This window comes from Amycolatopsis sp. NPDC004079 (assembly GCF_040610415.1).
Lineage (GTDB): Bacteria > Actinomycetota > Actinomycetes > Mycobacteriales > Pseudonocardiaceae > Amycolatopsis > Amycolatopsis halotolerans.
In genome coordinates this window covers 1-114,521 of sequence record NZ_JBEXMH010000003.1, presented here as the reverse complement: position 1 = coordinate 114,521, position 114,521 = coordinate 1, and the positions used below count along the sequence as shown (strand labels likewise).

Sequence of the window (114,521 nt, the reverse complement as noted above, 5' to 3'; positions counted from 1 at the left end):
CCGTGCGGCTGGTTCGGCTTCGACCGCCCGAAGTCGTCGCTGACTCACCACTTCAAGGCGTTGCGCGAGGCGGGCGTCCTGCGCCAGCGGCAATACGGGCTGGAACGCCGCAGCCGGGTGCGCACGGAAGACCTCAACGCACGCTTCCCCGGACTGCTGGACCTGGTCGAGGAGTGGCAGCCCGCTTCGTGACTCACTTTTGGGGAACGATCGTTCTTGACTGATCATTCCCCAAAATCCTATAGTCGAGGCATGGGCAGGCGAAGGGCGTTCGACGAGGACGAGGTGGTGCGCGCCGCCGTGGGGTTGTTCGGCGGCCGCGCGTACGACGGGGTTTCTGTCGACGACCTCGTCACCCATCTCGGCCTGCACCGCAACAGCCTCTACAAGACGTTCGGCAGCAAACGCGGCCTCTATCTGGTCGCCCTGCGCCGCCACCTCGCCGACGACCTCCGCCCCCTGGCCGAAAAGCTCGCCGCGGCAACGGATTCCGCGACCGTGCTGCGATTGGTTAGTTCGGCAGACCTCGGCCTGCTCCTGCTCGCGGTGGTCGAACGAGCACCGGCCGACGAAGAGGTCGCCGCCGAAGTGACTGCGGCCCTGGCCTCGCTCGACCAGGCAATCGCCGACGCGCTCGGCATCTCCACCGAACTGGCCGCCGCCCTAACGGCTGCCGCATTGGGACTCCGCCTGCGCGGCAACCCCGACGGTGCCGCCGTCGCGCTGACTCAACACCTCGATCCCCTTAACTGACAAGGAAAACAGAAATGGCACTGGTCTCCATCGACGGCGACGACCTCGTTGTCGTGATCGAAGGTCTCGACAAGCTCTGGGCCTTCAAGAGCAGCCTGACCATCCCGCTGGACCACGTCCGCGGCGCGACCGCGGACCCCGGTATCGCCGCCGACCCCAAGGGAATCCGCGCGCCGGGCGCCCACGTGCCCGGCGTGATCACGGCGGGCACGTTTCACCTCGACGGCGAAAAAGTCTTCTGGGACGTCAAGGACCCGTCGAAGGCCGTCGTGCTCGAACTGGCCGACGAGCGCTACGCCCGCCTGGTCGTCCAGGTCGACGACCCCCGCGCGACCGTCGCGCTGGTCGAGAACGCCTTGCGGTGAGCCGATGTTCACCCACCTCACCGCCGTCGTGCTGTCGTTGGCCGGCGTGACAGCCGCCCCGGTCAGCCTCGTGCCCGCCGCCGACCGCGAGATCGTCTTCACTGTCGACGGGACGACGACGTACGGCACCCTGCATGTTCCCGCACACCACACCGGGCAACGGCTGCGCGCCGCATTGCTGTTGCCCGGCAGCGGACCGACCGACCGCGACGGCAACCAAGCGCACACGTCCCCGAACACCTTGGCGCAGGTCGCCGACGCACTCGACCACGACCGAGTCGCCACGCTGCGGTTCGACAAGTACGGCACCGGTCGCACCGGGCTCGGCGCTTATCGCGATCACCCGGAAAAACTGGACTATCCGGCGTTCGTCCGTCAGGCAAAGGCTGCCTACGAGTCGTTGCGCGACCAGCCGGAGACCAACCCGCACGCGCTGACCGTCGTCGGGCACAGCGAAGGCGCGATGACCGCACTGCTGCTCGGCAGCACCGCCCGCCCGCGCCCGACCGGCCTGGCACTGCTGCAACCGCAGGCGATCCGCCTGCTGGACCTGGTAGCGCTGCAACTGCACGCCCAAATCGCCGAGGCTGTCCGACAGGGCCAGCTCACCCCGGAACAACAGCACTCGATCGACGCGGCGATCGACGCCGCCGTCACCGCCGTGCGCGAACACCGACCGGTCGACACCACCGGCCTGCCTCCCGCCGTCGCGCAACTCTTCAAGGCCTTCCAAGGACAGAACAGCCGCTTCGTGGACAGCGACGACGCCGTCTATCCGCCGGACGCCGCAGCATCCCTGCGACCGGGGACCCGGGTACTGGTGACTTGCGGTACGAACGACGCCCAGGTCCCTTGCACCACAACGGACGCCTTGACCGCCGCCCTACGCCGTGCGCACGTCAGCGGACCAGTCCGGATGCCGCTGCCCGGAGTGGATCACCTGCTGCACGACGCCGACCACCCGAGCACCCTCGCCCCGGCTGTGCTCGACGTCCTGCACCGATTCGCCCGATGCTGAGGCGAACCGGACCACGCGTCAGTCGTGGGCGAGGTCGGCGAACCGGCTGTAGTGCAGTTGGTGTGCGACCACGATCGTGCTCGTCGGGCCCGCACGGTGCTTCGCCAGGATCAGGTCCGCTTCCCCGGCTCGCGGGTCGTCGCGTTCCCAGGCGTCCGGGCGGTTGATCAGGATGACGATGTCCGCGTCCTGCTCCAGGGAGCCGGATTCACGAAGGTCCGACAGCATCGGCTTCTTGTCGGTTCGCTGTTCTGGACCACGGTTCAGCTGGGAGATCGCGATCACCGGCACTTCGATCTCCTTCGCCAGCAGCTTTAGCTGACGGGAGAACTCCGACACTTCCTGCTGCCGCGATTCGACGCGCTTGCCGGACGTCATCAGCTGCAGATAGTCGACGACCACGAGCTTCAGGTCGTGTCGCTGTTTGAGCCGGCGGGCCTTCGCCCGGATTTCCATCATCGTCATGTTCGGCGAGTCGTCGACGAACAGCGGGGCCTCGGACACCTCGCTCATCCGGCGGGCCAGCCGCGTCCAGTCGTCGTCGGACATCTTGCCGCCTCGCATGTCGGCCAGGCGGATTTTCGCCTCGGCCGACAGCATGCGCATCACGATCTCGGTGCGGCTCATTTCCAGCGAGAAGATGACGCTGGTCAGGCCGTGCTTGATGGACGCGGAACGGACGAAGTCCAGCCCCAAAGTCGACTTGCCGACACCGGGTCGGGCCGCGACGATGATCATCTGGCCGGGGTGCAGGCCGTTGGTCAGCTCGTCGAAATCGGCGAACCCGGTCGGGATGCCCTGGGACTGCCCGCCGCGCGAGGCGATCGCGTCGATCTCGTCCATGGTCGGCTGGAGCAGGTCCTCCAGCGCGACGTAGTCCTCGCTCGTGCGGCGTTCGGTGACGTCGTAGATCGCGGCCTGTGCGCGGTCGACGACCTCGTCGATGTTCGCGCCGTCGGCCGCGGCCGCGCCGTAGCCGTACTGGACGATGCGCGTGCCCGCTTCCACGAGGCGGCGCAGCACCGCCTTTTCGGAGACGATCTCCGCGTAGTAGCCCGCGTTGGCCGCGGTGGGCACGGTCGCGATGAGCGTGTGCAAGTACGGCGCCCCGCCGACGCGGCCGAGTTCGCCGCGCCGTTCCAGCTCGGCCGCCACGGTGATCGGGTCGGCCGGTTCGCCGCGGCCGTAGAGATCGAGGATGCAGTCGTACACGGCCTGGTGCGCGGGCCGGTAGAAATCGCCGGGGCCGAGCGCTTCGATGACGTCGGCGACCGCGTCCTTCGACAGCAGCATGCCGCCGAGCACGGACTGCTCCGCCGCGATGTCCTGCGGCGGCTGGCGGTCGAACCCGCCGGGGCCGGGGTCGCTCGGACCCGGATCGGACTCCGCGTACGCCGGACCGCGGTCATCGGTCACCGCCACTGCCCGGACACCTCCCCTCGCCCCGCCGTCGTCCCGGCTGGCCCCGTTGTCTCGCGTGCGCCTGTCCTGTGCCGAACCGCGTCCGCCCGCCGCCTCGCGCAGAGGCCAGTCCAGGCGAACACCTGTTCGAGTATGCCGGAGTCGGCCCGGCTTTCCCACCCGCCCGTCCGGTTCACTTCGATGATGGACCGGGCGGTTCCCCGCGCCGGTGACCGCCACGCGGAGCCACCGGGAGTACTGGGCGCGAACGCACGCTAGGTCCCCCGGAAGGACGAGCGCAAACCCGGGTGTTGACCGTGCTGTGGATAACTTGTGGATGACTGGGGGCAACGAATCACAGGTATCCGTGAGCCTGTGGACAAAGTGGGGACAGTGCAGATCGGCTTCGCTGAACCCGCAGGTCAAGCCCTGTGCAGAGACTGTGGAGAACTCCGCGAAAACTCGTTCGGCGTGTCGTGTCGAACTGGTTCTTCGGCGTGTCGCACCTGGGTTGGTCCACCGCCCTGTGGATGGTTGCTACGCACGGTAGATCACCGACCCGATGGGCTGAACGAAGGAGAATTCCCCACGTGGCCTACTCGATGACTGCGCACAGTGAGCGATCAGGCAAAAGCGCAGGTTAACCGCGTGCAAACGCGAAACCGGGTGAGGTTCACCGGCCGGACACCTCGCGGTGCCGTGCCGGGAACCCCACCCGGAGTAACGCTCGAGGCGCTCAGCCCAAGGCGCTGTGCGCCTGCCGGAGCCGTTCGGAGACCGCCTGCCTCGACCAGGGCGTGTACACGAGAATGGACTCGCGCCCCGGTCGCTCCTCCATGAGCCAGCGCCCTTCGGCGATGTCGACGAAGTTGATCGGCTTCGGAATCCGCCTGCGGGTGCCGCTCGATGTCCGGGCGGCGACGTACAACGTGCCATTGCCGATGCGCGGCGCCTGCATGATCCGCTGAATCTCCTTCAGCGGGGAGGCTTGATGGTTCCGGCCCTGGTCGGTGACCATGATCGAACTCCGCGGTTCAGCGGAGTCGTTGGCCTTCCCGGACTCGAATTCCTTGCGGTCGACAAGCAGCGCCTGCCCAGGAGGCGTTCGCGCGGTCGGGATGATGTCGAGGAAGGTCTCGAGGAGCCGTTCCGGCCGCTGCCGGGTGACGGCGAGCGTCGGCTGCCCGCCGGCCCGGACCAGTCCGAAACCGCCGCCGTTGCCACTGCCCACCAGAGCGGAGAAGTTGGCCGGGCTGCCGTCGTCGAACTGGCCGTCGAACCAGCCGTAGTACTCGAAATGCGGATGGGAGATGGAATCGATCAGCGCGAGCAGATCGCGGTCCATCCCCCGCGGGCCCATCAGCCCGGCCTGCTGAAGCCCCGCGTTGACCTGCTCGTCCAGCTTGCGCTGGTCCTCCGGCACGTAGAACGCGGCGGTCTCGCCGATGATCTTGTGCGGCTCCGCGCCGCGTCGCCGGATCAGGTTGCACAGGGTGTAGGCAGTGAAGGAAACCGGCCGGTCGAGAGTGATCACGTCGCCGAGCCTCATTCACCGATGACCGGCGGAACGGTCATCTGGTCCGAGCCGAAGATGTCGTTGCCGTCTTCTTCCAGCAGGTACTTGGTCTGGTGCTCTTCGTCTTCCTGGCCCTTGCCGCCCTTGGCTCCGCCGCCCATGCCGCCCATGCCGGACGCACCGGCCTTGCCTGCCGCGCCGCCGCCAGCGGCGCCGCCGCCGCCGCGCATTCCGCCCGCGCCCGCACCGCCGGCCTCGCCGGCCATCGCGCCGGAACCGGCACCGCCGGGGCCGAAGCCCGCCGCGCCGAATCCGCCGGGGCCGAAGCCCGCGCCGCCGGCACCGCTGCCTCCTCCGGAGCCGCCAGGTCCGAAGCCGCCTCCGCCGCCCGGGCCGAAGGTGCTCGGGCTGAACTTCGACGGGTCGGTCGTAGGCGGCGTCCAGCCCGAGGTCGTCGTGCCGTCGCCAGGAGGGGTGAACTTGCCAGGCCCACCGGGACCGCCGGGACCGCCCGGCGGGGTGTACTTGGGCGGGGTGTACTTGGGCGGGGTGTTGTTGCCGCCGCCCGGCGGGGTGAACTTCGGCGTGCCCGTCTTCGGCGGGGTGAAGCTGCCGCCGCCACCGCCCGGTCCGCCGGTGAAGCCGCCGCTGCCGCCGGGGCCGGTGCCGGGACCGCCGCCGTACTTGCCGGGGTCGGTGCCGCCGTCAGAAATGTTGTTGCCCTGCCAGACGTTGTACTGCGGCATCCCGCCGGCGTTCTGGGAACTCGAACCGTAGTACGCGGTGTAAGCCTGGACGTTCGTCTGGCTGTCCTTGTTGTACTTGTCGATCTCGTCGTCTTTGTCGCTGAACGGCTGGTGGTCGTACCACTTCATTTCCGGCGGGTTCTGGTCCAGTTTCTGGACCTTCCCGTGCACGTCGTGGAACGCGTCGACCTGGTTGGTCATGAAGGTCTGGCTCTTGCCCAGATTGTTGGCGGAGTCGTCGTGCCAGATCTTGAGCGCGTTCGCGCCCGACTGGGCCGCGCCGGCGCTGCTGCCCTGCCAAGCGCCGTTCATCTTGTTGTTCAGCGCATCGATCTGCTTAGAGCGATCGGCGTGCCGCTGCTTGAGCGAGTCGGCCGCGCCCCGGCCGCCGTCGAGCGAACTGGTGTTGCCCTTGCTGATCTTGTCGTAGATCGTGTACGCGTCGATTGACCCGCCACCGACGTTCGCTTGGGCATGTTCGGCGTGCGGCCCGCCGCTGAAGATGCTGGATGCCGCACCGACCAAGCCGCCGACCACACCGCCGACGACCGCCCCTTCCGGCCCCAGCACCGCACCGTAGGCGGCTCCGACCACCGCACCCTTGGCAGTGTTCTTCAGCGTGCTGCCAGTGCTGTTGTCCTCATTCCCCATAATGAGAATCTTCCTTCCGGGCCTGCTACAGCCGTGTAGCGATCAAGACTCTGTCTTGAGGTGGTTGATCATCGCGGTGCCGATCTTGGCTACCGGAGCGCACGGGTTTTCGACGTTCTTGCCCCTCACGATCGAGGCGACGATGACGACGGACAGCTGATCAGTGACGCCTACGACGAGATCGCACACGCCGGTCTTGCGCGAGTCGTGCGCGGCCGCGAAAACCCCGGGGTACCCAGCGATCTGGGTCTCTTCGAAGTAGGCCTGGCTCGATTTCATCGAGTAGGTGTCGGCGAGGCCGTTTGTGTTCTGGGTAATCGGCGAGAGAGTGATCCCGTTCGCTTTGAGATCGGGGTCGGCGGACTGCCAGTCGCACCCGCGCGGCGTGATGTCGTTGAGTTTCCCGGGCGCCGCGAGGCCGACTGCTTTGGCGTCGTCGTCGCTGAGAGCCGAGCACGGATTGGCGATCAGCTTCTCAGTCGGGAGCGGTGCGGGGACTTTCGGCGCGCCGTTGGCCGTGCTCGACGAGGTGCCGGAACTTGACGGACCGGGATTGCCCGACGCGGGGGGCTCGGCAGTACCGCCGGTCCCGCCGCTGCAGGCGGTCAGCAAACTGAGGGCGACGACGGTGCCGGCAGCGATCCAGGTGATGTGTTTTGGCGTGTGCTGATCAGACCGCACTCTGTCCCTGCTTCTTCATCTCGTCGGAGTTTTGCTGCTCGGTGATGCTGATCTTGTTCTTCGCTGCGGTGAGCGCGTCGATGAAGTTCTTGGTGTAGGCGACCATCTTCTCGTGCTCGTCCAGGAGGCTCTGTCCTGACGGGTTGGCACCCTGGTTGACGAAGGTATGGCTGGCCACCTCGTCGGCAGGCGGGTTCACGTGCGCGATGGTGTCGGCGAACTGGCGGTCTTTTGACAGATCGCCGAGCAGGTCTTGCCACTGCTTGATGACTGAGTCGACCTCGTCCTCGGTGAACTTGTAGCCGCCGGCCTTGCCGTAGCTGCCCACCATGATCGGTGGGACCGGGGGCACCTGGGGCCCCGTATTGGTACCGGATGCGGGAGATCCTTCAGGCATCTCGCTGGCCCCCTTATAACCCATGCCTCGCTCTTCCCCGGCGAGATCAGCATCTTGGATGTTAACGCACGCCAGTTGGTTCCCGCTCGCTGTTGGCAAGTTCGCACGAGGGCATCTGAGCTGGGGACCTGCGGTAGTTTCGCGGTCGCCGGGCAGCCGCCGAGGCGGAAAACGAAACCGCCCCCGGGGAAAAGTCCCCGGGGGCGGTTCGCGGAAAAGACGCGAGCGTCAGTTCGCGGCCACGGCCTTGACCTCGAGACGGAGGTCCACCTTCACGTTCGGGTGCAGGCGGGCGTTGACCGAGTGCTTGCCGACCGTCTTGATGTGGTCGCGCAGGTCGAGGACGCGCTTGTCGAGCAGCGGGCCGCCCTGGGCCTTGATCGCGTCGACGATTTCGCCGGCGGTGATCGAGCCGAACAGCTTCTTCGAGCCCGCCGCGGCCTTGCCGGTCAGCTGGATCGCGCCGAGGCCCTCGAGGGTCGCCTTGATTTCCTTGGCGTGGTCGAGGTCGCGGATGCGGCGGGATTCCTGTGCGCGCTGGATCGTGCGCACGTTCTTCTCCGCGCCCTTGCTGGCCACGATGGCGTAGCCGCGCGGCAGCAGGTAGTTGCGGGCGTATCCGTCCTTGACCTCGACGATGTCGCCGGGGCCGCCGAGGTTCGCCACGTCGGTGGTGAGAATGATCTTCGCCATGACTACGGCTCCCCTCAGCGCGCGGTGGACGTGTAGGGCAGCAGCGCCATCTCGCGCGAGTTCTTCACCGCGATGGCGATGTCGCGCTGGTGCTGGCTGCAGTTGCCGGTGACGCGACGGGCACGGATCTTGCCGCGGTCGGAGATGTACTTCCGCAGCAGGTTGGTGTCCTTGTAGTCGATCGTCTCCGGGCGGCCCTTCTTCTCGGCCTTGCAGAACACGCAGACCTTCTTCTTGGGCTTGCGAATGGGTGGCTTGGCCACTGGTGTACTCCTGGAATTCTAGAAAGAGATGAGATCAGAACGGGGGTTCGTCGGAGAAGCCTCCGCCGCCGCTGCTGGCTGCCGGGGCCGAGCCCCACGGGTCGTCGGCGGGCGCGCTGTTGCCGCCTCCGCCGCCGCGGTTGCCGCCGCCACCGCCGCCGTTGAAGCCGCCGCCACCGCCGCCGAAGTCACCACCGCCGCCGCCACCGCGGCTGACCTTGTTGACCTTCGCCGTCGCGTAGCGCAGCGAGGGGCCGATCTCGTCGACCTCGAGCTCTACGACGGTGCGCTTCTCGCCTTCCTTGGTCTCGAAAGACCGCTGCTTCAGCCGCCCCTGCACCACCACGCGGGCGCCCCGCGTGAGCGACTCGGCGACGTTTTCCGCCGCCTGCCGCCAGATGTTGCAGCGCAGGAACAGGGCCTCGCCGTCCTTCCACTCGCCGCTCTGGCGGTCGAGCGTGCGCGGGGTGGACGCGACGGTGAAGTTCGCGACCGCCGCACCGGACGGGGTGAAGCGCAGCTCCGGGTCGGACGTCAGGTTCCCGACCACGGTGATGACGGTGTCTCCAGCCACGGATGGCGTCCCTTCGGATCGGGCTCGGATCAGGCCTTGGCGGGCGCGGGCTTGGCCGCGGCCTTGACCTCGCGGCGCATGACCTTGGTGCGCAGCACGGTTTCCTGCAGCGACAGCTGGCGGTCCAGTTCCTTGACGGCCTCGGACGTCGAGTTCAGGTCCAGCAGCGCGTAGATGCCCTCGGCGTTCTTCTTGATCTCGTACGCCAAGCGACGGCGGCCCCAGACGTCGACCTTCTCGACGCTTCCGCCCGAAGTGCGGATCACGTTGAGGAAGTTGTCCAGCGTGGGCGCGACCGTACGCTCGTCAAGCGTCGGGTCCAGGATGACCATTACCTCGTAATGGCGTGACATAACCACTCACCTCCTATGGGCTCGCGGTCACGGCGGATTCCGTGACAGGAGGGTTTGTCCAGGTAAGCGTACCCGGCGGGTACGACAGTCCCGTCCGGCGGGTCAGCTGACGCGGCGCAGCACCCAGGTGCGGACCAGCCCGGCGGTGACGCCGGCCAGCACGATCACCGCGAGCAGCATCGGCAGCTGGACGTCGGAGGGCCTGCCCTGGCTCGCCAGCGATTCGGCGTTGCCCGCGTTGCGGATGTCCGGGCCCTGCTGTCCCTGCGGGTCCTGTCCGGCCGAGGGCTGCTGCGGCAGCGCGCCGGAACCGGGCAGCGTGCCGTAGCGCGCGCCGGGGGCGATCGCGGTGCCGAGCACGCCGGGGTTGCCGGGGCTCGCGGTCGGGATGTTGCCGTAGTCGCGCGGCGGGGCGATCCCGGTCGAGCCCGGCTGGTAGTCGCCGAGCGGGTTGCCGCCGCCGTTCTGCGCGGGCGCGTTGCCGTTCGACTGGGCGCCGCCGTTCGACGGCGAGCTCGAGGACGACGGCGCCTGGTAGTTGTTCGCCATCGTGGTCAGCCCGCACGCGGACGCGACCCCGCTGCGGATCCCGTTCAGCACCTTGGTCTTGGTGTCCGGCAGCAGGCCGATGCCCGGCGCGTCCTTCAGCGCGTTCGAGACGACCTGGCCGATCGCGTCGCCGCTGACCGTGCCGCCCGCGGCGTTCGGGATCGTGCCGACCTGAAGGTTGCCCTTGTCCGCGATCGTGTTCGCCAGCGAATCCGGCCACACCGTGAGCAGCCGCCAGAAGTTGACCTGGTCCTTGGCCGATTGGCGGACGATCTCCTTGACCGCCGAACCGGGCACGGCGACCGAATCGCCCATGCCGCCGGTGACCGTGCCCTTGCACTGGTTCGCGAGCGTGGTCGCCGCGGACGCGGAGCCCGCGCCCAGGAACGTGCCGCCGGTGAAGAGGGCGGCGAGAGCGGTGACGGTGAGTGCTCGACGGGTTCGCTTCCAGGTGGGGATTTTCCGCACGAGCACTATCCTCCGGGGTCCGCGGGCATCGTTCGTCGCATCAGGAACAACGAATGGACTCCGGTAAAGATACTGGTGAGTTGGCCTAACCTGCAGCGGCCATTCGGCGGAGCACCCAGGTCCGGACCAGGCCCGCGCTGACTCCGGAGAGTGCCAAAACTGCCACCAGAACTGGCCAGTCCAACCCGTTCGTGTGGTTGCCGCCGGTGCCGGGCAATGCTTCGGCATTACCGGCGTTCTGGATCGTGCGGTCGCCGCCCGAGGTGCCGTCCGGGTTGGAAACGCCGTACTGCGGCGCGTAACCCGGGATCTGGCTGCCGTACCGCAGCGAGGGCGACGGGCTGAACAATCCGGCCATCGCCATCGGGATGCCGCTGTAATCGCGCATCGGCGCGTATCCGGTGCTGTAGCCGTAAGACAAATTGCTGAAATTCGGCAGGAAAGCCGAGAACGGCGCGGCCCCGCCGCCGCTGTAGTCGCCGAGGACCGGGCTGTTCGAGCCCGGCATCTGGGATTGCTGCCCCGGCGAGCCGCCCTGCTGCGGGTTGCCGCCATTGCTGCCGGACGGCGGTTGCTGCGGGTTCGGGCCCGGGTTCTGCTTGCCCGGCTGGCCGCCGCTGAAGGCCTGGCCTGCCGCGGCGACGCCCTGCTGGAGCGTGTTCGTGCCGCCCGCGACCGCGCCGTTGACCGCGCTCGCGGCGGGCGCGCCGATCACCGGGACCGGCGCGACGACGGTGTTCACCACGTTCACCGTGACGTTGCAGACCGCGCCGAGGACCGTGCCGATGGCGCCAGTGAGCACGCCCGAGACCTGGCCGACGATGCCGAGGTCAATCGGGAAACCGAGCAGCGGAGTGGTCGCCTTGACGTGGTCGCCCGGTTTGGCGGTGATGGTGGAACCGCATTTCGGCGTCAGGGTGTCCGCGGACGCGGTACCTGGTGCGGCGAGCGCGGCGGAGCCGGCCAGGACGAGAGCGGCGGCGCCCACTGCGGTTGCCCTCCGTGCCCGGTGCTGCTGCATGGCCGTCGACCTTTCGCCGCGTCCGTTGTACCTGCCTTGCTGAGGACAACGACGGTAACGAAGACGAGTAACGCCCGCCTCCCCTCCGACGTCAGGCATTCGGGTGGAAGCGGGCGCTACTGAGAGTCAATATCAGGCGGGCTTGCGGCGCAGCCACGCGCGCACCAGCGCGGCGGCCACCATCGCGAGCGCCAGCACGGCGATCAGCAGCGGCAGCCGGGCGGGCGGGTTGGCCGCGGGCAGCGCCTCGGCGGTGCCGGACTTCTTCGCGTCGACCGTCGGCACCTGGTCCGGCTGCGGCAGCTGGCCCGGGACGACCTGGGTGACGAGCGGGGCCTGCACGAAGCTCGCCGGGAGCATCGCGGCTCCGGAGAAGATGCCGGACACCGAGTCGAGGCCGGAGAGTCCGCCGACCGAGGTCACCGGGCCGAGCGTGTCGCCGCCGGGGACGGGCTGGCCTGGGCCGCCGGGGCCGGGAGCCGGGGACGGCGGGTTGGGCTTCGGCGGCTCCGGGTTGGGTCCCGGCGGCCCAGGCGGCTGCGGGACGAGCGGCGGTACTCCGCTGACCAGGCCCTGGGTCGCGTTGCCGACACCGTTCGCCGCGGCCTGCACCATCGGGCAAGTGTCCTTCGCGGCCGTGTCGCCAACAGCTGGGACCTCGCCGACGCCCAGCGTGCGCGCGACATCGCCGACCGGGACGTTGAGCAACGTGTTGTTGCCGTCGGTCTGCTTGGCCTTCGAATCGAGACCGACCGTGAGCCGGTTCGGCGCGTTGAGCGGAGCGCCCGCGTCGAGCGCGAGGCCGTTGCCGTTCTTGCCGTTCTGCAGGGTGGATTCGCAGTCGCCGCTCACGGTGGGGCTGGGATCCGCGGCGGCGGTGGCGGGAAAGGCGAGAACCGCGGACAGCAGCGGCGCCGCGAGCGCGACCCCCAATGCGGTCATCCGTCCAGCGCGCTTCCGCATGCCTTCCTCCCCCGATGTGCTCACTCCGAATGGATCACGGAACGCGCTCACGGTACTCCACGAGCGTCACCAACTCGGGCGGAAGGGGGAGATTCGCCCGGTAGTAGCGTCAGGGCATGCAGATTGGCGCCCATGTCCGCGACGACGATCCGCTGGCCGCCGTCGCCGAGCGAGAAGCCGACGTCGTCCAGTTCTTCCTCTCCGACCCGCAGGGGTGGAAGGCACCGAAACCGCATCCGCACGGCGAGGAGATCAAGGCCTCCCCGGTCGAGGTGTTCATCCACGCGCCGTACCTGATCAACGTCGCGTCCAAGAACAACCGGATCCGCATCCCGTCCCGCAAGAACGTCACCCAGCACGCCGACGGGGCCGCCGCGATCGGCGCGAAGGGCCTGATCGTGCACGGCGGGCACGTCGGCGCGGGCGACGACGTCGAGGAGGGCTTGGTCAACTGGCGCAAGCTTTTCGAGCGCGAGGCGGAAAAGGGCGGCTTCGCGGTGCCGATCCTGATCGAGAACACCGCGGGCGGCGACAACGCGATGACCCGCGAGCTCGACGTGATCGCCCGGCTGTGGGACAAGGTCGGCGAGTTCGGCGCGGGCTTCTGCCTCGACACCTGCCACGCCTACGCGGCGGGCTGGGATCTCGCGACCGCGGTGGAGAAGGTCAAGGCCATCACCGGCCGGATCGACCTGGTGCACTGCAACAACTCCCGCGACGAGCACGGCTCCAACCGCGACCGGCACGCGTCGGTGGTCGACGGCGACGGCACGATCGAACCGGAGCTGCTCGCCGAGGTCGTGCGCCAGGCGGGCGCGCCGGTGGTCGTCGAGACGCCGGGTGATGGCCAGGCCGCCGACATCGCGTACCTGCGCAAACAACTCGCCTGAGAAGCCGTGAAGGGAACCCTGCGGGAATCAGAGTCCCTCAGGGTTCCCCTCACGGACTTCAGGAGACGGGTTGTTCGGTGCGGGAGCGGCGGAAGGCGGCGAAGGTGACCTTGTCGCGGGCCCGCTCCAGCACGCCGCCAGCCGGATCGTCGTCTCCGGAGAGCCGGACCAAGTCGGTGCGCGGACGGTAGATCTCGCGGAGCACCAGCACGCACAGCCCGACGACGGCGAGGTCGCGGATGACCACCCCGCCGAGGAACCAGCCCGCCGGCAGTCCTTTGTGGTCGACGCCGAGGTAATAGAACATCCGCGGCGCCCACACCGCCGCGTCGATGACCATCCAGCCCAGCAGCAGCCGCCAGCGCGGGATCGCCAGCACCGCCAGCGGGACGAGCCACAGCGAGTACTGCGGGCTCCACACCTTGTTCGTGAGCAGGAACGCCGCCACGACGAGGAAGGCCAGCTGTCCGAACCGCGGCCGTCTCGGCGCGGTGAGCGCGACGTACGCGATTCCCGCGCAGCAGAGCACGAACAGCACGGCGACCACGATGTTCAGCACGGCCGGGGTCTGTCCTTTTTGGAGCACGCCGTCGAAGCCCGCCCAGCCGGTGGCGTAGGAGACGACGTTGTAGAGCGAATCCGGGTCCATCGGGCGCAACGTGTTGAGCCGGAAGAACTCCCACCAGCCGCGCGGCGCGGCGACGATGAACGGGACGTTCACCACCAGCCAGGCCAGCACGGTGAACGCAGCGGTCCGGCTCCACGCGCTCAGCTTCCCGGCGCGCAGGCACAACAGGAACAGCACTCCGAGCAGTAACAACGGATACAGCTTGGTGGCGACGCCGAGTCCAAACAGGACTCCGGCGACTTCCGGGCGTTTTCGCGACCACGCGAGGATCCCGGCGGCGGTGGCCGCGGCGGCGAGCGCGTCGAAGTTCGTGAAGGCATGGACCAGCACCAGCGGCGAGACGGCGACGAGCACCGCGTCCCACGGCCGGCGTTTCGTCGTCCGCCCGGTGGCCCACACGGTGACCAGCCAGGCGAGCGCGAGCCAGAACGCGGAGATGTTGAAGTAGATCGCCACCGGCAGCGCGCCGGGCAGCCAGCCCGCGTTCGCGACCGACGTCCAGCCCGCCGCGAGCTTCGCGTTGATCCACTGGAACAGGCCGGTGACCACCGGGTACTCCATGTACCGGGTCTGGTTCTCCGCGGTCTGCGAATCCTCCTGCCACGACGTGACGTACGGGAAGGTGTGCGCGTCGTCGAGCTTTTCCGAGCTGTAAAGCGGGACGATGTCGGAGTAGCACATCGCGACGAACGGACGGCCGGAGCGCCAGTCGAGCTGGTGCACGCCGTTGGAATCGCTGTACTGCTGGATGCACGAAGCCTTGCCGAACCAGCACACCACCAGCGCGAGCACGGCCATCGCGAGCCCGACGCGCTGCGGCGACCAGAACCACTGCCTGCCCACCGCCGCGTGCGCGCCGATCGGACCGCCGACGGGTCTCGTCGCCGCGGCCACCAGCGGGTCGTGGCGGCTGGGGGCGATTCGCTCCGCCGGGGTGAGCGTGCGGGGAGCCGAATCCGGCTCGTCGGCGGGGTCGGAGACGCGGGACACGTCGGGATGCTATCGGTCCGCGGGTGGGCTGCCGGTCATTTCGGATCCGCATAGAACCCGGCAAGCACCTCGAAAGCCGCGCCGAGGGCCACCGCTTCCTCGTCGAGATCGCTCAATTCGACGTCGATGCGCTGCCAGTACGGCACCGGCAGCAGGTCCCGCAGCTGCTGCGAGACCGTTTCGCGGTAGACCTCGGGCGCGCCGCGGATCGTCCGTCCGAACAGGACGATCCGCTCGAGATCGAGCACCTGCACCAGGTCGGCGAGCCCGATGCCGAGCAGCCGGGCGGCGTCGTGCGGGGTGCCCGCGGCGCGGTGCATGACCTCGACGCAGCCGCGGCGGCCGCAGGCGCAGCGCGGTCCGGCGTATGCGATGGTGGTGTGGCCGAACTCACCCGCGTTGGTGCGCGGGCCTCGGTAAACGCGTCCGTCGATCAGCAGTCCGACGCCGATTCCGGTGCCGACGAGCACCACCGCTGTCGCCGCCGAGGTTTCCTCCGGCCAGGCGTGCGCGAAGGCGGCGGAGTTGGTGTTTTTGTCCAGCGTGACCGGCAGCCCGGTGCGTTCGGCGAGCAGATCGCGCAGCGGGACGTCGTGCCAGCCGGGCATGTTCGTGGCGTCGCGGACGCGGCCCGCGTGGTGGTCGAGCGGTCCGACCGCGCCGACGCCGAGCCCGAGCACGCGCGCCGGATCGAGGTCGGCGAGCAGTTTGCGCACTCCGTCGGCGATCGCGGTCACCGCGACCTCCGGGCTGAAGCCGATCGGCAGCGGGCCTTCCACGATGTCCTCGACCTCGCCGGTCAGGCCGGTGCGCAGCACGAGGTAGCCGTCCCGGTCGAGCTGCGCGCCGAGTGCGCAGCGGGCTTCCGCGCGCAGCCGCAGCATCGTGCGCGGTTTGCCGACCCCGGCCGCGGGTGCGCGTTCGACGTCCAGCAGCCCTTCCGGCAGCAGGTCGGACACGATTTTCGACACGGCCTGCTGGGTCAGCCCGGACCGCTGCGCCAGCTCGACCCGGCTCAGCCCGCCCGCGCGCAGGATGTGCCCGAGCAGCAGCGCGCGGTTGTGGCGTCGCAGCCCGCGCAGGTTGACGCCGGTTTCCGCCATCGGCCGATCATCTCGGACGGGTGGCCTATTACGCAACAGTGTTGTTTAATAGGGGTCATGGCTGATGAAGCGCGGGTCGGCATCCTCGGGTACGGGATCGGCGGCCGGATCTTCCACGCGCCGCTGGTCGCGGCGACGCCGGGCCTGGTCCCGGCCGTGCTGGTGACCGCGAACCCGGACCGGGCCGCGCAGGCGCGCGCCGAGCATCCCGGCGCCGAGGTGGTCCCGGACGCGGACGCGCTTTTCGCCCGCGCGGGTGATCTCGACCTGATCGTGGTGACCACGCCGAACCGCACGCACGTGCCGCTCGCCCTCCGCGCGATCGAGGCCGGGATTCCGGTGGTCGTGGACAAGCCGTTCGCGCCGACCGCGGCCGAGGCGCAGCAGGTCGTCGACGCGGCGAAGGCCAAGGGCGTCGGGCTCACGGTGTTCCAGAACCGCCGCTGGGACTCGGATTTCCGCACCGTCGGCAAGGTGCTCGGCTCCGGTCGCCTCGGCGAGGTCTTCCGCTTCGAATCCCGCTACGACCGCTGGGTGCCGAAGATCAAGGACAACTGGCGCGAGTTCGGCGACCCGGCCGAGGCGGGCGGTCTGCTCTACGACCTCGGCGCGCACATCGTCGACCAAGCACTGCAGCTGTTCGGCCCGGTCACCCAGGTCTACGCGGAGGTCGACCGCCGCCGCCCCGGCGTCCAGGTGGACGACGACGTGTTCGTGGCTCTGCGCCACGCGAACGGAGTGCGGTCGCACCTGTGGTCGTCAGCGCTGGCGGGCACCCGCAACCCGCGGTTCCGCGTGCTCGGGGATCAGGCGACGTTCACCAAATATGGCCTCGACGTCCAGGAACCGCAGATCAAGGCCGGTCTCCGGCCTGGCGACGACGGCTGGGGCGTGGAGCCGGAAAGCGACGCCGGCCGGCTCGGCGTGAACGACGAAACCGAACTGGTGCCGACCGAAACCGGTTGCTACGAAGCGTTTTACGCCCAGGTCCGGGACGCGCTGCGCGGCGATGCGGACTTCCCGGTCGACCCGGCGAGCGCGGTCGAGACCTTGCGCGTGATCGAAACCGCGCACCGCTCCGGTGCCGAAGGCCGCGTGATCACCCTCGGCGGCTGAGGCCGCCCCTGAACGGCCGTGGCCGCGACGGCCTCCCCCCACCGTCGCGGCCACGGCCTTTTCCTTACTCCTGTGGCGGATCTTCGCCCGTCGTCGGACCGCCAGTGGGCGGGTTGTGCGACGACGGCTTGCCGGACGGCCAGTGCGGGAGCCCGGTCGGCCAGTGCGGCTGGCTGGGTCCGCCGGTGATCGGGCCGCCGTGGTCGTTGCCGTCGTCGCCCGGGTCCGGCTGGTTGCCGTTGGTCTGCTGCGGCGGCTGCTGCCCGTCGCCCGCGTTCTGGTCGCCCTGCGCCGGCGGGGCCTGAACGCCGATCAGCGACACCTGGTCGAACTTCTCCGCCGGCTTGCCCTTGAGGTAGCCGTCGAGGAACTTCTGCCACATCGGACCCGCGATCGTCGAACCGTAGATCGGCGACGTGCCCGAACCGTGCAGCGCCTGGTCGCCGTCCGCGCCGACCCACGCGGCGACCGAGACCGACGGCGTGTAGCCGACCATCCAGGTCTGCGCGTTCGCGTTCGCCGCCCACGCGGGTTCGCCCGACCGCACCGTGTGCTGCTGCGTACCGGTCTTGCCCGCGCATTCGTGGCCGGACGGGCACTTCAGGTGCGAGAAGTCGACCACCGGACCCAGCGCCATGGTCACGTTGCCAGCGATCTGCTTGGCTTTGTCCGCGCTGCTGTCGAATGCTGGCTTGCCCGCGCTCGGCTGCGCCTCGTAGGCGACTTCCTTCTGCGCGTTGGTCACCTTCAGCACGAAGTGCCGGTCGCGCTGGACGCCGTTGGCGGCGAAGGTCGCGTACGCGCTGGCCATGTCCGCGGGCGTGATCTGGGTGTTCCCGCCGCCGAGCGCGATGTTGGCGTCCGCGGTGGAGATCAGCGACTTGCCGCCGTTGTCCTTGGTCTTCACGCCGGCTTCCTGGGCGGCCTGCCCGACCGGGCCCGGATGCGTCTGGTTCAGCACCATGTCGTAGAACACCGTGTTCGCCGACCGCTTCATCGCCTCGGCGACGGTGCACTGCCCGGAGCAGCTGGAGCTGGGACCCGCGTTGCGCACCTTGCGGCCGTCGAAGACCCGGTTGTTGCTGCCGTCGAAGGTCTCGTTGATCCCCTTGCCCATCTTGAGGAACGCGGTGAGGTCGAACGCCTTCATCGACGAACCGGGGTTCTGCGGCGTGTTCGCCCAGTCGCGAGCGCCCTGCTTCTTCCCGTTCACGTCGACCAGCGCCGGCCCGCCGTAGTACGCGAGCACCCCGCCGGTCTTCGGATCGACCGCGACCAGCGAATTGAGCAGCCGGTCGTCGGATTGGTCCTTCAGCGCGTCGGTCGCCACCTGGGTCGCGACTTCCTGGGCGTGCTTGTCGATGGTGGTCTGGACCGTGTAGCCGCCCGCGTAGTACTTGTCGTCGTCGATGCCGTGCTGCGCCAGCTCGGCCTTCACCTGCACGTTGATGAACTTGTAGGGCGCGTTCGCGTCGTCCTTCGATTCCTCGAGCGGGATGACCTGCGGGAACTGCGCCGATTGCCGCTGCTGCGCGGTGATGTACTTGTTCTCGAGCATCCGGTCGAGCGCGGTGTTCCAGCGGCCTTGGGCCACCTTCGGGTTCTCCGAACGGCCCGGCTGCTGGATCAGCCCGGCCAGCAGCGCGGCCTCCGTGTAGTCCAGCTTCGAGACGTCCTTGTGGAAGAAGGCCTGCGACGCCGCGCCGACGCCGTACGCCCCGCGCCCGAAGTAGATGATGTTCAGGTACGCGGTGATGATGTCCTGCTTCTCGTACGTCTGGTTCATCTTGAAGGACTTCGCCAGCTCGGTCCATTTGCGGGTGAGCGTCGGGGCGTCGTTGTCGGTGGCCTTCTTGATGTACTGCTGCGAGATCGTGGACCCGCCGCCCGCCTTGCCGGTGAGCTGGTTGAACGCCGCGCGCAGCAGGCCGGTGACGTCGAAGCCGGAGTTGGTCTCGAACGACGAGTCCTCGGTCGCGATCACCGCGTGTTTCACCACGTCCGGGATCTGCTGCGGGGTGAGAATCTGCCGGTTGCCGCCGGAGGGCACGTCCTTGCCCATCGGGCTGCCGTCGGCGTACAGATAGGTGACGGCCTGGTTCTGGCCCTGCGCGATGCTCTGCGGCGAGGGCACGTCGACCATGAAATAGGTGATCACGAACGCGATCGCCGGGATCACGATGAAGAGGCCGACGAACGCGTAGGCACAGCGCCGGATGATCTTCCAGCGTCTCTTTTTGCGCTGAGCGGGCGTGCGGCCCTTCTTGTCCAAGTCTTCTGGCGGATACCCGTCGTCCGGATCGAGCGGGCCCTCGTCGCGGTAGTCGGCGTCGCGGTAGTCGGCGCCCCGATAGCCCGGGTCGCGGTAGTCGTCCTCGGCGATCCGGTGGGTCATCAGCTCCGGCTCGCGCTGCGGCGGCGGGACCGGGCGGCGGCCGGGAGGCGGCGGACGGCGGCCCGGCGGCGGCGAACCGGCGGGTCCGGCCGGGCGGGTCGGACCCGCGGCGGGGCGCTGCGGACCGCGGGCCCACGGCGGCTGTCCGGGCTGGGAGGGAGGTGGTTGACGCCGCGGGTCGGGATCCCGGTCGGGCCAGGAGCGGCTGCGGTCGTCGTTCACTGCGGATCCTCTTCTCGGACACGGGCAGCCTGCGGACGCAGAAGGCCCTCTGATGACCAGACGCGGCAACCCCGGTCGAGGTTCACTCTCCTGGCCGATCCCCTTCGCGGGGGAGGGAGACCGTCGGTGAACCTACCGCACCCCCAGCCGGGCGGTACCGGCAAAAAGAGGCTCCTCTCCAGTGCGGAGAGGAGCCTCTTGACAGCGCTTTGTCGCGGATCAGCCGCTGCGTTTAGGCGGTTCGCCGTTCACGATGGGACCGCCCCCGCTGCCCGGATTGCCGCCTTCGGTGCCGCCGCCGAAGATGCCGCTCGGCCGGGTCGGGGTGGTCGTCGTCGAGGACGGCGGGTGCGACGAACTGGTCGGCGGCGCCGACGAGGACTCCGTGGTCGGAGGCGGCGCCTGCTCGCTGGACGATTCGCGCGTCGGCGGCGGGGCCGCCTTGCTCGACGTGACCACCTGGTCGGCGTCCTTGCCGATCGGGTCGACCTTGTCGAACTTCTCGCCCGGCTTGTCCTTCAGGTAGTTCGTCAGGAAGTCCTGCCAGGCCGGGCCCGCGATCGTCTTGCCGAAGATCGGCTTGCCGTTCTTGTCGTGCAGCGGCTTGTTGCCGTCGCCGCCGATCCAGACCGCGGCCGACACCGACGGCGTGTACCCGACCATCCAGGTCTGGGCGTTGCGGTCCTTGTACGAGGCCGGGTCGCTGTCCTTCGGGTCGTACTGCTGGGTACCGGTCTTGCCGGCGCACTCGTGGCCGCTCGGGCACTTCAGGTGCGATTCGGCGATGACCGGGCCGAGCGCGTCGGTCACGTTCCCGGCGATCTGCTTGCTCTTGTCCGCGTTGTCGTCGAACGCGGGTTTTCCCGGCCCGGCGGAGTCGTCGAAGATGACCTCGTCCTGGGAGTTGGTGAGCTTCGCGACGAAGTGCTGGTCGCGCCGGACGCCGCCGGAGGCGAACGACGCGTACCCCGCGGCCATGTCCTCCGGGGTGACCACGGTGGCGCCACCGCCGAGGGCGATGTTGGCGTCGCTCGTGCCGAGCTTGGCCTTGCCCTGCGGCGCGGACTGCACGCCCGCCTCCTTCGCGGCCTCCGCGACCCTGGCCGGTTTCGTCCAGTTCAGCACCATGTCGTAGAACACGGTGTTCGCCGAGACCTCCATGGCCTTCTTGACCGTGCACTGCGGACCGCAACTGGAGCTTTCGCCCGCGTTGCGGACCACCCGGCCACCGAGTTCCCGCCGGTCGGTGCCGTCGAAGGTTTCGCCGAGCCCCTTGCCCATCTTGAGCCAGGCGGTGAGGTCGTAGGCCTTCATGGACGAACCCGGGTTCTGCGGCACGTTCGCCCAGTCCGTGGCGAGCGTGTCCTTGCCCGCGTCGTTCTTCACCGTGGTCGGCCCGCCGTAATAGGCGAGCACGCCCCCGGTTCTCGGGTCGACGGCGACCAGCGCTCCCTTGAGGCTGTCGTCGGTCTGGCCGTCCATGTTGTCCTGCACGGACTGCGCGGCGAGCTTTTGCGCGTTCGGGTCGATCGTGGTGTAGATCTTCGCGCCGCTGGAGTACAGCTTGTCCTCGTCGTAGCCCTTGGCCTTGAGTTCGTCGAAGATGCGCTGCTGGATGTGGTAGTCCAGTGTTCCGGCGTCCTGCTTCTGCTGCGAGTCGCGCGGGACCAGCGTGGGGAACTGCGCGGCCTTGCGGTCGGCGGGAGAGAGCCAGTGGTTGGCCACCATCTGGTCCATCACGTAGTTCCACCGCTTCTGCATGTACGCGGTGTCGCGGTCTTTGCCCGGGCCCTGGATCATTCCGGCGAGCAGCGCCGCCTCGGAGGCGTTGAGCTGCCCGACGTCCTTGCCGAAGTACGCCTTCGAGGCGGCGGCGACGCCGTTCGCGCGGCGGCCGAAGAAGACGATGTTGAGATAGCCGGTGATGATGTCCGATTTGGACGTCTCGTTGTTCAGCTTGAACGACTTCGCCAGCTCGGTCCACTTACGGGACAGCGTGGCCTGGTCGTTTTTGGTCGCCTGCTTGATGTACTGCTGCGAGATGGTCGAACCGCCGCCGGTGCCGCCGGTCGCCTGGTTGAAGACCGACCGCAGGATCGCCATCACGTTGAATCCGGAGTTGGTCTCGAAGGTCGCGTCTTCCGCCGAGTACACCGCGTGCTTGACGACCTCGGGCACCTGGTTGGGCTGCAGCAGTTCGCGGTTGCCGCCCTCCGGGACCGAGCGGCCCATCACCGATTTGTCGCCGTAGTAGAAGGTGATCGGCTGGCTCTGCTTCGAGAGCACTTCCTGCGGCGAGGGCACGTCGACCGTGAAATAGGTGATCACGAACGCGATCGCGGGCACCACGAAGAAGAGGCCGAACATCGCGTACAGCACTCGCCGGATGATTTTCCACCGGCGTTTGCGGCGCTGCTTCGGCGTGAGATCGGCCTTGCTCTTCTTCTTGCCGTCCTCCTCGCCTTCCGGGTCGTCCTCGAAGTCCGCGTCGTCCGAGTACTGGGCGAGGCGGGTTTCCTCGTCGTACGGGTCGTCGTAGGCGTCGTCGTACCGGTCGTCGTAAGGGGCGTAGCCGTTGTGCGCGGCGTGCGTGATCAGGTCCGGCTCGCGGTCGGTCTCCGGATAGGACGACGGCGGGGGCGGCGGCGGGACCCGGCGGCCCTGCGGAGGGCGTCCGCCGGGCGGCGGCTGCCGGAAGCCCTGGGTGACGTTCCCGTTAGGGCCGCCGTCAGGGCCGGGACGGCCGCCCGGAGGCTGGCGGCGCGGCGGCGCGCCCTGTCCGTCGAGGATCTGCGACGCGCGAGTGCCCGAACCGCGATCCTGCGGTCCGGGGCCCTGTGGCGGACGGCCTTGCGGAGCGCGGTTCTGCGGCGGACGCTGCGGACGGCGCGGCTCGTCGGCCGCGGGCCACTGTGGACCGCCTTCGTCGCCGCTCGGCCACTCCGGACCGGCTTGGGCGCGCGGCGGGCGCGGGCCGCCCGCGGGAGGACGGCGGGGCGGCGCGGGGCGCCGGGGGGCGTCATCAGCGGGCCAGGCGGGACCGGGGTCCTCTTGAGGTCGCCGGGCACGGCGAGGTGCATCGGGCTCCTGGCTCGGCCAGGGGCGATTGCGGTCGTCGTTCACGAATGGGCCTCCGAAGGCGGCGCTGTCTGCACTGGAGCCGCCCCGCGTTGTGCAGCGGTTGTGGTACTCGTCACTGCCCGGCAGTCCTTCGCGGCCGGGTCGGCTGGGGTTCTCCCGTGCCGAGGACATAGGACAGGACCAGATGGTTCCAATGGCACGTCCGGCACACCTCTACGTCATAGACGGTGAACTCCCCGAAAACCCCGGCCATCCGGGTCAGTTCCGCGGGGGTGCGTGCCGATCCCGAAACGTGCTTGAGCTCGTCGCCGTACACCCACGAAACGAGGTGCAACGGCGTCCGGCGGCACATCGGACAGGCCCGGTCCTCGGGTCTGCCGTGGAACTTCGCCGCGCGGAGCAGGTACGGGCTCGCGTCGCAGACCTCGTGGTCTCCGACGCGTCCGGAGCGGACGCCGGCCAGCAGCGCACGGCGCTGCAAGGCGTAATCCACAACCTGCCGCTGGTTTCGCACGAGGACAGAGTACGGGCTCTTTCTGTGTCCGCGGTGCCCCCTGCTTTCCCGCACCCTGGGCAACCGTTCGGACACGCCGAAAGATAGATAACGCTCTGATCACGGATCATCGGGCGAGTGCTGGCAGCGGGTTATTTCCGCCACTCCGATGTATCGACGCGATATACTCGGCGAGTAGGTTGGCTGAGCCGGTTCCGTGTGGTCAACGGTGCCGGTCGCGGCGTATTCCCGGAATGGGGTGTGGTGTGCTCGAACTCGCGATCCTCGGATTGCTGCACGAGGCGCCCATGCACGGGTACGTGCTGCGCAAACGTTTGCACGAGACGCTCGGGATGTTCCGGACGTTCTCGTACGGCTCGCTGTATCCGACCTTGCGCCGGCTGCTGCGGGCCGGTTATCTCGTCGAGGAGTTCGACGAGGCGGACGACCGGGCCTGGTCCCGGCGCGGCCGCCGCGTCTACAAGCTCACCGCCGAGGGCAAGGAACGCTTCGCCGAACTGCTCGGCGACGCGGGACCGCAGACGTGGGACGACGAGGGATTCGGCGTCCACCTGGCGTTCTTCTCGCGGACACCGGCCGACGTCAGGATGCGAATCCTGGAAGGACGGCGCCGCCGCGTCGAGGAGCGGCGCGAAGGATTGCGGGACGCGCTGGCCAGGGCCGAGGAGAAGATCGACCGCTATACCCGCGAGCTGCACCGGCTGGGGCTGGAGTCGAGCGAGCGGGAGGTGCGCTGGCTCAACGAGCTGATCGCGCACGAACAAGCCGAGCAGCGCGGCCCGGAGCAGCCGGGACCGAGTTGAGCGGCGGCCGCAACGGGGCGGCAGACCTGCAGATGCACGTGAATGAGATTGAAGGAGAAACCGGCATGGGCGAGAACCGCCGCGTTCGGGTGGCCATCGTGGGCGTCGGGAACTGCGCCTCGTCGCTGGTCCAGGGCGTCCAGTACTACCGCGACGCGGATCCCGGTGCGCGCGTCCCCGGTTTGATGCACGTCCAGTTCGGCGACTACCACGTGCGCGACATCGAGTTCGTCGCCGCGTTCGACGTCGACGCGAAGAAGGTCGGCCGGGACCTCTCGGAGGCGATCTCCGCCAGCGAGAACAACACGATCAAGATCGCCGACGTGCCGCCGCTCGGCGTCACTGTCCAGCGCGGGCACACTTTCGACGGCCTCGGCCGGTTCTACCGCGAGACGATCGAGGAGTCCGACGAGACTCCGGTCGACATGGTCGCCGCGCTGCGCGACGCGCAGGTCGACGTGCTCGTCTCCTACCTTCCCGTCGGGTCCGAAGAGGCCGACAAGTTCTACGCGCAGGCCGCGATCGACGCGAAGGTCGCGTTCGTCAACGCGCTCCCGGTGTTCATCGCTTCCGACCCCGAGTGGGCGAAGAAGTTCGAGGACGCGGGCGTCCCGATCGTCGGCGACGACATCAAGTCCCAGGTCGGCGCCACCATCACGCACCGCGTGCTGGCGAAGCTGTTCGAGGACCGCGGCGTGCAGCTCGACCGCACGATGCAGCTCAACGTGGGCGGGAACATGGACTTCCTGAACATGAAGGAGCTGGAGCGGCTCGAGTCGAAGAAGATCTCGAAGACCCAGTCGGTCACCTCGCAGGTCGACCGCGAGCTCGGCAAGGGCAATGTCCACATCGGACCGTCGGACTACGTGCAGTGGCTCGACGACCGCAAGTGGGCCTACGTCCGCCTCGAGGGCCGCGCGTTCGGCGACGTGCCGCTGAACCTCGAGTACAAGCTCGAGGTGTGGGACTCCCCCAACTCGGCGGGCATCATCATCGACGCGGTGCGCGCGGCGAAGATCGCCAAGGACCGCGGCATCGGCGGCCCGATCCTGTCCGCGTCGTCCTACTTCATGAAGTCGCCGCCGGAGCAGTACGACGACTCGACCGCCCGCGACTCGGTCGACGCTTTCATCCGCGGCGAACTGGAGCGCTGAGCCCCGTCTGACCGTCCGTGAAGGACTCCTTGAGGGAATCAGATTCCCTCAAGGAGTCCTTCACGGCGTTAGCGCAGGTCGGCGGTCACCAGTTCGGTTTTCGTCATCATGTCGCCGAATGGTTCGGCCAGCTGTTTTCCGTACCGGACGGCGAGATCGCCCGCGCGCTCGACCGTCGTCCGCCAGCCTGCTCCGGCGAGCCATTCGACCGGGTTCCGGCGCGGTTCGGTCGAGAGCACGTCGTTCACGTCGAGGCCGAGCCGCGCTCCGGCGTCCGAACTCCGGATGGTGTCGAGGATTTCGGTTCCGCCGAGGTCGGGAATGTGCTCGATCCCGATCCGGCTGCCCGGCGCGCTCCGGGCGTGCACGAGGTCGAACAGCAGTTCTTCCGCCCGCGCGGGCAGATACGGCAGCAGCCCCTCGGCGATCCACACCGACGGCCGGGTGCGGTCGAACCCGGCGTTTTCCAACGCGCTCGGCCAGTCCTCGCGCAGGTCGGCCCCGATCGCGTGGCGGCGGCAGCGCGGAGCCGCGCCCAGCCCGTCGAGCACGTCCTGTTTGAACGCGAGCACCCGCGGCTGGTCCACTTCGTAGACGTCGCGGCCGGACAGGTCGAGCCGGTAGGCGCGGGCGTCGAGTCCGGCGGCGAGGATCACCACCTGCGGCGCGTCCGTGCCGGTGACCACCTCGTCGAAGAACCGGGACCGCACCGCGAGGTAGTCGGCCATCGCCATCCAGAGCGGGTCGTCGACGGGTTCGATCGGCATCGGCCGCGGCGGGTTCGCGGCGCGCACGAACTCCGCCGCGTACGGATCCTGGATCAGCGGATCCGGTGCTCCGGTCGCGATCGCCCGGCCCGCCGCGACCCCGAGCGCGGTCAATCCGACGCTGCTGACGATGTCCCAATCCTGTTCCGGTGCAGCCATTTCCACCCCTTTGCGCCGATCTTGTTGGCAGGCGTTCAGGATGGCACTGTGCGACCGGGCGGATACCGGCAGCGACCGATTTGGGGTTATTTGGCGCTGTGGGCTGTGTCACTCACTGAGCGCGGCGGGCAGTGCGGCCAGATTCGGCAGCACCGTGGCGTCGCGCAGCGCCTCCGGGTCCGGCGGGAAGTGCGGGTTCGGCACCGCGAATACCGTCATGTCCGCCGCGAACGCCGCGAGCAGGCCGTTCGTCGAGTCCTCCACGGCAGCGCACCGCGAAGCTTCGACGTTCAGCAGCATCGCCGCGCGCAGGTAGACGTCCGGTTCCGGCTTGCCCGCGGCCACTTCCTCGCTCGACACCGCCACCGGGACCAGCGATGTCAGGTCGCACGCGGTCAGGAACGAGTGGATCAGCACCGGCGGCGACGAGCTGGCGATCGCGACCGGCCAGTGCCGGGAGATCTCGCGGACGACCTGGTCGGCGCCGTCGATCACCGGCGGGCGGTCGGCGTAGCGGGCGGCCATCTCGTCGATCACGATCCGGGCGATCTCGTCCGGGGTGAGCCGCGCGCCCAGGGTTTCCACCAGGTAGCGCGCCCATTCCGGCGTGCTCATCCCCTGTTGCGCGCGCGTCGCCTCCGGCCGCCAGGTCCCGCCGTGCTCGGCTACTACGGAGCGGCGCACCTCGTCCCACGTCGTCTCGGAGTCCACCAGTACGCCGTCGAGGTCGAAGATCACCGCATCCACCGGACCAGCCTAGGGGTCCTGGCCTGGACCACCTTGTGAGCCGAATTACTTCGCTACCCTAACTAATTTTTGTTAGCCTAGCTAAGTGACTTCCTCGAGGGGCGATCTGGCCCGGCGGCTGCGGCCGGTGGTGTTCCGGCTCTACTACCTGGTGCGCCGCGAATCCGCGCAGCTGCTGACCCTGACCCAGGGGTCGGTGCTGTCGGAGCTGGTCGGCCGGGGGCCGAGCCGGATGAGCCGGCTGTCCCGCCTCGAACGCGTGCGGATGCCGTCGATGACCGACGTCGTCCGCAGGCTCGAGCGGCTCGGCATGGTGACCCGCCGTCCCGACCCGGAGGACGGGCGCGCCGTGCTCGTGGAGGCCACGCCGGAAGGCGAGCGGTTCTACGCCGAGATGATCGCCGGCCGGGAGGCGGAGCTGCGGGCGCGGCTCGACCGTCTCGACCCGGCCGAGCGCGCCGCCATCGACGCCGCGCTTCCCGCGCTCACCAAGCTGATCGCCGACTTCCACCGTGACGACCCCGCCGCGGAACTCGCCGTAACGTCCGAAGGAGGAACTGATCCGCGATGAGCGCTGAGCACCACTCGAGCCTGCTGGACGCGGTCAAGGGCCAGCCCAAACAGGTGTGGATCACCGCGTTCGCCGCGGTCATCGCGTTCATGGGCATCGGCCTCGTCGACCCGATCCTGCTGTCCATCGCCAAGGGCCTGAACGCCTCGCCGTCCCAGGTCACGCTGCTGTTCACGTCGTATCTCGGCGTGCAGGTGATCGCGATGCTCTTCACCGGCGCGATGTCCGCGCGGTTCGGAGCCAAGCGGACCGTGCTGGTCGGGCTGACGCTGATCGTCGCCGCGACCGCGCTGTGCGCCGCGGCCGGTTCGATCGAACAGCTCGTCGGCCTGCGCGCGGTGTGGGGGCTTGGCAACGCCTTCTTCATCGCCACCGCGCTGTCGGTGATCGTCGGCGCGGCGACCGGTGGCCAATCCGGCGCGATCCTGCTCTACGAGGCCGCGCTGGGGGTTGGGCTCGCCGTCGGTCCGCTGCTCGGCGCGCTGCTGGGCACGATCTCGTGGCGCGGTCCGTTCCTCGGCACCGCCGTGCTGATGATCGCCGCGCTGGTGCTGTGCTCGATCTTCCTGCAGAGCGACTCGGCCGAGAAACGCCAACCGATCAAGCTGCTCGACCCGATCCGCGCGCTCAAGCACCCCGGTCTGCTGCGGACGTCGATCGCCTCGGCGCTCTACACCGCCGCGTTCTTCGCGGTGCTCGCCTGGTCCCCGTTCGTGCTCGGCTGGAACGCCATCGCCGTCGGCCTGATCTTCTGCGGCTGGGGCCTGTGCGTCGCGATCGCCGGCGTGGTGCTCGCGCCGAAGATGGCCGCCCGCTTCGGCGAACGGCACGCGGCCGCGCTGGCGGTGACCGGCTACACCGTGCTGATGCTGGTGCTGGCCATCCCGAGCAAGCCGGTGGTGGTCGTCGGGATCATCGTGTCCGGTCTGGTTTCCGGACTGCTGAACACGCTGTTCACCGGTACCGCGATGTCGATCAGCGACGCGCCGCGGCCGGTCGCGAGCGCCGGGTACAACTTCTGCCGCTGGTTCGGCGGCGCGGTCGCGGCCACGCTCGTCGGCCACATCGCCGAGTGGATGGGCTGGGAGCAGGGTCCGTTCCTGGTCGCCGCCGTGCTCTGCGTGATCGCCGCCGTCCTGCTGTCGCAGCGGGAGAAGAAGGCCGACCCGCACACCGTGCCGAAGGAGGCCGCGCTCGTCGGCGACGAGGAGTTCTGAGCCGCTCCGCGACACTCGGCGATCGCCCCCGGACTGTCTGTTCGGGGGCGATCGCCGTCTTTCGCCGAATACATCCGCCGTTAACCTTTTAGTCCGTTTCAGGGGGTTTTCGCCGCATACGGTCGCCGGGTTCCCACCGAGAAGCGACCCTGGAGGCCCCGTGTCCCTGGAGCCCGGACGACTGCTGCCCTTGTTCACCGCGCATTCCGGCGGACGGTCACCGATCACCTGCGAGTACCGCTGCGGCAACGCCTGCGCGCACGAGGCCCCGAACCCGACCGGCAACGAGTACTTCGGCGACATCGCCAAGGGCGTTTCGCGGCGAGGCGTGTTCAAGGCCGGTGCGGTGATGGCCGCGGCTGCGGGCGGGTTCGCCGCGCTGTCCGGCACTGCTGCGGCGGCCACCCCGGCCCAGGCCCCGGCTCCGCTGGCGAAGGGCCGCGCGGTGCCCGGCACGGACTTCACGCCGGTGCCGCCGAACAAACTCGACGTCGTCAGCATCCCCGACGGCTACGCCCAGCACGTGGTGATCCGCTGGGGCGACCCGGTGGTCCCCGGCGCGCCGAAGTTCGATTTCCGCAAGCAGACCGCGGCCGCGCAGGCCAAGCAGTTCGGCTACAACAACGACTTCGTCGGCCTGATCCCGCAGGATCCGCTCGGCCTGCGCAATCTGCTGGTGGTCAACCACGAGTACACCACCGAGGTGCACCTGTTCCCGGCCGACCAGTACGACCCGGCCAATCCCACCGAAGAACAGGTGAAGATCGCCTGGGCGGCACACGGATTGTCGGTGCTGCAGACGCTTCGCGACCCCATCGGCGGCGCGCTGCGCACCGTGCCGAGCCCGCTGAACCGGCGGATCACCCTCGACACGATCTTCGAGGTGCGCGGTCCGGCGGCCGGTTCGAAGTACCTCAAGACGTCAGCCGACCCGTCCGGCAAGCGCGTGCGCGGCACGCAGAACAACTGCTCCGGCGGTGTGACGCCGTGGGGCACGGTGCTGTCCGGCGAAGAGAACTTCCACCAGTACTTCGCCCACGCGGACAAGGTTTCCGATCCGGCGGAGGCCGCGCGGCTCAAGCGGTACGCGGTCGGCACGGGCGAGAGCACGCGCAAGTGGGAGCGGTTCGACAAGCGCTGGGACGTCTCCCGGGAACCCAACGAGCCCAACCGGTTCGGCTGGGTCGTGGAAATCGACCCGAACGACCCGCATTCGACGCCGGTGAAGCACACCGCGCTCGGCCGGTTCAAGCACGAGGCGGCGAACGTCAAGATCACCGCGGACGGCCGGGTCGCGGTGTACTCCGGCGACGACGAGCGGTTCGAGTACATCTACAAGTTCGTCTCGAAGGGCAAGTACAAGAAGGGCGGTTCCGCGCTTGCCCGGCGGCACAACTCGGCGCTGCTGGACGACGGAACCCTCTACGTCGCCAAGTTCTCCGGCAACAGCCCCGGCGAGATCGACGGCTCCGGCAAGCTGCCCGCCGACGGCGAGTTCGACGGGACCGGCGAGTGGATTCCCCTCGCCAGCGGCGACAAGTCCTTTGTGGACGGATTCACCGCGGAGGAGGTCTACGTGTTCACCCGCCAGGCCGCCGACCGCGCCGGGGCGACCAAAATGGACCGTCCGGAGGACATCGAGCCGAACCCGGTCAACGGCCGGATCTACGCCGCGCTCACCAACAACTCCGACCGCGGCGCCGCGGGCAAGGCGGCCCCGGACGAGGCGAACCCGCGCACCCGCAACAAAAACGGGCACATCCTCGAATGGGACGAGGACCGCGGCGACAGCGCCGCGACCCGGTTCTCCTGGCGATTGCTGCTCGTCTGCGGCGACCCGGCCACGGCCGACACCTACTTCGGCGGGTTCCCGAAGGACCAGGTCAGCCCGATCTCGTGCCCGGACAACGTGGCTTTCGACCCGCACGGCAACCTGTGGATCTCGACCGACGGCAACACCCTCGGCGCGAACGACGGCCTCTTCTCGGTTCCGGTGACCGGCCCCGAGCGCGGGCACGTGAAGCAGTTCCTGTCCGTGCCGGTCGGCGCCGAGACGTGCGGTCCGGTCGTCACCGAAAACCTCGTGCTCGTCGCGGTGCAGCATCCGGGCGAGGACGCGCCGAGTTCGGCGAACCCGACCTCGCACTGGCCGGACGGCGGCAGCTCCCAGCCGCGGCCGGCGATCGTGTCCGTGTGGAAGAAGGGGGCCTTCGGACTGCCCGGCCGGATCGGCCGCAAGTAACACTTTGGGGTGTTTCTCACCGCCGATCGGCCTTCCTGGGTCTAGCTTCACCGCGTGAGGCGGGCAAGGAAAGTCGCGATCGGACGTACGGCGGGCGCGGCGGCGGGCACTGCGATGCTGGTCGGCGCGCTCGCCGTCGTCACTCCCGGGTCGGCTCCCGCCGAGGGGGCCCCGGATTGCGGCGGCATCGCGGCCAATCCGAGCGTGGAGGACGCCGGTTCGCCCGGCGGGCCGCCGCGGGGGTACCTGTTCAGCCCCGCCGCACCGATTCCGCGCAGCACCCCGGCCGACCGGGTGCCGAAGCTGGTCACCAGCACCGCGCACGCGGTCGACGGGCACGTCAACGCCCAGATCCAGACGCCGGACGGCCGGGTCAGCTCGGCCGTCCAGCAGGTGAAAGCGGTGCCCGGCGGGCAATATTCGCTGTCGGTGTGGACGGGCACGGCGCAATCCGGCCTCGGTTCGCACGCGAGCGCGACCACCGGGCTGCGCTTCGCCGACAGCGCCGGCCGGGTGCTGGTGGAGAAACCGCTCGCGGTCACGCACGACATCGCGTCCGACGGCAAGCTCGCGCAGCAGGAGGTGCCGCCGGTCACCGCGCCGGACGACACCGCGGCGGTCTCGTTCTTCGCCAGCACCAACCACAACTGGGTGCTGTGGGATTGCGTGCACGTGGGTCTCGCCGCGTTCACGGTGAAGATGGAGGTGCGGAATCCGGCGGACGGAACGTGGGGCCCGTCGGCTGCCATCCCGGCCGGCGATGCCGCGCACTTCCGCATCTCCGTCTCCAACACCGGTTCCCAGCCGCTCACCGGGTTGCTGGTGAAGGACCCGTGGTGCGCCGGCCTTCCCGGCGCGTTCGATCTCGCCGCCAGCGCGGCACGCGAACTCACCTGCGATCACCCGAATCTGACCGAGGACGACAACGGCCACGTCAACACCGCGAAGGTCACCGCCACCGCTCCGGGCGGGCCGCTCGCCGAGCAGAAGGCGACCGCGACGGTCACCGTCACGCCGCAGCCGGCGGTCGGCAAGATCGGCGACCGCGCGTGGAAAGACCTGAACCGCAACGGCATGCAGGACGACGACGAGCCCGGCTTCCCGGACCTGCCGGTGACGCTCAAGGACGGCGCGGGCGGCACAGTCGCCACCACGCGCACGAACGCCGACGGCAGTTATCTGTTCGATCAGCGCAAGGACGGCACCTACCAGGTGTGCTTCGACGTCTCGCAGTTGCCGGACGGCCTCACCGTGACCCAGCGCGGCGCGGGCGCACCGGGCCTGGACTCGGCTGTCGACCCGGCGACCGGCTGCACCTCGCCGTTCACCCTCGGCGGCAAGGACCGCGAGCGGATGGACCTGGACATCGGCCTGGCTCCGCCCGCTCCGACTGTCCCGCCCTCACCCACCGCCTCCGCCGCGCCCGCCCGCTAGCGGTCTGTGAAGGACTCCTTGAGGGAATCTGATTCCTTCAAGGAGTCCTTCACGGACATTCGCGGCGACCACTGAGCGTCACGTCCGGCCGGATGCGAGACTGTGGCTGCACACCACGTCTCGGGGAGGTCTGGACCAATCATGACCGCGGCCGCCGGCGCGCCGCCGGACGACCCGACCCCGTGGTACCGCCGGCCGATGACCTGGACGTGGGCCGCCACCGGAGCGGTCCTCGTGCTGTACACGGTGCTGGCCTGGCAGCGCCGGTGGATGAGCGACGACGGGTTGCTCGTGCTCCGCACCGTCCGGCAGATCCTCGCCGGGAACGGGCCGGTGTTCAACGTCGACGAGCGCGTCGAGGCGAGCACGAGTCCGTTGTGGACCTGGCTTCTCGCCGGAGTCGGCACGATCCCCGGCCCGCCGCTGGAATGGGTCGCGGTGAGTACCGGCCTGCTGTGCGCGGTCGGCGGCCTGTTTTTCGGCCTGGACGGCGCCCGTCGCCTCTACTCCGGACCGGTCGCCCCCGCCGGCGCGCTGATCGTGTGCGCGCTCCCGCCGTTCCGGGACTTCGCCACCTCCGGGCTCGAAACCGGCCTGGTGTTCCTGTGGCTAGGACTGAGTTGGTGGCTGCTGGTACGCGGCAAGACGCCCATCGCCACCTCGATCGTGCTCGGACTGGGCCCGCTCGTCCGTCCGGATCTGGCGCTGTTCAGCGTGATCGGCTTCATCGCACTCGTCCTGCTGCTCCGCCCGCGGTGGCTTGCCGCACTGGGCTGGCTCGGTGCGGGCATCGCGATCCCGTTGGCCTATCAGGCATTCCGGATGGGCTACTACGGTCTCCTCACGCCGAACACCGCGCTCGCCAAGGAAGCGGCCAACAGCGACTGGCCGCGCGGCTTCGCGTACCTGACTGACCTGATCAGCCCGTACGTCCTGTGGATTCCGTTGCTGCTGCTCGTGATCGCCGCGATCCTGACGCGCCGGTCGCGGATCTTGCTGCTGACTCCGTTGGCGGGCGCGCTTTTGCTCGCCCTGTACGTCGTGCGCGTCGGCGGCGATTTCATGCACGGCCGGATGCTGCTGCCCGCGTTGTTCGTGCTGCTGCTTCCGGTGATGGCGATCCCGTTGACCCAGAAGACAATCGCGCTCGCCGCCGGGGTCGCCGCATGGGCGGTAGTCGCGGGCGGCTGGCTGCGAGTGCCGTACGAGAACGCGCATCAGGCGGTGAGCGTCACCGACGAGCGCGGGTACTGGTCGTGGGCGACCGGCCACGAACACCCGGTGCTGGCAACGGATTACCTAGGCCAGGACGTCACCCGTCGTGCGGTCGAAGCGGTGGAAGGGACGAAGCAGCCAGCGGTGGTCGTCTACAGCTACGGCGACGTGAAGAAGTGGTTCCGCTTCCCGACCACCCGGCCGTACGTGACCATGGCGGCCGACAGCATGGGCGCGATCAGCAACGTCGTGTCCCCGGACGTCCGCATCCACGACGGCTACGGCCTGGCGAGCGATCTCGCCGCGCACTCGTCGGCCATCCCGAACGGCCGCCCCGGGCACTCGAAATGGCTGGTCGGGGCATGGGAGGTCGCCGAGGCCGGATACGGCGACTACGCCACCGACGGCGAGATCCGGATGTTCCAGCCCACCGAGATCGACGCCGCCCGCCAGGCGCTGCGCTGCCCCGACGTCCGGGAGGTGCTCGCTTCGACCCGCGAGCCGCTCACCTGGAGTCGGTTTATCGACAATTTCACCGGCGCACCGCACCGGACGGAAATCCGCTTTGCCCGCGACCCGCTGGCCGCGGCCTCCTGTGCCCCGGCGAAGTGATCGACGACTCCCCGAACTGGCGAATCAGCCGCGGACGCCTACCGTGGCCGGTATGACCGACCTCCCGCTCGCCCTGATCACCGGTGCCTCCCGGGGCATCGGCGCGGCCATCGCGCACCAGCTGTCCCCGACGCACCGCCTCCTCCTGGGCGGTCGCGACACCGACGCCCTCGCGAAGGTGGCCGAGGAACTCCCCGGTGCCGAGCCCTGGCAGGTCGACCTCACCGATGCCGCGTCGTTGGAAGCCGCCGCCAGCAAGATCGACCGCCTGGACGTGCTGGTCCACTCCGCGGGAGTCGGCAAAATCGGCACCGTCGCCGACTCTCCGGCCTCCGTCTGGCGCACGAACCTCGAGGTCAACGTCGTCGCCGTCGCCGAACTGACCCGCCTGCTGCTCCCCGCACTCCGCAACGCGAACGGCCACGTGGTCGTGATCAACTCCGGTGCCGGTTACACCGCTCGTCCGGGCTGGGGTCCTTACGCCGCAAGCAAGTTCGCGGTTCGCGCCTTCACTGACTCACTTCGAGCGGAAGAACCAGACCTGCGCGTGACGTCGATCTTCCCCGGCCGCACTGACACCGACATGCAACGCGAGGCCCGCGCCCAAGAGGGCGGCGACTACGAAGCCGACAAGTACCTGCGCCCGGATTCCGTGGCGACGGCCGTGGTCACCGCCGTGACCGCCACCCCGGAAGCCCACTTCACCGAAATCCAGGTCCGCCCCCGCTGAGGTACGTGAGGGGAACCCTGACGGACTCTGATTCCCTCAGGGTTCCCCTCACGGACAGCGTCAGGCGCGCAGCCGGGCGGCGGTGTCGGCCACCGACGCCTGGATCTCGCGACGGTCGACCCGCGTCGGTTCGGCGTCGGCGACAACCTGCTCCCCGGCGACCCACACGTCCCGCACCCGGCGCGAACCGGCTGCCCACACGAGGTTCGCCAGCAACTGCTCGTCCGGCACGTCCAGACCGGCGGCGAAGGCCGGGTCGTCGAGGTCGACGTGCACCAGGTCGGCCCAGCGGCCCGGCTCCAGCACGCCGAGGTCGTGGCGGCCGAGCGCTTCGGCGCCGCCGCGGGTGGCCATCAGGAACACGTCCTTCGCGGTCACCACGGTCGAATCATCGTTGGCCAACCGCGCCAACATCGCCGTCAACTGCAGCTCTTCCCACAGGTCGATGTCGTCGTTCGAGGCCGGACCGTCGGTGCCGAGCCCGATCGCGACGCCTGCCGCGCGCAAGTCCTTGATCCGCGCGATGCCGGAAGCCAGCTTCGCGTTCGAGCCGGGGCAGTGCGCCATCCCGACCCCGCGAGCGGCGAAGATCGCGATGTCCTCGTCCGACAGGTGGATCGAGTGCGCGGCGAGCGTCCGCCCGTTGAACATGCCGAGCGAATCCAGCAGCTGCGGCACCGACCCGAACTCCTTGCGCTGCTCCAGATCCTCCGCCGCTGCCTCGGCAACGTGAATCTGCACCAGCGCACCCCGCGCGGCCGCGGATTCCGCGGTCGCGCGCAGCCCGTCCGGGTTCAGCATGTACGCCGAATGCGGCCCGTAACCCAGCTCGATCCGCTCCCCGGGACCGAACCGCAGCCCGTCGGCGTCGATCCAGCGGTCGATCGCCGCCAGCGTCGCGCGCCAGTCCAGCCCGGGCAGCTCGATCACCGGCGGCGCGACGAGTACCCGGCCGCCGGTCGTGAGCACCGCGTCGACGAGCTGCTCGCCTTCGAAATACATTTCCGCGCTGGTCGTCACGCCGTGCCGGAGCATTTCGACCGACCCGAGCAGCATGCCGGTGCGCACGTCGGTCGGTTTCAGCTTCGCCTCGGTCGGCCAGATGATCTCGCGCAGCCAGCGCAGCAGCGGCAGGTCGCCGCCCATCCCGCGCAGCAGCGTCATCGGGCTGTGCGCGTGCGAGTTCACCAAGCCGGGCAACAGGATTCCGGTCAGCCGGGTCTCCTCGCCGGCGAACTCCGGCGCACTGGAAGCCGGTCCGACGAACGAAATCCGGCCCTCGTCGTCGACATCCACGACGGCGTCGCGGAGCAGCGAGCAGGACGGGTCGGCGGGCAGAACTACCGGGGCATGGAATCGACGCGACATAACGAGATAGTACGGGCGTGCCAGTAGCGGTTAATCCACTACGCCGCTACGCCAAGCCCAAGCTGCGATTTCCACTCGGTTACGCGCGCCGACTTTGCCCTGCACCGAAGCCAAATGCGTCTTGACCGTCGACAGCGACAGGAACAGCTCCGCGCCGATTTCGGTATTGGTGAGCCCGCGGGCAGCGGCCTTCACCACGTCCATCTCGCGCGCGGTCAGCGGTTCCGACGGCGCTGGGGCCTCGCGCTTGGCGATGGTGCCGCCGTCGAAATGCTTCAGCAGCCGCACGGTGATCTGCGGCGACACCAGCGCGTCGCCGCGCTCGGCCGCGCGCACCGCTTCGATCAGCAGCGCGGGACCGGCGTCCTTGAGCAGGAAGCCGCTCGCGCCGTTGCGCAGCGCGGTGTGCACGTATTCGTCGAGGTCGAAGGTGGTGACCACGACGACCTTCAGCGGGTCGGCGACGTCCGGCCCGGCCAGCTGCCGGGTGACCTCCAGCCCGTCGAGCCCCGGCATGCGGATGTCCAGCAGGCAGACGTCCGGGCGCAGTTCGCGCGCCTTCGAGACCGCGGAGATCCCGTCCGGCACGTCCGCGACCACCTCGATGTCGTCCTGGGCGTCCAGGATCATGCGGAAGCCCATCCGCACCATTTCCTGGTCGTCCGCGATCAGTACCCGGATCACCCGTCTGTCTCCCCGTTCGCCTCGAGCGGCAGCCACGCCTCGACCCGCCAGCCGCCATTCGGCTCGCGGCCTGCCGAAAGCCTGCCGTGCAGCAGCGCGACGCGTTCGCGCATGCCGACCAGACCGTATCCGCCCGACCCGCCCGCCGGACGATGAGTCTGCCCGCTGCCGTTGTCGGTCACCCGCAAGTGCAGTTCGCCGTTGACGACCTCGGCCAGCGCGAGCGCCTCGGTGGCGTCCGAGGCGTGCTTGCCGACGTTCGTGAGCGACTCCTGGACCAGCCGCAGCGCCGACCGGCCGACCTCGTGCGGCAGGTCCCGCGGAAGGTTGAGCTCCAGTTTCGTCGGCACGCCGTGGTTGCCCGCCTCGACGAGCCGGTGCAGGTCGGCGGCCAGGTCGGTGGTGGCCTGCTCGTTGAACTCGCCCGAGCCGGCCTGTGCGTCGCCGCGCATGCTGCGGACCAGGCGGCGCATCGCGGCGAGCGCCTCGACGCCCGCGTTCTCGATCCGGCCCATCGCCTCCAGCGCGAGCTCCGGGTTCTTCTCCCCCATCATCCGCGCGGCCTGCGCCTGCACGACGATCCCGGTCACGTGGTGCGCGACGACGTCGTGCAGCTCCCTGGCCAGCGCCATCCGCTCGGACGTCTGCGCGTCGGTGACCGCCGATTTCACCACCTGCGCGCGCTCGGAATCGCGAGACCGCAGGTAGAGGCCGATCGCGATGGCGATGCCGAGCAGCAGGACCGCGACGGTGGCGAGCATCCCGAGCGACAGCGGATCGCTGATCAGCCGTCCCATGCTGTACTGGCTGAAGTTCAGGATCGCGCCGATGCCGACCACGCCGGACAGCACCACGATCCGCGGCCAGGCCCGGGCGAGCGGCACCGCCCGCACCACGTTCACGACCACGCCGAAGCCGGCCACGATCTGGGTCGGCGGGATGCCTGCCAGCAGCTGGTAGCTGTGGCTGGGATGCAGGAACGGCGTCGCGAGAGCGGACAGCAGCAGGATCCCGGCCACCACCAGGATCGCGTCGCGCGGACGGCGCGGCGACAGCGCGGTCACCGCGGCGGCGCCGATCGAGCAGGCCAGCAACGGGAACCCGCGGCTGCCGCTTTCGTAGGTGTAGCCGAATTCGACCAGCACGCCGATGCTGAGCATGCCGATCAACGGCCATTGCCCGCGCACCAGCTCGGTGAACCGGTGCATGTTTCGCAGGCGTTCCACCGTCGCCGGGTCCCGTTGGCGGCGCGGACGGCCGAGCACGCCGGTGACCACCGCCGCGAAGAGGCAGAGGAACCCGAAGAGCAACGACTGCGCGATGCTGCTGGCGTAGATCCGGCTGTTGTATTCGCGGCCGAACACCGCGGTGAGCGCGCCCAGCACCAGCGCGCTGATCACCGCGAACGCGACTCCGGGCCGGGCCCGGCGGGCGAGGAAGTAGACCATCTCGACGCCGGCCACGACCTCGGTGATGCTCAGGTTCGCCAGCACGCTGGAGTAGGCCGGGATGTTCAGGTAGCGGATGACGAAGGTGCAGAACATCAGCGTCAGCGCGCCGAGTACCCCCGCGACCGCCGCGCGTTTGCGGGCGAAGAGCGCGCACGCCGCCATCGCGAAAATGCCGGGGAACAGGCCCAGGTCGACGAATCGCGGGCCGGTGTTGTCGAGCGCCGCGTTGGTCACGAACGCGAGGTCGAACGCCAGCGCGGCGAGCAACACGAGCACGGACATGTCGAGGCGGCGGGCGAATTCGGTCGCCCGCGCGACAAGCGTTTTCGACGGCGGGGAGTGCGGCACACCGTGACGGTAGATGATTCGCGCCCGTGCGCACCTTGGCCACGTGGTTCGTCGCCATCGGCCGATCGGCCGATGGCGGGCCCGCGGGTACCGGCCGTCTGCCCGAAGTGGACACCCGCTCGAATCCGCGAAGCTGCTTTCCGTCGCAGCCGAAGACGAATGACGGATACAGGGAGAGAGCTGGCGGATGACGAATCCACAGTGGAGCGCCGGACCGGTGTTGTCGGGGCGCGGGCTGGTGAAGCGCTACGGGCAGCAGCACGCGCTGGCCGGAATCGACATCGACGTCCAGCCGGGGGAAGCGATCGCCATCGTCGGCCCGTCCGGATCCGGCAAAACCTCGTTGCTGCACGTGCTGGCGGGCATCCTGCGTGCCGACAGCGGCGAGATCTGGTTGCAGGGACAGCGGATCGACCAGTTCGGCGAAAAGCGGCGCAGCGAACTGCGGCGCACCGAATTCGGTTTCGTCTTCCAGTCCGGAATGCTCGTGTCCGAGCTGACCGCGGAAGAGAATGTCGCACTTCCGTCGCTGCTGGCCGGCGGAACTCGTGGCGAAGCTATCGCGGCGGCGCGGGAATGGCTCGGCAAACTCGGGCTGGCCGGCAAGGAAGCCCGCCGTCCCGGTGAGCTTTCCGGCGGCGAGGCACAGCGCGTGGCGATCGCCCGCGCGCTCACTCACCGGCCGAAGGTGATCTTCGCCGACGAGCCGACTGGCGCCCTCGACACCCGCACCGGCCGCGAGACGATGGACGCGCTGCTGGCCGCAGCGCAGGCGTCCGGCGCCGCGGTGCTCGTGGTGACCCACGACCGGGAACTCGCCGAATCGATGCCGCGCACCGTGGCGATCCGCGACGGCCTGATCGCGACGAGGCTCGCGGCATGAACCCGTTCCAGCTCGCCCTCCGGGTGCTGCGCGGCGACCGGCGGACCCGCACCTCGGCGATCCTCACCGCGGTCGGCGTCGCCGTCGCGACCGGGCTCGTCCTGCTGCTGGCGACGCTGCCGTACGCCACGCAGGCGCGCGAGCAGCGGGCGCTGTGGCAGAGCAGCGGCCGCTACGACTCCGGCCAGCAGAACGCGCTCCTCGTCAACTCCTCCAAGGACTACTTCGACGGCAAGCAGGTCGCCCGCGTCGACATCGCGGTCACTGGCCCGACCGATTCGCTGCGACTGCCCCCGGGCATCCCGCAGCTGCCCGGCCCCGGCGAGACGATCGTGTCGCCCGCGCTCGGGAAGCTGCTCAACGCCACCCCGGCCGACCAGCTGGGGAACCGCTTCGGCAAGCCCGTCGCGGCGTTCGGCGACGAGGCGCTGCGGTATCCGGAACAGCTCGTCGCGCTCGTCGGGCACAGCACGCAGGAGATGCGTCCGTACGGGCACAAGGACCAGCCGGGCCAGGACGCTTTCCCGGCCGCGGCCTTCCCCGGGGGACAGGGACATCCGGACGGCCTGCTGACGGTGTTGTCCTGGGTCGGCATCATCGTGCTGCTCGTGCCGAGCCTGGTGCTGGTCGCGTCGTCGGCCCGGCTCACCGCCGCCCGCCGCGAACAACGGCTCGCCGCGATCCGCTTGGCCGGTGCGACTCCCGGCCAGGTGACCGCGATGGTCGCCGCCGAAACCGGGTTGTCCGCGGGCGTCGGCGCACTGCTCGGCCTGCTGCTGAGCCCGGCGCTGCGCGGCTTGGCCACCTTCGTGCCGTGGGACGGCGGGACCTGGCTGGCGTCGGACTTCGCGCTGCCGGTCGGGCTGACCGTGCTCGCCGTGCTGCTGGTCCCGGTGCTTGTCGTGCTCGCCGGGGTGCTCGGCCTGCGGCGAGTGGTGCGCACGCCGCTGTTCGCGAGCGGCGGGCACACCGTGAAACCGTTGCGCTGGTGGCGGTTGCTCGCGCTGCCCGCGGCCGGATTGTTCTTCTTCTACACCGTTTTCGGCGCGCGGGGCGGCGGCAGCAGCAACCTGGTGCTGTTCGGCCTGTTGCTGGTGGTCGGTTCGGCGATGGTGGTCGGACCTTGGGTGACCTCAGCGGTCGGCGGCACGTTCGTGCGGGCCTGGCGGCGGCCGTCGTCGCTGCTGGCCGGACGCCGGCTGCGCAATGACCCGAAGGGTTCTTACCGAGCCTCGGCCGGGATCGTGCTCGCGGTGTTCACCGGATCGATGGCGCTCACCCTGCTGCCGTCGATCGAATCCCTCGCTGGCGGCGGACGTCAGTATGTGGACTCGGCGCTATACGTCGACGTCACCGCGAACCGGGCCCCCGAGGCGACCGAGCGGACCAACGCGACGCTCGCGAAGGCCGGACTTTCCGAACGCGTCGTCCCTGTGGCCAGCGTCTACGTGATGCAGGGCCAAGGGGATTACCGGTCGATGCAGCGCGCATACGTCATGACCTGCGCCGACGCCGCGAAGCTGACCCGGCTCGGGATCAGCGAGCAGGACTGCAAGCCCGGGGTCGGGCTGTACACGCCGTACCAGCTGGACACGAGCAACCTGCGAGTCGCGCGGTTCGGCGGCGAGGACAGCGCCGGCACCCCGCTCGGCGCGGTCAAGACAGGCACGTTTCACCCGGAGAAGCACAACAGCTTCGGCGAATACGTGATCGACCCGTCCGCGGTGCCGGCCGGCGTCAAACCGAGCCAGGTCACCCTGGTCGTGCCGACCGCCGAAGCGAACCGCGAGATCGTGCGGACGGCGCTGGTGCCCAACGCGGTCGGGGAGGAAATCGGCAGCCGCGAGCAGCACCTCTACGGACAGCAAGTGCAGCTCAGCGACCTGCGCCGGGTCACCGTGATCGGCCTGATCGCGGCAGGCATCCTCGCCGGCTGCAGCGCCGCCGTCGCGACCGCAGGCTCGGTCATGGACCGTCGCCGGACGTTCGGCGCCCTCATGGCAGCGGGCACACCGGTGCGAGTGCTTTCCCGGGCGTTGCGGATGGAAGCCGCGCTGCCCGCGTTGGTGGCGACCATCGGCGCAGGCGTGACCGGCGTCGTGGTTGGCCTCGGACTGTTCATGGCAACGATGGAACGGGGGTCGGTCGTGTTCAGCCCGTGGATCGCCGCACCGGTGGTGCTCGGAATCGGGGTCGCACTGCTCGGCGCGTCGGTCTGCACGCCCGCACTGAAGCGGGTCCAGGCGGAACCACTGGCCGACGAATAGCTGGCGGCCGCCCCTCGTCGGGGGAGGGGCGGCACCGGGGGTGAAGGAAACGAAGGGCCGTTGCCGGGGATGGGAACCCGGTGACGGCCCTTCGTCACTTCGCTCGCTTGGTCAGTACTGCTCGCTTCGCCCGACTACGCGAGCTTCGGCTGCTTAGGTTGCTTCGCTGCTTCGTCAGTACTGCTCGCTTCGCCGACTACGCCAGCTTCGGTTGCTTCGCTGCTTCGTCAGCGCCGCTCGCTTCGCCGACTACACCAGCCTTGCTAGCTCCGGCTGCTTCGCGAGCCGCGCAGCTTTTCACCCAGCCCCGGCTTCATCGCCGACGCGGCCCGCCTCGCCTGCTTCGCTCCTTCGCCCAGCGTGGCCCGCTTCGCTGCTTCGTCAGCCTGGTCTGCTTCGCCGATCTCGCTCGCTTCGCCAACGCGGCCCACTCCATTCGCCAACGCGGCTCACTCCACCAGCCCTGGCTGCTCGGCCAACCTGCCCCCAATGCCACGTTGGGTGCGCTCAACGCACCGAACGCCACATTGGGTGCATCTCACGCACCCAATGCCACTGTGGCGCTCAAGCCCGAGGTCAAGCCCAAGATCAGCGCTTCTCGAAGATCAAGTCGTGCGAAACCCGCCCCTCCCGGTCCGCCCGTTGCTCGAACTTCGTCACCGGCCGCCATTCCGGCCGCGGTGCCCAGCCACCAGGCTCATCCGCATACCGGTTCCGCAGCGCAGGCTCCGCCGAGCACACCTCGAGCATCTGCTCCGCGTAGTGCTCCCAGTCCGTCGCCATGTGGAACGTCCCACCCGGCGCGAGCCGCGAAGCGATCAACGCCACGAACTCCGGCTGCACGATCCGCCGCTTGTGGTGGCGCTTCTTCGGCCACGGGTCCGGGAAGAACAACCGCACGCCGGACAGCGTGCCGGGCTCGACGTGCGACGTCAGCAGGACCACCGCGTCACCGTGCATCAGCCTCAGGTTCGTCACGCCGAGCTTCTCCGCGCGCAGCATCAACTGCCCGAGCCCGGGGTCGTACACCTCGGCGGCGACATAGTTCAGCTCCGGCGCGGCGGCGGCCAGCTGCGAGGTCGTCTCGCCCATTCCGGAGCCGATCTCCAGCATGACCGGCGCTTCCCTGCCGAACCATGCGGTGAAGTCGACCGGCCCGGAAGGCAGCTCCGACACCGTCCGGCCGAGTCGCGGCCAGTGTTCTTCCCAGGCTCGCTGCTGGCCGACGGTCATCCGTCCGCCGCGTTTGACGTAGCTGACCACGCTGCGCAGCCGTGGCTGGTCCTCGTTTTCCACCCGGACAACATACGGGCGGGTCAGCGGACCGCTTCGAACTCCCCGAGCCGGGAGCGCAGTCCGGCCAGTCCGGCGACCGCCACCGGCTCCGGGGCGCGGGCGGAATGCGCGGGCAGCACGTCGATCCAGCCGTCGTGCCGGTCGGTGTTCAGCACGGTCGTCGGGATGGAATGACCGGACTTGCCGCGTTCGGACGGCATGAATTCCCAGTACCCGGATTCGCCGTCGGCCGCCCACGGCACGAACTCCCAGCCCATCCGCTTGCCGAGCAGCTGCGCCACCCGATCCTCGATGCGGAAGCCGAGTTCGCGCGATTCGAGCCGCCCGCTCGCGACCGCGCGCAACCACCAGGGCGCGGGCAGCGTTTCGTCGGTTCCGCTCACCCGCCGGTACAGCCCGAGCACCGCGTCCTCGGGGGCGCGGTGCACCCACGCCTGGCGCAGTTCGGCGGGCCGGGTCGCGGGCAGCGCGAACCGGGGCAGTTCGATCGCCTGGGACCATTCGAGGTCCAGCATCGGCTCGAGCCGGGGGGTCGGTACCGCAGCGTCGCGGGAAACGAATTCCTGATCAACGTCCACCGTCACGGTTCACCTCCGGAGAGCTGAGACGGGGCTCCGCGTTGAATATCCGTGGTTTTCCGACAGTATGTCCGCTCCCTGTGAGAGAAGCCACACCGGTTTACGTGAATTTAATCCGATTGCCCGCCGCGCAATCGGGAATGTGCACGTGCAGGTCAGGCGTCCCGCCGATTCGCGGTCGCCACGCCCGCGACGAACAACACCACGCTGATCGCCGCGAAATACGCGAGATAACCCCACGGCCCGAAAGGGGGTGACAGTTTCAGCGTCGTCCTGGCGAAATCGCCACCGGCGAACTGCGAAGCGGCGTAGAACGGCATCCACTGGTAGAGATCGCTGCCGATCTTGGGAATCAGCAGCACCAGGCCCTCGACCAGCTGCGTCCACACGAGCACGATCGCCAGCGTCAGCGCGGAACTGCGCAGCAGCAGACCGACGCCGACCCCGAGCAGGCCGGCCAGCGCGAAGGTCAGGATCTGGCCGAACACGATCCGCCAGTCCGCTCCGGAGTGCAGGCCGAGGTCCGCGTCCGGCCGCACGAGGTGCGCCATTCCCCACGAGCCGACGCCGGCGAGCAGGCCCAGCACCGCGCAGGCCGCGAACACCACGGCGCCCTTGGCGAGCAGCGCGGGCGTCCGCGTCGGCACCGCTTGGAAAGTCAACCGCAGCGTGCCCCAGCTGAAGTCCGCAGTCGCGGCGAGCACCGCCAGCACCAGCGCGACCGTGCGGCCGGTGCTCGTGGCGAGCTGGGTGTTGCTCACGTCCGCGGTGATTTCCGCCCCGGAAAGCCCGAGGAACAACGCGGTGAACGCGATCGGCGCGGCCACCGCGATCAGCGCGCACCACCACGGCGCGCGAGTGCTGAAAAGCTTGATCCGTTCCGCCCGCAGCAGATTCACCGCGCACCTCCACTGGTGAATTCGGCCGCCTGGCCGGTCAATTCGAGGTAGGCGTGTTCGAGCGAACCGGCCAGCGGGCTCAGCTCGTGCAGCGTGGCGCGCGCGGCGTAGGCGAGTTCGCCGATCGCGTCACTGTCCATTTCGGACACAAGGAACGCACCGGAATCCTCGGTGAAAACCGCGCGTGCTTCGGTGAGCGCTTTCCGCAGCGCGTCGGCGTGCGGCGTGCGCACCCGGACCCCGCGCGAACCGGCGCGGGCCACGAAATCGGCCATGGTGCCCTGATAGATGAGCTGGCCGCGGCCGATCACCACGAGATCCTGCGCGGTCTGCTCCATCTCCGGCAGCAGGTGGCTCGACACGAACACCGTGCGGCCTTCCGCGGCGAGCCCGTGCAGCAGCTGGCGCACCCAGTGCACGCCTTCGGGATCGAGGCCGTTCACCGGTTCGTCGAACAACAGCACGCGCGGGTCGCCGAGCAGCGCGCTCGCGATCCCGAGCCGCTGCAGCATGCCGAGCGAGAACGTGCCCGCCCGCTTGCGAGCCACCGCCGACAGCCCGACGAGATCCAGCACCTCGTCGGCGCGCCGGTCCGGCAGCCCGTTCGTCGCGGCGAGGAACCGCAGGTGCTGGCGGGCGGTGCGGCCCGGATGCCGCCACGTCGCGTCGAGCAGCGCGCCGACCGTGCGCAGCGGATCGGACAGCTGCCGGTACGGCTTTCCCTCGATGTGCGCGGTGCCTGCGGTGGGCGCGTCGAGCCCGAGCAGCAGCCGCATCGTGGTGGATTTGCCCGCCCCGTTCGGGCCGAGGAACCCGGTGACGCGACCGGCTTCCGCGGTGAACGTCAGGTCCCGCACCGCGACGGTGTCGCCATAGGACTTGGTGAGTCCAGTCGCTTGGAGCACGCCGTCCCCCTTCTCGTGGACCCGAACTCTACCGAAACGAAAAGATCCGGGCCGCCCCCCGAAAGGCGACCCGGATCTTGTTCCCCTTTTCCCCTTTTTTCCCCTTGTTCGGCTGGCCCGGCCCCCGCCTGACTCGTCCGAACGCCCCTGTGGGTCTTTACGCGTCGCGCTTCTTCGCGACGCCGATCGCGATGGCCAGCAGCACCACGGCCACGCCGGCGAAGTAGGCCAGCGAGCCCCACTGCGACAGGACCGCGTCCGGCAGGCCCGGTCCTCGCGAGGAAGCCGAACCGCCGAGGAAGCGCTCCGCGACGTTGAACGGCAGCCACTGGTGGATCTTCGCGCCGACGGTCGGGATCAGCTGCACGAGGTTTTCCACCGCCAGCACGTAGATCAGCAGCAGCGAGAGCGCGCCGGCGCTGTGCCGGATCAGCGTGCCGACCGCCACCGCGATGACCGCGGCGAAAGCGAACACCACCCCGACGCCGGCGACGTTGATCCAGTCCGCGGAGGTGTGCAGCGCCACCGAGTCCGACGGGCGGATCGCGTAGCCCAGCGCCCACGCGCCGAAGGCGGCGACCTCGCCGATCACGAGCGACAGCAGCGCGACGACGGTGGCCTTGGCGACGAGCACCGAACCCCGGTGCGGCACCGCCTGGAACGTGGTGCGGATCGTGCCGAAGCGGTATTCGGTGGTCACCGAAAGCGCCGCCAGCACCATGATCACCGCGATGCCGAACTGGTGTCCGGCCTGGGTGTTGGCGACCGAGATCTCCTCCCCGCTCGGCAGGGCGGAGGCCATGAGGCCGGCGAATCCGACGGTGAGGGCCAGTGCGATGAGGGCGCACCACCACGGCGACCGGGTGGTGAAGAGCTTGATGCGTTCGACCGCGAGCAAAGTCATGAGTTTTCTCTTCCCAACGAGAGTGTGGTCAGCGGATGGCCGCGGCCTGCTGCGCCTCTGCCTCGAGCCCGGTGTGGTACTCGACGGAGTCGCCGGTGATCTGCATGAAGGCCTGCTCGAGCGAGCCGGTCTGCGGGCTCAGCTCGTGCAGCACGAGGCTCGCCGAAGCGGCGATCTCGCCGATCTTCGCACTGTCCATTCCGGACACAATGAGCGCTTCGCCGGAATCGGTCACCTGCGCGCTGGCGGAGATCAGCTGCTGGCGCAGCGCCGGAAGCTGCGGCGAGCGCACCTTCACGGTGTTCTCCGCGGCCCGCGCCACGAACTCCTCAGTGGTGGACTGCGAGATCAGCTGGCCCTTGCCGATGACCACGAGATCGGTCGCGGTGAGCGCCATCTCCGAGAGCAGGTGGCTCGACACGAACACGGTCCGGCCTTCGGCGGCGAGGCGCTGCATGAACTTCCGGATCCAGAGGATGCCCTCCGGGTCGAGGCCGTTCACCGGCTCGTCGAACAGCAGCACCTCCGGGTCGCCGAGCAGCGCGGCGGCGATCCCCAGCCGCTGCGACATGCCGAGCGAGAACCCGCCCGCCCGCTTGCCCGCGACGCTGGTGAGGCCGACGGTGTCGAGCACCTCGTCCACCCGCGCCGCCGGGATCCGGTTGGACCGGGCCATCCACTGCAGGTGCGCGCGGGCCGAGCGGTTGGGGTGCACCCATTTCGCGTCGAGCAGCGCGCCGACCGTGCGCAGCGGTTCCTTCAGGTCGTGATACAGCTTCCCGCCGATCCGGACCTGGCCCCCGGTGGGGTTGTCCAGGCCGAGGATCATGCGCATGGTCGTGGACTTGCCTGCGCCGTTCGGGCCGAGGAATCCGGTGACTTTCCCCGCTGCCACGCTGAACGACAGGTTGTTCACCGCGAGCGTGTTCCCGTAACGCTTGGTGAGACCTGTTGCCTCGATCATCCCCTGCTCCCTCTACGGCGGTGCTGACGGAATTCATCCTGTCTCAGCTCGGCCGTTTTCGCGTCATCCCGTGGACCGAACCGGCTACCCGACCTGAGTAGTACTCAATCGTGTCGCAGGGTTGAGCGCGATGGGGGATGCCCCTGAGCCGACCCTGAACTTTGCCTCATACGCGAGGACCCCGCTACGAAATCCGCAGCGGGGTCCGGTGTGGACAGTGTCCGAATCGGACGCTTCAGCCGATCCCCGGCCGGGCGAGCCCGGTCTCGTACGCGAGGACGACCGCCTGTACCCGGTCGCGCAGGTCGAGCTTGGACAGGATCCGCCCCACGTGTGTTTTCACCGTAGCCTCGGAAAGGAACAACGTCTCGGCGATTTCGATGTTCGACATGCCTTTCGCGATCAGCACGAGCACTTCGCGTTCGCGGTCGGTCAGCACGTCGAGTTCGGCCGGGTCGCGCATTTCCGCGCCGCCGGAGCCGACGAACCGGTCGAGCAGCCGGCGCGTGACCGAGGGCGACATCACCGCGTCGCCGTCGGCGACCGAACGCAGCGCGGACACCAGGTAGTCCGGCTGGGTGTCCTTGAGCAGGAAGCCGGACGCGCCGCCCTGCAGCGCGGCGTAGACGTACTCGTCGAGGTCGAAGGTGGTCATCACGAGCACCCGCGCGGTGCCCGCCGCGACGATCTGTTTCGTCGCCTCGACGCCGTCGAGCACCGGCATCCGCACGTCCATCAGCACGACGTCGGGCCGCAGTTCCGCGGCCATCCGCACGGCTTGCGCGCCGTCGCCCGCCTCCCCGACCACGTCGATGTCGGCCTGCGCGCCCAGCACCATCCGGAACCCGACGCGCATCAGTTCCTGGTCGTCGACGACCACCACTCGGATCACGAGTTCAACCTAACCGGCAGCACCGCTCGCACCTGCCAGCCACCGCCGGCGGCGGGGCCCACCTCCAGTGTTCCGCCGTACACGTTCGCCCGCTCCCGCATCCCGATCAGCCCGTTCCCGCCCGCTACCGACAGCCGCGGCGCCGGTTGCCGGGCCGCCGCCCCCGTCGACCCGGCCGCGGGAGTTCCGCCCGCGCCGACCTGTTCCAGCCGCCGAGCCCGTCCCGCGCCGTCGTCGCGCACGAGAACCTCGACCTGGTCGCCGGTCCGTTGCACCCGCACCGCGGCGCTGGCTCCGGCACCGGCGTGCTTGAGCGTGTTGGTGAGCGATTCCTGGACGATCCGGTAGATCCCGAGCGACACCCCGGCGGGCAGTTCGTCGAGTCCGTCGCCGACGACGAGGTCCACCGGGACGCCCGCAGCGCGCATCCGCTCGGCGAGGTCGCCCAGCGCGGTCGCGTCCGGCTGCGGCACCCGTGGTTCGCCGTCGCCGTGGTCGTTGCGCAGCACGTCGAGCAGCCGGCGCAGTTCGCCGAGCGCGCCGCGGCCGGTTTCGGAGATCGTCCCCAGCGCGCGTCCGGCCAGCTCCGGATTGGACTTCAGGGCGAGCGCCGCGCCGTCGGCCTGCACGACCATCACGCTCACCGAATGTGCCACCACGTCGTGCAGTTCCCTGGCGATCCGGCCGCGCTCCTCGGCCACCGCGATGCGCGCGGCCTGGTCGCGTTCGGTCTCCAGCAGATGCAGCCGGGCCTCCAGTTCGCGCTGGTAGGCGCGGCGGGCGTACATGAACTCGCCGAGCAGCCAGCAGAAGGCGATAGTGACGGCGCTGAACACCAACTGGGCCGCCATCGACGGCTCGGGTTTGACGATCGCGGTGACGACCATGGCCACCACGAACGCGCCGCCGTAGAGCAGTCCTTGCTTGCGTCCGACGTAGACCTGGACCGAGTAGAGGCTGATCGCGAGCGCGGCCAGGCCGGAAACCCCGAGGTCCAGCGCGCTGTGCGCGTACGAAATCACGTACACGATGTACGCGGCGAGCACCGGCCGTTTCCGGCGGAAGACCAGCGGCGCGACCACGGCGAGGTCGATCGGGATCGCGACGAACCAGTCCGGGCCGGGCAGTTCGGGGTCGATGCCGCCGGTGGCGAACACCAGGATGTCGAACGCGGCGAGGAACAGCGCGAGCAGCGAGTCGCCCACCATCGGGTGGGCACGCATCCAGAGGCTGAGCCGTCGCACGACTCAACAGTAGGTCGCGCGGCCGGCGGGCGCGTCGGTCGCGGGTAGCACCTTCGGTGCGACCGAAGGATGACCGGCATGCGACGATTCCCGCACGGGGGAGCGAACGAGCCGGAAGGGGGGCCGGGGCGGTGACGGCAGCGGCGGAACGGGGGCGGCTCGCCGGCCCACTGTCCGCGTCGGTGGCGGAGCTGTGCCACCGGCTGCGGTCCCAGGTGTCCCCGCGCACGGCCGCCGGGTTCGCCGAGGTGCTGCGCCGGCTGGGCGCGCCGCTGCAGGTGGCGGTCGCCGGGCGGATCAAATCGGGCAAGTCGACGCTGGTCAACGCGCTGATCGGACGGCTCGTCGCGCCCACCGACGTCGGCGAGTGCACCCGGCTGGTCACGCGGTTCCAGTACGGCACCGTCGACCGGGTCGAGGTGGTGTTCCTCGACGGCCGCAAGCAGGTGCTGCCGTTCGCCGCCGACGGATCGATCCCGGCCGAGCTGGGCGTCGACATCTCCGAGGTGTCGCACCTCGAGGCGTACCTGACCAACGCGGTGCTGCAGGACATGACGGTGATCGACACCCCGGGTCTCGGCTCGCTCGACGCGGCGTCGGTGTCGCGGACCGAGCAGCTGCTGGGCGCGGCCGAGCAGGACGAGGGTTCCGACGACCTCGACGACACCTCGCGCAACGCCGTCGCGGGCGCGGAAGCCGTGCTCTACGTGGTGACCCAGGGCGTGCGCGCGGACGATCAGCAGGCGCTGGCCGCGTTCACCGCCGCGACCGCGAGCCGCGAGGCGGGGCCGGTCAACGCGATCGCGGTGTTGAACAAGGCGGACACGGTCGTCGCGGAATCTGTCGAAGGCTCCGGCGGAGACGTTTGGAAGGCCGCGCAACTGCTCGCCGAGAAACAGGCCTCGACGCTGAAGCCGCGCGTCGCGGACGTGCTGCCGGTGATCGGCCTGATCGCCGAATCGGCCGAGTCCGGCGGGTTCACCTCCGCGGACGCCGAAGCGCTCGGCCAGCTCGCCGCGCTCGACGACGACATCCTCGAAACGATGCTCATCGCGGCCGACATCTTCACCAGCTGGGAGTGCGACATCCCGACCGGGATTCGGTTGCGGTTGCTGGAGAAGCTCGATCTCTTCGGAATCCGCTGCGCGGTCGAGAAGATCCGCGCGGAACCGGAGATCACCGCGGGAGCGTTGCGCCGCAAGCTTCTCGACATCTCCGGACTCGACGCGGTCCGCCGCCGTCTGTCCATCGTCTTCGCCGCACGCGCGGACGGGATCAAGGCCGCGGCCGCGCTCGCGTCGGTGACCGCACTGGCGCACACGTCCGGCGACCCGGGCGAACGCCAGCGCGTGCACGACGCGATCGAGGTGCTGCTGGCCCGTCCGGAAGCGCATCAGCTGCGGTTGCTGGAAGCGTTGACGCTCGTCGCGTCGGGGGCGGTCGAGATGCCGGAAGACCTGGCGGAAGAGGTGCTTCGGGTCGGCAGCAACGCCGACATCGGCGCACAGCTCGGCCTTCCCGGCGCCCCGCGGCCGGAACTGGCGGCGCACGCGCTGGAACGCGCTGGCTGGTGGCGTTCTTTCGCGTCTTTCGGCGCGACTCCGGCGCAAAGCCGCGTGGCCCACGTCGTGCACCGCGCCTATTTCCTGATCTGGCAACAGATTCGCGAACAGTAAACAACTCGCCCGCGACGCGTAGGCTGAATGTCGTGCGGCTGGAGGACACCACCTCGTGGCGGGTGAACTGGGGGAGCGACCACGACGTCGACGTGGCGTTGTTCCTCCGGGACGTACTCGCGCTCTCGATCGCCGACGGTCAGCTGCTCCCGCCGGTGGAGCCAGCGGTCCCCGTGCACGTCCCGCCCGCCCTCGACCGCGCCGCGGTGCAAGTGCAGTGGGAACCGTGGTGGAACGGCCTGCTGACCTTCCTGCGCGACCGCGGTTCGGCGCGCACCCGCCGGAAAAGCCCTGCTCCCGGCGACGGTTCGGCGATCGACCTCGCGGCACAGCACTTCGCCCCGGCCGCCGCTGAGCACTTCGCCGCGGCCCGCCGCCCGGTCTCGTCCGGCTTCCACCGCCGCCAAATCCTCGCTGGCGAACGCCTGGGCCGTTTGGTCCGCGAAACCGAGGTCGAACTGGGCCGCCGCGCCCGGCCGTTCCGGCTGTCGGTACTGGAGATCCCGGTCGCGGGCCGGGTGTGGCTGCGGACTGCCGAGCACCAGCTGCTGGTCTCGTCCCAGCTGGCGGCCGACGTCCCCGCGCTCGACCAGGCCATGCGCTCGCTGATCCGCGAACTCGCCTGAACCCGCGGTGCCCCCAATGTGGCGTTGGGTGCGTTAGACGCACCCAATGTGGCGTTGGGTGCGTCCCATGCACCCAATGCCACATTGGGGCGTTCGACCAGGCCGGATATTCATAAACCGAGCGCGCGGTCTAATATTGGGCACCATGGAGACAGTGGTCGACGAACCGGCGTGGGTGCGCCGCGGGTCATGGCTGGCCTGCCCGGTCGGCGGAGCGCTGCTCGGCTGGGGCGTCCAGGCGCTCGCCGACTGGATCGCGTCGCTGCCGTGGTTCCCGGTGCAGGGCCCGTTCCGGCTGCTGCACCAGATCCCGCAGCCGTGGCGGCTGATCGGCGCCGTCGCCGTCGGCGTGCTGCTCGGGGTGGCGTTCGCCTGGTTTTGGGCGTGGGACCGGCTGATCGTCACGGTTTCCGCAACCCGCGTCACGCTCGAACGACGCGAACGGCGCCGGCGCATCGACACTCCTCTCACCGCGGTGTTCTTCGACGACGGCAAGCTCGTGCTGCTCGGCGAGAACGATCGGGAAGTGGCCAAGGAGAAGACGGACCTCTCCCGGCGGCAACTGGCCGAAGCGTTTACCGCGCACGGCCGCCCGTGGCTCGACGAACCGCCGCCTGAGCGATGATGTCCCAGTGGTGAGGACGGTCGATCCCGACAAGCACGCGGCGAAACGGCGCGCGATTCTCGACGCGGCAGCCGGGTGTTTCGCCCGCGACGGCTTCGAAAAGACCTCCACCGCGGACATCTGCCGCGCCGCCGGGATCAGCTCCGGCAGCCTGTTCCACTACTTCCCCAGCAAGCGCGCGGTCTTCGTCGGCATCTTCGAGGCGGACACCGCCGAGAACGAGGAATTGCTCGCCACTGCGGTGGAAATGGCCGACCCGTGGGAAGGCGTGCTCGCCGTGGTCGCGCGGATGACGTCGGCGATCGTCCTGCCCGGCGTCGTGCGGCTGATCCTTGAAGCAGCCGCACAGGCCGCGCGCGATCCGGAGTTCAACGAGCTGATCCGCAGCAACGACGATCTCATGCGCGTCGGCCTCGCGGGTTTGGTCGAACGCGGCATCCACACCGGCCGCTTCTCCCCCATGCTGTCCTCGGCCGACGCGGGAAACTGGATCGTTGCGCTCGTCGACGCCTTGTTGTCCCGCGCGAGCCTCGATCCCGACCTGGACGTCGAGCACGAGCAGGCGGTGCTGCGGCAGTTGCTGACGCGGATTCTCGGCCCTTCTGAGTGATCCGCCCCCGCCGCGCGCCGAGGCGCCGCAAACTGGTGGAATCACCGGGACGGCCAGTGGAGGGTCTTGATGGCGTGGTTCGGCCACGAGGAAGCAGCCGACGCGGCCGAAGCGCCGACCGGCGAGATCAGCGCGGACGCCCTCGCACGGATCATCGCCGAAGCGGACGGAACCGACGCCGCGGCGGATGCGTCGGATCCCGATGTGGACCTCGTAGCTGCCCCGGGTGACCTCGAACGCGCGCTTTCCGACCGGCAGGCGCTCATCCAACTCTGCCTGTACGCGCTGGACCGCGCCCGCAGCAGCGGTGTCGTGGAACGGCTCGAACACGGGCTCGCCGACATCGGCGTCACCGCGTTGCGCGCCGAAGGCGAACGGTTCGACCCGGCGCGCCACGAGGCGGGCGGTGCCGTGCCCACCGACGATCCGGAGCTGGAAGGCGTCGTCGCGGAGACCGAGGTCGTCGGGTTCGCCGACCAGGAACGGCTGTTGCGCGCGCCGATCGTCACCGTCTACGCGAAGCGGGCGCAGTGACCGCACCGACGCTTCCCGCTCAAGTCCAGGCCGCTCGCGAACAGCTGCTCGGCGTCGTCCGCGAGGCTGATCCACAGGCTGCCAAGTGGGTCGAGGACCAGCGCAAGGCCCGCTCCGAGAAACCGTCCGTGGTGGTCGTCGGCGAGACGAACCGCGGGAAGAGTTCGCTGGTCAACGCCCTGCTCGCGACCCCGGGACTGTCCCCTGTGGACGCTGACGTGGCCACCGCGACCTACCTCGTTTTCGAGCACGCGCAGCAGTGGGGCGCGCAGGCCTGCTACCCCGGTCAGCTGGCTTCGGTGCCGTTCGACCTGACGCAGCTGGTCGACTGGGTGTCCGCCGCGCACGAGCTGCCGCCGGGACAGCTGCCGCCGCGCTACGTCGAGGTCTCCGGCCCGGTCCCGCTGCTGGAACGGCTGACCCTGGTCGACACCCCGGGCGTCGGCGGGCTCGATTCGCTGCACGGCGAGCTGGCCAAGGAGGCCGCCGCGGGCGCGACCGCGCTGGTGTTCGTGGTCGACGCGTCGGCCCCGTTCACCTCCACTGAGCTGCAGTTTTTGCGCGAGGTCGCGGACCGCGTCGAGACGGTTGTCTTCGTGCTGGCCAAAACCGACGCGTTCCGCGGCTGGCGCGAGATCCTGGAAGCCGACCGGCAACTGCTCGCCGAACACGCGCCGCGGTTCGCCGACGCGGTCTTTCATCCGGTGTCGGCGCGCGTGTTCGAGACGGCCGCGAAGGCACCGAACGAGCAGGTCGCCGCCATGCTGCGGGAGAAGTCCGGCATCGCGGCGGTGCAGGTAGCGCTGCAGGAACTGCTGGTCGGCCGGTCGATGATGTTGAAGGAAGCCAACACACTCCGCTCGCTTTCGAGCGCGCTGGCCGGGATCAAAGCGAAGCTGCAGGCCGAAAGCCGTGCCCTGTCGGCAGGCGAAGCGGAAGCCGAACAACTCCGCGCCCGCCGCGACGATCTTCAGTCCCAGCGCCGCACTTCCACCCGCGGCTGGCAGTTGCGGTTGCGCGGCGAAATCCAGCGCACGCGGGTCGAGGTCGGCCACGAGAGCAGCCGGGAAATGCGCGAGGCACAGGCGCATTTCCGCCAACGCATCGACGGGGCGAAGCGAGACGAACTGGCCGCGCTGCCGCAGGAAGTGGACATCGCGCTGCAGACCGCGTCGCAGCGAGTGTCGATGCAGCTGTCGCAACGCCTGAACCAGGTCACGAACACCGCCCTGTCGGAGCTGTTCTCGGCTGAGGAACTCGACGTGATCCGCGCCCAGTTCGCCCGCGCTGGCGGCCCGCCGGTCGTACTGCGCCCGCCGGACAAGAAGCCGCCGACGGCCGAAGACAAACTGCTGGTGTTCATGGGCATTTCCGGCGGCGTCGGCGCGGGAAAGATCGCCGCCCTGCCGCTGGCGGGAGTCGCGATCCTCAACCCGGTAGTGCTCCCCGCGACGATCGTGATCGGCCTCGGCGCGGGCTGGTGGATGGCGCGCACTCGCAAACACGCCTCGGACAAGCAGCATCTGAAGCAATGGCTGGTCGAAGCCATCGCCGACGCCCGCTCGACGCTCGACCAGCTGATCGCCGAACAACTCATCGAGGCCGAACAGCAGCTGTCGCTCGCCCTGGACGAGGCACTCAGCCGACGCATCGACGCGATCGAGGCGGAGCTGAAGGAGGTGGACCAGACGATCAAGATGAGCGCGCAGGAGCGGGCGAAGAAGATCGCGATCGTCTCGAAACGCCTGAAGGACGTGACCGAGAGCCACACCCGGGCCGAGACGCTGCTTTCCCGCATTCGCACGGTCCGCGATCGGGCATGATCAGCGGGTGACGTACGGACCTGGATCTCCGCCGCCTGGACCGCAACCGCCGCAGTGGGGTGGTCGCAACCGCCGAAGAAGCGCCGTCACCTCGGATTGATCATCGGGCACTGTCTCGGTTCCGCGATTTTCGTCATCGCGACTGACGACAGTGTCGAAGTTCGCCGTCAGGCCAGGCGGCACCGAGAACGTCGCCAACGACAACGTCCCGATGCGCGTCGGCAAGCCGGGCCACCGGCCTCGGCACGTTCTTCGAGGTCGAGCACACCCGGAACGCCTACTCGGCGACGTTCACCCGGCCGCATCTGAACCAGGAGGAATCCGGCTCCTGGCGCGCTGGCCGCACCGGCGGCGGTCTTCCGGTCGACCTGCCGGACTGACCAGTGCGTGATCGGCTTGTGGACGGGAACCGAACCGGCCTAACGTGAGTCATACCGAGCGAAACCAGCGGCAGACCCGGCGTAATAAGGGGGACCAACCCATGTGGGTCGACGAGAGCGGCGGCACTGACGCGACCGGCCACGAGGCCTTGACCGTCCACGTCGACGGCCAGGAGTACCAGGCCGAGGTCAACTACGACACTGACCACGACGGGGTCGCCGACACCGCGGTCGTCGAGCACGACGACGGCACCGCGCAGGCGTTCGCCGACACCGACCACGACGGCGTCGCCGACCACTACGCGGTGCTCGACTCGACCGGGCACGTCGTGGACCAGGCGGTTTACGACGAGAAGACCGGCAGCTGGGTCGAATCCGGCCACGGCCAGTCCGGCTCGGACGGCACCGACACGCACTCGCAGGACACCTCGACCACCGGGCACATCCACGCCGACCTGCCGGACGGCAACGTCGACGCCGGGGTCGCCACCATCGACACCGACCACGACGGGCACAACGACACCGCGGTCGTCGAGACCAAGTCCGGCGGCACCATCGCCTTCACCGACACCAACGGCGACGGCCAGGCCGACGTCGCGGTGCAGGTCGGCGCGGACGGTTCCACCCACACCTTCGAGCACACCGGCCAGGGCCAGTGGACCGAGACCGACGGCGCGAACCACGCACTCGACTCGGCCGCCGCGGTCGACCCGGGCAGCGATTCGGCCTGGGGCGGCGAGGGCGCGCAGCTGCTCAGCGGCGTCGCGAAGATCGACAGCGGAACCGGACAGTGGATCAGCCCCAACTGAGCCTTCGGTAACTGACGTCACACGAACGGGTCCGGCCGCGCGCCGGGCCCGTTTCGTCGTCTCCGGGACGCCAAGGCCCCACGCCGTCCGCCCGCGTCCGGCGAACCGGCGCCCGGCGGGGTCCGGCGGCGTCCGGGCGAAGATCAGGACTGATCAGCCCAGCTCCGGCATCCGGCACGAATGCGACGCGGGCCGCGCGGAAAGATTTTCGCCGCTGGCCCGTTCCGGTGAAACTGAATCGATTCCCTTATCGTTCTTGTGAGAGAACCGACAGGTCAGCTCTCGGTTACCTGCCGTCCATCCGGCTACAGTCGGGGAATCCCAAAACCCGCACACCGGTCTTCCGCCGGTGTGCGAAGCCATTCGGTCGCCGGCAACGAAGCCCGCACCAAGAACACTGTCGTTCGCGGTGTGGGCTCTTTTGTCGTCGGAAGTCAGGAGTAGAGATGACCGCAGTCGCCATCCCCGGACTGGACAAAGCGCCGACGACGCACAGTGGCGTGCTGTCCTGGGTCCGGGAGGTCGCCGAGCTGACCACCCCGGACCGCGTGGTGTGGGTCGACGGGTCTGACGAGGAAGCCGCCCGGATCAACCAGGAGCTGGTCGACGCCGGCACCTTCGTGAAGCTGGACGCGAAGCCGAACTCCTACTGGGCCACCTCGGACCCCGACGACGTCGCGCGGGTCGAGAACCGCACCTTCATCTGTTCGAAGGAAGAGAAGGACGCGGGCCCGACGAACAACTGGGTGGCCCCGGCCGAGATGAAGGCCACCATGACGGAGCTGTACCGCGGCTGCATGACCGGCCGCACGATGTACGTCATTCCGTTCTGCATGGGCCCGCTCGGCGACGAAAACCCCAAGCTGGGCATCGAAATCACCGACTTCGCCTACGTCGTCGCGTCGATGCGCGTGATGACCCGCGCCGGCAAGGCCGCGCTGGACAAGTTCATCGCGCCGGACGGCTCGGAGCGCGAGTTCGTGCCCGCGCTGCACTCGGTCGGCAAGCCGCTGGCCGCGGGCGAGCAGGACGTCGCCTGGCCGTGCAGCGAGACCAAGTACATCTCGCACTTCCCGGAGGAGCGGCTGATCTGGAGCTACGGCTCTGGCTACGGCGGCAACTCGTTGCTGGGCAAGAAGTGCTACTCGCTGCGCATCGGCTCGGTCATCGCCCGGGACGAGGGCTGGCTCGCCGAGCACATGCTGATCCTCAAGCTGATCTCGCCCGAGGACAAGGTCCACTACGTCGCGGCGGCGTTCCCGAGCGCCTGCGGCAAGACCAACCTCGCCATGCTGCAGCCGACCATCCCGGGCTGGCGCGCGGAGACCCTCGGCGACGACATCGCGTGGATGCGCTTCGGCGAGGACGGCCGCCTGTACGCGGTGAACCCGGAGTTCGGCTTCTTCGGCGTCGCGCCGGGCACCGACAACCACACGAACCCGAACGCCATGCGCACGATCGAGAAGGGCAACACGGTCTTCACGAACGTGGCGCTCACCGACGACGGCGACGTGTGGTGGGAGGGCATGGAGAACAAGCCCGCGCACGCGACCTCGTGGAAGCACCAGGACTGGACGCCCGACTCCGAGGAGAAGGCCGCCCACCCGAACTCGCGCTACTGCGTGCCGATGTCGCAGTGCCCGATCCTCGCGCCGGAGTGGGACGACCCCAAGGGCGTGCCGATCTCGGCGATCCTGTTCGGCGGCCGCCGCAAGACGACGGTGCCGCTGGTGAACCAGGCCCGCGACTGGCAGCACGGTGTGTTCATGGGCGCCACCATGTCGTCGGAGACCACCGCCGCGGCGGTCGGCGCGGTCGGCAACGTGCGCCGCGACCCGATGGCGATGCTGCCGTTCCTCGGCTACCACGCCGGCGACTACTTCAACCACTGGCTGAACCTGGGCAAGAACGCCGACGCGAACAAGCTGCCGAAGATCTTCTACGTCAACTGGTTCCGCCGCGGCGACGACGGCCGTTTCCTGTGGCCGGGCTTCAGCGAGAACTCGCGCGTGCTCAAGTGGGTGCTCGAGCGCGTCGAGGGCAAGGGCAACGCGGTCGAGACCCCGATCGGCTTCGTGCCGAACGCCGAGGACCTCCACCTCGACGGCCTGTCCGAGCCGGTCGAGGACATCCAGGCCGCGCTGGAGGTGCGCAACGAGGAGTGGCGCGCGGAGCTGCCGCTCATCGAGGAGTGGTTCGCGAAGATCGGCGAGGTGCCGTCCTCGCTGCGCGACGAGCTCGACGCGCTGGCCCAGCGCCTCGGCTGAGCTGCCAAGCCAAGGTCCGTGAAGGGCTCCTTGAGGGAATCTGATTCCCTCAAGGAGCCCTTCACGGCGTTGGGGAGGGCGGTAGCGTGGGCCGCATGGTGTCTACTGGGGACAGGCCGTTCCGGTTCGGCGTGAACATGGTGCTGCCGGGCTCGCGCGACGAGTGGATCGCGAAGTGCCGCCGGGTCGAAGAACTCGGCTACGACGTGCTGAGCGTGGCCGATCACCTCGGCATCGCGCCGCCGTTTCCCGCGCTCGTGCTGGCCGGTGCGGTCACCGAACGGGTGCGGCTCAACACTTTCGTGCTCAACGCGCCGTTCTACAACCCGGCACTGCTCGCCCGGGACGTCGCGGGCACGGACCAATTCGTGTCCGGACGGCTCGAACTCGGCCTCGGCGCCGGATATGTGAAAGAGGAGTTCGAAACGGCGGGAATGCCGTTTCCGGGCGCGGGCGCGCGGGTCGATCACCTCGAACTCGCGATCAAGGAACTCCAGCGGCTGTACGCGGATCCGGAATACGCGCCGCAACCGGCGCAATCCGGCGGTCCCCCATTGATGATCGGCGGTCGCGGCGACCGGCTGCTTTCGCTCGCCGCCGAGCACGCGGCGACCATTGCCTTCAGCGGCACGGCAAAGGTGCGCGACGGTGCGCCGCCGATGCTGGCGACGGCGGACGCGGTGGAAGAACGCACGCGGTTTGTCACCGAGCGGCTGGCTGGCCGTGCCGCCGAATTCAACCTGCTCGCGCAATTCGTCCGGATCACCGATGACCGTGAAGGCGCGTTGCGGGAAATCCACGCCCGCCTTAGCGACACGCTCACGCTCGAAGAATTGGCCGAGGTCCCGACGGCGCTGGTGGGCACCGTTGAGCAAATCGCTGACCAGCTGGTCGCGCACCGCGCTCGGTTCGGCTTCAGCTATTTCACGGTCCTCGAACCCAACCTCGAAGTGCTGGCCCCGGTGGTGGACCTGCTGTGTCGCCGATAGTCGACGCGCGCGGGCTCGGCGTGAAGGCCGGTGACCTGTGGCTGTTGGAAGATCTCGATTTCTCCGTCGATCCCGGCGAATGCGCGGTGCTTGTCGGGCCTAACGGCGTCGGCAAATCCACGTTGATGCGGTGTCTGTATGGCATGCAGCAACCGCAGCGGGGCCGGGTGCTGATCGACGGCGCGAAACCGGACGAGCGCAGCGTTTCGTTCCGCCGCAAGGTTTCCGTGCTCTTCGACGATTCCGACTTCTTCGCCGAACTCACCCCGATGCAGCACCTGGAGCTCCTCTCCGGTTCGTTCGGCGACGATCTCGGCGATTTCGAAGAACTGCTCGCGGACGCGGGACTCGCTGAACGTGCCCGGGTCACCGCCGGACATTTCTCGGCCGGACAGCGTCGCCGATTGCTGCTGTTGGGCGTCACCGCGCGACCGCATCGAGTGCTGTTGCTGGACGAACCTGAACGCGCGCTCGACACCGCGGGCAAGGAATGGCTGGTCGAGCTGATCGGCCGCTCCACCGCGGCGGGCGCGGCGGTTGTCGTTGCCACGCACCATCAACCGTTGCTGGACACGGCAGACAGCGTGCTCGAACTGTGGTGACCCGGTTGCGCGTGCCCGGCCGCAAGCGGTTCGGCGGCATCTTCAGCGGCGACAGTCCCACGTTCGTGCTGATGTTCGGCGTCGGCTTCCTGTTCACCGCGTTCTTCCGCACCGACGCCTGGCACAAAGTCCTCTTTGGACCGTCCGCGGTGGACTACTCGGCGGTGCTCGGCCTGGTCGCGTTGTGTGCCGCCGTGGGCTGGCGAAGCCTGCTGCGGCGCGGCTTCGTCTGGGCCGAACCGGCCGAGCTGACCTGGATGGACTTCGCCGAGGTGGACCGCCGCCGCGTCGTCGCGACCCGGCTGGCCAGCGTGCTCACCGGATTCGTTGTGGTGATCGGATATCTCGCCGCGCTGATGCTGGCGGTCGGCGGCAGCTCGATCGACTGGTGGCGCGCCGCGGCAGCGCTCGTCGCCGGTGGCACGATCCTCGCGTTCACCACCGCGCGTCGCACCGCGTTCCTTTTCGAAGCCGCTGGACCGCTGCTCCTCGCAGTGGCCGCCGTGGTCATCGCCGCCGCTCGGCTTGACGCGACGGCGGTGCAGTACGTCGGCGCCGCGCTCGCGTTATGCGGTCTGCTGCTGGCTTTTGGCGGCGAAGCAGTCAGTGGCGCCGGGCGCGCGGTGTTGCTGGACGGCTGGAACGCGCGGGTTCTTCGCGCGATGGCGGTGACGTTCCTCGACCCGATGATGATGCTGCCGGAGTCCGCGCCCGCGGGCTCGTGGTCGCTGCGCCCGCCCACCGCGTTCCGGCTCGCGTGGGTCGGGATCGTCGGCCGTGCCCGGTACGCGAGCGCGGTTTTGTTAGTGGCTTTCGCGGTAGCCGTCGGCCATGTTGCTGTTCCCACTCTGCCGGGACCGGTGCTCGTCGGGATCGGCGCGTACGTCGCGCTTACTCCGTTCGGGGCCGGTCTTGGCGTGCTGTGGCGGAATCCGGGTCGCCGAAGGTGGCTGGGCTCGTCGTCGCAGGAGCTGGTGATCGCCCACGGCGTCGCGCTCACGGTGGTCGGACTGGTTTGGTGCGCTCTGCTCTCAGTGGCACTTTTGGCTTTGGGCACCGCGTTTTCCGCCCTCTCGTGGGTGACCGTCGCCCTGGCGGTGCTTTCGGTGTTGCGCACCGTCACGCGTCAGCCGGTCGACTACAGCAGCGCGGGTTTCGTCGACACCCCCGCCGGACCGATGCCGGCAAACCTTATGCGGCAACTGTTCCGCGGTCCGGACCTGCTGGCGGTCGGCGTCTTCGTGCTGGCACAAGTCGGCTGAACGGGCGCTCCCGGGTTAGGCTCCGTGCCGACGAGAGGAGCCGAACGTGGGCGGTGGACACGCTTCCGGCATCGGCCGCAGGGCGACCTGCGAATTCCCGCCCGGATGGACCGACGAGCAGATCATCGCGGTGGTCAAGGACGTCGCCAACGACCCGGGCGAACCGCGGCGGCAGCAGTACAACGGCCGCTGGCGCTGCGTCGGCGAACGGTACGGCGTGCGCGTGGTCGTCCTGGTCAACGGCGACGGGCTCGTGCACACCAGCTTCCCGCTGCCGGGGCCCGGCGTGGTCCGGAACCCGGACGCCGCGCGGGACCCGGCGAACCCGACCGTCGACGACCGGTCGGGCAACCGGATCAGCTACTTCGTCGACAGCGTCCTGCGGCTGCTCGCCGACCGGATGCCGGCGGAGGACCTCGAGCACTACCGCGACCTGCAGTGGTCCGGCGAATGGGAGGAACTCGCCGACACCATGGCCGCGCACTTCGAGGTCACCGGCATCCAGCTCAACCCGGACGAGTACGCGGATTTCGAGAAGCTGCTGAACTCTTTCGAGCTGCCCGTCCGCGACTGCCGCTACCTCAACGACCGCGAACGGGTGCTCGCCGACCTGCGCGGCTGAGGCGTCACCAGGGGATGGCCCCGGCGTCGTCGAAGAACCCGCCGCGCGGCCCGTCGTCCGGCAACGTCGCGAGCTTGACCGCGATCGCCGCGCCCTGCTCGGGCGTGCGCGTTCCGGCGAAACCGGTGAAATCCGTTGCCACGTAACCGGGACAGGCGGCGTTGACGATGATGTTCGTGTCGGCAAGCGTGCGGGCGTACTGCACGGTGATGCTGTTGAGCATCGTCTTCGACGGGGCGTAGGCGGCGAGAATCGGGCCGGTCCGCAGCTTCAACGAGCCCATGTTGCTGGACATGTTGACGATGCGCGGCGAATTGGCGCGGCGCAGCAGCGGCAGCATCGCGTTCGTGACCCGGACGACGCCGAAGACGTTGGTGTCGAGGACGGTGCGGACGGCGTCGAGGTCGAGCGTCGTGGGGTCCTGGGCGCCGCCGTCGGTCTGGCCGCCGATGCCAGCGTTGTTGACCAGGACGTCGAGCCGTTCGAGGGTCTCGGCCGCGGCGGCGACGCTGTCTTCGGAGGTGACGTCGAGCGCGACGCTGAACGCTTCGATGCCCGCTGCGCGCAGTTCGTCGACGGCCTTCTCTCGGTTGGTTTCGTCGCGTGCGCCCACGGCAATGGTGAAACCGATCGAGCCGAGGCCGTGCGCGATGGCGAGGCCGATTCCCTTGTTCGCGCCGGTGACCAGCGCGGTCTTCGTGTCGTTCACTCCGCCCATGGTCGTCTCGGACCTCGTGTTTCGGCCAAGATCAATACGGTCCGCTGTGATACCCACCGGGTATTACGCTGGCATTTGTGGACGACCTCGAGACCCGCGAGCTTCGCTACTTCACCGCGGTCGCGGAAACCCTGCATTTCGGCCGCGCCGCCGAACGGCTCGGGATCGCCCAGCCGCCGCTGTCCCGCGCGATCGCCCAGCTGGAACGGCGGCTTGGCGTGCAGCTCCTGGACCGAAACCGCCGCGGCGTCGCGCTGACCGAGGCCGGTCGGGTGCTGCTTCGCGAATCCCGCCTGGCCCTCGCCGCAGTCGCGGCCGCCGCCCGCCGCACGCGCCGAGCCGGGGACTCGCAGCTGGTCCTGGTGACCAAAGCCGGCGCGTCGCACGCACTCCTGCAACGGCTGCTGAACGCCCCGGCCGCGCCGCCCGTCGAGATCCTGCTGTGCGAAGTCGGCGAGCAGGCCGGATTGCTCCGCGACGGTTCCGCGGACGTCGCGATCATGCACCACCCCTACGACGACCTCGCCGGATTCGACACCGAGGAACTGCAGGTCGAGGGCCAAGTCGCGATCCTCCCGGCGGCCCATCCGCTTGCCGCCCGGGAAGCGCTGACACTGGCCGAAGTCAGCGACGTGCCGGACCTGCCGATCGCCCGCTGGCCCCGCCTAGACGGCAGCTACCCGGATGGTCCAGGACCGGAGGTGCGCACTCAGTCGAAGCTCGCTCAGCTCGTCGCACTCGGCCGGACGCTGTTGGTGATCCCGGCGTCGAGCCGGGCCTGGCAGTGGCCGGAGCACGTCGCGGTTCCGGTCTTCGACGCCCCGGCGGTAACGACGATGCTGGCCTGGCCGTCCACCAGCCGCTCCCCGAAGGTGGCCGCGTTCGTCCGGGCCGCGGTCACGCTTCGCGCCGCGGCTTGAGTTGTCCACAGTTGCCGCTTGCCAGGGTGGCCGCGTTCGTCCGGATCGCGGTCGTGCTTCGCGTCGAGTCTTGAGCTGTCCACAGTTGTCCACAGGGCGCTTGCCCGATCAGCTCGCCGATCCTGCCCGCGGCGGCCGGACTCACCAGCTCTGCCTGATCCGCCCCGACCAGCTGCCCGATCAACCCGGGAAGCCGTGAGACCTCAACTGGCCTGCGAAAACGCCGCCGGATCGCCGTCGCACGCGACGCGCAGCCGGTCCAGCGGCATGTCCACCGCGTCGGCGATCGCCGCGACGGTGAAGAACGCGGGCGTCGGAATCCGGCCGGTCTCGATTTTGCGCAGGGTTTCGACCGAAATGCCCGCTTCCGCGGCCACGTCGACCATGCTGCGGCTGGCCCGGGCGGCGCGCAGCACCAGGCCGAGCCGCTCGCCGCGGGAGCGTTCTTCGTCGGTGAGGGGCACGCGGACCATGCCGACCAGTTTAGCCACAGAGTTGTCCACTGCCTGTGGATAACTCTGTGCACAAGCTGTCGAACCCCGTGGACAACCGCCGTCCGGCACAAGCTCTTGGGGCATTCGAGGCGGCCCGGTCCCGCCGATAGGGGTAGCGAACGGCTCGCCGAGGCGGTGCGGGAGCGGGTTGTCCCCGAGGTTGTCCACACCCTGGACCGTGGTCGCAGTGCTGATCGAATCGATATCGAAGTCGTATGACGGCGGGATGAGCGCGGTCTAGGGTCAGGCGGTCGCGTGTCACGTGAGTGTTAGGTGAGGTTCGATGTCCACTGCCAAACCGGGCGGTCGGGTGCGCGGGTTCCAGTTCAGTGCCTGGAACCTGCTGTTGCTGATCCCGTTGCTGATCCTGGTCACGCCGCTGTTCAACTTCGACGGGCCGCGGCTGTTCGGCCTTCCGTTCTTCTATTGGTTCCAGCTGGCGTTCGTCGTGCTGGGCGTGCTGTGCACCGGCATCGTCTACCTGGCGACCAAGGACAAGCCGCGCAACCAGGGCCAGGACGAGCTGAGCGTTGACGACTTGGACGAGGGGGACGCCCGATGAACAACATTCAGTGGGTCGAACTGATCGTCTTCGCGTTCCTGTTCGTCGTCGTCACCGTGCTCGGCTTCGTCGCCTCGCGCTGGAAAGCCGGCGGCAGCCTCGACCACCTCGACGAATGGGGCCTCGGCGGCCGCAAGTTCGGTTCGTGGATCACCTGGTTCCTGCTCGGCGGTGACCTCTACACGGCCTACACCTTCGTCGCCGTGCCCGCGCTCGTGTTCAGCGCCGGCGCCCTCGGCCTGTACGCGCTGCCTTACACGATCGTCGTCTACCCGATCGTGCTGCTGCCCGCGCTGCGCATGTGGTCCGTCAGCCGTTCGCGCGGCTATGTGACCCCAGCCGACTTCGTCCGCGGCCGCTTCGGTTCGCCGACGCTGGCGTTGCTGATCGCGATCACCGGCATCGTCGCGACCATGCCGTACATCGCGTTGCAGCTGGTCGGCCTCGAAGCCGTGCTGCGCACGATGGGCATCAACGGTTCCGGCATCGTCGGGCACCTGCCGCTGCTGATCGCGTTCGTGATCCTGGCGCTTTACACGTATCAGTCCGGCCTGCGCGCGCCCGCGCTGATCGCGTTCGTCAAGGACATCCTGATCTACATCGTGATCATCGTGGCGATCATCTACCTGCCCTCGAAACTCGGCGGCTGGGACCACATTTTCACCACCGCGAAGGAAACGCTGGCCAAACCGAACCCGAAGACGGGCAAGCCGTCCGGCTCGATCCTGCTGACCTCGAGCAACCAGCTGCAGTACGCGACGCTGGCGCTCGGTTCGGCGCTGGCGCTGTTCCTGTACCCGCACTCGCTCACGAGCGTGCTCGCCTCGCGCGGCCGCAACGTGATCAAGCGGAACATGGTGGCGCTGCCGGCTTACTCGTTCGTGCTGGGCCTGCTGGCGCTGCTCGGCTACGTCGCGATCTCGGCGGGCGTCAAGCCGCTGACGAACGCGGCCACCGGAAAGCCGGACGGCAACACGATCGTCCCGCTGCTGTTCGACTCGCAGTTCGCGAACTGGTTCGCGGGCATCGCCTTCGCCGCGATCGGCATCGGCGCGCTGGTGCCCGCCGCGATTATGTCGATCGCCGCGGCGAACCTGTGGACGCGCAACATCTACAAGGAGTACATCCGCAAGGACGCGACGCCGAAGCAGGAGGCGAAGCAGGCCAAACTGGCGTCGCTGGTGGTCAAGCTGGGTGCGGTGCTGGTGATCATCCTGATCGACCCGCAGTTCTCCATTGACCTGCAGCTCATCGGCGGCGTGCTGATCCTGCAGACCCTGCCCGCGGTCGCCATCGCCCTGTACACGCGCTGGTTCCACAAGGCGGGCCTGATCGCCGGCTGGATCGTCGGCATGGGCTGGGGATTGATCATGCTGTACGGCATCCCCAACCCGGCCAACGGAAAACTCCACTTCGGCGGCTCCGCGCTGGCGATGGGCAACCTGTCGATCTTCGGCTGGCACCCGTTCAGCGGCACCGGTCTCGCGGTGGTGCAGATCTACCCCGGTTTCGTGGCCCTGGTCGCGAACATCGTGGTAGCCGCGGTGGTTTCGGTGCTCGCACGGGCCCTGAAGTGGAGCCCGGGCAACGACGAAACCGCGCCCGAGGACTACCACGCCGACGAACACGACAAGGACCTGCGCCCCATCGGCGCCCACTGAGTCCTTTTTAGACAGAGGCCCCCTCGCCGTCGTCCGGCGAGGGGGCCTCTCGCATTTTGCCGATCATCGCCTTCGCGACGAGGTACAGCACGACCGAGTTGAGCACGTGCCACAGGAAATGCGTGCCTGCCGGGAAATCTCCGCAGACCACGTCGTCAATGCTCCGAAGCGCCAAGGACAACGCGAACACCGCGGCAGCCATGGCGAAGTCCAGCCAGTACGAGTCGCGCTTGACCCCCAGCGCGACGGCGAACCCCGCGAGCCCGACGAGCGCTGGGAGGTACAGCCCGCCGCCGAATGCGCTTGAGGCGACAGTGAGCGCCAGGAACGCCGGTGCGCCGAGCCAGGCCCACTTGGCTTTGGCCTGGAAGAAGACCCGGGGAAAGAGCGCGGCGTAGAACAACACGAAGAACAAGATCGCGGCGGAGTCGGCGACCGCGGCCCACCGGGTGGCGACCAGGTGAAACACGCTGCTGGCAACGAAGACCAACCCGATCAGGACGGCGAGGACCCGCCCGGTGCGCTGCCCGTTGGCATACCACCAGACCATCCCGGCGGCGACGAGAAACGCCAGGTTGGCCAAGTCGTTGAGCGGCTCGCCCCAAAGGCCGGGCGCGGTGCGCTCGCAGTAACCGTCCACGTACGCGGTCCAGTTCACCGGGTAAGCAAACCCCTTCCGGGTGAACGAGCCCCATCCGGGGGTCAGTCGGTTCGGGTCAGGGCGGGCGCGGGTGCCGGGAACGGGCAGGGTTCCCCTCGCGGACCCAGGCGCGTCTCGCCTCTCCCCGTACGCAACCCTCGCGGGTTAGCGTGGGCGGCATGACCAACCCCGTGAGCCGGTTCCCCGTGACGGAACTCGAAGACCTTCCCGACGATCTCCGCGAGCGCATCGGTGCCATCGCGGAGAAATCCGGCTTCACGCCGAACATTTTCCGCGCGCTGGGTCACCGGCCCGCCGAGCTGAGGGCCTTTCTCGACTACCACGACGCCCTCATGGAGCGCGAAGGCGGACTCACCAAAGCCGAACGCGAACTGGTCGTCGTAGCCACCTCCGGCGCGAACCACTGCACCTACTGCATCGTCGCGCACGGGGCCATCCTGCGGATCCGGGCGAAGGATCCCGAGTTGTCCGACCAGGTCGCGACCAACCCGTGGCAGGTCGAACTCGACGAGCGCGGCCGGGCGATTGTCGATCTCGCGTTGGCGTTGTCCCGTGATTCCGCGTTGTTCGGCGAGGGCGATCTCGCGATGGCGCGCGAGGCGGGGCTGACCGAGGACGAGATTTGGGACGTCGGCGCGATCACGGCGTTGTTCGCGATGTCCAACCGGCTCGCGCACTTGACCGCGCTCAAGCCGAATCCCGAGTTTTACTTGATGGGGCGTCAGAAACGATAGAACGGGCCGGGCAGGTCACGGCTCATTTCGAACCGGGTGCGCAGCCAGCCGCGCAGGCGGTGCACCGGTTTCGTCCACATTCGCGGCGCGGGCCCGAAATACCTCGGGTCCGCGTGCGGGGTGAACGCGTCGCCGGTCAGGATGACGGCGGCGTGGCCGAGCGGGCAGTGGCCGGACACCGAGATCACGCCGCGTGTCAGATTCTCGACCCAATCGACCTCGTCGACGCCCAGCAGCGTCCGGCGGTCGCACACCGGGCAGTACAGAACGAACATCTATAACTCCCGCCGCCAGGTTTCGCCGGTCACGAGGGGGCCGAACGCGTCCGTTTCCTCTTCGCCGACGAGTTCGAATCCGGCACCGCGGTAGATCCCGCGAGCGGCGGCGAGCAGCGACAGCGTCCACAGCTCCATCGCCCGATACCCCTGCGCGGCGGCGAATTCGACGCATTCGCGCACCAGCCGTTTGCCGACGCCGTGTCCGCGCGCGGCCGGTTCCAGCAGGAGCAGCCGGAGTTTCGCGGTGCCTTCCTCGTCGCCGGGGGTGCAGAAAATACTGCCGACTCGTTCGCCGCCGAGTTCGGCGATCCAGCCGGCTTGGCGCGGGTCTTCGCGGTGTTCGGCGAAATCGGCGACCACGCGCGCGACCATGGCTTCGAAGCGTTCGTTGAGGCCGTACTCCTCGGCGTACAGCGCGCCGTGCCGGTGCACCACCCAGCCGAGGTCGCCTGGTCGTGGCGCGCGCACGGTGACCGCCGGTTCCGGTGACTGTTCGCCGACGAGCGCGGTGATGGTCCCCATCGCGCCGAGCAGGCGGCGCTGGTCGGCGTCCGCGAATTGGTCGAGGAGGCCGCCGATCTGGCTGGCCGAACGGTGGTCGAGATCGGCGAACGCCTCGTGCCCTTCGGCGGTGAGCGTGACGAGCTGGCGGCGCGCGTCGTCCGCGCAGCGTTCGCGGGTGACGAGGCCGCGGGTTTCCAAGCGGCCGAGCAGCCTGCTCGCGTAGCCGCCGTCCAGCGCGAGCCGTTTGCGCAGATCACTGACCTGCAGCTGGTCCTGTTGGGCGAGTTCGAACAGCACCCGCGCTTCGCTCAGCGAGTACTCGGCGTCGGCGGGTCCCTCGTCGAGGACGCCGATCACGCCGGTGTAGAGCCGGTTGAAAGCGCGAACCGTGGCGACGCGTTCGGTGAGGACGGAATCCGGCACGGGGACCACCTTGACTCGATCGTTGACTGAGTCAAGCATCTCCCCGCCGCCCGTTCGGGGCAAGGGAATTCCCCCGGTGGTGGAGCTGGAACGAAAATGGTCCAGACATATGGAAACCCCGTGATGCTGCCAGGTCGGGGGTCCGCCAGCATCACGGGGTCGTAGTGGGTATCGACGCGGCTCTCCGCGGCGTTACACCCAGGATTCGCTGTGGTCTAGATCACTCACGTGAGTGACACACCAACAGGTTGATTGTGCAGGTCAGCGCATGAACGGCTGACGCGCCTGGGCGAGGGCGATGAGCTCCTGCCGGACCGTGGAGGTGGCCGCGGTGTCGATCGCCCGGTTCAGCGCCCGGCGAGTGCGAGCCTCGGCGCGACGGGCACGGAGCTTGGCGGCGATGTTGCTCATGGTCTCTTGCATCCCCTTCAGAGGTCTTCGGTGGCTGTGTCTCTAGTATGCACCTTTTTTCACAAGGAAGCCAACGAATCTGCGGTGACATGGGGCACTTGCCGAAGAATCATCGGCAGTTTCCTGAAGGTCACCGGACAGATCGCGTGTCGGCAGTCACAAGCCGCTAACGCGCTAACGTCCTCTACGGCTATCTATCGAAATCACTAGAAACGGCTAGGCAGCCGCATAGACCGGTAGCGAGGGGAAGATTCGCTCAGTCCCGGCCGAGCAGGTAGTGCCCGAAGTGCGGCACGGTGAAGGCGATCTGCCCGCGTTCGGCGGAGTAGACCAGGCCTTTTTTCATCAGACTGTCGCGCGCCGGCGACAGCGACGAGGGCTTGCGCCCCAGGTAGACGGCCACATCGGCGGTGCCAGCGGCCTCGTCGCGGCCTTGCGTCAGCTCGGCCATCGCGAGCAGGTACTCGCGTTCGGCCGGCGTCGCGCGTTCGTAGCGCGAACCGAAGAACCCGACTGCCAGCTCGGACTCCGCCTCCGGCGCGGCGACCTGCACGTCCTTGACCGTGATCGGGTCCGCAGGCGCGGCGTCCCAGGCGGCCTTGCCGTAGGCCTGGATGAAATACGGATAACCGCCGGACGCGTCGAAGAGCGCGTCGAGCGCCTCCGGTTCGATCCCGGCGTCCTCGCGTTCTATCGGGGCCATCACCGCGTAGTCGGCGTCCTCGCGGCTGAGCCGGTCGATGCGCGAGTAGCGGAAGAGCCGCTCGGAGTACGACTTCGACGCCGACAGCACCGCGGGCACATGCGGCAGCCCCGCCCCGACCACGACCAGCGGCGCGCCGGATTGCGACAGTTCATGGCAAGCCGCGCACAGCGCCGAGACGTCGTCCGGCTGCAGGTCTTGGATCTCGTCGATCAGCAGCGCGACGCCGGTGCCGACGTCCGCGGCGAGCTCGGCGACGTCGGTGAACAGCTCGACCAGGTCGATCTCGATGTCGCCGGAATCCGCCCGGCCCTGCGCTGCGGGCACGTCGATGCCGGGCTGCCAGCGGTCGCGCAGCTTCGCGTCCGGCTTGTTCGCCTTGAGCGCGAACGCCTTCAGCACCCCGAGCACTTCCTCGACCCGGTCCGGCGCGCGATGCCGCACGGCGAGGTCGCGGATCGCCCGGTGCAGGGCCGCCGACAACGGACGTCGCAGTTCCGCGTCCGGTCGCGCCTCGATCTTGCCCGCACCCCACCGGTGCCGGACGGCCATCGACCGCAACTCCCCCAGCAGCACCGTCTTGCCGACCCCGCGCAGGCCGGTCAGCACGAGACTGCGTTCGGGGCGTCCGCGAGCGACGCGTTCGAGAACGACCTCGAACGCCTTCAGCTCCCTTTCCCGGCCTGCCAGCTCCGGCGGCCGCTGCCCGGCGCCGGGCGCGAAGGGGTTGCGGATGGGGTCCACTCTGTCACCGTATCGAGGTATCTAGAGCTAGCCCGATATTCGCGCATATACAGCTAGTGCGTGTCGCCGAAGGATGGCCGGGTCTGCAGCCCCGTCCATCCTTACCCCCAGCGCACCTTCTGACGGAGCGTTAGTCCGTCAGGTTCCGCTCCGCGTAGATCTTCATCGCGTCGCGGATGTACTCGGCCGTGCCGGGGCCGTGCTTCTCGTCGTACGAGCCGTACCGCGGGTCGTCGACATACATCTGCCCGAGACCGGCGAAGTAGCACTTGGAGACGGTCCCCGCGGCCGGTTGCAGCCAGTTGTGCAGCCGTGCGGTGACAGCCTGCGTCTCGTCCGAACCGGAGTCGTACCCGCTCTTGCGGGCAGCTCCGAACGCCGCCGAGATGTCGAGCTGTTCCTGCTGGAAAGCCTTCTTCTCGTCCTCGGACAGCGAGCGCCACCACTGGTCGCCCTTGCGATAGGCGTCGGCGCCCCAGCGCTGGGTGACCTCTTCCTGGTACTGGGTGTGGTCGAATCCCTCGAACATTTCCTCTGCCATCAGTCGTTCACCTCCCTTCAGTTTCCGAAGCGTGGTCCGCACGGAATCGATCTGCCGCCCGATCCGCTGCTGCTCCCGCTTGAGCAGCGCCAGGTGCGTTTCGAGCGCCGCGACGCCGTCGCGCTGCCCGTCGAGCACCTCGGCGATCGCGGGCAGCCCCAGTCCCAGGTCGCGCAGCAACAGGATCCGCTGCAACCGGACGAGTGAGTTCTCGTCGTAGTAGCGGTAGCCGTTGCCGCCGATCCGCGTCGGCGGCAGGAGCCCGACGGCGTCGTAATGCCGCAGGGTCCGGCTCGTCGTGCCCGCGGACCGGGCGATGTCCTGGATCGACCATTCCGTCCTGACCACGGCTTCGACGGTAGAGGTTGACGCAGCGTCAAGGTCAAGCCCGAACCCCGATAGAACTGTCTACGGCAATCTAGAGTCAGAGCAATATTTAGCTAGGTATCGCTAGCTCGGTTCGGCGGGCAGCGTGGCGGGCAATCCCGGTTGTAGGTTCTTCCCCAGGGATTCCAGACCAGAGAGGCGAGACCGTGATACTGCGCCGGGTGGCACGTCCACTGCTCGCGTCGATCTTCGTGCTCGGCGGCATCGGTGCCCTGCGCGACACCCAGGGCCACGCGAAGGCGGCCGAACCGTTCCTCACCGAGACCTTCGACAAGGTCGAGGGACTGGTGCCGGACCAGGTTCCGCGCGATCCGGCCACGCTGGTGCGGATCGACGCGGCGGTCAAGATCGGGGCCGGGCTCGCGCTGGCGAGCGGCAAGGCCCCGCGGCTGGCGGCGGTGGCGCTGCTCGGGTCGCTGGTGCCGACGACGCTGTCCGCGCACCGGTTCTGGCAGTTGAGCGACCCGGGCGAGAAGCAGGCCCAGCAGATCCAGTTCTTCAAGAACGCGTCGCTGGCCGGCGGGCTGCTGCTGGCCGCGGGCGACACTGCGGGCAAGCCGTCGCTGGGCTGGCGGGCCCGGCGCGCGGCGAAGAAGGCGGGCAAGCGCGCCGACAAACTGGCCAAGCGCGCCGAAAAGTCGCTCACCGACTGACCGCACGAAGAAGGCCGCCGCCCGAGAGTTCGGGCGGCGGCCTTCTTCGTGCGCTTACTTCTCCAGAATCGCGGTGACGCCCTGGCCGCCAGCCGCGCAAATGGAGATCAGGCCGCGCCCGGAACCCTTCTCGTTCAGCAGTTTCGCGAGCGTCGCGACGATCCGGCCGCCGGTCGCCGCGAACGGGTGCCCGGCCGCCAGCGAGGAGCCGTTCACGTTGAGCTTGGCGCGGTCGATCGAGCCGAGCGGCGCGTCGAGGCCGAGCTTCTCCTTGGCGAACGCCGGGTCCTCCCACGCCTTGAGCGTGGCGAGCACCTGCGACGCGAACGCCTCGTGGATCTCGTAGAAGTCGAAGTCCTGCAACGTCAATCCGGCGCGCTCGAGCATCCGCGGCACCGCGTACGCCGGGGCCATCAGCAGACCCTCGTCGCCGTGCACGTAATCGACCGCGGCAGTCTGGCTGAACGTCAGGTACGCCAGCACCGGCAGGTTGTGCGCCTTCGCCCACTGCTCGGTGGCGAGCAGGACGGTGGACGCGCCGTCGGTCAGCGGCGTCGAGTTGCCCGCCGTCATGGTGCCGTCCGGACCGCCGTAGACCGGCTTGAGCTTGGCGAGCTTTTCGACTGAGGAGTCCGGGCGGAGGTTCTGGTCGCGGGCGAGCTTGAGGTACGGCGTGACCAGGTCGTCGAAGAAGCCGCGGTCGTAGGCGGCGGCGAGGTTGCGGTGGCTGGTCGCGGCGAGTTCGTCCTGCGCCTCGCGGGTGACGTCCCAGACCTGCGCGGTGAGCGCGGCGTGCTCCCCCATCGACAATCCGGTGCGCGGTTCGGCGTTGCGCGGGATCTCCGGGACGATGTGGCCCGGCCGGAGCTTCGCGACCAGCTTGAGCCGGTCAGCGAGCGTCTTCGCCGCGTTGAGCTGCACGAGGATCTGGCGCAGGTTGGCGTTCACCGCCAGCGGGGCGTCACTCGTGGTGTCCACGCCGCCCGCGATCGCCGAATCGATTTCCCCGAGGGCGATCTTGTGAGCGACGTTGATGACTGCCTGCAATCCGGTGCCGCACGCCATCTGGACGTCCGACGCCGCCGTCGCGGGCGAGAGCTTGCTGCCCAGCACGCTCTCCCGGGCGAGGTTGAAGTCCTTGGAGTGCTTGAGCACCGCGCCGGCGGCGACCTCCCCGAGCACCTCGCCCTGCAGCGAAAACCGGCTGACCAGACCGTCCAGCGCGGCGGTGAACATGTCCTGGTTCGAGGCCCGGGAATACGGGCCGTTCGACCGGGCGAAGGGGATCCGGTTTCCGCCGACGATCGCGACCTTGCGCACTGCCGGGGCTTTCCTGGTCGCCATGGGCGTCCACCTCTCTGAGTCGTCCCTTTCACACTGTAACCTACTAGCGAGTAGGTTAGACTGCGACGTGACGCAGACTGCACGGGAGGCACGTGATGGCGGACAGGTACCAGCAGTTCACGAGGACTCCGCTGGGGAAATTCGTGGTGCCGAAGCTCGGCCTGCCCAACCCCGCGACGTTGCGCCGGCACCATCCCGGCCAACCCGCACTCGAGGGTCCCGCACTTCTCGGCGCCGCGCCTGGCGGACGGCTGGAGAAGAGCGTTCGGGCGCAGCTCACCGAGGCCGGCATCGAGGTGATCAGCGCGCCGGCCGACCGGCAGGCGGCGCTGGTTTTCGACGCCACCGGCGTGAAGGATCCGGGACAGCTGCGTGAGGTCTACCGGTTCTTCCACCCGGTGATCCGCAAGGTGGGTTCCTCCGGCCGGGTGGTCGTGCTCGGCACGCCGCCGGAGCTGGCCGAGGGCCGCGAGCGGATCGCGCAGCGCGCGCTGGAGGGTTTCGTCCGCTCGGTCGGCAAGGAACTCAAGCGCGGCGCGACGGCGCAGCTGGTGTACGTGGCCGAAGGAGCCGAGGACGCGGCCGAGTCGACGCTGCGGTTCCTGCTGTCGGCGAAGTCGGCGTTCGTGGACGGCCAGGTCATCCGCGTCGGCACGCACGCGAAGAGCGCGCCCACGCCGGAGAACTGGGACAAGCCGCTGGACGGCAAGGTCGCGCTGGTCACCGGGGCGTCGCGCGGCATCGGCGAGGCGATCGCCGAAACGCTCGCCCGCGACGGCGCGCACGTGGTCGCGCTGGACATCCCCGCGCAGGGCGGCGATCTGTCCACTGTGGCCAATCGAATCGGCGGTTCGGCGCTGCAGCTGGACATCACTGCCGCGGACGCGCCCGCCAAGCTCGCCGAGTACCTGACTTCCCGGCATGGCGGCGTCGACGTGGTCGTGCACAACGCCGGCATCACCCGCGACAAGACACTCGGCAACATGACCGAGGGCGGCTGGGATTCGGTGATCTCGGTGAACCTCGCCGCGCAGCTCGCGGTGAACGACAAGCTCCTCGGCGACAAGGTCCTGCGCGAAAACGGCCGCGTCATCGGGGTTTCGTCCATCGCGGGCATCGCGGGGAACGTCGGCCAGACGAACTACGCGACGTCGAAGGCGGGCGTGATCGGAATGGTGAACGTCGGCGCGCCGCAGCTCGCGGAGTACGGCGGCACGATCAACGCGGTCGCGCCCGGGTTCATCGAGACCAAGATGACCGCTGCGGTCCCGCTGTTCATCCGCGAGGCCGGACGGCGGTTGTCGAGCCTCGGTCAGGGCGGGCTGCCGGTGGACGTCGCGGAAACCATTGCCTGGTACGCCAATCCGGCGTCGGCCGCGGTCAACGGAAACCTGGTCCGCGTGTGCGGCCAGGCGCTGCTGGGGGCGTGAGGGATGGCCGTTCGTGAAGTGACGAGCGCGCCAAGCCTGGCGACGCTGTACCCGAAAGCCCTGCTGCGCCGAGGCGGCGGCTCGACCCTGCCTAGTACGGAATTGGTGCGCCTCGAGGTCGTCGTTGATCCCGCACATGTCGCGGCCTACAACGAAGTCTGCGGATTCCGCTTCTCGGACGAGCTTCCGGCGACGTATCCGCACATGCTGGTCTTCGGACTGCAGATGGCGTTGATGACCGAACCGGGTTTCCCGTTCCCGCTGCTGGGTTTGGTGCACGTCGAGAACCGGATCACGCAGCACCGCCCGCTGCTGCTCGGCGAGACGTTCCGGGTCAGCGTGCGCGCGGAAAACCTGCGCCCGCACGAAAAAGGCACCCAGTTCGACATGGTGAGCGAGGTCCACTCCGGCGCGGACACCGTGTGGAGCGAGGTGTCGACTTATCTCCGCCGCACGGGTTCGGGCTCGGGTTCATCGGGCCCGCGTACTCAGCTGACGCCCCCGAAACCGTCCGCGCTGTGGCACGTCCCGGGAGACATCGGCCGCCGCTACGCCGAGGTTTCCGGTGACCGCAACCCGATCCACCTGCACCCACTGACCGCGCGCCTGTTCGGCTTCCCGAAGGCGATCGCGCACGGCATGTGGACGAAGGCGCACGCACTGGCGTCCTTCGAGGGTCGGCTGCCGGACGCGTATAGCGTCGCGGTGCGGTTCAAGCAGCCGGTGCTGCTGCCAGGCCGCGCGGCCTTCACGACCTGGCAGACGGATGACGGATGGGCGTTCGAGTTGTGGCACGCCCGGAAGCCGAAGCCCCATTTGGACGGGGTGATCTCAGCCCTCTGAGGGCTTCTCGTTTCGGTACTCGAGGTACTGCTCGGGATGCATGGCCGCCGATGCGTGAAGCACGAAAGTGACCACGTGGTGCCACCTTGCCCGCCGTCCGAGTTGAGCCTCAACGCGAATCTCGCGATCTAGGTTCTGGAAGCCCGGCGGAGCGGAGTCGAACTCAGCGAATATCTGGGCGACGCTCCGACCGGGAACGGCGAACGTTGCCGAGAGGTCGTCGCCGGTTCTCCCCGCACCACGACGCGGAGATCTCGAACGACAATCGGCAGTGCACCGGTGTTGCGGAGAACCAGCGGGATGAGTACCGACCTGGTCGCGCGTTGAGCCACCAGAACGAGAAGACCGTGAACACACCAACGCGCAGATCGAGACAGCCAGAGCGGCTCACTCTGAGGGCTTCCAGACCTGCCCCTCGACAAGGTCGTTGAACCCCAGCCACACCAGGTTCATCAGCCAGGACGCGAGCACGCCGTCGGAGATCTCCGGGTGGTCCAGTGCCCAGTCGGCCAGCGATTCCGCCGCGCCGACCAGCGCGGCGGCCAAGCCGGGCCCGGAGAACTCCGTCTGCTCGCCGAGGCCCTTGCGCGTCCCCGCGGCCACCACGAGCGCCGCGACCAGTTCGATCGCGCGCGTGCGCATCGCGGTGATCTCTGCCGCGAAACCGCCGCCGACCGTCAAAGCCTGGCGGTGCAGCACCGTCCAGGACTCGCGGTATTCGGCGACGAAGCGGTAGAACGAGCGCAGGCCGTGCCACAGCTGCATGTCCGGCGGGAGGTCGGGCTGCACGCCGGCCTGGATGGCTTCCAGCAGGCGGGTCGCCTCGCGTTGGATGCTCTTGCCGAAGAGGTCTTCCTTCGAGCCGAGGTAGGTGTAGATCATCGGCTTGGAGACGCCCGCGACCTCGGAGATCTCGTCCATCGACGCCGAGTGGTAGCCGTGCTGGGAGAACACCCGCACCGCGGCGTCCAGGATCTGGCGTTCACGGACCGCCCTCGGGAGCCGTCTCGCTCGCTCGGGTGGGCGCTGATCTTCGTCGGGCACAGTGCTGTTTCCTCCCTCTCGCTGGCACGGACGGTACCCGGAGCCAGGCCCCCGGCGTTGCTTGCCGGGCTACCTACTCACCGGTAGCCTTACGGCGGAAAGTTCTGGAAGGGGTGGAAGATGGCCGACAACCCGGAGGCGACCAGCTCTGACCTGGCCGGCCTGCGCGGGGTCGCGCTGCTGGACGCGCTGGACCGCACCGAAGCCGTCGACGCGAGCGCGCTCGACGTCAACGCGGTCGCGGACGCCATTGACCCCCGTGAGCTGGGCCGTTCCGACATGAACCGCCTGCTGGCGGCGTTGGTCCGGCTGTCCGAGCAGGTGCCGGCGTTCTCCCTGGACAAGGTCGACCCGACGAAGTTCGCCACGCTGGTCGCGCGGGCGTCGCGGGCGCAGCTGGAGGCCGTGGTCGCCGAACGCGCGCTGCGGGAGCGGGTGCTGGACGAGATCTTCGCGCGCATGGGAGCGCACATCCGTGCGAAGTCGCTGCACGCGGTCGTGCACTGGCGGCTGTCCGGCGGCACCGGCGATGGCGGCTACGACCGCTACGAGACGGTGCTTTCCGACGGGACCTGCACCGTGTCCCGCGAAATGCGCGAGAAACCCCGGGTGACGATTACGCTTTCGCCCGTGGACTTCTTCCGCATCATCACCCACCAGGCGACGCCCGCGGTCCTGTTCGTGACCGGAAAACTGAAGGTCAAGGGCGACCTGGCCTTCGCAGCCGGGTTGGTCGGCCACTTCGACCTCCCCCGACCGGCCTGAGCCGCCCCGGTGTCCCGCTGGCGCTCGCGCATGCGTGCCGCGCACTCACCCGGTGAGCACGCGGTGAACGGTTTCGCCCGCACCCTCGAGGTGGGCAAACTGACGCCGGAGCAGTTCGTGCAGGTCCTGGAGACGCTGCACATGCTCGGCACGGCCGGAGCCGGCATCGACATCGGCTCGCTGACCACCCAGGCCCTGGTGGATGTCGTCGCCGCGGCTTCACGGGAGCAGCTGAAAGGCATCGCCGACCACGACGAGCTGCGCGCGGTCTTCCTGGACGAGATCTTCCGCCGGATGTCGGAACACTTCCTCCCGGAACGAGCCCGGCACGTGGACATTGTGGTCTCGTGGCGCTTCCCCGCCGGGGACGATTTCGACCGCTACCAAACGGTCATCGAGGACGGGTTGTGCGTGTCGAGCACCGACCTGGCTCGGACACCGGACACGACGATCACCGTGGCGGTGGAGGACTTCATCCGGATGGCGACCGGGAATGCTGCGGTGGCGGCGATGTTCGTTACCGGGAAGGTGAAGGTCAAGGGCGAGTACGCGCCGGCGGTGCGGTTGTCGGGGTACTTCGACATTCCTAAGCCGACTGGGGCGGACTAGCGGGCGGCTTCCGTCACCCCAGCGCGTGGCGCGGCTGTCGTTCTGCCAGGAACGCGTGGAGCGAATCATGCGCTGCCCGTCGCACCTCAACTTTGAGCGCGTGTCGCCGGGCGTAAATTTGGTCGAAAGCTTCCTCGTTGAGGATGCGCAAGGCTGTGTACGGGCCGGCGATCTCGGGATGGTGCACTAGGGTGTGCTCGCCACCGGAACCTGCCGAACACATGCCGGATCAAGCCCCTGGCCAGGAATCCTTCGCCGGCCTGCTTTCGAAGTGCCAGAACGGAAAACTTGTTTCACACGCGGCAGCTACGATGGCTCGGTGCACCTGGTTCAGGCCCTACCCTCGAACCCAACCATCTCCGGTCGCTACGCAGATGGGCGAATTGTGTGTCGCGAGCTGACTGCAGCCGATGCGACATCGGTGTCGGCCATGCCCCGTCAGCGGTGGAGGCACGCGCAAGCTTGACGCACCCGGAGCGTCGTTGCTCCTCCTGACCAGAGCAGACAGAATCCTCTGAAAGCGCATCGTGGAGAGGACTGAAGGATGCAGTGAGGCATAGATCGGCCCTGCCGATCCATCCAAGGCGGAGCCGTTGACCGCATTCGACGTCTCATGGACACCTACTGAGCGAGACGAGACTGGGTGCTCGCCGATAGGGTGCGGTGCGCCCCGGCGGACTCGATCAGCGGAGCCGTGACGGCCTTCAGACCACGACCGGAAGTAACGACATTGAGCGTCCTCAGCAGTTTCGTGTGGAGTGTTGCCGACACGCTGCGCGGCCCCTATCAAGAAGCCGAGTACGGCTCTGTGATCCTGCCGTTCACTCTGCTGCGTCGCCTGGAGTGCGTAATGGAGCCGCACCGGGAGACGATGGCCGAGATCGTCAAGGAGCATCCAGGTGAGCCGCAGCGCCGTACCCACCTGAAGATCGAGACGAGGACCGCTGACAGTACGGGGCTGAGCTTCTGGACCACCAGCGATTACACGCTCAAGCGGGCACTGCAAGACCCGGATAACCTCAAGGAAAATCTCATTGACTACGTCGCTGGGTTCTCCTCGAGTCTGGACGTGTTCAAGGCCTTTGATTTCGAGAACGTGATCCGCACGCTCCACACCCGTGAGCGTCTCTCGCAGGTCGCGAGACACTTCTCAGGAATTGACCTGTCCGCGGAGAGCGTCTCCAACGCTGACATGGGTGACCTGTTCGAGAACCTGATCTACCGATTCGCCGAGTCCGCCAACGACGGTGCCGGCCAGTTCTACACACCGCGTGATGTCGTGCGTCTGCTGGTCGATCTGATCTATGCCGAAGACACCGAGGCGCTGCGCGACCGCGGTCAGGTACGGTCCATCTACGACCCGACCGTCGGCACTGGCGGCATGCTGACAGTGGCCGACGAGCATCTGCATGATCTCAACAAGAGCGCCACAACTGCCCTATTCGGGCAGGAGGTCAACCCACGCACCTACGCTATCTGTAAGGCAGATCTCCTGATCAAGGGACAGGATCCGACGAACGTTCGTCTCGGTGACACCCTTGTCGCAGACCGGTTCGAAGATCGAAAATTCGATTATGTGCTGTCCAACCCTCCGTTCGGCACCGACTGGAAGGCCGTCGCCTCTCGGGTGACGGCTGAGCACAGGCTCGGAGGACGGTTCGCGCCGGGGCTGCCTGGAACGGGTGACGCCGCAATGCTGTTCCTCCTGCACGTCGCCTCGAAGTTGCGCGACGTGGACGAGAGCGGGCGTGGCGGCAAGGCTGGAATCGTCCTGAACGGATCGCCTTTGTTCAACGGCACCGCAGGTACCGGACCGTCTGCGATCCGCGGTCACATGCTCGAGAACGACCTGGTCGAGACGATCGTCGCACTGCCGAACGACATGTTTTACAACACCGGCATCGCCACCTACCTGTGGATCCTGTCGAACGCGAAGCCCGTTGAGCGAAAGGGCACCGTCCAGTTGATCGATGCGACTGGATTGGGAACCAAGCTACGCAAGTCGATCGGCTCCAAACGCGTCGAGATCGCTGAGAAAAACCGTGCGGCGATCGTCCAGACGTTCGCTTCCCGTGCACTCTCCGCTACCTCGAAAATCTTCGAGAACCGCGACTTCGCATACTGGACAATTACCGTCGAACGACCGCTGCGGCTCAACTTCGAGTGCACAGCTGAACGGATCGATGACGTCGCCGAGCACAAGACGTTGGGCAAGGTCGTGGGCCTAGTCGAGGCTCTCAGGTTGTTCGGCGAGCGACTGTACCTGAATCGTGAGGAATTCCTTCGGGACATTGGCAAGCACCTCGGTGACGCCAGGGTGCAACTTAGTGCGGCTCAGCGTAAGGCCCTTTGGCAGACGATTGGCCGCCATGACGACAACGCCGATGTCTGCTACGTGCAATCGGGCAAGCACAAGGGCGAGATCGAGCCTGATCCCGCACTTCGCGACACTGAGAACATCCCATTCGGTTGGGGCGGCCATCCCAAGACCCATGATGCCGTCGACGAGACCATCGATGCCTACTTCCAGGCCGAGGTCAAACCTCATGTTCCCGACCCCGACACCTGGGTCGACAAGACTAAAACCAAGACCGGTTACGATATCCCGTTTACCCGGCATTTCTATGAATACGTTCCGCCCCGGCCGCTGGAAGAGATCGATGCTGATCTCAACAGGGTCGTCAGCGAGATTCTGCAGATGCTGAAGGACGTCGAGCTATGACCGTCGTCGAACACCCGGCTGTCGTCGAACGCGTCGGAAAATGGCTCGGGACATTACCTGCAGGGTGGACAGGTGCGCGCCTCTTCGAGTTAGCCGACGCGTGGACAAGTAATGTCGATAAGCACTCCGTCGATGGAGAACAATTAGTCCGGCTTTCCAACTATGTAGATGTCTACCACAACGATTCTATCGTGGAATCTCTGGACTTTATGACGGCGACCGCGGCGCGGGAGCAGATTAAGCGGTTTCGAATTCGAATCGGAGACACCTTGATCACCAAGGACTCTGAGGCGGCCGACGACATCGGGATCCCCGCGTTTGTGGAGTACGAGGCCGACGATTTGATTTGCGGCTACCATCTCGCGATTGTGCGGCCAATGCCCAAGAAGGTCGTGCCCAAATTTCTGTTTTGGACGCTTCGGTCGGAACCGATCGCGGGACAGTGGGCAGTGCTCGCGTCTGGGGTGACTCGAGTAGGCATCCGGAGCGCCGACCTCAAAAAAGTCACGATTCCGCGCCCGCCGCTAGGGGAGCAGCAGGTCATCGCTGACTTTCTGGACCGCGAGACCGCACGGATCGATGCGCTCGTAGCTAAACAGGAGGAGCTCATCGTGCTGCTGCGTCAACGTCGCAGCGCGGCGGCTGAGTTGGCGGTCTCAGGGGTTCGTCCAACCGGTTCGCGGTTGAAGCATGTCATCCGGTCGGTCCGACAGGGTTGGAGCCCTCAGTGCTATGCCTGGCCCGCTGATGGGATCGAGAAGTGGGCAGTTCTCAAGGCCGGTGCTGCAAACGGCGGCATCTTTCGCCCAACGGAGAACAAGGAGCTGCCGGCTAATGAGAATCCACGCCCTGAGATCGTGGTTCGGCGCAACGATCTTATCGTATCCCGCGCGAACACCCGCGACCTCGTCGGGAGCGCTGCTGTCGTCGAAGGGGATTTTCCACGCCTGATGATGAGCGATAAACTCTATGCCTTCGTACTCGACGAACGCCGAGCAATTCCACGGTTTGTCGCCACAGTGCTTGGAAGCGAGAGATGGCGTGACTTGATTGAGATAGAGGCGACGGGTGCGAGCTCTTCGATGTTGAACATAAGCCAGGGCGATATCGTGAATCTGCCGATGACTCTCCCCCCGGTCGAGGAGCAGCGTCGAGCGCTTGCCGAGTTGGACGAGCAGACAGTGCGCATCGACGATCTCATCGTCAAAGCTAAAGAGCACATTGCTTTTGCCAAGGAGCGTCGTGCGGCGCTCATCACTGCTGCTGTGACGGGGCAGTTCGACGTACGCACTGTCGCAAGCACACGGAAGGCAAATTGACAGTGGCAACGGCAGATCAGGCGCGCGAGGAGGCGTTCGAGACCGAGATCGCCGAGTACTTGGCTGCCAACGGCTGGGACTACAGCTCCGCAGACGGCGGCTACGACACAGTGCGTGCCCTGTGGCCCGACGACGTGCACCGGTGGCTGCAGAGCACTCAGCCCGAGGAATATGAAAAGGTCGTCAAAGTCGGCACTTCAACCGAGTTGGCGGACAAGGACGCGCTGCTTGATGCCCTGGTGATGCGTCTCGACACCCCGATGACCTCTGGCGGCGGCACCCTAAATGTGTTGCGACGGACGTTTTCGCATACTCGTGGTCAGACCGCGCACCTGCGCATGTGCCAGTTCGCTCCAGCGACGACGCTGAACCCCACCGTAACCAAGGCGTATAACACTGTGCGTCTGCGTGTCGTTCGTCAGGTGCACTTCTCCCCTAAGCGTGGCGACAACCGCTCGATCGACTTGGTGTTCTTTGTTAATGGGCTGCCGGTAGCTACGTTAGAACTTAAATCGTTCTTCAAACAAGAGTGGCGCGCCGCAGTTAGACAGTACAAGACGGACCGTGACCCGAAGGGCCAGCCGCTACTCGGTTTCGGCAGTCGTGCGCTTGTCCACTTCGCCGTCGACGACGACCAGGTCTGGATGACCACGAGGCTGGCCGGCGGCAAGACCTACTTCTTGCCATTCAACCGAGGCCACGAGAACGGAGCTAAGGGAAACCCCGCGAACCCCGACGGTGCAGCGACCTCCTACTTGTGGGAGCAAGTGCTGGAGAGACATCATTGGCTGGGCATCCTCGGCTCGCAGATGTTCCTGCGTGAGGACGTCGATGAAGACCCGGTCACTGGGAGGATCAAACGTAGCAAGACGCTGATGTTCCCTCGTTACCACCAGTGGCGGGCAGTCCGGAAGCTCGTCGAGGCTGTACGCGAGGAAGGGCCCGGACGTCGCTATCTGATTGAACACTCGGCGGGCTCGGGCAAGACCAACACGATCGCGTGGAGTGCGCACCGGCTCGCACGCCTGCACGACGCTGGCAACGAAAAGGTGTTCGACAAGGTCGTGGTCGTCTCTGACCGCAAGGTCTTGGACCGACAGCTACAAGATGCTGTCGAGCAGGTCGACGACAACTCCAACTCGATCGCAGTCATCGACTCTAGTGCTGTACGCCGCTCTGGCGGTTCGAAGGGGAGGGCTTTACTAGACGCGTTGGCCGGGCCCGCGCTGATCGTCGTCGTGACGATCCAGACTTTCCCCTACGTCAAGGGTCTGCTCGAGACGAAGCTCGGTGACAAGAACTTCGCGGTCATCGTCGACGAGGCCCACACGTCGCAGTCGGGCAAAACCGCCGCAGACTTGAAGACGGTCCTTGCCGCGAACAGTGAGCAGGCGGGCGAGAGCGAATTGGCAGATAAGCAAGATGTCGTCAACAATCTGCTGGCGGCCGATGATGAACGCGAGCGACGGATTCGCGCAGAGACGGCCGCACGTGCCCACGCGAAGAACATCTCATTCCTCGCGTTCACCGCGACACCGAAGGCAAAGACCAAGACGTTGTTCGGACGGCCCGACGGTGACGGTAAGCCTGTCTCCTTCGATGTCTATACGATGCGGCAAGCGATCGAGGAAGGCTTCATCCTCGACGTGCTGCGCGGCTATCAGACTTACAAGACCGCGTTCGAGATTGAAGAGCGTAGCGCGGCCGGGGTAGTAACATCGATCGTCGGCAACAACTCTGATCGATTGGTGGACCCAAAGGCAGCCACTCGGAAGATTATGCGGTTCAAAAACCTGCATCCGTCAAACATCGGCCAGAAGGTCGAGCTCATTGTCGAGCACTTCCGCGCCAATGTCTCTCAGTTGCTCGATGGCCAGGCCAAGGCGATGGTCGTTACCGACTCCCGTCAGGCCGCAGTGCGGTACAAGGTCGAAACCGACAAGTACATCCGTGCCAAGGGCTACGGGATCAAGACGATCGTTGCCTACTCCGGTGACATCACCGATGTTGAATATGGCCTGAAAAAGGCGACCGAGTCAACTATGAACGCAGGACTCGGAAATGATCTTGCTAGGCGTTTCAAGCACCCCGACTACCGATTGATGTTGGTAGCGGAGAAGTTCCTGACTGGTTTCGACCAGCCGCTCCTGTGTGCAATGTACGTCGACAAAAAACTGCCCGATATCCATGCCGTGCAGACCCTTTCGCGGCTCAACCGGATCTACCGGGCAACGTCGGGCGAGCTAAAAGACAAGACCTTCGTCCTGGACTTCGTCAATGACCCGAACGAAATACAGAAAGCGTTTCTACCGTACTACACAGAGGCACACGTCGAGACACAGACGGACCCGAACCAGGTCCATCAGCTGGCGACAAAGATCGCTCAGGCGCGCATCTATGTTATAGACGACGTGGAGCGGTACGCGGCGGCCTGGTGGGGCTCGCAGTCCCATCAGGCTCTGGCTGCGGCGATTGCGCCGGTCCGGAACGAATTCGCTAACCGCTGGGCCGACGCGACAGCGCAAGACGACAGGGAGGCGCTCCATAAGCTGCGCGAGTTCCGCAAGGATTGCAGCTCGTACGTGCGCTTGTACGACTTCATGTCGCAGGTCGTTGACTACGGCACCACTGACTTGGAGAAGCTCGCCGAGTTCCTGCGGCAGCTAGTGAGGCTCCTTGCCATCGAAGACCCGAAGGCCGAAGTGGACCTGTCCGGAGTCGTGCTGAAGCGGGTACAGCAGATCAACCAGGGGAGAGCTGACATTGCCCTGGTCGGGGACCTAGAGACGCTGGCGCTGAAGGGCATCACGGGCGTTGGGTCGGGCGTTGCCCGGGACGACCCGAGGCAGGTGCTGCTCTCGGAGGTGATTGAGAAAGTCAATGAGCTTTTTGGCGGGGAGTTCGCGGACCCGCAGATTGGTGGCTTTATCACCGCTGCGGCTGGCATGGCCGAGGAGGACCCGCGGATCGCCGAGCAAATCGACAACAACGCGATCGACCAGTTCCTGATTTCTCCAGATCTGCGTGAGACCCTGACCGACGCGGCTGTGCTGAACGAGGGTGTATTCGGGAAGTTGACCGAGGCATTAACTGGCGAAAGCGACCGCGCCGATGAGTTCATCAGGCTGATTGGTGCGTACCTCTACCAGGCGCGGCGCGCTCGTATGGACACTGCGGACGACAAAAGAGGCGACCGCAGACGCTGAATGAGGCTCTAGTGGTCACTAAAAATTGCATTGGTTCCATGTAGCGGACTTGCCAGGACCTCTTCGGTGCGGATGGTGCCAAGGGCTTGCGCGCTGGGTTGCTCACATCGGGCGGATTAGCCGACGGCTTTGAAGCTCCTTTCCCCACGGGCCAACGGCATCAGGTAATTCTCTGACAGCCACTGCACCACCGGCACGCACACCGCGTCCCCGAAGCCGAACAGGGCCTGGTTGTTCCGTAGTCCGTCCAGTGCGTACTTTCCGGCGCCCATCAGCCGGGCGTACTCGCGTGGGGTCATCCACCGGACCCGAACGCTGCCTCGGCCAGCTTGTACGACGGCCTGTTTCGACGACCCGCCGCGGGCGGTGCGCAGGCAGCCGGAGATGTCGTCTGGCCGGACTTCCCACACTGGCTTTCCGTTTCGGGTTCGGCGGTAGGCCGTCCGGTACACCAGCTTCTTTCCCGACTTGAGCTGCGTCAGTCGTTCCAGTTGAAGCGGTGACAGCGAGCCAATGAATGCGTCAGCACGCGGCGCAGCCCACCAACGCTCGTCATCGGTGGACAGACGTTCGACAGCGGCGGACAGCCCGGTGACCAGCAGCGGCGGCGGCGCGGGCAGGGCGGCGCGATGGGTCCGCAACGACGGATCAAGCGAGAGCCAGGCCGGGCGCAGCGGCGACGGCGCGGGCGAGTCGGGGGGCGGATTCTGCGCACCAACAATGAACAACCGCGGTCGCGACTGCGGAACGAACCGCCGGGCGTCCAGGGTCAGGACATCCGCGGAGTACCCGAGCCGGTTGAGTTCGCGGATCGCGGCGCGGAGGTCGTCGCCGCCGTGGCTCGTGGCCAGGCCTACGACGTTTTCCAGCGCTACTACCGGCGGACGGTCCGGGCCCAGTTCGTCCAGGATGCGGGTGAATTCCCAGAACGTCGACGAGTGCGAACCCGCCAGGCCGCGGCGCCAGCCAGCCAGGGAGAGGTCCGTGCACGGGAAAGAAGCCCAGGCCAGGCTGAGGCCCGTGGGCAGGTCGGCGCCACGCAGGGCGGCGACATCGCCCAGGACGTACTCGTGCGAGCCCTGGTCGTTGAAGTGTGCCTCGTACATGGCTTGCTTCGCCGGTTCGATGTCGTTGGACCACGCGACGTCGAAGCCGGCCGGTTCCAGGCCTAGGCGGACGAGACCGATGCCCGCGAAGAACTCCGCGGCGGTGGGCTGACCCGGTAGAGGCATGGCGCCAACATTAATGGGGTCGGCGTTCCTGCACGGTCTCGATCACCCGCGACGCGGCGACATCGCTGGCTTCGTGTTCCCAGATTCGCACCGAGAGCCAGCCCGCTTCGAGCAGCAGCTGATCGGTATTCGCGTCTCGGCGGCGGTTGGTTTCGATCTTGGTCCGCCAATAATCCGCATTGTTCTTCGGCCACGTGCCGTGTTCCGGGCAGCCGTGCCAGAAGCAGCCGTCCACGAAAACCGCGACGCGGGAGGGGCCGAACACCAGGTCAGCCTCGCGGCGGACGCCCTTGACCGGACGTCGGTGCACTCGATAGCGGAACCCGGCGGCGTGCAGGATCTTGCGCAGCGCCATTTCGATCCCGGTGTTGCGGGACTTCTGTTTGCTCATGCGGGCGCTCACCGCGGAAGTCGTTACCAGCCGCTCCACGGGAGCCATTGTGGCAAAGACTCAGCCTTCGACGATCCGGCCTTCGATCACCGGGTGGTTCGACGGCCGCGGCTCCTCCGCGACGACCTCGCTGTCCACCACCATCACCGGGCCGCGGCGCTGGTTGGCGTACCGGACGGCGCGCTTCTCCGCGCGGCGCAGCCAGAACCGCCGGGCGACCGAGCGGGTCGGCGGTGCCAGGATCAGCAGGCCCAGCACGTCGCTGACGAAACCGGGGACCATGATCAGCACGCCGCCGAGCGCGACGAGCATGCCGTCGGTCAGTTCCTTCTCCGGACTGCGGCCGGACTGCGCGGTCGCCATGAACGCGCGCATCGCCTTGCCGCCCTCGCGGCGCGCCAGCCACGAGCCCACGAACGCGCCCGCGATCAGCAGACCGATCGTGCCGAGCACACCGACGACCGAGCCGACCGCCCAGATGGCGGCGACTTCAGCGATGACGTAGAGCAGGAACACGACAGCCATACTCAGTGAACGAACGAGTGCCGGGTTTTGCTCCCGGCCGCGAGAAAGTCCAGGTCAGGGTGCCGGGATGGGCTGCCGATCGCTCGGTCGGAAGAGGCGAGGACAGTCGCTGGTCCCGCAACTCGTCCAGGCGGACCGGGGACTGCTCGGCCGAGATCGAACAGCACCTCGGCGAGTTCTGCTCGGGTTCCGCACCGCCCAGTGCGACAGCCTGGGTCAACAGTGCGACGGCGCGGTCGTCGTCACCGGCCTGACGCCATGCCTGTGCCGCCTCGAACAGGATCTTTCCAACTCGGCTTCCATTTGTGCGGCACCGCATTCCCGGTCCCGCGAGGCGATCACCGCAGGCGCTGCAGGAACGCGGACACCTCGCGCGGCGAGCGCAGCAGCACCTGCCGTGCGGTCGGCGCTTCGGCGGCGATCCGCCGCAGCATCAGCGGGCGGCGGGTCGGCCACTTCCAGACCCACTGGACCAGCTCGGCGTCGATCTTCGAAACGCACCCGGGCGCCTGCGTTTCCTGGCCCCGCTCGCGCAGCTGCCGCCCCACGACCCGATACAGGCAGGTGTAGCGGGAGGCGTCCAGCAGCACGACGGTGTCGGCGAACGGCAGGCGCAGGTCGAACGTCTTGCTGTAGTTGCCGTCGATCACCCAGCTGTCCGTGCTGGCGGCCTCGGCGACGGCGGCGCGGAACTCTTCTGGCGGGGCTTCAACCCAGCCGGGACGCCAGTGGAGCCGGTCCAGATGTGTGACCGGGATGTCGAGGGCGGCACCGATGCGCCTGGCCAGGGTGGATTTTCCGGCCCCGGAGCAGCCAGTGACCATGATGCGTCGCCCCATGGCGAGCAAGCCTAGAACTAGACCGGGGCGAAACTCGCGGCAATTAATCCGAGCACCAGCAGATCCGGGCCGCGGACGAGTTGCCGCACCAGTCCGGCGGGGATCAGCACGCCCTCGTACAGCACCATCCCCATCGAGCTGAAGTCCAGCGGGCCGCGGGTCACCGAGCGCACCGCCGACAGCGCGGCGATCAGGACAGCCACGACCGCGCTGACGGAGGCTGGGATGCCCAGCAGCAGGACCACACCCGCCCAGACCAGGGCGAGCAGGCACAGGAAAGCGCAGGTCACGGTGTGCAGGCGCAGGTTTGACGCGTCCAGCCAACGGCGAAGTCCGGGCACTCGATGCAACTGCGCGACCGGCGCTGTGAACGGCAGCAGCGCCAGATAACCGCCGACGCCGAGCAGCCACACTGACGTCACGGCGGGGAAGGTCGCGTGGGTCGCGACTACGGCGAGTGCCAGGAAGACCGGCAGGCCGAGGGTGTACCGGCGCGCGAGAGTCCCCGTGATGACATACCGGGTGACGATGAAACGCCCGGCCAACGCGTTCCGCCACGGCACTGGGCGTCCGGCCGGGAGCAGCGCCCAGACGTCCAGGAAGGCGGCGGACGTCCGGCGCACCATGCGTTCGGTGTAGTGCCGGATCAGGGTGTCGCGAGAAACCGTGTGCGGTAACGGAGCGGACCGGGCCAACGTGCAGGCGACGATGGCGGCGGCGACCACGTATGTCCACAGTGGAACTATCAGTGGCAGCGCGAGGGTAAGCGGGAGAAGGGATTCGCCGGGGAGCGAGTGGCGGCGGCCCATCGCTAGCGCCAGTGCGGCGACAACCACGAAAAGCACCACTGGACCGACGAGCGAGCTGGGGAAACCGATGAGCATGCCCGACACCGCGAAGAAATACGCGGCGACACCGAATCGGGCGGCCCAGTCCAGCACGAGCCGATGGGTGAGCGCGGCCGGCCGCTGCCCGTCGAAATCGTCCCAGGTCAGCGTGGCGGGATGGGCCCACAGATAGCCTCGGCGCAAGGTCGCGCGCCAGGCCAGTGCGAGGCCGGTGCACAGCACGAGCAGGCTGCCGAGCGCGCCCACCGGAGCGCCGCCGATCAGCTGGCTCCGCACCAGTTCGGTGTTGTAGAACGGCGATCCCAGCAGGCCGACCGCGATGACCAGCGCCAGGACCAGGTCCGGGCGTTTCACAGGTCCACCACGTAATCCGCGACCTCGTCCGCGAGCGGCGGGTGATGGCTCGCCACGACCACCGCCGCGCCGCGTCCCGTGCTGGTGCGGACCAGAGTGGTCAGCCAAGCCCGGCCGTCGGTGTCCAGGGCGCGCTCCGGTTCGTCCAGCAACAGCACCTCGTGCGGGCGCGCGACCGCGGCGTGCAGCAGGAGCCGACGTCGTTGTCCGGCCGACAGCTCCGACGCGGGCACGTCGGGAGCCGGCACCGGACCGTCGGCCAGTTCGCCGCCGAAGGAATTGCGCAGCAGGTCGAGATGCTGGCGCGGCGTGAGCTCGTCGAAGAGCGCCGAATCGTCGAAAAGCACCGAAACCCGGCGGCGGAAAGCGGCGGACCGCTCGTCGGGCGGTCCGCCGCAGACGGACACGGAACCGGACGTCGGCACCTGGTTCCCATAGAGACAGCGCAGCAACGTCGACTTCCCCGCCCCGTTGGCACCGCGGACGACCAGGCATTCGCCGGCGTCGACGGCCAGGTCGAGACCGCTGAACAGCTCAGTCTCGCCCGCGGTGACCCCCAGGTCCTGAGTGGTGATGAGCACGAAACCCCCTCGGCTGATCACCCCAACATAATCACTTCAGGTACGCCTCCGCTTGCAGCGTGAACAATTCCGCGTATCCGGCGTCGGCCGCCATCAGCGCCTCGTGCGTTCCGTACTCCGCGACTTTTCCGTGGTCCAGCAGCAGAATGCGCTCGGCCTGGCGGACCGTCGAGAACCGGTGCGAGATGTAGAGCGTCGTCCGCCCGCGCGACAACGTGTGCAGCCGGTTGAACAGGTCGTGCTCGGCTTGGGCGTCCAAAGCCGACGTCGGCTCGTCCAGGATCAGGATCGGGGCCTCGCGCTGGAAGGCCCTGGCCAGCGCGATCTTCTGCCATTCCCCGCCGGACAGCGACACGCCCTGGTCGAACCAGCGGCCGAGCGGGCTGTCGTAACCCGTCGGCAGCCGGGCGATGCGCTCGTCGGCTCCGGCGCGGCGCGCGGACTCCTCGATGTGCGCGCGATCGGTGAGCCGGTTCAGGTCGCCGAGGCCGATGTTCTCCGCCGCGGTGCCTTGATACGTCACGTAATCCTGGAACATCGCGCTGATCTTGGTGCGCAGTTCGACCGGGTCGTACTCGCGGATGTCAACGCCGTCCAACAGGATCCGGCCCGCCGTCGGGTCATATAGCCGACAAAGCAGTTTGAACAACGTTGATTTCCCCGCGCCGTTGCGGCCCACCACGGCGACGGTTTCGCCGGGACGGATCTCGAAGCTCACCCCGTGCAAGGCCGGTTCGTCCGCGCCCGGATAGCTGAAGCTCACCGACTCGAACTGGATATGTCCATCCACAGTGGACGGAAGTGGCCGCGGCTTCGGCGGGGCGGTGATTTCCGGTGTGGTGTCGAGGAACCGGTACAGTGTGTCCAGGTAGAGATTGTTCTCGTACATCCCGGAAAACGCGGTGAACAGCCCGGTCACCGAACTCTGCACGGACGTCGCGGCGGCGGTGTACAGCGCCAAGTCGCCCAGCGTCAGCCGCCCGCCCACTGCTTCCAGTGCGATGTACAACGCGATCCCCGAGCCGACCAGCGTGCTCAGCAATCCCCACGACGTCGAGCTGACATTCCGTTTCACCGTCAGCTTCCGCTGCCGGTCATAGGCCACGACGCCGAGCTTCCGGAACCGGTCCACGAAGTACGGACCGAGGCCGAACAGCTTGGTCTCCTTGGCATACGTGTCCGTGGTGACCAAAGAGGACAGATAGTCCATCCGCCGTTTGATCGGCGACATCATGAAGGTGAGCCAGAACGCCCGCGAACCGTACTTCGACTGCGAGATGAACGCCGGAATCGGGGCCAGCAAAGCGACCAGCGCGAGCAGCGGGCTGATCGACACCAGCAGCGCGATCATGCTGGCGAAGGTGATCAGCGTCCGGATCAGGCCGAGCGCCGAGGTCATCATCGACAACGGACGCGTCGGCGCCTCCTGCGCGGCCTGGCGCAGCATGTCGTAGGAAGCCGAGCCCTCGAAGTACGCCAGGTGCAGGTCGCTCGCGTGCCGCATCACCTGGTGCCGGATGCTGAGCGTCATCCGTTCCTGCAACAGGGATTGCGCGATCGTGGTGAGCGAGCTGCTGATCGCGGTCGCCGCCAGCACGCCGAACTGGAACAGCGTGATGCGCACGATGTCCGCCGTCGACCCGCGATGCTGGATCGCCGCGACCACCGAGTCCAGCAGGATTTTCGCGATATACGCGGTGACCGTCGGCAGCAGGCCGGACGCCAGCGTGATCACCGCGAGCACGATCGTCAGCGCCGGGCTGGCCTGCCAGGTCAGTTTCGCGACCTTCGGCAGGCCGCGGACGGTGCCTGCCACGGAAGTGCGCATGCGCGACAGCCGCGCCCGCAGGCCTTTCGGCTGTTCCGGCTGCTCCGGTTCCGGGATGTCGACCGGCCCGGTGAGACCGCTGTCCGGCACGGATTGCGCCATCTTGCGGCGACCGCGGCGGCCGAGGGCCATCTCGATCCCGCCCCCACCGCCGGGGATCACGCCAGCACCGAACCGTGCAGGAAGACGTCGATGACCTCGTCAGTAGTCGGGGCGCCTGGCATCGGGCGGGATTGCGTGAACAGCAGCGCCAGGAACAGCGAAGCGGCCTTGTCCACCGGAAGCCGCAGCCGGGCGGCGTCCGGGACGAACAGCTCCCGCACCGCGCGTTGCATCGCCTCAAGCGACTCGCGGCGGCTGTCTCCGGTCACTGACTTGCGGTTGCGCGCCTCTTCCGCCGCCGCGCGCGGGCGTCCCTTCATGGTCGCGGCCATCACCGCGCCCATTCGCCGCAGGTGCGCGTTCATCGCTTCGGCGGCTTCTGCCAGCCGCTTCTCCAACGGCAGCTCAGCCGGGATCTCCCCGATCATCTCCAGCGCCTCCGCCGGATTGAGCGCGGCTTCCACGCACGCGTCGAACAGTTCGTCCTTGTCCTTGAAGACCCGGAAGATGGTGGCCTCGCCGATCCCGGCGGCCCGGGCGATCTGCGCGGTCGTGACCCCGAGACCGTGCTCGACGACCAGCGGCAGCACCGCGCGGACGATCATCCGCCGCCGGTCGTCCGGGGCCATCCCCGGTGCTCTTTTCCTCGTTTCCATGCTCGCCACGCTACGGAGTGAGTGCTCACTCCGTCAACTCGATAAAGCGAAGGCCGTGCCCAGGTGGACACGGCCCTCGGCTCAGTACGTGATCGCGACCGCCGGATCGGCGAGCAGCGCACCGACGTCGGCGAGGAACTCCGACCCCTGCTGCCCGTCGACCACCCGGTGGTCGAAGCTCAGCGACAGCTGCATCACCTTGCGCACCTTGATCTCGCCGTCGACCACCCACGCGGTGTCGCGGATCGCCCCGACCGCCAGGATCGCCGACTCGCCCGGGTTGATGATGGGCGTGCCGGTGTCGACGCCGAAAACGCCGACGTTGGTGATCGTGAACGTCCCGCCCAGCATCGCCGCCGGAGTGGTCTTGCCCTCGCGCGCGACGTCGGTCAGCTCGGTGAGCGCGACCGCGAGTTCCTTGAGCGACAAGGAATCCGCGTCCCGGATCTTAGGCACCACGAGACCGCGCGGGGTCGCCGCCGCGATGCCGAGGTGCACGTAGTCCTTGTAGACGATCTCCTGCGCGGCCTCGTCCCACACCGCGTTGACGTCCGGCGTGCGCTTCGCCGCGAGGCACACGGCCTTCGCCGCGAACGCGAGCGGAGTGAGCTTGACGCCGCTGAATTCGCGCGACTTCTTGAGCTTCTCGCGCAGTTCCATCATCGGCGTGACGTCGATGGTGAGGAACTCCGTGACGTGCGGAGCGGTGTACGCGCTCTGCACCATCGCGGCCGCGGTCGCCTTGCGGACACCCTTGATCGGCACGCGCCGCTCGCGGGTGGCCGGGTCGTAGCCAGTCTCCACAGTGGACACTGCGGACATCGTGGGGGCGGCGGAACCGTTGGCGGCGGCGTGGACGTCGTCGCGGGTGATCACGCCGCCGTCCGCGCTGCCGGTGAGCGAGTGCAGGTCGACGCCGAGGTCCTTGGCCAGCTTGCGGACCGGCGGTTTGGCCAGCGGGACGTAACCCCCACGCGGGGCCGCCGGTGCCGCCGGCGCCGCTGGGGCCGGGGGCTGCCCCAATGTGGCATTGGGTGCATGCGACGCATCCAATGTGGCGTTCGGTGCATGCGACGCACCCAATGCCACATTGGGGTGCTTTCGCGCCCGCCGGGTTGTTCCGGCCGCCTTGGAGCCGTAGCCGACCAGCGGCTTCATCTCCTCCTCGGCGGGAGCGGGCGCGGCAGCGGAAGCAGCAGCGGCGGGCGCGGGCGCGGCTTTCCCGCCGGGATCCACGTCCATGGTCAGGATCGTCGTCCCGACCTCCACCGTCTGCCCCGGTTCCACGTGCAGCTCGGTGACCACCCCGGCCCACGGGATCGGCAGCTCGACAGCGGCCTTCGCGGTCTCGACCTCGACCACGATCTGGTTGACCGTGACCGTGTCGCCCGGCTTGACGCGCCAGGCGAGGATGTCGGCCTCAGTCAGCCCCTCCGCCGTGTCCGACAGGGGGAATTGTTTGTACTCGGGCATTTCTGATGCAACCCCCTTACCAGGCGAGAGATCGGTCGACAGCGTGCAGGACCCGGTCGAGGTCGGGGAGGTAGTGCTCCTCGAGCTTCGCAGGCGGGTACGGCGTGTCGAATCCGGTCACGCGCAGGACGGGGGACTCAAGGGAGTAGAAGCATTCCTGCTGAACGCGGGCCGCGATTTCCGAGGTCAGCGAGGATTCCGACGGCGCTTCGCTGACCGCGATGAGCCGTCCGGTCTTGCGGACCGATTCGAAGACCGGTCCGAGGTCGAGCGGCGAGAGCGTGCGCAGGTCGATGACCTCCAGCGACTTGCCCTCGGCTTCGGCGGCCGTGGCGGCGTCGAGCGCCACCTTCACCGACGGGCCGTACGCGACGACCGTGGCGTCCGTGCCCTCGCGCACCACCTGCGACGCGAACACCCGCGACGGTGCCGTCGAGGTGTCGACCTCCATCTTCAAAGCGCCCGAGTGGTACAGCTTCTTGGGCTCGAAGAAGAGGATCGGGTCGTCCGAGCGGATCGCCTCCTGGATGCCCCAGTAGGCGTCCACGGCGTTCGAAATCGACACCACCTTGAGGCCGGCGATGTGCGAGAACAGCGATTCCGGCGATTCCGAGTGGTGCTCCACCGCGCCGATCCCGCCGCCGAACGGCACCCGGATCACGACGGGCATCTTGACCTTGCCCTGCGTGCGGTAGTGCAGTTTCGCCAGCTGCGAGGAGATCTGGTCGAAGCCGGGGAAGATGAAGCCTTCGAACTGGATCTCGCACACCGGCCGGAAACCGCGCACGGCGAGGCCGACCGCGGTGCCGATGATGCCCGATTCGGCGAGCGGCGTGTCCAGCACGCGCTGCTCGCCGAAGTCCTTCTGCAGTCCGTCGGTGATCCGGAAGACGCCGCCGAGCTTGCCGACGTCCTCCCCCATAATCAGGACCTTCGGGTCCTCCTCCATCGCCCGGCGGAGACCGAGATTGAGCGCTTTGCCGATCGTGAGCTTCTGCAAGTCAGTCATCAGTGCTCACCCGCCGCGGCGAAACCGTCGAGATAGGACAGATACTCCTCGCGCTGCGCTTCCAGCACCGGCGAAGGCTCCGCGTACACCTGGGAAAACACCCGGTCCGGCGGCGGCTCGGGCATGTTGAACGTGTAGTCGCGCAGCTCGGCGGCGAACTGGTCCGCCTCGGCCTGGACGCTGTCGAAGAACGCCTGGTCGGCGTGCCCGTTGCGGGCCAGGAACGCGCGCACGCGCTCGATCGGGTCCTTGAGCTTCCACTCCTCCAGCTCGTCCGAGAGCCGGTAGCGGGTGGGGTCGTCGGTGGTGGTGTGCGCGTCCATCCGGTAGGTGAACGCCTCGATCAGCACCGGGCCGTTGCCGTGGCGGCACTCCTCCAGCGCCCACCGGGTGACGGCGAGGCAGGCGAGAACGTCATTGCCGTCCACGCGGATGCCGGGGAAGCCGTAGCCGCGGGCGCGCTGGTACAGCGGCAGCCGCGACTGGCGTTCGGTCGGCTCGGAAATCGCCCACTGGTTGTTCTGGCAGAAGAAGACCAGCGGCGCGTCGTACACCGCGGCCCAGACGAAACCTTCGTGCACGTCGCCCTGCGAAGTCGCGCCGTCACCGAAGTAGCAAATGGTGGCCTCGCCACCCTCGTCGCCGACCTTGCCCTCGAACTTCTGGCCCATCGCATAACCAGCCGCGTTGAGCACCTGGTTGCCGATGACGATGGTGTACGGGTGGAACCCGTGCGCCCGGTAGTCCCAGCCGCTGTGGTCGGTGCAGCGGAAAATCCCGATCAGGTCGCGCATGTCGACGCCGCGGGTGTAGGCGACGCCGTGCTCGCGGTAGCTCGGGAAAGCCATGTCGCGCGGCTGCAGCGCGCGACCTGATCCGACCTGCGCGGCTTCCTGGCCGAGCAGCGGCACCCAGATGCCCAGCTGCCCCTGGCGCTGCATCGCGTTGGCCTCGCGGTCCGCGCGGCGTACCAGCACCATGTCGCGGTAGAGGTTCTTCAGCGTTTCGTCGTCCACGTCCGCGACGTAGCGGTCGAACCGCTCGGACGGGATCCGCTGGCCCTCGGGGGTGAGCAGCTGAGTGAGCTCAGCGCCACCTTCGCTTGTCGCTCGCAAACCGGCGATCACCTGTTCAGGGGAAGGCTGGGCCGCTACGGCGGCCGGCCCGTCTCCAGGTTCCGGGTGCGTCCACTGTTCGGACGGCATGAGCTGTTCTCCTCGGTGTCGGCGCCTCTGACGGCCGCTTGTGGCGGCCACAGCGACTGCACCGGCGGGGACCGGCGCCTCGGGTCCGAGGTGCTCCGGTCATCGTCGGCGTTGACGGTTCGTGGCCACATCCTGGCACGAGAATTGCTCCGATGGAGAGCGGCAGTTGCTGATTTGTTGCTGAGAAAACCTCGCTGAACAGGGAAAACGTTTGGAAGCCCGAGTATGGGAGAGGCGATGGTCGGTCGGCCATCCCGCGTCCCACCTGCCCTCGTGTGTGGCTGTCCCGGTGGGAACCGTGATCGGCACTCACGACGTTCACTCGTGCCGGTGACGTCGGTCACCGTGGCAAGATGGCGCTGTGGAACAAAAATCCGTACGCGAATCCGTGGTCTCGACGTGGATCAACGACGTCACGCCGAGCCTGTCCGGTCTGGTCGCGATCCCCGCGCTGTCCCCGGCGTTCGACGCGGACTGGGCGTCGACCGGGCATCTCGCCGCCGCCGTCCAGCACGTCAAGGCCTACCTCGAAGGGCGCGACCTGCCGGGCGCGCGGATCGAGGTCATCGAGCTGGAAGGCCGTTCTCCGCTGCTGTTCGTCGACGTTCCGGCCACCCCGGGCGCGACGAACAAGGGCACCGTCCTGATGTACGGCCACCTCGACAAGCAGCCCCCGGTCGGCGGCTGGTCCGAAGGCCTCGACCCGTGGACGCCGGTCATCCGCGACGGTCGCCTTTACGGTCGCGGTTCGGTCGACGACGGCTACTCCGGGTACGCGGCCAGTGCCGCGCTGGAAGCAGTACATGCCGCTGGCGGCGAGCACGCGCGCATCGCGCTGCTGCTGGAAACCGGCGAAGAATCCGGCAGCCCGGACCTGCCCGCTTACCTGGAGCACCTGAGTGCACGGCTCGGTGAAGTCAGCCTGGTTGTCTGCCTCGACGCGGGCGGCATGGACTACGAGCGACTGTGGCTCACCACGAGCCTGCGCGGCATGGTGCACCTGACGGTCAACGTCCAGTTGCTCGCCACCGCGCAGCACTCCGGCCTGGCCAGCGGTGTCGTCGCGAGCTCGTTCCGCGTGCTGCGGCAGCTGCTGGAGCGGATCGAGAACGCGGAAACCGGCGAGATCAAGCTGTCCGAGCTGAACGTCGAGGTGCCGGCCAGCCGCCGCGCCGAGATCGAGGCGGTCGCGGAGGTGGCCCCGGAAGCGCTGCACACCGCGTTCCCGTTGGTGAGCGGCGGAAAGACGGTGTCCGAGGACGCGCTTGAGCTGCTGCTGAACAACTACTGGCGGCCGACGCTGTCGATCATCGGCGGCGAAGGGCTTCCGCTGCCCGCCGAGGCGGGCAACGTGCTGCGGCAGAGCACCACGCTCACGCTCAGCTTCCGCTTGCCGCCCACGGCGGTCGCGGACGACGCGCTGGCGGCGATCAAGCGGGTGCTGACCACGGACGTTCCGTACGGCGCGAAGGTCACCATTGCCGAGGACCAGCAGGCGGAGAACGGCTGGAACGCGCCGGAGGAAGCCGCGTGGCTCACCGACGCGTTGCGCCGGGTCGACGACGAGGTGTTCGGCCGTCCGCACCGCGCGGCGGGCATGGGCGGGTCGATCCCGTTCATGGGCCTGCTCGGCGAGAAGTACCCGGAGGCGCAGTTCCTGGTCACCGGTGCGTGCGGGGCGGATTCCAACATCCACGTGCCCGACGAGTGGCTGAACCTGGACTACGCCCAGCAGGTCACCGAAGCGGTCGCGCACCTGCTGGACGCGCACGCCCGCAGCTGACCCGGCGAACGCCCCAATGTGGCATTGGGTGCATCTCACGCACCGAATGCCACATTGGGTGCGTTGCATGCACCCAATGTGGCATTGGGGTGCTTCAGGCGAGCTTGGCCAGCGCGTCGGCGATCCGGGTCTGCTCGGGCGCGAACCGCTGGTACGAGAACGGCGTCTCGTTGTTCCACGGGATCAGCTTGCCCGCCTTCACCGCGGGCAGCTGCTGCCAGGTCGGGACCCCGCCGAGCCCGTCCGGGCCGAGCGACAGCGAGCCGCCGCGCGAGTCGTACATGATCACGTCGGCCGCGTATTTGCCGACGTTCTCCCAGCTCACCTGCTCGTAGTAGCCGCCCTGGCTTTCGTCGGGCTTCTCCGGCAGGACGAACTGCATCCCCTTGTCCTGGTAGTGCTTCGAGGTCGCGAACTTCGCCGGGTTGGCGACGTACGTCGTGTCCTTCTGCGCCGACAGCAGCAGCACCTTGAGCCCGGCCGTCTTCTTGACCGCCTCGGCGAGCTTGGCGTCCGCGGCCTCGTACTTCTCCTTGGCCTGCTGGATTTCCGGCGTCGCGACGTTCGCGCCGAGCGCCTTCGCCAGCGCCTCGAACTTCGCGATCCCCTGCGGCATCGCGATGTCCTGCAGTCCGATGCCGACACTCGGCGCGGCCTTGTCGACCTTGTCCGCCATCGTGTCCGGCACGTACCACATCTGCTGCTTCAGGTAGATCACACTGACCAGCAGCTGCGGGTTCAACGAGACGAACTTGTCGAAGTTGAACTCGTTCCACACGTTGCCGAGCGAGGTCACCGACTTCAGGTCGACGCCGCCCGCCTGCGGATCGGTCTTGCCGTCCGGGAGCTTCGACGGGCCGAAGATGCCCACCGATTTCACGCCGAAGTCCCAGAGCGCGGCCGCGGCGGTCACCTGTGCGACGATGCGCTGCGGACGCTCGCCGGAGAGCTTGCGGCCGCGGTCGTCGGTGAAGGACCAGTTCGCGCCGTCGCCCGCCGCCGGCTGGTCGTCTTTGTACCCGCAGGCGCTCAGCAAGCCGAGGGTGCCCGCGGCGGCGGTGCCCGCGAGGAAGCCGCGGCGGGACAGCCGCGCCGGTGAGATGGTCATCGGAACTCCGGAGGATCGGGTGAGGTACCGCCTGAGGTTAGCCTTGCCTTAGGGTGAACGCCATGGTCCTGCTTGGGGAGCGCGTCACATCCCGGCGCTGGGGCGTCCGCGCGACAGTCCTGGTCGCGGCGCTCGTCGCACTCGTCGCGGTGGTGGTGCTGTCCATCGCCTTCGGCTCCAACCGGTTGCCGCTCGGCAGCGTCTGGCACGCGCTGTTCTCCTACAGCGGCACCTTCGAGGACGTCGTGATCCGCGACGACCGGCTCCCTCGGACGTTGCTGGGCTTGGCCGTCGGCGTCGGGCTGGGGCTCGCCGGAGCGTTGCTGCAGGCGATCACCCGCAACCCGGTCGCCGACCCCGGCCTGCTCGGCATCAACCACGGCGCGGCGGTCGCGATCGTCCTGGGCGGCGCGGTGTTCTCGGTGTCTTCGCCGGAGCAACTGGTGTGGTTCGCCTTCTTCGGCGCGCTGGCCGGAACGGTGCTGGTCACGGTGATCGGCGGCTCGGTGAGCCCGCTGCGGCTGGTGCTCGCGGGCGTCGCGGTGCAGGCCGTGTTCGTCGGGATCAACCAGGGCATGCAGATGATCAACACGCACAGCCTCGACCAGATGCGGTACTGGCTCGTCGGCTCGCTGGTGAACCGGAATCTCGACAGTCTCGCCGGGCTGCTGCCGTTTTTCCTGGCCGCATTGGTGATCGCGGGCGTGCTCGCCCGGCCGCTCAACGCGATCGCGCTCGGCGACGACAGCGCACGCGGCCTCGGCGCGAACCCGGCGCTGACCCGCGCGGCAGGCATGATCGCCGTCGGCCTGCTCTCCGCGACGGCGACCGCCGCGTGTGGCCCGATTGCCTTCGTCGGGTTGATGATCCCGCACGTCGTCCGCGCGCTGGTCGGCCAGGACGAACGGTGGGTGCTGCCGTTGTCCGCGCTGCTCGGTCCGGTGTTGCTGCTCGGCTGCGACGTGCTCGGCCGGCTGCTCGGCGGTAACGGCGAAATCCAGGTGGGCGTGATGACGGACGTGATCGGCGGCGTCGCCTTCGTGATCGTGGCGCGGCGGCTGAAGGCGGTGCGGCGATGAGGACGTGGGTGGTCGTCGGATTGCTGACCCTGGTGGCGGCAGTGCTTCTGGTGCTCGCCGTGGGCACCGGCGATTACGAGATGACGCCGATGGAAGTCCTGCAGACGCTCGCCGGATCCGGCACGAAGGCGCAGTACCTGGTGGTCACCGGTCGCTTGCCGCGCGCGTTGGTGGCGATCTTTGTCGGCATCGCGCTCGCACTGGCGGGCTCGGTTTTCCAGACGGTGACGCGGAATCCGCTCGGCAGCCCGGACATCATCGGCTTCACCACCGGCTCGGCGACCGGCGGGATTATGATGATCCTGCTGTTCGGCACCGGTCCGGGCCTGGTCTCCGTCGGCGCGGTCGTGGGCGGCCTGCTCACCGCGTTGCTGGTCACCGCGCTGTGCGCCCCGCACGGTTTGCTCAGCTCACGGCTGGTGCTGCTGGGCATCGCGGTGAGCGCCGTGCTGGCCGGGGTGAACGGTTATCTGCTGGTGCAAGCGAAACTCGAAGCCGCGGCACAGGCCGTCGGCTGGCTGACCGGCGACCTCGCGGGTCGCGACTGGAACTACTTCATTCCGTTGTGCCTGGCTGTTCTGGTGCTGTCGCCGTTCATCTTCGTGCACCAGCCCGCGTTGCGAATGCTGGAAATGGGCGATGACGCCGCTGTCGCAGTCGGTGTCGCGGTGCCGCGTGTGCGTGCGGTGGTGCTGCTGGCGGCGGTCGCGCTCGCCGCTGCCGCGACCGCCGCGACTGGGCCGATTCCGTTCGTCGCACTGGCCGCGCCACAACTCGCTCGCCGCCTGACCCGTCGCCCGGGCCCGAACCTGATCGCCTCCGCGGCGATGGGTGCGGTGCTGGTGCTGGCGGCGGACTTCGTGGGCCAGCGGGTTCTGGACGCTTCGCTGTTGCCGGTAGGCGTGGTCGCGGCCGCGCTGGGCGGCGGGTACCTGTTGTGGCTGCTGGCGGTTTCCCGTCGCCGCCAGACCGCGTGACTAAGCCATCCTGGTCAGTTCCACCGAAACATCCAAAGTGGACTGGCTAGCCCCGGTGAAGATCCCCTTCAACGGAGCGACATCCGCGTAATCCCGGCCGGTCGCGACCCACACGTGCCGCGGCCCGACCGGGATCGCGTTCGTCGGATCGTGCGCCCACCAACCGCCGGTCCAGACGTCGACCCAGGCGTGGCTCTCGCCCTCCACCTTTTCGCCGAGTTTGGCCTCCGGCTTGGTGTGCAGATACCCCGAGCAATACCGCGCCGGAATGCCGATCGCCCGCAGCATCACCAGCGTGACGTGCGCGAAGTCCTGGCACACGCCCTCGCGCGCTCGCCACGAATCGGTCGCCGTGCTGTGTACGCCGGTGGTTCCGGGCTGGTATTTCAACTGCTCGTTCACCCAGCCGCAGATCGCGAGCACCGCGTCCGCCGGGTCCAGACCTTTGCGCAGCGCACGGGCCTGTTTGGACAGTTCTTGATCATTCGGCGTGTACGGCGTCGGCGTCAAATACTCCGTGCGCTGATCGCGGACGGTCTCGCTCTGCAGGTCCTTCCACGTCGCCGAGCGCACCGGTTCCGCTTCGTCCGCCGTCTCCACCACGGACGTCGCGAGCACGGTGAACTCGGTGTGCGGCGCGTGCAAGTCGAACGACGTGACGTCGGTGCCCCAGTAATCGGTGTAGCGATAGGCACGCGTGGCCGGGGAGGTTTCGATGCGCGTGGCCAAGGTGGTCTGCCGCCGGTCCGAACGCGGGGTGAGCCGGGCTTCGTTGTACGACTGGGTGGCCGGCGTCGCGTACCGGTAGCCGGTCCGGTGCGTCACCCGCAATTGCCAGGTCACAGAGACACCTCCGCACCGCTCCACGCCACCCACGGCGACGTGTGGAAGTACTGCATGGACACCGCTTCCCCGATTTCCTTGATCGCTTCCTGCAGCCCGCGCAGCCGTCGCGGCAGGTCGTCCAGCAGTGCCGCCGGGTGGAGGAATTCGAGCTCGCTGCGGGCGCGGCCGAGCAGCCGGACGGCCTCGGTTTTTTCGTTGCCCCGCGCGTTGATTCCGGGATCCAGCTGCCGCAGGCAATCCTCCGCCTGGCGCAGGGCGTGGAAGACCGAACGCGGGAACAGGGTGTCCCTGAGCAGGAATTGCACCACGCGCGCGGCGTCAAGCGCGCCACGATTCGTGCGTAGGTACGTGTCTTGCGCGCCTGCCGAGCGAAGCACCGTCATCCATCCCGGCGACGACGCCCGGTCCGAAACTCGCGAAAGCCGCAGCCGCACCACCATGTCCGCGCGTTCGACCGACCGGCCGAGCACCAGGAACAGCCAGCCGTCGTCGCGGCTCATCGTGGAATCGGCGAGCCCGGCGAACATCGCGGCCCGTTCCTCTACAAAGGACAGAAAGGCGTGCGGCCCGGCGCGGCGGGCGTACCGTTGCCGGTCGGGCACCGCGTTCCAGGTGGCGTTCAGGCATTCCCACAGTTCGGTCGACACCACCTCGCGCGCGCCGCGCGTGTTCTCGCGCGCGGAGTTGATCGAACCGACGATGGACGACGGATTGTCCTTCGCGTAGGCGACCAATTCGGTCAGCTTCCACACGTCGAGCGCGTCACCCGCGTCGAACGGGATGCCGAGCACGGCGAGCAGCTGACGGCTGACGTGGTCCGGGTCGACGCTCGCGTCTTCCAGCAGCTGATGCACCGAGACGTTCAGGATGCGGGAGGTGTCGTCGGCGCGTTCGACGTAACGGCCGATCCAGTACAGCGACTCCGCGTTGCGGGCCAGCATCATGATTTCCCTCCCTCAGCTCTGCTGTTGCTGTTGTTGCTGCTGCGACGTGGAGAGCTCCGGACCCTGTTCCGCGGCGACACCGTCCACAACGGACACGTCGCCGAGCGCGGGACGGTCCAGTTCCTGCTCCGACGTCGAGGACCGCGACGCGAGCACCCAGGTGTCCTTCGATCCGCCGCCCTGCGAAGAGTTCACCACCAGGCTGCCCTCGGGCAGCGCGACCCGGGTGAGCCCGCCGGGCAGCACGAAGATTTCCTTGCCGTCGTTGACCGCGAACGGCCGCAGGTCGACGTGCCGCGGCGCGAGCCGATCGTCCACCTTGGACGGAACCGTGGACAGCTGCACCACCGGCTGCGCGATCCAGCCGCGCCGGTTCGCGCGCACCTTGCGGCGCACCGCGTCGAGCTCCTTTTTGGACGCGTCCGGCCCGAAAACGATGCCGTACCCGCCGGAGCCTTCGACGGGTTTGATCACCAATTCGTCGGCGTGCTGCAGGACGTGGTCGAACTCGTCGGGCAGCCAGCAGCGGAAAGTGTCCACATTGGGCAGAATCGGTTTCTCGTTCAGGTAGTAGCGCACCATTTCCGGCACGTAGGTGTAGACGAGCTTGTCGTCGCCGACGCCGTTGCCGACCGCGTTCGCCACCACCACGTTGCCCGCGCGGGCGGCGTTGAGGATGCCGGCGACGCCGAGCACCGAGTCCGGCCGGTGGTGCACCGGGTCGAGGAACTCGTCGTCGATCCGCCGGTAGATCACGTCGACCTGGCGCTCGCCCTCGGTGGTGCGCAGGTAGACCACGTTGTCGCGGCAGAACATGTCGCGACCCTCGACCAGTTCCACGCCCATCAGCCGGGCCAGCAGCGAATGCTCGAAGTAGGCCGAGTTGTACACGCCCGGGGTGAGCACGACGACCATCGGATCCGCGACGTTCGGCGCGGCCGCCGCTCGCAGCGCGCGAAGCAGATGTGACGCGTAGTCACCGACGGGACGGACCCGATGCCGCGCGAACAGGTCCGGGAACACGCGCGCCATCGTGCGCCGGTTCTCCATCACGTACGACACGCCGGACGGGTTGCGGAGATTGTCCTCCAGGACACGAAATGTGCCCTCCTCGTCGCGGACGAGGTCGACTCCGGAGACGTGGATCCGCACTCCGTTGGGAGGTTTGATCCCGTACGCCTCGCGGTGAAAGTGCTCGCACGAGGTGATCAGCCTGCGCGGCAGCACGCCGTCGCGGAGGATCTGCCGGTCGCCGTAGACGTCGGCGAGGAACGCCTCCAGTGCCCGGACACGCTGTGTCACACCGCGCTCGAGCCGGGACCATTCGGTCGCCTGGATGACGCGGGGCACGAGGTCGAGCGGAAACGGCCGCTCCTGGCCCGACAGCGAGAACGTGATCCCCTGGTCCACCATCGCCCGATCGAGCGCCTGCGAGCGGTTGGTGAGATCGCCGGCGTCGAGCGCGGCGATCGAGCCGTACAGCGCCCGGTAAGGGCCGCGGACCATGCCGTCGGGCGCGAACATCTCGTCGTACGCGCCGGCGTGCGGCCGCTCCGGGGCGAGGTATCCGTCGAACTGCGCGCCGGGCCTGGCCGCGCGGCGGCCTTTCACCGTTCGCGCACGTCGCCCGGCTGGCGGCAGCCGGGGACCGGGGTTGGCGTTCATGGAGGACATCCTGACTTACCGTGCGCGGCGGCCGCGACACCCGTCTTCCGGCAAGTCTTGTGCGAAACTTCCCCGTGACGCATCAGTGCTGTGCATACCCGCTTACGAGTGGCAATATGCCAGCTCTCAGCCCTTGAGAACTACGAGGAGTGACGAAGTGGCCCGAGGACAGCAAATGAAGGCACTCGCCCTTCTCCCAGCCTTCGCGCTCGTCGGCATGACGATGGCGTGCGGTGCGGGCGGAAACGGGGCCGGCGGTGATTCGGGAGCCAGCCAGGCCCCCGGCGGCGGCGAGAGCGCGCCGACCGCGCAGAAGGACGCGGCGCTGGCCGGGCTCGTGCCCGCCGACATCAAAGCCGACGGCAAGATCGTGATCGGGCAGGACCAGACCTACCCGCCGAACGAATTCGTCGACAACGGCAAGGCGACCGGGTTCGACGTCGACATCGCCACCGCGGTCGGCCAGGTGCTCGGCGTGCAGACGGAGTTCCAGAACTCGGCGTTCGACGGCATCATTCCCGGTATTTCGGCGAAGAAGTACGAAATGGGCATCTCGTCGTTCACGATCAATGCCGAGCGGATGCAGACCGTCGACATGATCTCGTACTACAGCGCGGGCACCTCGCTCGCGGTGCTCAAGGGAAATCCGGACAAAATCTCGGTGGACGACCTGTGCGGTAAGAATGTCGCCGTGCAGAAGGGCACCACGCAGGTCGACGACCTCGGCAAGCGCAACACCGCGTGCACCAAGGCGGGCAAGCAGGCCATCAACATCACCCAGTTCCAGGCGCAGACCGACGTGAACCTGGCGCTGACCGCGAAGCGCGTGCAGGCCGAACTGGCCGACTCGCCGGTCATCGACTACGCGGTGAAGCAGACCGGCGGCCAGCTGGAGTCCGCGGGCGCGCCGTACGACACCGCGCCGTACGGGATCGTGCTGCCGAAGGGCAGCGGCGAATTCGGCAAGGCCGTGCAGGGCGCCGTGCAGAAGCTGATCGACAGCGGAATCTACAAGAAGATCCTGGACAAGTGGGGCTTGTCGGGTTCCGGTGCCATCACCAAGTCGGAGATCAACCCGTCCGCTTCCTGACGAAACTGAGGACTTAGTTACTCGTGTCCACTCCCCCCGGCCCCGCCGATTCCTGGCAGGAGGTCGACACCACCCCGATCAAGGCGGTCCCGGTCCGGCATTACGGACGCTGGATCGCCGGCGTGATCATCGTGTTCGTCGCGTTCATCGTGATCCGCAGCGTGGTCACGAATTCCGCGTTGCAGTGGCCGGTCGTCGGCGAGTACCTCTTCGACGGCCGGATACTCAACGGCCTGCGGAACACGTTGCTGCTCACGGTGCTCTCGATGCTCATCGGCATTTTCGGCGGCGTATTGCTCGCGGTGATGCGACTGTCGCCGAACCTGCTGATGTCGGGCGCGGCGTCGATCTACATCTGGCTGTTCCGCGGCACGCCGTTGATCGCTCAGCTGGTGATCTGGAACTTCCTGGCGCTGGCGTACCCGAAGATCGGACTCGGCATCCCGTTCGGGCCGACCTTCATCAGCTGGGACACGAACACGCTGATCAACCAGTTCGTCGCCTCGTTGCTGGGCCTCGGCCTGAACGAGGCGGCCTACATGGCGGAAATCGTCCGCGGCGGTCTCCAGTCCGTCGACGGCGGTCAGCTGGAAGCGTCGTCCGCGCTGGGCATGAGCCGGGGCAAGACCTTGCGCCGGATCATCCTGCCGCAGGCGATGCGGGTGATCATCCCGCCCACCGGCAACGAGACCATCTCGATGTTGAAGACCACTTCGCTGGTGGTCGTCATCGGATACTTCGAGCTGTTCGTGTCGGCACAGACGATTTATTCGCAGAACTACAAGACCGTCCCGCTGCTGATCGTCGCGGCGACGTGGTACCTGTTCATGACGTCGGTGCTGACGGTCGTGCAGTATTACATCGAGCGGTATTTCGCCCGCGGCACTTCAAGGGCGACCGCGCAGAAGAACAAGTGGGGAGCGCGAATGCTGGGCTACCGCTTCGGTCGCGGTGGCAGCGGATCCGGGGGTGCGGCGCAGTGACTCCTGTCGTTTCCGCGCAAAAGGTATGCAAGAGCTTCGGCTCGCTCGACGTGCTGAAGGGCATCGACCTGGAAGTGCACGACCGAGAGGTGCTCTGCCTGATCGGCCCGTCCGGTTCCGGCAAGTCCACTTTGCTGCGCTGCATCAACCACCTGGAGAAAATCGACGCGGGCCGGTTGTATGTCGACGGCGTACTGGTCGGCTACCGCGAACGCGGCGGTCGCTTGCACGAGCTGCGGGACAAGGAAATCGCGGCGCAGCGCAAGAACATCGGCATGGTGTTCCAGCGGTTCAACCTGTTCCCGCACATGACGGCGCTGGAAAACGTCATGGAGGCCCCGGTCCAGGTCCGCCGCGAGCCGAAGGGCCAGGTCCGGGAACGGGCTCTGGAACTGCTGGACCGCGTCGGCCTGGCGGACAAGGCTCGGTCTTATCCCGGTCAGCTTTCCGGTGGCCAGCAACAGCGCGTCGCGATCGCGCGAGCGCTGGCCATGCAACCGAAACTGATGCTCTTCGACGAGCCAACGTCCGCTTTGGACCCGGAGCTGGTGGGCGACGTCCTGGGCGTCATGCGCCAACTGGCGAAGGACGGCATGACGATGGTCGTGGTGACCCACGAAATGCAGTTCGCCCGCGAGGTAGCCGACAAGGTCTTCTTCATGGACGGCGGCGTTGTTGTCGAGTCCGGTGCTCCGGATGAGGTTATCGGTGATCCGAAGCATGAACGGACCAAGGCGTTCTTGGCCCGGGTTCTGAACCCGAACGCTTGAGTTGAGGCCGCCCGGAGATTCTCCGGGCGGCCTTTCACTTTCGCAGCTCGTTCTCGAGCTGCTGCAGTTTCTTCGCCATCTCCTGCGGCCCAGCCCCGGCCAAGCTGACCCACCCGGACTTGTCTACCCCGAACAGGATCCGCCCCTCCGCCATATCCGCCCACCCCGGCGGATTCTCATTACGCCGCCGCTTCCCCCGACTGTCCCGAACCGCGACGTACAACCGCCCGAAGTACGTATGCGGCTTGTCAAGCCATTGCAGCACCTGCTTAGCGTCCCGAATGCTCGGACTAGTCCGCCCAGACGGTTGGCCGCCGCTCTTGACCAGATTCAGGTCCTCGTCGGAACAGTTAAGCGAAAGCACCCGCGCGGCCGCAGCCTCAGGCAGCAACGCGATGAACTCGCGAACCACCGTATCCGCTGAACACGGCGCGATGTACAACTTCTGGTTCACCGCAACAACAGTCGCCGCGTCCCGGCCGCTCGCCGCCGCGCGCACGGTCCGTTCGCCGCGCTCCGATTTAACCCACGAGTAGTACTCGATTCCCGGCCGCTGCAGCAAATGCATCGTCTCGACGAACTCGTCGCTAAGACGTCCGCGTTGCAGCAGACCGGAATTGTGCAGCTCGCGATCCGTGTCAGCAGCCAACTGCCGCCGCTCGTCCGGCGAGTACCAAAGCGCGCCGCGGACCAGCGTCGGGTGGATGTCGCCGAGATTCAGCCGCTCCAGCAGTACCTCGAAGGTCTGCAGGCTCAGCTCAACGGGCTTGCGCAGCACCGACTTTCCCTCCCCCTGACCATTCCGCTAAGCCCCGATAACCGGCGGCGTAGGCCGATTGCCGTCATAACCCCCGAAAATCGAGTCCGGGTCCTCTTCGGCGAGCAGGATCTTGCGCTGGTGCTCTTCGTCCTCCGGGCCTTTCCCGCCCTTGCCGCCGCCACCCATGCCGCCCATTCCCGGCTGACCCTTCGCACCAGCCGCGCCCGCACCGCCACCCATGGCAGCACGGCCCGCGCTCTCACCAAGCGCTCCCGCGCCGGTGCCGCCACCGACACCTCGTGGTCCGGCACCGCCTGGGCTGCCCGCACCACCGGAACCAGATCCGGAGCCGCCCGGACCGAACCCGCCGCCACCGCCGCTAGTGGGCCCGAAACCACCGCCGAACCCAGTGACCGGACCGAAACCGCCGTTCGCCCCACCGATCCCGGGATTCCCGCCACCCGGCAACGAGGACGGCGGCTGCCAAGTCTGCGGCGGAGGGATCGTCGGGTCGGCCCAAGCCGCCCTGGTGCTGTCATTCGGCGGCGACACGGGCGGAGCCACGGGCCCGCCATGGCCGGGTGGCGGAGGTACTGGCATGCCCGCCGCCCCGGGAGGGGCCGAGTAGGTGCTGGGCCCACTGCTGTAATTGTGCGACGGTCCGCCGCCGGACGAATGGTGGCCAGCACCCGAGCCAACCCGCCCACTCGTCCCAGGCGCCGGCTGGTCCGGGGTGATGCCACCCGAGGACACGTTCGGATCGTGCGCGGCCGGATAGTCCATCGGCATCGTCTGGGTTCGCGGATCGGTGCTCAGCTGGTACTGGCCGTACGCCTCGACGTTCTTCTTGGTCTTGTCGTCGAACTCCGCGGCGGCGATCTCGTCGTCGCTCGCTCCGAGCGAAACGTAGTCCGTGAGCTTCTGATCGTCAGGCCTGCTCGGCGCGACTGGGACAACAGCGTTCTTCACGTAGTTGAACGCTGCCGACTGCTCCGCGATGGACTTCTGCATCGAGTCCATCTTTTCCGCGGCCAGGTGCGAAGTCGCGATCAACGGCGCGAGCCCGGCCTTGCCGGTCTCGGCGGCCTGCCCTTTCCAGAACGAGTTGAGCGCCGCCTGGCTTTCGGTGAGCTTGTTGGCTACCTCGTTGTGGATGGATTTGAGGTCGCCGCAGCCGCCGCCCATCGCGTCCAGGCCCGTCGTGTCGCCCGGGCTGTGGATCTGGTTGTAGATGTCATGACCGGTGAGCGCCACGTCACCCTGCCTTCAGGCGAGTGATTTCGGCGGCAGCCAGCTTCTCCGCCAGCCCGCACGGGTCGGCGACCGCAGGGCTTCCCGACCGCAGCTGGGTGTTGACGGTGTAGGTGAGGTCGTCGCGCACCCCCACCGCCAGCGCGCACGATCCGGTCCCCTCGTCGCCCTTGCTGTAGACGACCGACGGATAGCCGAGCACCGGCGCGTGCGGCTTGAAGGTGGTCAGCCTGCCTGCTTGGTTCTCCAGGTAGAGGCTGTTGAGGCCGCGCTTGTTGCCCGAGAAGAAGCCAGCGCTCACGTTGCCGCCGCTTCCGTCGAACGTCCACTGGCAGGATTTGCCGACGATCGATTGAGCGACAGAGCTGCTTTTGACCTTGCCGCCCGCCTTTTCCACCTCAGAAGTCGGGAGAGCGGAGCAAGGATCTGCCTCGTACTGGGCGGTGTTGGTCAGCGGCACGGCGACCTTCGGGGCCAGCATGCCCTCCGAAGGCTGCGAACTGGCTGGCTCCGGCGTCGGCTGCCCTCCGGTCGAGCCCCCTCCGCAAGCGGTCAGCAGTGTCGCGCTCGCGCCGGCGAGTACGAGTTGGCAGACGCTACGAATTCGCATTCAGTCGACCTTTCGGGTTCCGCGCAGCGCGTCGATCGCGGCATGGTCCTGCTTCACGTACGCGGTTCGGATATCTTTCAGGGTTTGGACATAAGAATCGAGGTAATCGACCGTTCCGCGAAGAAATTCGTTGTACGCGGTGGTGGCGCGGTCCGCCGCCTTCGAGTACTCCGTCGTGACGGTGTCCGAACCCGGCTGGCCGAGCTGCGCGAACTGAATCGCGATGGTCCGGGCCCGCGCGTACTCGTTGTCCAAGCTGTCCTCGAGCTGCTGGATCACCTTGTCCATCGCCTCGGGGTTGAATTCCCAGCCGCCGTTGGACGCGGCCGCCGCGAAGTCCGCCTTGGCCTGACCCGAACCCAGCGCTCCGAAATTCGGCGGTGGTGGAGGCGGCGGCGCGGCCGCGTTGGCCCCCGGGATCAACCCGGATCCGGGCGGCGGCGCGGTCGGGGCCGTCGAGATGATCTGGTTCTGGACGCCCTGCAGCCCGCTGTTCGTTCCGTCTGGCATGTCGTGCCTCCCCGCACGGGCCGCGGCTTCTCGGGTGCGGCCTACCCTCTGTTCCTGGTCAGCTCCGGGAAGTGACCTTAGCAGGCACGAACCGCCCAGGAGGGACGTTCGGGCAAGATCGTCCCGGGGCGGGGCCGTGCGTCGTGAATCGATCATGTAGTCGTCCGCGCGCGCAAAGTGACCAATCGCCAGGACGAACACGCACTACTCCACCCGGCCCCTTGCTCATCCGCCGTTGATCCGATTCCCTGAGGGCCGACGATCGTGGGGAGAAGGGGCTCGTGCCGACCGATACGACCTTGCCGCCGCTTGATCCGTTTGCCGGGGTTCCCGACAAACGGTACGAGGTGAAGGCCGCGGACCTGCTCAAACCTGGCACCAGTGGCATCCTCCGCTGGAGACGGCAGGCCACGAACGCGCCGATCGTCCAGGTCGAGGACGCTTACATCACCGGCACGTTCGACCTGCGCGCCGCCGATCTCAATTTCCTTTTCCAATTCGAACGCTGCCGCTTCGAGCATCCGCCGGACGTGCGGGAGGCGACGCTTCTCGGGCTCGTATTCCGCAAATGCTGGCTTCCCGGACTGCGAGCACGCAATTTGCGCAGCCGGAATGACGTGCGGCTGGTTCGCAGTGTCGTGGAAATCGCGGCGGATCAATTCGAGCTCGAGACCACGACCGTGCAGCGCGGGGACGATCGTGAGCGCGGGATGCCCAATGCGGCGGTCAACCTCACCGACGCGGTGATCGACGGGTCCGTCGTGCTCACCAGGACCACGATCAGCCATCCGCACGGCAAAGCGATCCAGGGCGACCGGCTGGTGATCACCGGTGCGCTGCTGGCATATCGGATGGTCGCCAAGGGCGAGGTGCGGCTGCCGGGCATGCGGACCGGCGGTAACGTCAACTTCTCGGGGGCCACGTTCGACAATCCGGACGGCTTCGCGTTCAACGGGAACGGGTTGCACATCGGCGGCAGCCTGCTGTGCGAGGTCGACAACTACGGGCCTGCCAGCGAGCGGAAACGGTTCTCTGCCAAGGGTGTTCTCTACCTGCCCAGCGCCACTGTGGACAGTGACATCGTCATGCGCGAGGCGCGGCTTCAAGTCGACCAGCGCGGGCCGATCGCTGTGGACGCTTGGAAATCCGGAGATCCGTACCTCGATCCGCGACCGGCGTTGGTCGCGGATCGGTTGAAGGTGGACGGCAATCTCGAGTTGTCCGACGGGCTCCGGGCGTTCGGCACATTGCGCATGGTCAATGCGCGCATCGGCGGGTCGCTCAGGCTCGCGGGCGCGGAGATCACCATGGTGCGCGGCCGTGCGACGCCGTATTACGACCGCGCGCTGCACCTCGACGGGTCGACGATCGGCGGCGACATCGAGGCGACCAACCTCCGGGTCCCGATCGGGCAGTTGAGGCTCGCGGACGTCACGGTCGGGGGCAACTTTCTCGCTTGGAATTCGATGTTCCTCCACCCCGGGCGAGACGTGTTTTCCGCGCGGAGAGCCAAAATCTCCGGGAATTTCCAGCTGACCGACGCCACCCTGCAGGGCACCCTGAGGCTGCAAGGAGCGGAAATCGGCGGCAGTGTGAACATGTTCGGCACGCTGCTCACCGAGCCGGGGCAACGGAAATCGAGCAGTTTCTCCCTCGACATCCGGACCGCGCGGATCGGCCGCGACGTCGTACTGACCGAGGACAAGGACCGTCCATTTCTGGCCGAAGGCGGTGTGAACCTCGACGGCGCGCAGATCGCGCGAAGGCTCGACATGAACGGCGCGAAGCTGGGATCCCTTGCCCCGCATGACATCGCGCTCGACGCCAGTGACGTCACCGCGGACGAGTTCGTCCTGTCTCCTGCCGAACCGCCGACGGGATCGGTGCGCCTGCGCCGGGCGCATTGCGGCGCGCTGGCCGACAACGAGGAGATCTGGAAGGCCACCGACGGTCTCGAACTCGAAGACTTCCGTTACGACGCACTGAAACACGGCATCGCCCTCGACGACGACAACGCGCTGGACCACCGGATCGACCTGCTCCGCAAGGCAATGCGCGGTTACCGCCCCGGACCGTACGACCAGCTGGCCGCGACCCTGCGCGCAGCCGGGAACGAAGAGCACGCCTCGACGGTCGCCCTGCGGAAGCAGCAGTTCCGCTACGAAGCACTCGCCAAGGGCTTCAAGTTCTTCGGCCCCGGCGTCCGGTTGTGGAGCTGGCTCCAACGGTCGATGGTCGGCTACGGCTTCCGCCCGGTGCGCGCGCTCGGCTGGCTGCTCACGCTCCTAGTGCTCGGCAGCCTGTGGTTCGGCCTCGGCAAGGACGACTGCGTCAACGACCACACCGGCCGCTACATGACCAGCGGACCGCGCTGCCTCGTCAACCAGCAAGACTCCGGGCTGCAGTGGAATCCGGTCATCTACACCGCCGACCTGCTGGTGCCGATCGTCGACTTCGGCAACAAGTCGCGCTGGTACATGCACGGCGCGGACAACTGGGTCGCGGCCGGGTTCACCGCGTCCGGCTGGATCCTCGCGACCACCGTCGCGGCGGGCGTCAGCCGGATGCTGCGCCGGGAGTCTTGAGTTTTTGGCGCCGGCTGTGTCTTTGGCGCCGGCTCCGCCGGCGCGGCGGGATCGCCTTTAAGTCGGCGTCTGGCGGGAACGACGCACCCGGCCCGGGGGGCCGTGCACGCCGCTCCCGCCAGACGCCGACGCGATCCCGCGTTCGGGTCGGGTTGGGTGGTGGTCTTTGGCCGGTTTGGGTCAGACCAGGTCCGACGCCGACTTGACCCGAACGGCGGGATCGCGTCGGCGGGTCGGGGAGCAGCGTGCACGGCCCCCAGCACCAGCAGTCCGGCGACGATCGGCAGCTTCGGTCCGAAGCGGCCGATCACTCGCGGGGCCAAGGCGATCA

General features: G+C 68.1%; 106 protein-coding genes (1 of these 106 running past the window's edge). 47 read left to right on the top strand and 59 right to left on the bottom strand.

Annotation, left to right across the window (positions count from 1 at the left end):
* The 4 genes in view from ABZX37_RS04165 to ABZX37_RS04150 are tightly spaced (at most 60 nt apart) and all read left to right on the top strand, a layout consistent with a single transcriptional unit that may run on beyond the window.
* A protein-coding gene (locus ABZX37_RS04165; protein WP_354735807.1) for an ArsR family transcriptional regulator crosses the window boundary here: on the top strand, positions 1-192 show its 3' portion. 174 nt of this gene lie to the left of the window's left edge; 192 of the gene's 366 nt are visible here — the last part of the coding sequence; its start codon lies off the left edge, out of view; its stop codon occupies positions 190-192.
* A gap of 60 nt (positions 193-252) precedes the next feature.
* On the top strand, positions 253-753 hold the full coding sequence (locus ABZX37_RS04160) for a helix-turn-helix domain-containing protein (RefSeq protein ID WP_354735805.1): 501 nt from the start codon (positions 253-255) through the stop codon (positions 751-753).
* Between the two features lie 14 nt (positions 754-767).
* A complete protein-coding gene (locus tag ABZX37_RS04155) occupies positions 768-1,118 on the top strand; it encodes a hypothetical protein (RefSeq protein ID WP_354735803.1) in 351 nt (116 codons plus the stop codon).
* 4 nt (positions 1,119-1,122) lie between these two features.
* Positions 1,123-2,136 carry an alpha/beta hydrolase gene (locus ABZX37_RS04150; protein WP_354735802.1) on the top strand — a complete coding sequence of 338 codons (1,014 nt, stop codon included), beginning with the start codon at positions 1,123-1,125 and terminating at the stop codon, positions 2,134-2,136.
* 18 nt (positions 2,137-2,154) lie between these two features.
* Here the strand turns inward: ABZX37_RS04150 and dnaB are convergent, their stop codons facing one another.
* From dnaB to ABZX37_RS04090, 12 genes are all read right to left on the bottom strand, one after another.
* Positions 2,155-3,558 (bottom strand): replicative DNA helicase, encoded by a 1,404-nt coding sequence (gene dnaB, locus ABZX37_RS04145; RefSeq protein WP_037809085.1) that lies wholly within the window; start codon positions 3,556-3,558, stop codon positions 2,155-2,157.
* Positions 3,559-4,273: 715 nt separating this feature from the next.
* Complete coding sequence (locus tag ABZX37_RS04140) at positions 4,274-5,071, bottom strand: ESX secretion-associated protein EspG (RefSeq protein ID WP_354735801.1); 798 nt, start codon at positions 5,069-5,071, stop codon at positions 4,274-4,276.
* An 11-nt stretch (positions 5,072-5,082) separates the two neighbouring features.
* Positions 5,083-6,450 (bottom strand): hypothetical protein, encoded by a 1,368-nt coding sequence (locus ABZX37_RS04135; RefSeq protein WP_354735800.1) that lies wholly within the window; start codon positions 6,448-6,450, stop codon positions 5,083-5,085.
* Positions 6,451-6,492: 42 nt separating this feature from the next.
* Positions 6,493-7,131: a DUF3558 domain-containing protein gene (locus ABZX37_RS04130; RefSeq protein ID WP_354735798.1), complete on the bottom strand. Its 639-nt coding sequence runs from the start codon at positions 7,129-7,131 to the stop codon at positions 6,493-6,495.
* Positions 7,121-7,483, bottom strand: coding sequence for a hypothetical protein (locus tag ABZX37_RS04125; protein ID WP_354735796.1), 363 nt, complete (start codon positions 7,481-7,483; stop codon positions 7,121-7,123). Before ABZX37_RS04125 ends, ABZX37_RS04130 begins: the two co-directional genes overlap by 11 nt.
* Before the next feature lie 273 nt (positions 7,484-7,756).
* On the bottom strand, positions 7,757-8,221 hold the full coding sequence (rplI, locus tag ABZX37_RS04120) for a 50S ribosomal protein L9 (RefSeq protein ID WP_009085244.1): 465 nt from the start codon (positions 8,219-8,221) through the stop codon (positions 7,757-7,759).
* Between the two features lie 14 nt (positions 8,222-8,235).
* On the bottom strand, positions 8,236-8,484 hold the full coding sequence (rpsR, locus tag ABZX37_RS04115; RefSeq protein WP_009085242.1) for a 30S ribosomal protein S18: 249 nt from the start codon (positions 8,482-8,484) through the stop codon (positions 8,236-8,238).
* A 34-nt stretch (positions 8,485-8,518) separates the two neighbouring features.
* The gene (locus ABZX37_RS04110; RefSeq protein ID WP_354735793.1) at positions 8,519-9,058 is read right to left on the bottom strand and encodes a single-stranded DNA-binding protein; all 540 of its coding nucleotides are present in this window, start codon (positions 9,056-9,058) and stop codon (positions 8,519-8,521) included.
* A 29-nt stretch (positions 9,059-9,087) separates the two neighbouring features.
* Positions 9,088-9,411, bottom strand: coding sequence for a 30S ribosomal protein S6 (rpsF, locus tag ABZX37_RS04105; protein ID WP_344282605.1), 324 nt, complete (start codon positions 9,409-9,411; stop codon positions 9,088-9,090).
* Between the two features lie 102 nt (positions 9,412-9,513).
* A complete protein-coding gene (locus ABZX37_RS04100) occupies positions 9,514-10,434 on the bottom strand; it encodes a hypothetical protein (protein ID WP_354735790.1) in 921 nt (306 codons plus the stop codon).
* A 79-nt stretch (positions 10,435-10,513) separates the two neighbouring features.
* Complete coding sequence (locus ABZX37_RS04095) at positions 10,514-11,416, bottom strand: hypothetical protein (protein ID WP_354735788.1); 903 nt, start codon at positions 11,414-11,416, stop codon at positions 10,514-10,516.
* A gap of 165 nt (positions 11,417-11,581) precedes the next feature.
* A complete protein-coding gene (locus ABZX37_RS04090) occupies positions 11,582-12,412 on the bottom strand; it encodes a hypothetical protein (RefSeq protein WP_354735786.1) in 831 nt (276 codons plus the stop codon).
* A gap of 116 nt (positions 12,413-12,528) precedes the next feature.
* Here ABZX37_RS04090 and ABZX37_RS04085 point away from each other — a divergent pair, with 116 nt between their 5' ends.
* Complete coding sequence (locus tag ABZX37_RS04085; RefSeq protein ID WP_354735785.1) at positions 12,529-13,302, top strand: deoxyribonuclease IV; 774 nt, start codon at positions 12,529-12,531, stop codon at positions 13,300-13,302.
* A 58-nt stretch (positions 13,303-13,360) separates the two neighbouring features.
* Here ABZX37_RS04085 and ABZX37_RS04080 read toward each other — a convergent pair whose 3' ends face one another.
* Positions 13,361-14,920 carry a glycosyltransferase 87 family protein gene (locus ABZX37_RS04080; RefSeq protein ID WP_354735783.1) on the bottom strand — a complete coding sequence of 520 codons (1,560 nt, stop codon included), beginning with the start codon at positions 14,918-14,920 and terminating at the stop codon, positions 13,361-13,363.
* Positions 14,921-14,955: 35 nt separating this feature from the next.
* The gene (locus ABZX37_RS04075; protein ID WP_354735781.1) at positions 14,956-16,023 is read right to left on the bottom strand and encodes an ROK family transcriptional regulator; all 1,068 of its coding nucleotides are present in this window, start codon (positions 16,021-16,023) and stop codon (positions 14,956-14,958) included.
* Between the two features lie 57 nt (positions 16,024-16,080).
* Between ABZX37_RS04075 and ABZX37_RS04070 the strand changes: the two genes are divergently transcribed.
* Complete coding sequence (locus ABZX37_RS04070) at positions 16,081-17,139, top strand: Gfo/Idh/MocA family oxidoreductase (RefSeq protein ID WP_354735780.1); 1,059 nt, start codon at positions 16,081-16,083, stop codon at positions 17,137-17,139.
* Positions 17,140-17,203: 64 nt separating this feature from the next.
* Here the strand turns inward: ABZX37_RS04070 and ABZX37_RS04065 are convergent, their stop codons facing one another.
* The 3 genes from ABZX37_RS04065 to ABZX37_RS04055 form a co-directional block, all read right to left on the bottom strand.
* The gene (locus ABZX37_RS04065) at positions 17,204-19,756 is read right to left on the bottom strand and encodes a transglycosylase domain-containing protein (protein WP_354735778.1); all 2,553 of its coding nucleotides are present in this window, start codon (positions 19,754-19,756) and stop codon (positions 17,204-17,206) included.
* Between the two features lie 219 nt (positions 19,757-19,975).
* Positions 19,976-22,879 (bottom strand): transglycosylase domain-containing protein, encoded by a 2,904-nt coding sequence (locus ABZX37_RS04060; protein ID WP_354735776.1) that lies wholly within the window; start codon positions 22,877-22,879, stop codon positions 19,976-19,978.
* 70 nt (positions 22,880-22,949) lie between these two features.
* A complete protein-coding gene (locus tag ABZX37_RS04055) occupies positions 22,950-23,351 on the bottom strand; it encodes a DUF5318 domain-containing protein (protein ID WP_354735774.1) in 402 nt (133 codons plus the stop codon).
* 245 nt (positions 23,352-23,596) lie between these two features.
* On the opposite strand from ABZX37_RS04055, the gene ABZX37_RS04050 reads away from it, so the two are divergent.
* On the top strand, positions 23,597-24,154 hold the full coding sequence (locus ABZX37_RS04050) for a PadR family transcriptional regulator (protein ID WP_037716279.1): 558 nt from the start codon (positions 23,597-23,599) through the stop codon (positions 24,152-24,154).
* A gap of 65 nt (positions 24,155-24,219) precedes the next feature.
* Complete coding sequence (locus ABZX37_RS04045; protein WP_354735772.1) at positions 24,220-25,308, top strand: inositol-3-phosphate synthase; 1,089 nt, start codon at positions 24,220-24,222, stop codon at positions 25,306-25,308.
* A gap of 68 nt (positions 25,309-25,376) precedes the next feature.
* On the opposite strand, the gene ABZX37_RS04040 is transcribed toward ABZX37_RS04045, so the two are convergent.
* Positions 25,377-26,234: an SAM-dependent methyltransferase gene (locus ABZX37_RS04040; protein ID WP_354735770.1), complete on the bottom strand. Its 858-nt coding sequence runs from the start codon at positions 26,232-26,234 to the stop codon at positions 25,377-25,379.
* Between the two features lie 108 nt (positions 26,235-26,342).
* Complete coding sequence (locus ABZX37_RS04035; protein ID WP_354735768.1) at positions 26,343-26,981, bottom strand: HAD family phosphatase; 639 nt, start codon at positions 26,979-26,981, stop codon at positions 26,343-26,345.
* Between the two features lie 85 nt (positions 26,982-27,066).
* Between ABZX37_RS04035 and ABZX37_RS04030 the strand changes: the two genes are divergently transcribed.
* From ABZX37_RS04030 to ABZX37_RS04005, 6 genes are all read left to right on the top strand, one after another.
* Complete coding sequence (locus tag ABZX37_RS04030) at positions 27,067-27,552, top strand: MarR family transcriptional regulator (protein WP_354735766.1); 486 nt, start codon at positions 27,067-27,069, stop codon at positions 27,550-27,552.
* Positions 27,549-28,769 carry an MFS transporter gene (locus tag ABZX37_RS04025; RefSeq protein WP_354735764.1) on the top strand — a complete coding sequence of 407 codons (1,221 nt, stop codon included), beginning with the start codon at positions 27,549-27,551 and terminating at the stop codon, positions 28,767-28,769. Before ABZX37_RS04030 ends, ABZX37_RS04025 begins: the two co-directional genes overlap by 4 nt.
* Positions 28,770-28,929: 160 nt before the next feature.
* Positions 28,930-31,011: a PhoX family phosphatase gene (locus ABZX37_RS04020; protein ID WP_354735763.1), complete on the top strand. Its 2,082-nt coding sequence runs from the start codon at positions 28,930-28,932 to the stop codon at positions 31,009-31,011.
* Positions 31,012-31,065: 54 nt separating this feature from the next.
* Complete coding sequence (locus tag ABZX37_RS04015) at positions 31,066-32,445, top strand: SdrD B-like domain-containing protein (RefSeq protein ID WP_354735761.1); 1,380 nt, start codon at positions 31,066-31,068, stop codon at positions 32,443-32,445.
* A 141-nt stretch (positions 32,446-32,586) separates the two neighbouring features.
* The gene (locus ABZX37_RS04010) at positions 32,587-34,272 is read left to right on the top strand and encodes a hypothetical protein (protein ID WP_354735759.1); all 1,686 of its coding nucleotides are present in this window, start codon (positions 32,587-32,589) and stop codon (positions 34,270-34,272) included.
* A gap of 52 nt (positions 34,273-34,324) precedes the next feature.
* Positions 34,325-35,002: an SDR family oxidoreductase gene (locus tag ABZX37_RS04005; protein ID WP_354735758.1), complete on the top strand. Its 678-nt coding sequence runs from the start codon at positions 34,325-34,327 to the stop codon at positions 35,000-35,002.
* Between the two features lie 60 nt (positions 35,003-35,062).
* Here the strand turns inward: ABZX37_RS04005 and ABZX37_RS04000 are convergent, their stop codons facing one another.
* Genes ABZX37_RS04000 through ABZX37_RS03990 form a run of 3 tightly spaced genes read right to left on the bottom strand, consistent with a single transcriptional unit; the run spans position 35,063 to position 38,853 of the window.
* Positions 35,063-36,370 (bottom strand): amidohydrolase, encoded by a 1,308-nt coding sequence (locus ABZX37_RS04000; RefSeq protein WP_354735756.1) that lies wholly within the window; start codon positions 36,368-36,370, stop codon positions 35,063-35,065.
* 30 nt (positions 36,371-36,400) lie between these two features.
* A complete protein-coding gene (locus ABZX37_RS03995) occupies positions 36,401-37,054 on the bottom strand; it encodes a response regulator transcription factor (RefSeq protein WP_354735754.1) in 654 nt (217 codons plus the stop codon).
* Positions 37,051-38,853 (bottom strand): histidine kinase, encoded by a 1,803-nt coding sequence (locus tag ABZX37_RS03990; RefSeq protein ID WP_354735752.1) that lies wholly within the window; start codon positions 38,851-38,853, stop codon positions 37,051-37,053. Before ABZX37_RS03990 ends, ABZX37_RS03995 begins: the two co-directional genes overlap by 4 nt.
* A gap of 187 nt (positions 38,854-39,040) precedes the next feature.
* Here ABZX37_RS03990 and ABZX37_RS03985 point away from each other — a divergent pair, with 187 nt between their 5' ends.
* Positions 39,041-39,736 carry an ABC transporter ATP-binding protein gene (locus ABZX37_RS03985; protein WP_037809043.1) on the top strand — a complete coding sequence of 232 codons (696 nt, stop codon included), beginning with the start codon at positions 39,041-39,043 and terminating at the stop codon, positions 39,734-39,736.
* Positions 39,733-42,003: an FtsX-like permease family protein gene (locus ABZX37_RS03980; protein ID WP_354735750.1), complete on the top strand. Its 2,271-nt coding sequence runs from the start codon at positions 39,733-39,735 to the stop codon at positions 42,001-42,003. The genes ABZX37_RS03985 and ABZX37_RS03980 overlap by 4 nt, the downstream gene beginning before the upstream one ends.
* A 588-nt stretch (positions 42,004-42,591) precedes the next feature.
* Here the strand turns inward: ABZX37_RS03980 and trmB are convergent.
* The 8 genes from trmB to ABZX37_RS03940 form a co-directional block, all read right to left on the bottom strand.
* Complete coding sequence (trmB, locus tag ABZX37_RS03975) at positions 42,592-43,299, bottom strand: tRNA (guanosine(46)-N7)-methyltransferase TrmB (protein ID WP_354735748.1); 708 nt, start codon at positions 43,297-43,299, stop codon at positions 42,592-42,594.
* Between the two features lie 20 nt (positions 43,300-43,319).
* On the bottom strand, positions 43,320-43,814 hold the full coding sequence (locus ABZX37_RS03970; protein WP_354736201.1) for a hypothetical protein: 495 nt from the start codon (positions 43,812-43,814) through the stop codon (positions 43,320-43,322).
* 218 nt (positions 43,815-44,032) lie between these two features.
* On the bottom strand, positions 44,033-44,776 hold the full coding sequence (locus ABZX37_RS03965) for a hypothetical protein (RefSeq protein WP_354735746.1): 744 nt from the start codon (positions 44,774-44,776) through the stop codon (positions 44,033-44,035).
* Positions 44,773-45,681, bottom strand: coding sequence for an ATP-binding cassette domain-containing protein (locus tag ABZX37_RS03960; RefSeq protein WP_354735744.1), 909 nt, complete (start codon positions 45,679-45,681; stop codon positions 44,773-44,775). The genes ABZX37_RS03965 and ABZX37_RS03960 overlap by 4 nt, the downstream gene beginning before the upstream one ends.
* A 157-nt stretch (positions 45,682-45,838) precedes the next feature.
* Complete coding sequence (locus ABZX37_RS03955; protein ID WP_354735742.1) at positions 45,839-46,585, bottom strand: ABC transporter permease; 747 nt, start codon at positions 46,583-46,585, stop codon at positions 45,839-45,841.
* Between the two features lie 28 nt (positions 46,586-46,613).
* Positions 46,614-47,549 (bottom strand): ABC transporter ATP-binding protein, encoded by a 936-nt coding sequence (locus ABZX37_RS03950; RefSeq protein ID WP_354735740.1) that lies wholly within the window; start codon positions 47,547-47,549, stop codon positions 46,614-46,616.
* Between the two features lie 235 nt (positions 47,550-47,784).
* Positions 47,785-48,441 (bottom strand): response regulator transcription factor, encoded by a 657-nt coding sequence (locus ABZX37_RS03945; RefSeq protein WP_344282690.1) that lies wholly within the window; start codon positions 48,439-48,441, stop codon positions 47,785-47,787.
* A complete protein-coding gene (locus tag ABZX37_RS03940; RefSeq protein WP_354736199.1) occupies positions 48,438-49,649 on the bottom strand; it encodes a sensor histidine kinase in 1,212 nt (403 codons plus the stop codon). Before ABZX37_RS03940 ends, ABZX37_RS03945 begins: the two co-directional genes overlap by 4 nt.
* Positions 49,650-49,816: 167 nt before the next feature.
* On the opposite strand from ABZX37_RS03940, the gene ABZX37_RS03935 reads away from it, so the two are divergent.
* From ABZX37_RS03935 to ABZX37_RS03880, 12 genes are all read left to right on the top strand, one after another.
* Positions 49,817-51,361, top strand: coding sequence for a dynamin family protein (locus tag ABZX37_RS03935; RefSeq protein WP_354735738.1), 1,545 nt, complete (start codon positions 49,817-49,819; stop codon positions 51,359-51,361).
* A gap of 32 nt (positions 51,362-51,393) precedes the next feature.
* On the top strand, positions 51,394-51,987 hold the full coding sequence (locus ABZX37_RS03930; protein WP_354735736.1) for a hypothetical protein: 594 nt from the start codon (positions 51,394-51,396) through the stop codon (positions 51,985-51,987).
* A 145-nt stretch (positions 51,988-52,132) separates the two neighbouring features.
* Positions 52,133-52,612 (top strand): hypothetical protein, encoded by a 480-nt coding sequence (locus ABZX37_RS03925; protein ID WP_354735734.1) that lies wholly within the window; start codon positions 52,133-52,135, stop codon positions 52,610-52,612.
* 7 nt (positions 52,613-52,619) lie between these two features.
* A complete protein-coding gene (locus tag ABZX37_RS03920; protein ID WP_354735732.1) occupies positions 52,620-53,222 on the top strand; it encodes a TetR/AcrR family transcriptional regulator in 603 nt (200 codons plus the stop codon).
* A 69-nt stretch (positions 53,223-53,291) separates the two neighbouring features.
* On the top strand, positions 53,292-53,756 hold the full coding sequence (gene grpE, locus ABZX37_RS03915) for a nucleotide exchange factor GrpE (RefSeq protein ID WP_354735730.1): 465 nt from the start codon (positions 53,292-53,294) through the stop codon (positions 53,754-53,756).
* Positions 53,753-55,579, top strand: coding sequence for a dynamin family protein (locus tag ABZX37_RS03910; protein ID WP_354735728.1), 1,827 nt, complete (start codon positions 53,753-53,755; stop codon positions 55,577-55,579). Before grpE ends, ABZX37_RS03910 begins: the two co-directional genes overlap by 4 nt.
* A gap of 481 nt (positions 55,580-56,060) precedes the next feature.
* Positions 56,061-56,768, top strand: a complete 708-nt coding sequence (locus ABZX37_RS03905; RefSeq protein ID WP_354735726.1) for a hypothetical protein — start codon at positions 56,061-56,063, stop codon at positions 56,766-56,768.
* Positions 56,769-57,214: 446 nt separating this feature from the next.
* Positions 57,215-59,035 carry a phosphoenolpyruvate carboxykinase (GTP) gene (locus ABZX37_RS03900; RefSeq protein WP_354735724.1) on the top strand — a complete coding sequence of 607 codons (1,821 nt, stop codon included), beginning with the start codon at positions 57,215-57,217 and terminating at the stop codon, positions 59,033-59,035.
* Between the two features lie 95 nt (positions 59,036-59,130).
* Positions 59,131-60,024, top strand: coding sequence for a TIGR03621 family F420-dependent LLM class oxidoreductase (locus tag ABZX37_RS03895; RefSeq protein ID WP_354735722.1), 894 nt, complete (start codon positions 59,131-59,133; stop codon positions 60,022-60,024).
* Positions 60,021-60,626: an ABC transporter ATP-binding protein gene (locus ABZX37_RS03890; protein ID WP_354736197.1), complete on the top strand. Its 606-nt coding sequence runs from the start codon at positions 60,021-60,023 to the stop codon at positions 60,624-60,626. Before ABZX37_RS03895 ends, ABZX37_RS03890 begins: the two co-directional genes overlap by 4 nt.
* On the top strand, positions 60,620-61,888 hold the full coding sequence (locus ABZX37_RS03885; RefSeq protein WP_354735720.1) for a DUF6297 family protein: 1,269 nt from the start codon (positions 60,620-60,622) through the stop codon (positions 61,886-61,888). Before ABZX37_RS03890 ends, ABZX37_RS03885 begins: the two co-directional genes overlap by 7 nt.
* A gap of 46 nt (positions 61,889-61,934) precedes the next feature.
* A complete protein-coding gene (locus ABZX37_RS03880) occupies positions 61,935-62,510 on the top strand; it encodes an EndoU domain-containing protein (RefSeq protein WP_344282726.1) in 576 nt (191 codons plus the stop codon).
* Between the two features lie 4 nt (positions 62,511-62,514).
* On the opposite strand, the gene ABZX37_RS03875 is transcribed toward ABZX37_RS03880, so the two are convergent.
* The gene (locus ABZX37_RS03875; RefSeq protein WP_354735718.1) at positions 62,515-63,228 is read right to left on the bottom strand and encodes an SDR family oxidoreductase; all 714 of its coding nucleotides are present in this window, start codon (positions 63,226-63,228) and stop codon (positions 62,515-62,517) included.
* A gap of 77 nt (positions 63,229-63,305) precedes the next feature.
* On the opposite strand from ABZX37_RS03875, the gene ABZX37_RS03870 reads away from it, so the two are divergent.
* On the top strand, positions 63,306-64,148 hold the full coding sequence (locus ABZX37_RS03870; RefSeq protein ID WP_354735716.1) for a LysR family transcriptional regulator: 843 nt from the start codon (positions 63,306-63,308) through the stop codon (positions 64,146-64,148).
* A 203-nt stretch (positions 64,149-64,351) separates the two neighbouring features.
* Here ABZX37_RS03870 and ABZX37_RS03865 read toward each other — a convergent pair whose 3' ends face one another.
* Positions 64,352-64,621 (bottom strand): helix-turn-helix transcriptional regulator, encoded by a 270-nt coding sequence (locus ABZX37_RS03865; RefSeq protein ID WP_354735714.1) that lies wholly within the window; start codon positions 64,619-64,621, stop codon positions 64,352-64,354.
* Positions 64,622-64,925: 304 nt separating this feature from the next.
* Between ABZX37_RS03865 and ABZX37_RS03860 the strand changes: the two genes are divergently transcribed.
* Both ABZX37_RS03860 and mctP read left to right on the top strand, forming a co-directional pair.
* Complete coding sequence (locus tag ABZX37_RS03860) at positions 64,926-65,204, top strand: DUF3311 domain-containing protein (RefSeq protein WP_344282736.1); 279 nt, start codon at positions 64,926-64,928, stop codon at positions 65,202-65,204.
* Positions 65,201-66,865: a monocarboxylate uptake permease MctP gene (mctP, locus tag ABZX37_RS03855; protein WP_354735712.1), complete on the top strand. Its 1,665-nt coding sequence runs from the start codon at positions 65,201-65,203 to the stop codon at positions 66,863-66,865. Before ABZX37_RS03860 ends, mctP begins: the two co-directional genes overlap by 4 nt.
* Positions 66,866-66,872: 7 nt before the next feature.
* On the opposite strand, the gene ABZX37_RS03850 is transcribed toward mctP, so the two are convergent.
* Positions 66,873-67,523, bottom strand: a complete 651-nt coding sequence (locus ABZX37_RS03850) for a hypothetical protein (protein WP_354735710.1) — start codon at positions 67,521-67,523, stop codon at positions 66,873-66,875.
* 161 nt (positions 67,524-67,684) lie between these two features.
* Between ABZX37_RS03850 and ABZX37_RS03845 the strand changes: the two genes are divergently transcribed.
* Positions 67,685-68,260, top strand: coding sequence for a peroxidase-related enzyme (locus tag ABZX37_RS03845; protein WP_344282747.1), 576 nt, complete (start codon positions 67,685-67,687; stop codon positions 68,258-68,260).
* Here the strand turns inward: ABZX37_RS03845 and ABZX37_RS03840 are convergent.
* The 5 genes from ABZX37_RS03840 to ABZX37_RS03820 all read right to left on the bottom strand — a co-directional run bounded on the left by ABZX37_RS03840 (position 68,248) and on the right by ABZX37_RS03820 (position 72,212).
* Positions 68,248-68,535, bottom strand: a complete 288-nt coding sequence (locus tag ABZX37_RS03840; protein WP_354735708.1) for a hypothetical protein — start codon at positions 68,533-68,535, stop codon at positions 68,248-68,250. The genes ABZX37_RS03845 and ABZX37_RS03840 overlap by 13 nt on opposite strands.
* Positions 68,536-69,465: a helix-turn-helix domain-containing GNAT family N-acetyltransferase gene (locus ABZX37_RS03835; RefSeq protein WP_354735706.1), complete on the bottom strand. Its 930-nt coding sequence runs from the start codon at positions 69,463-69,465 to the stop codon at positions 68,536-68,538.
* Positions 69,466-69,726: 261 nt separating this feature from the next.
* Entirely contained in the window at positions 69,727-69,876 is a 150-nt protein-coding gene (locus ABZX37_RS03830; protein ID WP_162836041.1) for a hypothetical protein, read from the bottom strand.
* A 256-nt stretch (positions 69,877-70,132) separates the two neighbouring features.
* The gene (locus ABZX37_RS03825) at positions 70,133-71,323 is read right to left on the bottom strand and encodes an ATP-binding protein (RefSeq protein WP_037809009.1); all 1,191 of its coding nucleotides are present in this window, start codon (positions 71,321-71,323) and stop codon (positions 70,133-70,135) included.
* 130 nt (positions 71,324-71,453) lie between these two features.
* Positions 71,454-72,212, bottom strand: coding sequence for a MerR family transcriptional regulator (locus tag ABZX37_RS03820; RefSeq protein ID WP_354735703.1), 759 nt, complete (start codon positions 72,210-72,212; stop codon positions 71,454-71,456).
* 185 nt (positions 72,213-72,397) lie between these two features.
* On the opposite strand from ABZX37_RS03820, the gene ABZX37_RS03815 reads away from it, so the two are divergent.
* A complete protein-coding gene (locus ABZX37_RS03815; RefSeq protein WP_354735701.1) occupies positions 72,398-72,904 on the top strand; it encodes a DoxX family protein in 507 nt (168 codons plus the stop codon).
* 54 nt (positions 72,905-72,958) lie between these two features.
* Here ABZX37_RS03815 and ABZX37_RS03810 read toward each other — a convergent pair whose 3' ends face one another.
* Positions 72,959-74,248, bottom strand: a complete 1,290-nt coding sequence (locus ABZX37_RS03810; RefSeq protein WP_354735699.1) for an acetyl-CoA C-acetyltransferase — start codon at positions 74,246-74,248, stop codon at positions 72,959-72,961.
* Positions 74,249-74,343: 95 nt separating this feature from the next.
* Here ABZX37_RS03810 and ABZX37_RS03805 point away from each other — a divergent pair, with 95 nt between their 5' ends.
* On the top strand, positions 74,344-75,678 hold the full coding sequence (locus ABZX37_RS03805; protein WP_354735697.1) for a 3-oxoacyl-ACP reductase: 1,335 nt from the start codon (positions 74,344-74,346) through the stop codon (positions 75,676-75,678).
* A 3-nt stretch (positions 75,679-75,681) separates the two neighbouring features.
* The gene (locus tag ABZX37_RS03800) at positions 75,682-76,521 is read left to right on the top strand and encodes a MaoC/PaaZ C-terminal domain-containing protein (RefSeq protein WP_354735695.1); all 840 of its coding nucleotides are present in this window, start codon (positions 75,682-75,684) and stop codon (positions 76,519-76,521) included.
* 387 nt (positions 76,522-76,908) lie between these two features.
* Here ABZX37_RS03800 and ABZX37_RS03795 read toward each other — a convergent pair whose 3' ends face one another.
* Complete coding sequence (locus tag ABZX37_RS03795; protein ID WP_344282777.1) at positions 76,909-77,565, bottom strand: TetR/AcrR family transcriptional regulator; 657 nt, start codon at positions 77,563-77,565, stop codon at positions 76,909-76,911.
* 120 nt (positions 77,566-77,685) lie between these two features.
* Between ABZX37_RS03795 and ABZX37_RS03790 the strand changes: the two genes are divergently transcribed.
* The 5 genes from ABZX37_RS03790 (at position 77,686) to ABZX37_RS03770 (ending at position 86,186) form a co-directional block, all read left to right on the top strand.
* Positions 77,686-78,330 (top strand): SCP2 sterol-binding domain-containing protein, encoded by a 645-nt coding sequence (locus ABZX37_RS03790; protein WP_354735692.1) that lies wholly within the window; start codon positions 77,686-77,688, stop codon positions 78,328-78,330.
* A gap of 63 nt (positions 78,331-78,393) precedes the next feature.
* Positions 78,394-78,939 (top strand): SCP2 sterol-binding domain-containing protein, encoded by a 546-nt coding sequence (locus tag ABZX37_RS03785; protein WP_354735690.1) that lies wholly within the window; start codon positions 78,394-78,396, stop codon positions 78,937-78,939.
* 730 nt (positions 78,940-79,669) lie between these two features.
* Positions 79,670-81,661 carry a class I SAM-dependent DNA methyltransferase gene (locus tag ABZX37_RS03780; RefSeq protein ID WP_354735688.1) on the top strand — a complete coding sequence of 664 codons (1,992 nt, stop codon included), beginning with the start codon at positions 79,670-79,672 and terminating at the stop codon, positions 81,659-81,661.
* Positions 81,658-82,980 (top strand): restriction endonuclease subunit S, encoded by a 1,323-nt coding sequence (locus ABZX37_RS03775; RefSeq protein WP_354735686.1) that lies wholly within the window; start codon positions 81,658-81,660, stop codon positions 82,978-82,980. Before ABZX37_RS03780 ends, ABZX37_RS03775 begins: the two co-directional genes overlap by 4 nt.
* Before the next feature lie 2 nt (positions 82,981-82,982).
* A complete protein-coding gene (locus ABZX37_RS03770; protein WP_354736195.1) occupies positions 82,983-86,186 on the top strand; it encodes a DEAD/DEAH box helicase family protein in 3,204 nt (1,067 codons plus the stop codon).
* A gap of 116 nt (positions 86,187-86,302) precedes the next feature.
* Here ABZX37_RS03770 and dcm read toward each other — a convergent pair whose 3' ends face one another.
* From dcm to pdhA, 11 genes are all read right to left on the bottom strand, one after another.
* The gene (dcm, locus tag ABZX37_RS03765; protein ID WP_354735685.1) at positions 86,303-87,418 is read right to left on the bottom strand and encodes a DNA (cytosine-5-)-methyltransferase; all 1,116 of its coding nucleotides are present in this window, start codon (positions 87,416-87,418) and stop codon (positions 86,303-86,305) included.
* A 10-nt stretch (positions 87,419-87,428) separates the two neighbouring features.
* Complete coding sequence (locus ABZX37_RS03760) at positions 87,429-87,857, bottom strand: very short patch repair endonuclease (protein WP_354735683.1); 429 nt, start codon at positions 87,855-87,857, stop codon at positions 87,429-87,431.
* Between the two features lie 12 nt (positions 87,858-87,869).
* Entirely contained in the window at positions 87,870-88,334 is a 465-nt protein-coding gene (locus tag ABZX37_RS03755) for an FxsA family protein (RefSeq protein ID WP_354735681.1), read from the bottom strand.
* Positions 88,335-88,672: 338 nt separating this feature from the next.
* Positions 88,673-89,173 carry a DNA topology modulation protein FlaR gene (locus ABZX37_RS03750; RefSeq protein ID WP_354735679.1) on the bottom strand — a complete coding sequence of 167 codons (501 nt, stop codon included), beginning with the start codon at positions 89,171-89,173 and terminating at the stop codon, positions 88,673-88,675.
* A gap of 17 nt (positions 89,174-89,190) precedes the next feature.
* Positions 89,191-90,375 carry a hypothetical protein gene (locus ABZX37_RS03745; protein ID WP_354735677.1) on the bottom strand — a complete coding sequence of 395 codons (1,185 nt, stop codon included), beginning with the start codon at positions 90,373-90,375 and terminating at the stop codon, positions 89,191-89,193.
* The gene (locus tag ABZX37_RS03740) at positions 90,372-90,956 is read right to left on the bottom strand and encodes an ATP-binding cassette domain-containing protein (protein ID WP_354735675.1); all 585 of its coding nucleotides are present in this window, start codon (positions 90,954-90,956) and stop codon (positions 90,372-90,374) included. The genes ABZX37_RS03745 and ABZX37_RS03740 overlap by 4 nt, the downstream gene beginning before the upstream one ends.
* Before the next feature lie 31 nt (positions 90,957-90,987).
* Positions 90,988-92,922: an ABC transporter ATP-binding protein gene (locus ABZX37_RS03735; protein WP_354736193.1), complete on the bottom strand. Its 1,935-nt coding sequence runs from the start codon at positions 92,920-92,922 to the stop codon at positions 90,988-90,990.
* A 20-nt stretch (positions 92,923-92,942) separates the two neighbouring features.
* Positions 92,943-93,515, bottom strand: coding sequence for a TetR/AcrR family transcriptional regulator (locus ABZX37_RS03730; RefSeq protein WP_354736191.1), 573 nt, complete (start codon positions 93,513-93,515; stop codon positions 92,943-92,945).
* A 108-nt stretch (positions 93,516-93,623) separates the two neighbouring features.
* Positions 93,624-95,015 carry a dihydrolipoamide acetyltransferase family protein gene (locus ABZX37_RS03725; RefSeq protein WP_354735673.1) on the bottom strand — a complete coding sequence of 464 codons (1,392 nt, stop codon included), beginning with the start codon at positions 95,013-95,015 and terminating at the stop codon, positions 93,624-93,626.
* Between the two features lie 16 nt (positions 95,016-95,031).
* Complete coding sequence (locus ABZX37_RS03720) at positions 95,032-96,024, bottom strand: alpha-ketoacid dehydrogenase subunit beta (protein WP_344282824.1); 993 nt, start codon at positions 96,022-96,024, stop codon at positions 95,032-95,034.
* Entirely contained in the window at positions 96,024-97,229 is a 1,206-nt protein-coding gene (gene pdhA, locus ABZX37_RS03715) for a pyruvate dehydrogenase (acetyl-transferring) E1 component subunit alpha (protein ID WP_354735671.1), read from the bottom strand. The genes ABZX37_RS03720 and pdhA overlap by 1 nt, the downstream gene beginning before the upstream one ends.
* Positions 97,230-97,590: 361 nt before the next feature.
* Here pdhA and ABZX37_RS03710 point away from each other — a divergent pair, with 361 nt between their 5' ends.
* Entirely contained in the window at positions 97,591-99,012 is a 1,422-nt protein-coding gene (locus tag ABZX37_RS03710; RefSeq protein WP_354735669.1) for a M20/M25/M40 family metallo-hydrolase, read from the top strand.
* A gap of 94 nt (positions 99,013-99,106) precedes the next feature.
* On the opposite strand, the gene ABZX37_RS03705 is transcribed toward ABZX37_RS03710, so the two are convergent.
* Entirely contained in the window at positions 99,107-100,120 is a 1,014-nt protein-coding gene (locus tag ABZX37_RS03705) for an ABC transporter substrate-binding protein (RefSeq protein WP_354735667.1), read from the bottom strand.
* Positions 100,121-100,182: 62 nt separating this feature from the next.
* On the opposite strand from ABZX37_RS03705, the gene ABZX37_RS03700 reads away from it, so the two are divergent.
* Together ABZX37_RS03700 and ABZX37_RS03695 are read left to right on the top strand one after the other, a co-directional pair.
* Positions 100,183-101,199 (top strand): iron chelate uptake ABC transporter family permease subunit, encoded by a 1,017-nt coding sequence (locus ABZX37_RS03700; RefSeq protein ID WP_354735665.1) that lies wholly within the window; start codon positions 100,183-100,185, stop codon positions 101,197-101,199.
* On the top strand, positions 101,196-102,176 hold the full coding sequence (locus tag ABZX37_RS03695; protein WP_354735663.1) for an iron chelate uptake ABC transporter family permease subunit: 981 nt from the start codon (positions 101,196-101,198) through the stop codon (positions 102,174-102,176). Before ABZX37_RS03700 ends, ABZX37_RS03695 begins: the two co-directional genes overlap by 4 nt.
* Here the strand turns inward: ABZX37_RS03695 and ABZX37_RS03690 are convergent, their stop codons facing one another.
* The 3 genes from ABZX37_RS03690 to ABZX37_RS03680 are packed head-to-tail and all read right to left on the bottom strand — an operon-like array spanning position 102,177 to position 105,640.
* Positions 102,177-103,019 (bottom strand): transglutaminase family protein, encoded by an 843-nt coding sequence (locus tag ABZX37_RS03690; protein WP_182892903.1) that lies wholly within the window; start codon positions 103,017-103,019, stop codon positions 102,177-102,179.
* Positions 103,016-103,963, bottom strand: a complete 948-nt coding sequence (locus ABZX37_RS03685; protein WP_354736189.1) for an alpha-E domain-containing protein — start codon at positions 103,961-103,963, stop codon at positions 103,016-103,018. Before ABZX37_RS03685 ends, ABZX37_RS03690 begins: the two co-directional genes overlap by 4 nt.
* 15 nt (positions 103,964-103,978) lie before the next feature.
* Positions 103,979-105,640 (bottom strand): circularly permuted type 2 ATP-grasp protein, encoded by a 1,662-nt coding sequence (locus ABZX37_RS03680; protein WP_354735661.1) that lies wholly within the window; start codon positions 105,638-105,640, stop codon positions 103,979-103,981.
* Positions 105,641-105,806: 166 nt separating this feature from the next.
* Here ABZX37_RS03680 and ABZX37_RS03675 point away from each other — a divergent pair, with 166 nt between their 5' ends.
* The 3 genes from ABZX37_RS03675 to ABZX37_RS03665 are packed head-to-tail and all read left to right on the top strand — an operon-like array spanning position 105,807 to position 108,474.
* On the top strand, positions 105,807-106,721 hold the full coding sequence (locus tag ABZX37_RS03675) for an ABC transporter substrate-binding protein (RefSeq protein ID WP_354735659.1): 915 nt from the start codon (positions 105,807-105,809) through the stop codon (positions 106,719-106,721).
* Between the two features lie 23 nt (positions 106,722-106,744).
* Positions 106,745-107,704, top strand: a complete 960-nt coding sequence (locus tag ABZX37_RS03670) for an amino acid ABC transporter permease (RefSeq protein ID WP_354735657.1) — start codon at positions 106,745-106,747, stop codon at positions 107,702-107,704.
* Positions 107,701-108,474 (top strand): amino acid ABC transporter ATP-binding protein, encoded by a 774-nt coding sequence (locus ABZX37_RS03665; RefSeq protein WP_354735655.1) that lies wholly within the window; start codon positions 107,701-107,703, stop codon positions 108,472-108,474. The genes ABZX37_RS03670 and ABZX37_RS03665 overlap by 4 nt, the downstream gene beginning before the upstream one ends.
* 34 nt (positions 108,475-108,508) lie before the next feature.
* Here the strand turns inward: ABZX37_RS03665 and ABZX37_RS03660 are convergent, their stop codons facing one another.
* Genes ABZX37_RS03660 through ABZX37_RS03645 form a run of 4 tightly spaced genes read right to left on the bottom strand, consistent with a single transcriptional unit; the run spans position 108,509 to position 111,605 of the window.
* Positions 108,509-109,252: an ESX secretion-associated protein EspG gene (locus ABZX37_RS03660; protein WP_354735653.1), complete on the bottom strand. Its 744-nt coding sequence runs from the start codon at positions 109,250-109,252 to the stop codon at positions 108,509-108,511.
* Positions 109,253-109,279: 27 nt separating this feature from the next.
* Positions 109,280-110,488, bottom strand: a complete 1,209-nt coding sequence (locus ABZX37_RS03655; RefSeq protein WP_354735651.1) for a hypothetical protein — start codon at positions 110,486-110,488, stop codon at positions 109,280-109,282.
* A 1-nt stretch (position 110,489) separates the two neighbouring features.
* On the bottom strand, positions 110,490-111,095 hold the full coding sequence (locus tag ABZX37_RS03650) for a DUF3558 domain-containing protein (RefSeq protein ID WP_354735649.1): 606 nt from the start codon (positions 111,093-111,095) through the stop codon (positions 110,490-110,492).
* Positions 111,096-111,605, bottom strand: a complete 510-nt coding sequence (locus ABZX37_RS03645) for a hypothetical protein (RefSeq protein ID WP_354735647.1) — start codon at positions 111,603-111,605, stop codon at positions 111,096-111,098.
* A gap of 281 nt (positions 111,606-111,886) precedes the next feature.
* Between ABZX37_RS03645 and ABZX37_RS03640 the strand changes: the two genes are divergently transcribed.
* Complete coding sequence (locus ABZX37_RS03640; RefSeq protein ID WP_354735645.1) at positions 111,887-114,190, top strand: oxidoreductase; 2,304 nt, start codon at positions 111,887-111,889, stop codon at positions 114,188-114,190.
* Positions 114,191-114,521 lie beyond the last annotated feature (331 nt).

What these genes read in the sequence shown, in the direction of transcription:
- ABZX37_RS03925 (WP_354735734.1), top strand. Translation starts at nt 52,133, where the DNA reads ATGGAGACAGTGGTCGACGAACCGGCGTGGGTGCGCCGCGGGTCATGG.
- ABZX37_RS04070 (WP_354735780.1), top strand. Translation starts at nt 16,081, where the DNA reads ATGGCTGATGAAGCGCGGGTCGGCATCCTCGGGTACGGGATCGGCGGC.
- ABZX37_RS04000 (WP_354735756.1), bottom strand. Translation starts at nt 36,370, where the DNA reads ATGTCGCGTCGATTCCATGCCCCGGTAGTTCTGCCCGCCGACCCGTCC.
- ABZX37_RS03900 (WP_354735724.1), top strand. Translation starts at nt 57,215, where the DNA reads ATGACCGCAGTCGCCATCCCCGGACTGGACAAAGCGCCGACGACGCAC.
- ABZX37_RS03730 (WP_354736191.1), bottom strand. Translation starts at nt 93,515, where the DNA reads ATGGCCCCGGACGACCGGCGGCGGATGATCGTCCGCGCGGTGCTGCCG.
- rpsF (WP_344282605.1), bottom strand. Translation starts at nt 9,411, where the DNA reads ATGTCACGCCATTACGAGGTAATGGTCATCCTGGACCCGACGCTTGAC.
- ABZX37_RS03905 (WP_354735726.1), top strand. Translation starts at nt 56,061, where the DNA reads ATGTGGGTCGACGAGAGCGGCGGCACTGACGCGACCGGCCACGAGGCC.
- ABZX37_RS03705 (WP_354735667.1), bottom strand. Translation starts at nt 100,120, where the DNA reads ATGACCATCTCACCGGCGCGGCTGTCCCGCCGCGGCTTCCTCGCGGGC.
- ABZX37_RS04040 (WP_354735770.1), bottom strand. Translation starts at nt 26,234, where the DNA reads ATGGCTGCACCGGAACAGGATTGGGACATCGTCAGCAGCGTCGGATTG.
- ABZX37_RS04150 (WP_354735802.1), top strand. Translation starts at nt 1,123, where the DNA reads ATGTTCACCCACCTCACCGCCGTCGTGCTGTCGTTGGCCGGCGTGACA.
- ABZX37_RS04045 (WP_354735772.1), top strand. Translation starts at nt 24,220, where the DNA reads ATGGGCGAGAACCGCCGCGTTCGGGTGGCCATCGTGGGCGTCGGGAAC.
- ABZX37_RS04090 (WP_354735786.1), bottom strand. Translation starts at nt 12,412, where the DNA reads ATGCGGAAGCGCGCTGGACGGATGACCGCATTGGGGGTCGCGCTCGCG.
- ABZX37_RS03645 (WP_354735647.1), bottom strand. Translation starts at nt 111,605, where the DNA reads ATGCCAGACGGAACGAACAGCGGGCTGCAGGGCGTCCAGAACCAGATC.
- ABZX37_RS03695 (WP_354735663.1), top strand. Translation starts at nt 101,196, where the DNA reads ATGAGGACGTGGGTGGTCGTCGGATTGCTGACCCTGGTGGCGGCAGTG.
- ABZX37_RS03985 (WP_037809043.1), top strand. Translation starts at nt 39,041, where the DNA reads ATGACGAATCCACAGTGGAGCGCCGGACCGGTGTTGTCGGGGCGCGGG.
- ABZX37_RS03805 (WP_354735697.1), top strand. Translation starts at nt 74,344, where the DNA reads ATGGCGGACAGGTACCAGCAGTTCACGAGGACTCCGCTGGGGAAATTC.
- ABZX37_RS03875 (WP_354735718.1), bottom strand. Translation starts at nt 63,228, where the DNA reads ATGGGCGGAGTGAACGACACGAAGACCGCGCTGGTCACCGGCGCGAAC.
- grpE (WP_354735730.1), top strand. Translation starts at nt 53,292, where the DNA reads ATGGCGTGGTTCGGCCACGAGGAAGCAGCCGACGCGGCCGAAGCGCCG.
- ABZX37_RS04085 (WP_354735785.1), top strand. Translation starts at nt 12,529, where the DNA reads ATGCAGATTGGCGCCCATGTCCGCGACGACGATCCGCTGGCCGCCGTC.
- dcm (WP_354735685.1), bottom strand. Translation starts at nt 87,418, where the DNA reads ATGCCTCTACCGGGTCAGCCCACCGCCGCGGAGTTCTTCGCGGGCATC.
- ABZX37_RS03650 (WP_354735649.1), bottom strand. Translation starts at nt 111,095, where the DNA reads ATGCGAATTCGTAGCGTCTGCCAACTCGTACTCGCCGGCGCGAGCGCG.
- ABZX37_RS03700 (WP_354735665.1), top strand. Translation starts at nt 100,183, where the DNA reads ATGGTCCTGCTTGGGGAGCGCGTCACATCCCGGCGCTGGGGCGTCCGC.
- ABZX37_RS03800 (WP_354735695.1), top strand. Translation starts at nt 75,682, where the DNA reads ATGGCCGTTCGTGAAGTGACGAGCGCGCCAAGCCTGGCGACGCTGTAC.
- ABZX37_RS03865 (WP_354735714.1), bottom strand. Translation starts at nt 64,621, where the DNA reads ATGGTCCGCGTGCCCCTCACCGACGAAGAACGCTCCCGCGGCGAGCGG.
- mctP (WP_354735712.1), top strand. Translation starts at nt 65,201, where the DNA reads ATGAACAACATTCAGTGGGTCGAACTGATCGTCTTCGCGTTCCTGTTC.
- ABZX37_RS03895 (WP_354735722.1), top strand. Translation starts at nt 59,131, where the DNA reads ATGGTGTCTACTGGGGACAGGCCGTTCCGGTTCGGCGTGAACATGGTG.
- ABZX37_RS03980 (WP_354735750.1), top strand. Translation starts at nt 39,733, where the DNA reads ATGAACCCGTTCCAGCTCGCCCTCCGGGTGCTGCGCGGCGACCGGCGG.
- ABZX37_RS04025 (WP_354735764.1), top strand. Translation starts at nt 27,549, where the DNA reads ATGAGCGCTGAGCACCACTCGAGCCTGCTGGACGCGGTCAAGGGCCAG.
- ABZX37_RS03860 (WP_344282736.1), top strand. Translation starts at nt 64,926, where the DNA reads ATGTCCACTGCCAAACCGGGCGGTCGGGTGCGCGGGTTCCAGTTCAGT.
- ABZX37_RS04010 (WP_354735759.1), top strand. Translation starts at nt 32,587, where the DNA reads ATGACCGCGGCCGCCGGCGCGCCGCCGGACGACCCGACCCCGTGGTAC.
- ABZX37_RS03755 (WP_354735681.1), bottom strand. Translation starts at nt 88,334, where the DNA reads ATGGCTGTCGTGTTCCTGCTCTACGTCATCGCTGAAGTCGCCGCCATC.
- ABZX37_RS03940 (WP_354736199.1), bottom strand. Translation starts at nt 49,649, where the DNA reads ATGGTGGGCGACTCGCTGCTCGCGCTGTTCCTCGCCGCGTTCGACATC.
- ABZX37_RS03750 (WP_354735679.1), bottom strand. Translation starts at nt 89,173, where the DNA reads ATGGGGCGACGCATCATGGTCACTGGCTGCTCCGGGGCCGGAAAATCC.
- ABZX37_RS03760 (WP_354735683.1), bottom strand. Translation starts at nt 87,857, where the DNA reads ATGGCTCCCGTGGAGCGGCTGGTAACGACTTCCGCGGTGAGCGCCCGC.
- ABZX37_RS03685 (WP_354736189.1), bottom strand. Translation starts at nt 103,963, where the DNA reads ATGCTGGCCCGCAACGCGGAGTCGCTGTACTGGATCGGCCGTTACGTC.
- ABZX37_RS04135 (WP_354735800.1), bottom strand. Translation starts at nt 6,450, where the DNA reads ATGGGGAATGAGGACAACAGCACTGGCAGCACGCTGAAGAACACTGCC.
- ABZX37_RS04160 (WP_354735805.1), top strand. Translation starts at nt 253, where the DNA reads ATGGGCAGGCGAAGGGCGTTCGACGAGGACGAGGTGGTGCGCGCCGCC.
- ABZX37_RS03970 (WP_354736201.1), bottom strand. Translation starts at nt 43,814, where the DNA reads ATGCTGGACCTCGAATGGTCCCAGGCGATCGAACTGCCCCGGTTCGCG.
- rplI (WP_009085244.1), bottom strand. Translation starts at nt 8,221, where the DNA reads ATGGCGAAGATCATTCTCACCACCGACGTGGCGAACCTCGGCGGCCCC.
- ABZX37_RS03775 (WP_354735686.1), top strand. Translation starts at nt 81,658, where the DNA reads ATGACCGTCGTCGAACACCCGGCTGTCGTCGAACGCGTCGGAAAATGG.
- ABZX37_RS03845 (WP_344282747.1), top strand. Translation starts at nt 67,685, where the DNA reads ATGACCAACCCCGTGAGCCGGTTCCCCGTGACGGAACTCGAAGACCTT.
- pdhA (WP_354735671.1), bottom strand. Translation starts at nt 97,229, where the DNA reads ATGCCGTCCGAACAGTGGACGCACCCGGAACCTGGAGACGGGCCGGCC.
- ABZX37_RS04155 (WP_354735803.1), top strand. Translation starts at nt 768, where the DNA reads ATGGCACTGGTCTCCATCGACGGCGACGACCTCGTTGTCGTGATCGAA.
- ABZX37_RS03725 (WP_354735673.1), bottom strand. Translation starts at nt 95,015, where the DNA reads ATGCCCGAGTACAAACAATTCCCCCTGTCGGACACGGCGGAGGGGCTG.
- ABZX37_RS04075 (WP_354735781.1), bottom strand. Translation starts at nt 16,023, where the DNA reads ATGGCGGAAACCGGCGTCAACCTGCGCGGGCTGCGACGCCACAACCGC.
- ABZX37_RS03830 (WP_162836041.1), bottom strand. Translation starts at nt 69,876, where the DNA reads ATGAGCAACATCGCCGCCAAGCTCCGTGCCCGTCGCGCCGAGGCTCGC.
- ABZX37_RS03810 (WP_354735699.1), bottom strand. Translation starts at nt 74,248, where the DNA reads ATGGCGACCAGGAAAGCCCCGGCAGTGCGCAAGGTCGCGATCGTCGGC.
- ABZX37_RS04005 (WP_354735758.1), top strand. Translation starts at nt 34,325, where the DNA reads ATGACCGACCTCCCGCTCGCCCTGATCACCGGTGCCTCCCGGGGCATC.
- ABZX37_RS03680 (WP_354735661.1), bottom strand. Translation starts at nt 105,640, where the DNA reads ATGTCCTCCATGAACGCCAACCCCGGTCCCCGGCTGCCGCCAGCCGGG.
- ABZX37_RS03955 (WP_354735742.1), bottom strand. Translation starts at nt 46,585, where the DNA reads ATGACTTTGCTCGCGGTCGAACGCATCAAGCTCTTCACCACCCGGTCG.
- ABZX37_RS03790 (WP_354735692.1), top strand. Translation starts at nt 77,686, where the DNA reads ATGGCCGACAACCCGGAGGCGACCAGCTCTGACCTGGCCGGCCTGCGC.
- ABZX37_RS03840 (WP_354735708.1), bottom strand. Translation starts at nt 68,535, where the DNA reads ATGTTCGTTCTGTACTGCCCGGTGTGCGACCGCCGGACGCTGCTGGGC.
- ABZX37_RS03950 (WP_354735740.1), bottom strand. Translation starts at nt 47,549, where the DNA reads ATGATCGAGGCAACAGGTCTCACCAAGCGTTACGGGAACACGCTCGCG.
- ABZX37_RS03675 (WP_354735659.1), top strand. Translation starts at nt 105,807, where the DNA reads ATGAAGGCACTCGCCCTTCTCCCAGCCTTCGCGCTCGTCGGCATGACG.
- ABZX37_RS03720 (WP_344282824.1), bottom strand. Translation starts at nt 96,024, where the DNA reads ATGACTGACTTGCAGAAGCTCACGATCGGCAAAGCGCTCAATCTCGGT.